This window comes from Flavobacterium soli DSM 19725, assembly GCF_000422705.1.
GTDB classification, from domain to species: domain Bacteria; phylum Bacteroidota; class Bacteroidia; order Flavobacteriales; family Flavobacteriaceae; genus Flavobacterium; species Flavobacterium soli.
The window spans coordinates 185,327-300,669 of the sequence record NZ_KE383907.1; the positions used below are offsets into that span (position 1 = coordinate 185,327).

Below are 115,343 nucleotides of genomic sequence, written 5' to 3' on the forward strand. Positions count from 1 at the left end.
ACAAACGGAACTGATGGTGTTGACGGTATAGGAGGAAAGACAATAGGAGGAAATAGCATTACAGTTAATGGTGCAGGGACTGATGTTGATCCTTATGAAATTAGTATCAAAGAAGGTTTGGCTAATCAAGTTTTGATTACAAATGCCAGTGGAACTGTTGAATGGACTGACAAGGATGATCTGATTACAGGTGTTAGTAATACTTCTGCAGGAAATACCTTAACAACGACAGTAAATGGCACTACAGGTACTGCAGTAGATATAATCAATACTAATGTTTTGTCTTTAAATACGGATAATGAACTAGTAAGTACTGTAAATGGAGTGGCATCTGTAGCGTTAAATTTAAAAGATGCCGTGCAACAAGAACAAAAAACGACCACGTTAATTGATGGAACCAATACAACCGTTCAAAAGACTGTAACTGCAAACAATACCGAATGGCAGGTTAATGTTGCTACTGCAAAAGGTGCTGATGGAACAAATCCAGCTATCCTAGGAGTGGTAAAAGAAGCTGCGGCAAACCCAACAGTTTTGGTGAGTCAAACAGGGGAGCTTGCTGTCAATAATGAAGTTATGAATGGTATCAAGGTGGTAGCGGTTGATTATAATGCTGCAGCTAATGACGCGATTATTTTAGGAAATGCCAATACATCAAATGTAACCATCACTTTGCCTGTTGCATCTCCAACCAATAAAGGAAAAAAATATACAATCAAGAAAGAAGATGCAAACGAAGACGGTTATGTGAATGTAATCGGAACCATCGTGGGTGTGCCTTCTGGAGAGCTCTATACTGCAGTGCCCTATACCGGATGGGATTTGGTTTCAGACGGGACGGCTTGGAGAATTGTAAATAAATTTTAAACACGAAAAACAAAAAATAAATTACAAAAAGTAATAATTATCAAAATGAAAAAAATAATACTAATCGTAGGTTTTGGTCTTGTATTTTTGAATACTCAAGAAGTAGCAGCTCAGCAAGGCTTCGGAACTAATCAACCCGACAAATCAGCAGCAGTAGACATCGTTTCTACAAAGCGTGGTTTATTAATTCCTCGTATTGCTTTAACAGCAACAAATGTTCCAGGACCAGTTGCTGATCCTGCAAATGCATTATTTGTTTACAATACTGCTACAACTACTGGTGCAAACCAAGTGGAACCAGGATTCTACTACTGGGAAAGAGACAATGCCGCTGCTGCAACTCCAGGAAAATGGGTGCGTTTTGTTTCTTCAAATTCAGAAAAAAATGTTATTGTCGAAGCAGGCAATAATGTGAAAGTGGAGGAAGATGATACTACTCCAAACACTACTAAATACACGGTAAGTGTGCAAGGTGGTACAAACGGACAAGTATTGGTTACCGAAGTTGTAGCAGGAGTTACTTCTACAAAATGGATCAACCCTGAAGATTTTGTATCGGATGTAATCGATGCTCAAAACGGTCTTACTTATGTTCCATCCACCGGTCCAGGAGTTGACAATATTATCAAACTGGGAGGAACTTTAACCGAACCAACCCAAATTACAACGGATGCAACCAATACGTTTAGTATTAACGGACTTGCAACGGTAACTCCTACAGCAACCGATTTCATTCTGGTTATGGATGCAACTGGTGTTTTGAAAAAAACAACTGCTTCAGATTTGCTTGATGCAAAAGATTTAAACTTGGCAGGTTCTGAACTTGAGTTCACCGTTGGTGATGGAGAAGGAGCTGTGTTAAAAGCAACTACGATTGGGATCAAAGACGCTTCTGTTGGAGTAGGAAAATTTGATCCAGGAACAGCAACTGAAGGTCAGGTAGCAACAATTGTGGGTAGTGGTGCAACTAAAGAAGTTGTCTATGCTGATGCTGCTACATCTTTTGGCGAAGACCTAACAACTGATGGGAAAATTGTTATTGGATCTGCCGAAGCTTCAACTTTAGCAAATGCAGTTCTTGTGGCTACAGATTTAAGAATTAAAGCAGAAAGTATTACTTCTACTGAAATTAAAAACGGAACTATTCAAGCATCTGATATAAAAGCTCCAGGAACAGCAACTGAATCTAGCACTGGTGGAACAGCCAATCAAGTGATGGTGACAAATGCTACCGGAGATGTTTCTTGGATTAACCAATCGGATTTAGGAAATAAAGATTCATATACAGGATTAGCACCAATAACGATTGCTGCAAATGGAACAAGTACAAATGGAATTAATTATAATGTGTCGATTGAGCCAGCTAGCGGAACTGATTTAGGGGTTGTAAAACAAGTTGCTACAAATCCAACAATCGATATCAATAGCGATGGAGAGTTATCGGTTAATTTAACTAATACTATTTTATCGGGTGACGTTACAGGTCCATTAAATGATACAAATGTTTCAGCGATTCAAGGTACAGGAGTTTCGGCAACCGCACCAACAACTACTAATAATGTTTTGAAATTTGATGGAACAAACTGGACACCTGCAAAATTAGATGCAAGTGATATTACAGGAGAAGCAATTACTTCTTCTACACTAACGATTTCTGCAGATGGAGCAAGTGCCGTTTTGAAAGACATCACGATCGACATCACGCCAAGCACTACAGCAGGAACAATATTAACAACGGTAGACAATGCAGGAACATTAGAAACTTCATGGGAAACACCAAACTCACTTGTTGAAGTTGATAACGGTTTAAGAAAAGTTACAGATGATGTAATTCACCTTGGAGGAGCTTTGATCGAACCTACAACAATCGCAACAGGAGCTACAAATACACTTGCCATTACAAATCTTACAGAAGTTGCTTCCGCAAATAAAGTAGTTGTAGCTGAAACAAGTGGCGTTTTAAGAACGGTTACCAAATCGGTTTCACAAAGCATCACGGCTGATCTAACCATCGATAATACATCGGTTACGAATTATTCTCCTTATGTTCAAGAGGTAAACATCAGTGCTACTGTTGGAGCTTCAGATATTGATGTGACTTTGCCTTCTCCTTCTGCAGAAAATAACGGACAAACGGTAAATATCAAAATTGAAAATACAACAGAACCTGATTTTTATCTAAATGTTAGGGTTTCTGGTGGTGTTCTATTGACTTATGGATCTATGCCTTATCAAGGTTGGGTAATCAAATCCAATGGAACAGCTTGGACAGTTGTAGGAAGAAATTAATAATTTTTTTTTTTAAAACTTGATAACGTACTAAGATAGTGAAACATTTTTATCACTATTTTAAAAGCTCTAAAAATCAAATTGGAGTTACTATTTTAAAAAAGTCATGAGAAATGAAAAATCATACATCTGACGAAAAAAATACTTGATGATGAAGAAATCGGTTATAGGATACAGCACTTTACTTTTGACACTTGTTTTAGCAACTCAAACAGCTACTGCACAGCAAGGTTTTGGTACAGATGAGCCAAGTAAAGCTTCGGCTATCGAAATGGCATCCGGAACAAGAGGACTGTTGTTGCCAAGAGTAGCCTTGACGAGCTCTACGGTTTTTGCACCAATTAGAGGGGAAAGTGAAAATAATATTGCCAAAACGAATTCATTACTCGTTTACAATACGGCTACTTCTGGGGATGTTATTCCGGGGTATTATTATTGGACAACTGACGGTACAACAGGAAGCTGGAACCGTTTATTGGCAAATAATGACGCAGCTGCATTGCAATTGGCAGGAGATGTCACGGGAACATTGGGAGCTTCAAAAGTCGAAAAAATTCAAGGAAGTCCAGTATCTGCTACAGCACCATCTTCTACTAATCAAGTTTTAACTTGGAATGGAACAGCTTGGGAACCAAAAACCATTACACCGGCAGAAATTGGTAGCAAAGCTAATTTGTCAGTTCAAGACGGAATTGCAATTACAGCAGGTTCGGGAACAAATGCCTTGCTAGGTGCTGCCACAATTGGAATAACAAATGGAGGTATCGCTCCTGCAAAAATTACTCCGGGAACAACTGGTCAGGTACTTACAACCAATGGTTCGGGTGCTGCAATTTGGTCGGATAAATCCAGTTTGATTACTGGTGTTAGTAATACTTCTTCCGGGAATAATTTGACCACAACTGTCAATGGAACTACAGGAACGGCAGTAAATATCATCAATAGCAACACGCTAACTTTAAACGGAAGCAATCAATTGGTTAGCACTGTAAACGGTCAAGCTAGTACAGCTTTGAATTTAGGGCCAGCTATAACAGCCGCCGAAACCGAAACTTCTATGGTTCAAAATGCCACAACTGGTGTCATAACCTACAATAAAGAACGAAACGGAACCAATACTGCCAATGTTCTAAGTGCAACTTCTGGCAACATATTGACTTATAGCACTGGAGCATTTTTGAATGCTGCTGCCGTAAAAAATGCTCAGCAAAATACCATCGTTGCAGGTTCAGCACCAATTTCGGTTGCAGCACCTGTTACAGTAGGAAATAATACGACTTATACTGTTAGTGTTGGAACTGCAAATACGACTACTTTGGGAGTTGTCCGTCAAGCGGATACAAATCCGACTGTCAATGTAACTACAGGTGTACTTTCGGTAAACACGGCTCAAATCGCAGGAAGCGGATTGGTTAGTAGCGGAAATACTTTGGCAGCAAATACTTATAACGGATTAAAAGTAAGTACTACGGGAGGTTTCAATGATCATATCGGAATTGGCGGAAGCTTGAATGAGCCAACAACCATTACGGCAACTTCAACCAATACATTTGCTGTTGCAGGTTTGCAAACGGGAACAGCTACAGATAATATGCTGGTTGCCGATCCAACGACTGGAGTTTTGAAAAAAGTAAAAGCAACGCCTCGTTTTTTTTATATGCCAGCGGTAATTTTTGATACTTCGGCACCAGGAACAGCACTTGTTAGAGATTTATATTTGGAATACAAAAATCAATTTGAAGGAAATAGTTTGAATATTGCCCATGGAAATGCAGGATATTCAATTCCTTACACTGGCGGTTTGGTAGGAAGTACGGGAGCTCCAGCTGATATAGCGACTTATGCAAGCGGAGATTTGTATTATTATGTTTCCTATTATGATCAAACGGTTTTTAGTAATTTGAGTATTGATGCCACAGGAAAATTAACCTACACGATTTTAGCAGGAGCTTCAACAACTTCTTATATGAATATCGTATTTGTTGTAAAAGAGTAATCATCCAATGAAAAAAAATGTAACAAACCTATTTTTCTTTTTTTTTACGACGGTGATGTTCTCCCAAGGACAAACAACCAATACGGGAACATTGTATGTGAGTCCAAATACGTTAATGACGGTAGTTTCAGATTTTAATAATACGGATTCTGGCGAATATAAAAACGATGGAGAAGTGTTGCTTCGTGCAAATTTCAATAATGATGGCGTGACTACTTTTTCTCCTAATCAAGATGGTTACACCCGATTTGAAGGGTTTTCAACCCAAAAAATAACAGGAACTGTTCCAAGCGAATTCAAAAATTTGTTGTTTTTTAACACCAATCCGCAACCAGCTTTTCAATTATCGGGAGATATTATTATCTTTGGTAATGCAGAATTCAATCAAGGAATAGTAAACAATGATAATTTTGGAGGTACAATTTCATTTGAACAAGATGCAAATCATACAAGCACATGGAACGGAAGCCACGTTGATGGCGAAGTTATAAAAAACGGAAGCACTGATTTTATATATCCAATTGGGGACAAAAACCTCTATAGATATGCCAGAATTTCGGCTCCAGATGCAATTGCTGATAGTTTTACAGGAAAATATTTTTTCGAGAATTCAAACCCATCATATCCCCATACAAGCAAGTTACCCGAAATAGGATTAATCAATGACAAAGAATATTGGACTATTGATAAAACAAACGGAACATCCGATATATTATTAACGCTAAGTTGGGACGAAACCGTTACCACACCAGCCGAAATAGTAGCTTTCCCCGAACGCGAAATTCATATCGTTCGTTGGGATGAAACCGCAAATATCTGGGTAGATGAAGGCGGAGTTGCAGATATGGCTAACAAAACAATAACCACAGCGGTTGAGGTTTCGGGTTATGGAATTTTTACATTGGCAAGGGTGGCTAAAGATGATGCGGCATCAAATTGTATCAAAATTTTTAATGGTGTTACCCCAAATGGAGACACCTACAACGATTATTTTTTTATAGAATGTATCAATAATTATCCTAAGAATACAGTGGAAATTTATAACCGATGGGGAGTTAAGGTTTTTGAAACCGAAAATTATGATTCTAACGGAAACGTCTTTAACGGCTATTCTGATGGAAGAACCACCATCGACGGAAGTAATAAATTGCCAACAGGAACTTATTTTTATGTTCTAACGTATGAAGCACAGCAAAATGGAAATTCCCGAACACACAAGCAAGCGGGTTATTTACATTTGAGTGCAGATTAAACAAAAGACCCCTATGAAATTCAATAAAATAGTACAATATGGTTTTGCTTTGTGGTCATTCATCCTGACTACTACAACTTTTGCCCAGCAAGATTCTCAATATACACAATATATGTACAACACCATCAATGTGAATCCAGCCTATGCAGGTTCGCGAGGTGTTACTAGTATTTTTTTATTGCATAGAACACAATGGGTAGGACTCGATGGAGCTCCAGTAACAAACACGGCTTCCATACACAAACCAATTGGAGATAGTAATATAGGCTACGGAATTTCTTTTGTAAACGACAGGATTGGTATTTCGGACGAAAATACCATCTCGCTCGATGTTTCCTATACGGTAAAGACTTCCGAAGAATATAAATTATCCTTTGGTATCAAAGGTTCTGCTAATTTGCTAAGTGTAGATTATACAAGATTAACCATTCGAGATCCCGAAGACGTGCTTTTGAGCCAGCAGGCCAATATCGATAACAGATTGTCGCCAAATTTTGGAGCTGGTATTTATTGGCATTCGGATAAAAATTACCTAGGGATTTCTGTTCCTAATTTTTTAGAAACCAAGCATTATGATGATAATGTAAGTTCACTTGCCAGCGAAAGGATGCACTTTTACTTCATAGGTGGAAGCGTTTTTGATTTGAACGAAACGTTGCAGTTTAAACCAGCAATCATGACCAAAATGGTTCAGGGAGCTCCGCTTCAAGTAGATCTTTCGGCGAATTTTCTTTTTAATGAAAAGTTTTTTGTTGGAGCTGCCTATAGATGGAGTGCTGCTCTAAGCGGGATGATTGGTTTTCAAGTCAGCGATTCTTGGCATATTGGTTATTCATACGATGCAGAAACAACAAAATTGGCCAATTATAATTCGGGTTCACACGAAATTTTCCTTCGATATGAGTTGTTTGGGAATTATAGCAAGATCGTTTCCCCAAGATTCTTCTAATCCATTTCTGATATGAAAATAAAAATACTTCTATATCTTTCACTACTTTTCCTGACTACTCCAACTCTTTTTTCGCAGGAGAAGCAGCTGGAAAAAGGAAATCAAAAGTTTAGTGAATTGTCCTATATCGATGCGATTTCGGTCTATGAACGTGTGGCAAATAAAGGATATAAGTCGGCTGAATTGTTTCAAAAGTTAGGTGACTCTTATTATTTTAATGCAGAGTTTACAAAAGCTTCAAAATGGTATGCCGAATTATTTTTATTAGACAATTCAACTATTGCTTCAGAATATTATTACCGTTATGCTCAAACTTTAAAATCGCTTGGACAATATGAAAAAGCGAATGAATTGCTGGATAAATTCAATGTTATTTCCAAAGAAGACATCCGTGGTGCTTTGTTTACAAAAAAGAAAGATTACTTAGAAGTTATAAAAAGCAATTCAGGTCGCTACACGATTGAAGATGCTGGAATAAACTCTGAGTATTCAGATTTTGCAGCATCCTATTTTGATAATGCACTAGTTTTTGCATCTACTCGTGACACTAGCGGTTTTTTTAAAAGAAAACATACTTGGACAAACGAAGCTTTCTCTGACTTGTATATTTCAGAAATTCTGCCAAATGGCACATTGAATGTTCCTGTTAAATTTTCGAAAAATATAAATTCAAAATTCAACGAATCTACTCCAGTTTTTACAAAAGATGGTGTTACGGTTTATTTTACTCGAAATAATTTCAAAGATGGAAAACGAGGAAAAGATGCTGATAAGGCTACACTTTTAAAGATTTATAAAGCGACTTTAAAAGACAACAATTGGGAAGATATAGTAGAATTGCCTTTCAATAATAACGAATATAATGTTGCACATCCGGCTTTGAGTCCTGATGAAAAGACCTTGTATTTTGCTTCGGATATGCCTGGAACACTGGGTCAGTCGGATCTTTTTAAAGTTGCAATTAACAGTGATGGAAGCTTTGGAACTCCAGAAAATTTAGGATCCGAAATCAATACCGAAGGAAAGGAAACGTTTCCATTTGTATCGGCTGAAAATGAATTATATTTTGCTTCAGATGGACATCCGGGATTGGGAGGTTTGGATATTTTTGTTTCCAAATTGGATAAGGAAGAAAAAAGAATACAACCAGTAAATATTGGCGAACCCGTAAACTCAGCCACCGACGATTTTGCATTCATCATCAACACTACAAATAAAATTGGTTTTTTTAGTTCCTATAGACCAGATGGAAAGGGATTCGACGATATTTATAAGTTCAAAGAGGAAAAGGTTTTAGTTTGCAATCAAGTTTTGTCAGGAACAATTGTAGATGCTGAAACTGGTGCAGTTTTACCAAATGTTGAAGTGATTTTGCTGGATGAAAATTTTCAAGAAGTGCAAAAAGTTATTTCTGACGAAAAAGGCTTTTATACTTTTGATGTTGAATGTGGTAAAATCTATTATGTGAGAGCCAATAAGCCAGATTTAGTAACCAATGAAATAAAGGCAATTATTGATGAAGTTTCGGGTGAAACTGCTCTAAATGTCACGTTGCAAAAAGCTGTTGTTCCATTCCAAATAGGGGAAGACATCGGTAAAAAACTCAATATTAAAAAGATTTATTTTGACTTAGGAAAGGCAAATATCCGTCCAGATGCCGAAATTGAATTGGCAAAAGTGCTCGAAGTGATGCTCGAATATCCTACTTTGAAAATTGATGTTCGTTCGCATACTGATAGTCGGGATTCTCATAAAAACAATGAAAAGTTATCGGATAGAAGGGCAAAATCTACCGTAGCTTGGTTTATACAAAAAGGAATAGATGCTGAACGAGTTTCAGGAAAAGGGTATGGTGAAACCCAACTCATCAACAAATGTGCCGATGGAGTAAAATGTTCAGAGGAAGAACACCAATTCAATAGACGAAGCGAGTTTATAGTATTGGCATTATAAAAAAAATACATTTAAAATTCTAAAAAAGCATGCTGTTCTTCAGGATGCTTTTTTTATTTTTATCAGCCAATATGCCGTGTTTACTAGAGTGCATTTAATTTTTTGTTAATACTAATCAACAAACTTGCATAATGTATTTGAATTGTTAATTTTGTTGATTGTTATTGAACCAAAGTAGCCTAAATTGCGATTCAATTTTATTATTTTTAATAACACAACCAACCAAAAACAATAATTTTACTTAATTGATCTATAATTAGTACAAGAATGAAAATAAAACAATTGTTGTTCGGGCTTTTGCTTACTGCAAATTTTGTCGGAAATGCCCAAGACAGTAAAAAAGAGGTATTGTTCTCTATTGATGGTAAACCTTATTATACGGATGAATTTTCGAGAGTTTACAAAAAAAATATTGATCTTGTAAAAGACGAATCCCAGAAAGATCTTAATCAATATCTGGATTTATTTGTTGGTTATAAGCTTAAAATCAACAAGGCAAACAAGCTAGGATTGCAAAATAATCCGAAATATCAAACGGAGTTAAGATCCTACAGAAATCAGCTTTCTAAAAATTATCTTACCGATACAAAAGTTACCAAAGAACTTATCGAGGAAGCCTACAATCGTTCTCAAAAAGAAATAAAAGCTTCTCATATACTTATAATGGTAGATGAAAATGCTTCTCCCGCTGATACTTTAAAAGCATATAATAAAATTGTTGACCTTCGTAAAAAGGCAGCTTCTGGTGAAGATTTTGGTAATCTAGCAGCTCAATTTTCCGAAGATCCTTCAGCAAAAGAAAATAAAGGTGATTTAGGTTATTTCTCTGCTTTTAGAATGGTATATGCATTCGAATCGGGAGCTTACAAGACTAAAAAAGGGGAAATTTCTAAACCAATAAGAACTCGTTTCGGATATCATTTGATTAAAGTTAATGACATCAGAAACAATAGAGGAGAAGTGAGTGTAGCTCATATCATGATCATGAAACCTGCCGATGGATCTCCATCTGATAAGGGAAAAATAAAAATCCAAGACATTTACAAAAAACTCCAACAAGGAGAAAAATTTGAAGAACTTGCCAAGCAATTTTCTGAAGATAAATCATCTGCAGGAAAAGGGGGTACTTTAAATACTTTTAGTTCAGGACAATTGAGCTCTACAATTTTTGAAGATGTAGCTTTTTCTTTGAACCAGGAGAATCCTGTTTCGGAACCTTTTGAAAGCGAATACGGATGGCATATCGTTAAATTCCTCGAAAAACACCCCATAAAAACTTTTCAGGAAATGGAAGCCGATCTTGAAGCCAAAATCAGGAAAGACGACCGTTCTCGCCTAATTGTGGAATCGATGAATGACAGGTTGCGTAAAAAATATGCCGTGAAGCGAAATGAAAAAATGTATGCTTCGATCTTAAAGGCAGTCGATACTAAAATTTATACAGGCGAATGGAATATTCCAGCAAATACAGCCAATTTTGATACCGCATTGTTTTCTATCAAGGATAAAAATATTAGTGGTACGACATTTTTAAATTTCATGTATGGTCAGCAAAAAGGACTTCCTGAAATTAAACCAGTTGCAAAATTGGTTGACAATTTATATGAGAAATTTTTAGACCAGCAGTTGAACGTATATTACAATGACAATTTAGAAAATGAGTTTCCTGAATTTGCAGATGTAATGGAAGAATATCGCGATGGCTTGCTGTTGTTTGATTTAATGGAAAAGGAGATTTGGGAAAAATCGAAAAATGACACCATTGGTTTGGAGAATTTCTACCAAAAAAACAGTGGCAATTACAAATGGAAAAATAGATATGATGTTTTGATTGTGTCTTCAACAAAAGCTGATTTTATCAAAAAGGCACATAAATTGCTTAAAAAAGGTAAATCAGCCGATTATATCAAGGTAAATCTAAACTCAGGAAAAGACGTTGAAGTTTTAGAAAAAGAAGGTGTTTTTGAAGAAGGTAATGAAGCGCTTCCGCAAAATGTGACCTTTAAAGAAGGTGTAACCGATGTTATCAAACAAGGCGATTACTATTTTGCAACACGTGTAAATAAGGTGATTCCGGCAGGAAATAAAACACTTGAGGAATGCAAAGGAAAAGTGGTGAACGATTACCAACAATATTTGGAGGAAAATTGGGTTTCAGATTTAAAGAAAGAATTTACCATCACGGTTAATAAGGATACTTTTGAAAAAGTAAAAAAGCAAATTAAATCCTAAATGCAAAAGGGGTTTTACATATTGGGATTATCTTTGCTGGCATGTTCCTGCAATTATTTTCAGCCCGAAGCAAAGCCCGAATCGATTGCAAGAGTTGGTGAGTCCTATTTATACAAGGAAGATATAAAGGATTTGGTTGCAGCTGGAACTTCGAAAGAAGACAGTTTGATGATTGTAACCAGTTTTATCGATCGTTGGGCAACACAAAAGTTATTGCTGGAAGCGGCTAACATCAACTTGACGGATATAAAAAAGCAAGAGTTTGATAATTTAGTCAAGCAATATAAAAGCGATTTATATACAAAGGCCTATATTGAAGAAGTCGTGAAAACGACAGTTGACACTTTTGTTTCCGAAGAAGAGCTTAAAGAATATTATAATAAGAATAAAGAAAATTTCAGGACAAACGGAACTTTGGTGCAATTGCGTTACATCCACTTGCCAAAAGATCATCCAAAATTTTCGACTATAAAAAGCAAGTTTTTGGATTTTAGAAAATCCGATAAAAAGTTCTGGGAGACCTATCAGGTTCAGTTTAAAAATTCAGCTCTGAACGATTCGGTTTGGGTAGAATTAAATGAAATTTACAGGAAATTGCCCTTTATAAATCCTGAAAATCAAGGAAAATATATAGCAGGAGGAATCTCTTTTGAAAAGTCAGATTCCTTGAATGTATATTTAGTAAAAATTAAAAATACAATAAATAAAAACGAGATAAGTCCTTTTGTGTATTTAAAGCCAACTTTACAAGAAGTAATTTTGAACAGAAGAAAATTGGAATTAATAAAAAAATTTGAAAAAGAAATTACTGATGACGCGATTAAAAATAACAAATATGAAATTTATAAATAGTAACAACTTTTTGATGCTTTTGTTGGCCGTTTTCTCGATTGGAGAACTTCAAGCTCAGGAAGTGATTAACGATACTGTAAAACCCAAAAAACAAGAAATCCCAAAATCGAAAATGCGTCAAAAAATTGATGGCGTTGTTGCAACCGTTGGAGATTATATCGTTTTGGATTCAGATATTGATAAAAATTTTCTTGAATTATCTGCACAGGGAAATTCAATCGAAGGAATTTCTAGATGCCAGATGTTAGGGAAATTGCTTGAAGAAAGATTATATGCACATCAAGCACTTCAGGACAGTATTGTTGTAAGCGATGCAGAAATCAATAGCTCGATGGAAGAAAAAATTGGAACTATGCTAGAACAATCTGGCGGTTCTATGGACGATCTTGTGAAATATTACAAGAAAAGCAGTGAGGAAGAGTTCAGGACCTATTTCTTTGAGATTTTAAAGATGAACAAGCTAACTACTGAAATGACCAATAAAATCATTGACAAAGTAGAAATTACTCCAGAAGAAGTGAGAACTTTTTTCAAAGGAATCAAAAAAGAAGAATTGCCAACTTTTGGTGACGAACTAGAAATTTCTCAAATTGTAATCAAACCCGAAGTTACTCAAGCAGAAAAGAAAAAAGTAATTGATCAACTTAATAGTTTCAAGACAGACATTGCAGCGGGTTCTAGTTTTTATAGCAAAGCCGTTTTATATTCTCAAGATCCGGGATCAAAATCCAATGGTGGCTTTATGAAAGTGAATAGAAAAACACCTCTTGTAAAAGAGTTCAAGGATGTTGCCTTTAGTCTTGACGAAGGTCAAATTTCGGATCCATTCGAAACAGAATATGGTTATCATATTATCTACATTGAAAAAATTCGTGGTCAGGATGTTGATTTGCGTCATATTTTGATTGCTCCAAAAGTTTCGGAAGAATCATTGAAAGAAGCAAAAGAGGAAGCACTAATGATCAGAAAGAAAATTTTGGATGGAGAAATTACTTTTGCTGATGCTGCAAGAAGTTCTTCAGACGAAAAAGAAACTAAGGCAAACGGTGGAGCTTTGTTAAACCCAAAAACGTTAGATTCACGTTTTGAATTGACAAAATTAGACGCTACTCTATATGGTCAGGTTTCAAATCTAAAAACTGGTGAAGTTTCGCTTCCTTATATTGATGAGCCTAGAACAGGAGGAAAAGTCTATAAATTGATGATGGTAACCAATAGAATCCCATCACACGTGGCAGATTATGCAACGGATTATATCAAAATCAAAGAGTTTGCACTTAGAGACAAGCAAATCAAGGAAATTGCGAAATGGACCGAAGCTAAAATCAAGGAAACCTATATCAAAATTAATGGAGAATATAGAGATTGCGATTTTACAAGCAACTGGTTAAAAAAATAATATCAGTTTTTGCAATCTGCAATCTGCAATCTAAAATCTAAAATTCTTATGTCAGACGTAACCGCTATTCAAAATCTGGTTCAAAAAACAAATGAACTCAAAAAAGAGATATCTAAAATTATTGTTGGTCAAGATGTAGTTGTAGACCAGATTTTGCTAAGTATTTTTTCTGGGGGTCATGCACTTTTAGTAGGTGTTCCAGGATTAGCCAAAACCTTGATGGTTAATACTATTGCCCAAGCATTAGGATTAGATTTCAAGCGTATTCAGTTTACTCCAGACTTGATGCCATCGGATATTTTAGGAAGTGAAATTTTAGATGAAAACCGTCAGTTTAAATTTATCAAAGGACCTATCTTTTCGAATATTATTTTGGCAGATGAGATCAACAGGACTCCTCCTAAAACACAAGCTGCTTTGCTAGAAGCGATGCAGGAAAGAGCTGTTACTATTGCAGGACACAATTATAAATTAGATTTGCCTTATTTTGTTCTGGCAACACAAAACCCAATTGAGCAAGAAGGAACTTATCCTTTGCCAGAAGCACAGTTGGACCGTTTTATGTTTTCCATAAAATTAGATTATCCTTCATTTGCAGAAGAAGTTCAGGTGGTGAAAAGTACTACTTCTGATACAAAGGAAACCGTTAATCCATTATTTTCAGCACAAGAAATTATCGATTTTCAACATCTGATCAGAAGAATTCCGGTAGCCGATAACGTGATTGAATATGCCGTAACCTTGGTAAGCAAGACACGTCCTGATAATGCACTGTCAAACGATTTTATTAAAAATTATATCGATTGGGGAGCTGGACCTAGAGCTTCACAAAACCTGATTTTGGCAGCTAAGGCAAATGCCGCTTTTAATGGTAAGTTTTCTCCAGATATTGAAGATGTAAAAGCAGTAGCAATCGGAATTTTAAGACACCGTGTCGTGAAAAATTACAAGGCCGATGCCGAAGGAATTACGATAGAAAAAATCATAGCTTCGTTATTTTAGAAGTTTTTATAAAATAAAATTATACAAACCTGATAACTCATTTATCAGGTTTTTTTATGTGTTGTCACTTCGAAAACGTAATAGAACTGTAATTTAGAAAGGTTCTTAATTTAGTAATACTTCTTAAAGCTTTCTAAAATTCCGAATTTGGTAATAAAAAGACTTTAAATTAACAATTACATAAAAATTTAGTTTAATAGCAAAATTTATTTAATAATAATCATTAAAATTGATTATTTGAGAATAATAATGGTTTGAATCTTCTCTTTTATTAAAAATAGTTCAATTTAGATTTGAATTTATTAAATTTGCAATCACAAACAAGCAAACAAAATTTTACTATGGCTTTTGACATTGAAATGATTAAGAAAGTGTATGCGAATATGACAACTCGTGTTGATAAAGCACGTGAAATAGTTGGTCGTCCGCTTACTTTGACGGAGAAAATTTTATACAACCACCTTTGGGAAGGAAATCCTTCTCACGCTTTTACAAGAGGAAAAGATTATGTTGATTTCGCACCAGACAGAGTAGCTTGTCAGGATGCAACAGCACAAATGGCGTTGTTGCAATTTATGCATGCTGGAAAAGCAAAAGTTGCGGTTCCAACAACGGTTCACTGTGATCACTTGATCCAAGCGAAAGTAGATGCAAAAACGGATTTAGCTCGTGCTAAATCACAAAGTAATGAAGTTTTTGATTTCCTATCTTCAGTTTCAGATAAATACGGAATCGGTTTTTGGAAACCAGGAGCTGGAATCATCCACCAAGTGGTTCTTGAAAATTATGCTTTCCCTGGAGGAATGATGATTGGTACCGATTCGCATACTGTAAATGCAGGAGGTTTAGGAATGGTAGCCATTGGAGTAGGTGGTGCTGATGCAGTTGACGTAATGTCGGGAATGGCTTGGGAATTGAAGTTTCCAAAACTAATCGGAGTTAAATTGACTGGTAAATTATCGGGTTGGACAGCTCCAAAAGATGTTATCCTTAAAGTGGCTGGAATTCTTACTGTAAAAGGTGGAACTGGTGCAATCGTTGAATATTTTGGAGAAGGTGCAACGGCAATGTCTTGTACAGGAAAAGGAACTATCTGTAATATGGGTGCCGAAATTGGAGCTACAACTTCAACTTTTGGATATGATGCCTCAATGGACCGTTACCTTCGTTCAACAGGAAGAGCGGATGTGGCCGATGCTGCAAACGAAATTGCTTCTTATTTGACAGGTGATGCTGAAGTTTATGCAAATCCAGAACAATATTTTGACCAAGTAATCGAAATCAATCTTTCAGAATTGGAGCCTTACTTGAACGGGCCTTTCACTCCGGATTTGGCTACGCCAATTTCTAAAATGAAGGAAGAAGCGATCAAAAATAACTGGCCTTTGAAAATTGAAGTTGGTTTGATTGGTTCTTGTACGAATTCATCTTATGAAGATATTTCTCGTGCTGCTTCTTTGGCAAAACAAGTTGCCGATAAAAACTTAAAGACAAAATCACAATTTACAATAACGCCAGGTTCAGAATTGGTGCGATACACCATCGAACGTGACGGATTTATTGATACTTTCGATAAAATTGGTGCTACTGTTTTCGCAAATGCTTGTGGACCATGTATCGGAATGTGGGACAGAGAAGGTGCTGAAAAAGAAGAAAGAAATACTATTGTTCACTCTTTCAACAGAAACTTCTCAAAACGTGCCGATGGAAATCCAAACACTTTGGCTTTCGTAGGTTCCCCAGAATTAGTTACAGCTTTGGCAATCGCGGGAGATTTATCATTCAATCCGTTGACCGATAAATTGATCAACGAAAATGGCGAAGAAGTAATGTTGGACGAACCAACAGGAAATGAATTGCCTCCAAAAGGTTTTGATGCAGAAGATCCAGGTTTCCAAGCTCCAGCCGAAGATGGTTCAGGAGTTCAGGTAGCTGTTTCGCCAACATCAGAAAGATTGCAATTATTGGCGCCTTTCGAACCTTGGGACAAGAAAAATATCACAGGAGCTAAATTATTGATCAAAGCTTTCGGAAAATGTACGACTGACCATATTTCTATGGCTGGACCTTGGTTGCGTTTCCGTGGACATTTGGATAATATTTCAAATAATATGTTGATTGGAGCGATTAATGCTTTCAACCAAAAAGCAAATTCGGTTAAAAATCAATTGACAGGGGAATATGATGCAGTTCCAGCTGTTCAAAGAGCTTACAAGGCGGCTGGAGTTCCTTCTATCGTTGTGGGAGATCACAATTATGGTGAAGGTTCTTCTCGTGAACATGCTGCAATGGAGCCTCGTTTCTTGGGCGTTAAAGCGGTTTTGGTAAAATCATTCGCTCGTATTCACGAAACCAACTTGAAAAAACAAGGTATGTTGGCACTTACTTTTGCTAACGAAGCTGATTATGATAAAATTCAAGAAAACGATACCATCAATTTTACTAATCTTGTAGACTTCGCACCAGGAGTGCCGTTGACGTTAGAGTTTGCACACGAAGATGGTTCAGTAGATGTAATTATTGCAAATCATACTTACAATGAAGGTCAGATTGGCTGGTTCGTTGCAGGTTCAGCACTAAACTTGATTGCTGCTGCAGGAAACGCATAATTTGTATTTCTTTATAAATGACAAAACTCCCGAAGTGATTCGGGAGTTTTTTTATGATTTAAAAATTAATTTTGTCTTCCTATATATTCTCCACTCGGCAGTTGAATCGAATTATCAGGTGTGCTTTGAAAAAGTGAAATTATTATTGAAAAACCAATTAGTATATGAGGTAATAAACTCAATAATATCCAAAATATCCTTATTTTTAATTCTTGTTTTTTTTCAAAATGTATGAAAAGTGCATTGATCAATCCACCTATGGTCGCTATTCCCCAAGATAAATATACCGTTGCAACTCCGATAAGATAAATATATCTGTATTCAGAATATCTAAATTCATTTGTTAGTTGAGCGATTGTTACTCCAAAGAATGGTAAGATGCAAATGACTATAGCAATTTTTTGAAATTTATTCAACTTTGGCATCTTTAAGTAGATAAAATTTTTAACTGAGAGACTAAAGTTATAAATAATAACTCAAAATTAAACCATTAAGAAATTAAGTTTCATTAAGTTTTACCTTAATCCTCTTAATTTCTTAATGGCTTAAAAAATATATTTTGAAAAATTTAAACTTCTACACTAGCGTTTCTCTTCAATAAAATTGCTTCATAAACACCATCCCATAAATTAATTCTTTGCTGTAATGAATTGATGGTTGCGATTTCGGCTTCCTTCCAAAAAGCTTCATTATCGCCACATAAATTAGAGGTCATTTGCAAGGCAAGATGGCTATGGTGATCGCCATCCACTTCAATATGGCGTTCCAAATAATATTTAAAAGTCGAAATACTTTCAGGATATTCCTTGTACATATCATTAATGATGGCCAAGAACATATCAGGAATCAAGTCTTCGCGACCAAAAGTAAAAATAGCCGATTGCAAATAATTTTTTTTGCTGTTAATGATGTCAAACGTAAAATCTACAAAATCCTTAGCAGCAATTGGAGTTTGAGATACCGCAAAAGCCGATTCAAAATTCCCAGATTGTTTCAACTCGGTTACAAATTTTTCAATCGAAGTTGTGTCGGCTCCACATTGTTGCATGGCATCAAGATACAATTCAAAATGGCTTTTTCGGTTGCCAAAAGCATCCACATCTGATTCTTCTCCCACCACAATTTCATTGATAAGATGTCTGGTGTCTGCATCTCCAACAGGAAACCAAGGCACAGAAGTACAGGTTAGATTATTTTGCAATGCTTTTAAAAGTGACATAAAATCCCAAACTGCAAAAATGTGGTACTGCATAAAAATCTGCAAATCCTCAGTATCCTTGATTACGGAATAGACTTTATGGTCGATAATTTGTTGTCTGTAAGGAGCTATTGCTTCTTGAATACGTTCAATATGTGGATTCATTAAAATAGTTTAAGAGGGTTTTTGCAAAAGTATTAAAATAAACTGCAGCAGAAAAGTTGTATAAATCAAAAATCCGTTCTGAATCAGAACGGATTTTCTTGGTTTGGTTGGTTTTTGGGGTTAATTACTAGTAGTAAGCAAATCTTCTTACTTTAGCAATATATTTTGCAAGTCTAATAACTTGGTGGCTGTAGCCATATTCGTTATCATACCAGATATACAATACAATATTTTTTCCATCAGCAGAAACGATTGTTGCGTTACTGTCGTAGATAGATGGAGCAGAAGTTCCAACAATATCAGAAGAAACCAATTCGTTGTTGATAGAATATTTGATTTGTTCTACCAATTCTCCTTCCAATGCATATTTTTTCATAATCGCATTGATTTCTGCAATCGAAGTTTCCTTGTTTACCTCAAGATTCAATACTACAAGTGAACCATTTGGAACAGGAACACGAATAGCATTTGAAGTTAATTTTCCAGCCAAAGAAGGCAATGCTTTTGCAACAGCACTTCCTGCACCAGTTTCGGTAATAACCATATTCAATGCAGCAGCTCTACCACGACGGTATTTTTTGTGCATGTTATCCACAAGATTTTGGTCGTTTGTATAAGCGTGAATCGTTTCCAAGTGTCCTTTTACAACACCCAAAGTGTCTTCAACCGCTTTCAAAATTGGAGTGATAGCATTAGTTGTACAAGATGCGGCAGAAAAAATATTTACTTCATCAGGATTATATTCGTTGTGGTTTACACCGTGAACAATATTCGGAACACCTTTTCCAGGAGCTGTCAATAAAACTTTATCAACCCCTTTAGAAGTCAAGTGTCTTGCCAAAGCTTCTTGGGTTGTGAAGGCTCCTGTGTTGTCAATCACTAATGCATCATCAATTCCATAAGTGGTATAATCAATTTCTTCTGGTGAATTTGCTGTAATAATATGAACAGTAGTTCCGTTGATAATCAAGGCATTGTTTTCAGGATCTGCAATTACCGAACCTTGAAAATCACCGTGAATGGAGTCATAACGCAATAATGAAGCTCTTTTTTCTAAACTTGTAGCATCATTTTTATCTCTAGTCACAATCGCTCTCAAGCGTAATTGGTTTCCTTTTCCAGTTTTCGACATCAATTCGCGAGCTAACAAACGTCCGATACGTCCAAAACCATACAATACTACATTTTTAGGATTGATGTTTTTGAATTCTTTGGCATTTTTCAATTTGTCGATAACGAATGACCTAGAATCATTGTATTTGTCGTCTTCCAAATGGAACTCATACGTAAGCTTTCCAATATCCAATTTTGAAGGTGGCAAATCCATCGAAAGAATCGCTCTAGCAATCTCAACCGAATCAAAAACAGAAATTGGTTTTTCAACAAAAGCTCCTGCATATTCGTGCAAGTTGATGATTTCGCTAACGTTTCTGTCGATCAACTGGTTTCTAAAAAAAACCAATTCGATTGATTTGTCATACCATAAATCACTGATGATTTTAATGAATTCTACTCCAGCACGTCTTCTGTCAGCTTGAAAAGAAAGTTCTTTTTCGTAGGAAGCTTTTTTGTGGTCCATTTGCTTAAATTATAAATAGTTAGTGTTGTTTATTTTTAATTTGGTGCAAAAGTAAACAACTATAACGTTTTCGTGAAACTTTTTTACAATTTATTTTCTACAGGTTTTAAACATTTTATAATTTCTACAAATTCAAAAAAGAAAACCATTAAGATATTAAGTTTTATTAAGGCTTCACCCTTAACTTTTCTTAATATCTTAATGGTTTAAAATTTTAATCTTTATTTATCAGATAATCATTCGAACCATCTGACCATTATTGGTAATCAATTCAATCTGAACACCTTCTTCTTCATCCTTGTTCGACATGATTTTAGAAACCGTTTCCACATCCACAGCTTTGATATTATCTACTTTTAAGATAATGGCTCCAGAAAGTTCATCAGCATATCGCTTCAACCTCGGATTTTCGATTTCAGTGATTTTTACACCATAGCCAATTTTAAATTCTTTCTTTTCGGCAGCCCCAATATTTTCAATTTGAATACCTTTTAAATCCGTTTTTACAATATCATTTTTAGATAAAGTCACCGAAGTAGTCATTAACTTTTCATCTCTCAAAAACGAAACCTGAATTTTATCATTAGGTCGTTTCGTATTGATGTAACTGTTCAAATCGGCAAAAGAAGTAATGTTTTGATTGTCTAGTTTCACAATAATATCACCCGATTTCAAGCCAGATTTTTCAGCACCTGAATTTTTTGTAACCTTATTTACATAGAAACCTTCGGTCTGGTTTACGCCAAATTCTTTTGACATCGTGGCATTCAATTCTGTTCCTTCAACACCCAACATTCCACGTTGAACATTTCCAAACTCCATAATATCCTCGATAATTTTTCGCGTGATATTTGAAGGAACGGCAAAAGAATAACCTACATACGAACCCGTCATCGACGAAATCATCGTGTTGATCCCAACTAATTCTCCTCTTGTATTCACCAAAGCGCCACCACTGTTTCCAGGATTTACGGCTGCATCGGTCTGAATAAAGGATTGAATTCCGTTTGTGTCCAAATTTCTGGCTTTCGCCGAAACAATACCAGCCGTTACAGTAGAAGTCAAATTATACGGATTTCCAACTGCCAAAACCCATTCGCCCACTTTCACATTATCAGAATCTGCAAAAGTAGAATAAGGAAGCTTCACATCAGCATCAATTTTTAGTAGGGCAATATCCATTTTTGCATCCGTTCCAATTAATTTTGCCTTATACGATTTTTTGTTGTTCAGCGTGATTTCAATATCCTGAGCATCTTTCACCACGTGGTTATTGGTCACGATATAACCATCTTCCGAAATAATCACACCAGAACCTGTACCCACTTGTTCCTGTTGCTGACCACCTCTATAGCCATAAAAATATTCCATAATCGGGTTCGAAACCGTTCGGTACGATACATTTTTAACGTGAACTACAGAATGGACTGCTTTGTCGGCAGCATCCGTGAAATCAACCGTTTCGGCTCCCAAGCCAACATTTCTTGAAAAATTATTTGGTGCAGTCGTCACAATCGATTTCGATTCAAACGCTCCGCCGTCATCAAATAACAACTTGTAAGCACCAAGAGTTGTCGCCCCACTTAACAAGGCTACCAAGAATAAATTTCCAAATCTTTTCATTGTTTGATAATAATTAAGTTATTTAACAGTAAAATTAGATGATTAATTCCTTCTCCAAAATCAGTTTAACGCTCGATTAACAATGATTAACTTTTCATTAATATTCGTAACTTTGTGTTGCTAATTTTTAGGAGCAAAAGGCTCGGGCATTTGTTTAAACCATATTCCTGCCTTCCTTCCAATCTTTTTTGTTTTTAAAGGAAAAACAAAAAAGGATTTTCCCTCCAGTCAGGGCTAGATAAAAACTATTAGCACTCTTTAAAACGCCAAAACCTAGTGCCTAGAATCCAAAACCTTAAACCCAAAAAATGCAACTCAAATTCTACAAATACCAAGGAACGGGAAACGATTTTGTAATGATAGACAATCGTAATGATCAATTTCCCAAAAATAATACCAAGCTAATCGAGCAACTATGTGACCGAAGATTTGGCATAGGAGCTGACGGTTTGATTCTTCTGGAAAATGACAATTCGACAGATTTTCGAATGGTTTACTATAATTCTGACGGAAACCAAAGTTCCATGTGTGGCAACGGAGGCCGATGTCTGGTAGCTTTCGCAAAAAGTCTAAACGTCATTGAAAATCAAACTACTTTCATTGCTACCGATGGATTGCATCACGCCACCGTTTTAGAAAACGGAATTGTATCGCTTCAAATGAAAGACGTTGATACTGTAAAAGTGACTCCAGAATATGTTTTTTTAGACACTGGATCGCCTCATCACATCGAAATTGTAGAAGATTTGAAAAATCTTGATGTAAAAACCAAAGGTTCGCAAATTCGTTATGGTGAATTATATGGCGAAAAAGGAAGCAACGTCAATTTTGTAAAACAGGTTGACGACAATACGTTTTCGCTTCGCACTTACGAAAGAGGAGTAGAAGATGAAACTTTTTCCTGCGGAACTGGTGCAACTGCAACTGCAATAGCAATGAAAGTTCTTGGGAAAACGGATTCAGAAAACATACATATAAATGTAGAAGGCGGAAAACTGGAAGTTTCCTTCCATTCAAACGAAAATAAATTTACAGATGTTTTCTTGAAAGGACCTGCAACATTTGTTTTTTCAGGAACAATCGAAGTTTAAAATTCCAAATTCCAAATGACAACATTAAAAGGCCCAAACATTTATCTAAGAGCGCTCGAACCCGAGGATTTGGAGTTTGTTTATGCCGTAGAAAATGACGAATCGATTTGGAATGTAAGCAATACTCAAACACCTTACAGCCGGTTTCTGATACGTCAATACTTGGAAAATGCACATCAAGATATTTATGAAGCCAAGCAATTGCGATTGGCAATTTGCCGAAATGAAGATTTTTCATCCATCGGTTTGATAGATTTGTTTGATTATGATCCAAGAAACAATCGTGCTGGAATTGGTATTCTGATTCAAAATAAAGAAAATAGAGGGCAAGGTGTTGGTTCAGAAGCATTGCAACTTTTAATCAATTATGCTTTTATACATTTAAATTTACATCAGCTTTATGCAAATATTGATTCTGAAAATGAAGCAAGTTTAAAGCTTTTTACTACTTTTGGATTCCAATTAATTGGAACAAAAAAACAGTGGAATTTGGTGAACGGCAAATACAATGACGAATCGTTATTCCAATTAATCAATCAATCATTTTAAAAATATCATCTTGAAACCTAAAAAAATCCTCGTTTATTTTTCACTTCTAGTGGTTGTTGGAGCCTCAATTTATGGCTATATGATTTACAGAGACATCTTTTCTGCAAATACAAAATTCAGCGAAAAAGAAGTTTTTATCTATATCCCAACAGACGCCAACTATAATCAGGTTGTAGAAATTATAAAACCTTATATAGAAGACATCGGCCGTTTCAATATGGTTGCCGAAAAGAAATCGTATTTGGCAAATGTAAAATCGGGAAAGTTTTTGTTGAAAAACGGAATGAACAGTAATGATATCGTAAACAGTCTTCGTCAGGAAGTTCCCGTAAATCTAGCTTTCAACAATCAGGAAAGATTGGAAGATTTCGCAGGAAGAATCGCAACTCAAATAGAAGCCGACAGTTTGAGTTTGCTAAATGCTTTCAAGGATGAAAAATTTTTACAAGAAAATGGTTTTAACGAAGAGAATGTTCTGAGTATGTTTATTCCAAATTCATACGAGTTTTTCTGGGATGTGAATGCTGAGAAATTCCGCGAAAGAATGGCAAAGGAATACCGAAAATTCTGGACACCAGAAAGATTGGCGAAAGCCGAAGCTCAAAATCTTACACCGCTTCAAGTTTCTGCATTGGCCTCAATCGTTCACAAAGAAACCGTAAAAAAAGACGAACGACCAAGAGTTGCAGGTGTTTATTTGAATAGATTGAATACAGGAATGAAGCTTGAAGCTGATCCAACTGTTATTTATGCAGTAAAGAAAGCTTCAGGAAATTTCGACCAAGTTATCAAACGCGTTTTATATAAAGATTTGGAAACGGTTTCTCCTTATAATACATACAAGAACGAAGGTTTGCCTCCAGGACCAATTGCAATGCCAGATATCACGGCTCTTGATGCAGTTTTGAATCCAGAGAAACACAATTATATTTATTTCTGTGCAAGTGTGACGAATTTTGGCTACCACGAATTTGCCGTAACTCCAGCCCAACACGAGGTTAACCGTCAGAAATATATCGCTTGGGTAAGCAAACAAGGAATTAAACGATAATTTGAAGTTTTACAAGCACATACTTTTACTTTTTTTAATCGGTTCTTTTTCGAATGTTTTCGGACAAGGCAAATTGGACAGCTTCCTAAAACCAGCTGATACTTTAAACTTACAACGAAGAAATACGGTTGTCATTTCCGAAGCAGTTGTTCTAACCGGAACTTTAGTGGCATTAAACCAAGTTTGGTACAGCGATTATGCAAAATCCGGTTTCCATCTAAAAAACGACAATGCACAGTGGCTTCAAATGGATAAAGCTGGACACGTTTTTTCGTCTTACCAAATGGGAAGATTTGGATCCGAATTACTCGAATGGAGTGGAGCTAATAAAAAAAGCCAGTTATTATATGGTTCAACACTTGGTTTAGGTTTTCTAACTGCAGTCGAAATTTTTGATGGACATTCGTCTGAATGGGGTTTTTCATGGGGCGATATGGTAGCAAATGCTTCTGGAACGGCTTTATATGTTTCGCAGGAATTACTTTGGAACGAACAACGTATTGTTCCTAAATTTTCGTTTCATACCACGCCTTATGCTTCTGCACGGCCAAATATTTTAGGAAAATCCTTAAACGAGCAAATCTTAAAGGATTATAACGGACAAACCTATTGGCTTTCGGGTAACATCCATTCCTTTTTTAAAGATTCAAATATTCCAAAATGGCTCAATATTGCAGCTGGTTATGGAGCCGAAGGAATGATTACTGGTGATGATGAATTGGTGAACACCGTTTTCTTCCCAGAAAAGACCAGAATCCGACAATTTTACTTGAGTTTGGATGTCGATTTGACTAAAATTCAGACACAATCCCATACTTTAAAGACCCTTTTTTCGATTTTCAATACCATCAAGATTCCTGCTCCAACCTTTGAAATCAATAGCTTAGGGAAGTCTAAATTTCATGTTCTTTACTTTTAGAAAACATTAACAGGTTGATTTTCAGGTTTGTATTTTTTATTGTATCTTTGCCTTGCAGAAATTTCTCGGTGTGACAGGTTGAGAAGAAATTCAAAGTATGATTAAAAAATGGATATATTACACTAGTATTGCAGTTGTTGTAGCTTTTATAAGCTTAGGTTTCAAATCATCAAAACCAGAAAATCTAGATTGGTTTTATGTAAGTTCAAATGAAGAATCTCTTCATTTATTTCCCTCACTTGAGGAAGAAGAATACACTTATTTTAATTTTCCGTTTACAGGAAAAACTTTCACAGGCTTCAAAGAAGCACTCGCCTTTAAAGAATCACAAGGAAGATATCGATTAATTAATTCTCTTGGTTATATGGGGAAATACCAGTTTGGTATGTCAGCATTGAGAGCCATTGGTATTCATAATTCCACAGAGTTTTTGAATAATCCAAGAATGCAAGAAAAGGCTTTTAAAGCATTACTAGCAAAAAACAAATGGGAGTTACGTGAAGAAATTGAAAAATACGAAGGAAAAGTAGTTAATGGTGTCAAAGTAACCGAGTCTGGAATTTTGGCGGCGGCACATTTAGGAGGTGCTGGGTCTGTTAAAAAATTCTTCAGAAACGAAGGTAAACGTTCTATAAAAGATAATTACGGGACATCGCTAAAAAGTTATATGAAGGCATTCGGAGGTTATGATACTTCTTTTATCGTAGCAAACAGTAATGCAAAGATAAAGATGTAATGATTTTCATTTTATTATAAAAAGAAAAACTGCTGATAGGCAGTTTTTTTGTTTTTATATATCAAGTGGTTTTCTGCTCGTGTGAAGTATTGCTAGAATTAAAACTGAATTCGTTTCTTCAAAAATAATGTAGTAAATGGCAAATGGAAAAATCTTCAGGTAGGAAACCCTGGTTGATTTGTACTTATTAGCAAATAAATATGGATTTTTAGAAATTGTAACAATCTGATTCTGAAGATTTTTATAGAATCGAAAACCTAGGCCTTTTGATTTTGAGTTATACCAATCAATTTGGTCAGTTACTTCTAAATTTACGTTTGGATCAAAGATAATGCTATAAGCCATATTTTTTCTTAATCTCTTCTTGAACGGTATCCCATGTAACTATGTTTTCAGGATATTTTTGAATATTTTCAAGTCTTTGGTCAAGAATTTCCTTATGCCAATTCGGTATATCATTTGTAATCTCTTCAATGTCAGGAAAAGAGTTTTTAATACTTTCCCAGTCTTTTAGAGATAAAACGACATCTGTAGTTTTTCCTTTTTGGTCTTTGATATATTTAATCTTCATCAGAATTCTTTTTCTTATCTCAAATATAGCAATTTTAAAGAAGTCATTACATTTTATGAATAATAAAAATAGCAGGTCGGTTATGCAAATCAATCTTTGCATTTTTCCACTCCGAAGCTTTCATGGTTTTTATATATTCTGTTGGTAAAGTGATATCACAAGCAATACATAAATAAGTTGAAGGATTAATTGCTTGCAAAATATCTTCCAGCATTTTATTATTTCGATAAGGCGTTTCAATAAATAGTTGCGACTGATTTTTATCTCCTGATAATTTTTCCAAATTTTTTAAAGCGGTTTTCTTTTCAGATTTTTCTATTGGAAGATAACCATTAAATGCAAAACTCTGTCCGTTCATTCCCGAAGCCATAATTGCCAATAATATAGAAGATGGCCCCACCATTGGAACAACTTGGATGCCATTTTCATGGGCTAATTTTACAATCACAGCACCAGGATCGGCAACTCCAGGACAACCCGCTTCCGACATTAATCCAATATTATGTCCTTCCAAACAAGGTTTTATCATCCCAAAATGCTCTGATTTTTCGGTGTGTTTGTTTAAAGAACTTAATTTTAAACTCGCCTGTACTTTTTCTGGATTGATACTTTTAATAAACTTTCGGGCTGTTTTCTCGTTTTCAACTACATAAGTATCAATGAAATCAATTGCTCTTTTTACGGTTTGCGGTAAAACATCCATAGGATCGCCTTCGCCTAAAGTTGTTGGAATTAAATATAATTTGCCTTTAAGTGTGGTTGATTTCATTTAGATTTTTATTTGAAGAAAAAATTAGGAAGATGAATGTTCTCTGATAAGCTTCTCAGCAATCACGTCACAAACTTCATCGAGCATTTCATAAACAGTTACAAAGCCATTTTCAAGTCCGAAATAGGGATCTGGAACATCTACGTTTTCGTTTGGGAAAAGTTCATTTAAGATTAAGGAAACTTTTTTTTCCGAAGTTTCATCAGGAGCCATATCTATTACATTTTGATAATTGGAACCATCCATTACATAAATATAGTCGTATTCCCTGAAATCCTGTTTGCGAAATTGCCGTGCTTTTTGACAAGAAATATCAATTCCTCTAGCTTTTGCAATGGCAATAGAGCGTTTGTCAGGTTGTTTGCCAACATGCCAATCACCAGTTCCAGCAGAATCTACGGTAAATTTATCTTTAGGAAGTTTTGATGCCAAAATGCCTTCTGCCAAAGGAGAACGGCAAATATTTCCGAGGCAAACCATCAAAACCTTTACAGACATTTTTAGAGAGAGAGTTTTTTGTGGATATCATCCACAAATTTCTTGAATTGCTTGTCGGTAGAAACCAAGTTGTCAACAGTTTTACAAGCGTGTAAAACTGTAGCGTGATCGCGATCGCCAATTTGTGAACCAATGTTAGCCAATGAAGCTTTCGTGAATTTCTTTGCAAAAAACATAGCCAACTGTCTCGCTTGAACCACGTGACGTTTTCTGGTTTTAGATTGTAAAGTATCCAAATCCAATTGGAAATAATCTGAAACTACTTTCTGGATATAATCAATTGAGATTTCACGTTTTACATTCTTCACGAATTTCTCTACAACTTGTTTCGCCAAATCAATGGTAACTTCTTTTTTATTGAAAGAAGATTGAGCGATCAAAGAAATAATAGCACCTTCAAGCTCACGAACATTCGATTTGATGTTTCGGGCAACATATTCAATGATTTCATCAGGCATCTCAACGCCATCGCGATATAAGATGTTCTTTAAGATAGAAATTCTTGTTTCGTAGTCAGGTTGATGCAATTCAGCCGAAAGTCCCCATTTGAAACGGGATAACAATCGTTGTTCGATATCTTGCATGTCAACAGGAGCCTTGTCAGAAGTCAGGATAACCTGTTTTCCGTTTTGATGCAAATAGTTGAAGATGTGGAAAAATACGTCTTGAGTACCTGTTTTTCCGGAAAGAAATTGAACATCGTCAATAATCAAAACATCAATCAATTGATAGAAATGAATAAAATCGTTACGGTTGTTTTTCTTTACAGAATCAATATATTGTTGTGTGAAAATTTCGGCAGAGATATACAAAACCGTTTTTTCAGGATATTTATCTTTGATTTCAACCCCAATAGCATGAGCCAAATGGGTTTTTCCTAAACCAACTCCACCAAAAATCAATAACGGATTAAACGATGTTCCGCCTGGTTTGTTGGCAACGGCCATACCTGCAGAACGCGCCAATCTATTAGAATCTCCTTCAAGGAAATTATCAAAACTGTAATTTGCATTCAGTTGAGATTCAATCTTAAGGTTTCTGATTCCAGGAATTACAAAAGGATTTTTAAGCTCTGGATTTAAGTTTTTAAACGGAGCATCAACTTCCTGAGCTTTCATCGGAGCTCTGTGAGCACTCGGCAATTGTTCAGTAAAAGGTTGTTTGTTTCCGTAAGTGTTCTCCATTTTAATTTTATAGAGTAACTTTGCGTTTTTTCCGAGTTCTTTGGTAAGGGCAACTTTTAACAATTTCACATAATGCTCCTCAAGCCATTCATAAAAGAATTTACTAGGAACTTGAATATACAAAGCGTTATCGGTTAACTCAACTGACTTAATCGGTTCGAACCAAGTTTTGTAGGCTTGATCCTGGATATTATCTTTTATGAATAGAAGACAGTTTTCCCATACTGATTGAGCAGTTTTGTTCATATATTCTATTAGTTTTTGTGTTTTATTAATGGTTTGTCTTACAAAAAATGCAGTACTTTTTCCTCGATAATTCGGGAGAACAAATATGTGAACAAATTTCTTTAAAAAAAAATAAATAGGGGTTGAATTTGTAAAAATATTGTCGTAAGTAATATAGAATTTAATTTTAATTAACGTTAAAAAAACATGAGAGAACATCAGTTTACAGTACGTGTCAGATATGCCGAAACCGATCAAATGGGAGTCGTATATCACGGTAATTATGCTCAATATTTTGAGATGGGTAGGGTGGAATGGCTAAGAAACATGGGGGTTTCCTATAAATGGATGGAAGAAAATGGAATTATGCTTCCGGTAGTGTCTTTGAATATGAATTATAAAAAACCTGCACGATATGACGACTTACTAACGGTGAAAACCATTTATAAAAAACAGACTTCTGTGAAGATTGAATTTGATTATGAGATTTATAACGAAGCGAAGGAGTTATTAACAATTGGCAACTCCATTTTGGTTTTTGTGGATATGAAAACGGGTCGTCCAACACTTCCGCCAGACTATATAAATGAAAAACTTTCGGGAATTGATAGTTAAACAAATTGGATGCTGATTATTCTTTAATTTTGATGCCAATTTCAAACATAGAATTGAAGATGTCGAATGTAGGTTCGGCATTTTTTTTTCGGGTTGCCACTTCAATTTCGCAACTCATTTCCATCTTTTGAGAAATGAGTTCCAAGTTTTTTTCCTTGATAACCCGCATCACCTTATTCATATTTTTATAATCGAAAGTAATAATATAATGAACATCAATTGTTTTTTCGATGATTTCGGCAACTTCAAGACTCATTTGAGCCGAAGTTCTATAGGCAGAAATTAATCCGCCAACTCCAAGTTTTGTTCCTCCAAAATAACGGACGACAACTATAAGGACATTAGTGAGGTCAAAAGATTGAATTTGGCCATAAATAGGCATTCCAGCAGAATTACTCGGTTCGCCATCATCATTGGCGCGAAACGATATTTTATCGGTGCCAATCTGATAAGCATAACAAAAATGACCGGCTCCAGAATGCTGTTTTCGCAATGATTCCAGGATTTCCTTGACTTGATCTTCTCTTTCTACAGGAAAAGCATACCCGAAGAATTTACTGTTCTTTTCTTTTAGCAACGTCTCTTCAGATGGCTCAGCCAAAGTTTTATAGGTGTCCTTGATTTCCAAAAGCTAATTTTAAAGTAGTTTTTTATCGAATAGATCTACAACGTCTTCTTGTCCAACTTGCAAATTCCAAACCTGAATACCGAGTTTCAAAGCAGAGTCAGTATTTTCTTTTTTATCGTCTACAAATAAAGTCCGTTTTGGCGATAAATTATGCTTTTGTAAAACATAATTATAGATATCTTCATTTGGTTTTCGCATTCCCAATTCAAACGAAAAATATACTTTTTCAAAACATTGATAAAAGTTGCTGTAAAATGATTCTCCAACAGTTTCTTCAAAATGTTGAATATGAATTGAATCAGTATTGCTTAAAAGAAATAGTCTGTGTTTCTGCGAAAGCATCTGTAGAAATTCCAAACGGTAAAGCGGAAAATCCATCAAAATCGCATTCCAATTTTTTTTAATGGTTTCCATTGAAGCATTCGGAATGTGTTTTTGTAATCCAGAAAGAAATTTTTCTTCAGAAATTTTTCCAACTTCAAAAGCCAAATTCAATTCCTTCATTTCGTCGTTCCATTCTTTTAGTCCCAACGAATTAAAGGCATTTTTCATCGCATCTTTATTCAGATTGATGAAAATATCTCCAAAATCAAAAATTATGGCTTCAATCATGATTGCTAAAAATTAAAAGTTCGTCGTTTAGAATCGTGAATCTCTCCCGGACTATTGAATTCAAGACAGGAGCTTTTGTTCCGTTTCCAAAAGAAATACCTCCTTTAAAAATCCGGGCTTCATCCCAACTATTGGCATCAATAAAAATTTGAAGCATTTGCCTTCCGCCTTCAATAATAACCGATTGGATATTGTGCTTGAATAAAATTGTTGTAATTTCTTCGGCAATATTTCCATCAAAATCAATTCTTTCAACTATCAAATTTGAATTTTCAGCGATTTGATTTTCATCAGAAATTAAAAGCGTAGTTGCTTCGTTATTAAAGATAGAACTTTCTTTTGGAATTCTGTTTTTTCGATCCAAAACAATTCGAATCGGATTATTTCCCTTCCAATCCCGAACGTTTAAAGAGGGATTGTCATCCATCACCGTTTGGGTTCCCACCAAAATGGCGTGTTCTTCACTTCTCCATTTATGAACCAATTGTCTTGAATATTGATTCGTAATCCAAACCGGCTTTTGTTCTACTTTTTCTTTTGGAGAAATGAAACCATCCAAAGTTTCGGCCCATTTCAATATAATAAAAGGTCGTTGCTTTTGATGAAAGGTAAAAAAACGTTTGTTGAGTTCGTTGCATTCGTCTTCCAAAATACCAATTGTGACATTTTTTCCTGCTTCAATCAGTTTTTTGATGCCTTTTCCGGCTACTTTTTCATTGGGGTCAACGGTTCCGATGACAACATTTGGGATGTTATTCGCAATAATCAAATCGCAACAAGGCGGAGTTTTTCCAAAATGACTGCAAGGTTCCAAACTTACATAAATGGTTGATTTTGAAAGTAATGATTTGTCTTTTACGGAATTTACAGCGTTCACTTCTGCATGTGGTTCGCCTGATTTTTTGTGCCAACCTTCACCAATAATTTTATTTTCATACACAATTACACTGCCAACCAAAGGATTAGGGTAGGTGGTTCCCAAACCGTTTTTGGCCAGTTCAATGCAACGTTTTATATATTTTTCGTGTATCTTCACATCACAAAAATAAGATATTGTTTTGTAATGCAACAGATAAATATACGACCAATACAACCCGAAGACAATCAAGCTATTGAACAAGTGGTGCGGGATGTTTTCATTGAAATGGATATCCCGAAAGTAGGAACGGCTTATGCTGATCCTCAATTAAAATTGATGTTTGAAGCTTATCATAAGCCAAAAGCGATTTATTTTGTAGTCGAAAACAACGGCAAAATAATCGGTGGAGCAGGAGTGAGTCAGCTTGAAAATGAAGACGAAAGTATTTGCGAATTGCAAAAAATGTATTTCTTGCCCGAAGCCCGAGGTTTAGGATTAGGAATAGAACTGATGCATAAATGTTTGGCTAAAGCCAAGGAATTCGGATTTGAAAGTTGCTATCTCGAAACGATGCCCTATATGAAAGACGCTCAAAAACTCTATAAAAAAGTAGGTTTTGAATATTTAAATGAGCCTTTGGGTAATACAGGACATACTTCTTGTCCGGTTTGGATGCTGAAAAAATTGTGAGATTGGATTTATTTTAAGAAAAGATGAATAAAAATTTTAAAATTATATCGATTACATCTATTGGTTTTTTTTTGACTGTAATCTTAATCAATTTCTTCTTTCCTAAACTTGAATTAACGAAGCCACATTACAACAGAGCTTTTGGGATTTTCTTTAATATATACTGTCTTTATATAATCTTTCTTCTGTTTAGACTTATTAGAAGATTTAAAAGTAAAGTTTTAAAAATCATCTCAGTCATTTTAAATAATATGTTTTTATTTATTGCAATCTTAAATTTTGCTTTTTATCTAATGAAATTAGATCCACAAAGGCAGTATTTTGATTTCAAAATAAAGTATTATAATAAGGGAAGTAAAAGTGATAAAATTATAAATCAATATTATGTGAATTGGAAATCTAATAAAATGATATTTGTCGACAATAGAGTTTACGATTTTGGTCCTTTTCGATACTTTGTTGAGTATGATGTAGATACTTCCAAATTAAAAAATGATTGGATTCTGGCAGAAACTCTCACAGATCTTTCTTTATCAAAACATGATTAAAATGGAAGCAAAACTATACAGAACTTATTTTATCGAGCAACTTCAATCTATTTATGATGTAATGGAAGCTGAAAGTTTTTTTCATCTGATTTTGGAAGAAAAACACCGAATGAAACGAATTGATTTGGCTTTAAAACCAGATTTTTCTTTTTCTGATAACGAGATTCAAGAATGGAATTCAATTTTAGAGCAATTAAAAAAAGAAATTCCTATTCAATATATACTAGGTTCAACTGAGTTTTTTGGATTGAAATTTAAAGTCAATGAAAATGTTTTGATTCCAAGACCCGAAACCGAGGAATTGGTGGAGTGGATTAATGAGTATTCAAAGATTGAAAGATTGAAAGATTTAAAGATTCTTGATATTGGAACGGGTAGCGGTTGCATTGCGATTTCATTGGCTAAAAGCATTCCGAATGCTAAAGTTTTTGCGATTGATATTTCTCCCGAAGCTTTAAAAACAGCGAAAGAAAACGCTGAAATGAATCAGGTTGAAGTTGTTTTTTTAGAAAAAAATATATTGGAAACCAATGATTTGGAAATGCAATTTGATATAATCGTTTCGAATCCGCCTTATGTTCGAAATCTCGAAAAAGAAGAAATTAAGAAAAATGTCTTGGACAACGAACCTCATCTGGCACTTTTTGTGGAAGATAATGATGCCTTGATTTTTTACCGAAAAATTGCGGAATTAGCTACCAAAAACCTCAATCAAAATGGAAGATTGTATTTTGAAATCAACCAATATTTAGGGGAAGAAATGGTAGAATTGCTTCATAATAAAGGTTTTCAGGATATCGAACTTCGAAAAGATATTTATGATAACGACCGAATGACTAAGGCTGTTTTGAAAAACAATCATTAGAATTATACTTCAACCGACTACAATTTATTTTTAAAATAAGATATTTGCAAAGAATTTCGAACCGTGAGAAAACTCATAGCTCGTAATTCATAACTCATAATTAAAAAAATGGCATCAAAACCAAGCATACCGAAAGGAACAAGAGATTTTTCGCCAACAGAAGTGGCCAAAAGACAATACATCATCCAAATCATCAAAACCAATTTCGAGAAATTTGGCTTTCAGCCGATAGAAACGCCTTCGTTTGAAAATTCAGAAACGTTGATGGGAAAATATGGCGAAGAAGGCGATCGTTTGATTTTTAAGATATTGAATTCTGGTGATTATTTAAAAGACGTCCGTAAAGATATTATCTCATCAATAGATATTAATGTTGTTTTCTTTGATGTGATTGATGCATTGATAAAGGCTTTAACTCATAAATATGAAGAATATGATGGTATTTCAAATCATTTAATAGATGTGCTTGGTGAAAGATATTTAAATTCTAATGAAAATAAATTTCTCAAAGATATATTTTCAAATACTGATGTAAAAAACTTATTAATCTCTTTTTCAAAAGAAGCTTTCATAAAAACAGGTGAAAATTTTGCTGATTCATTAGCGTTAAGAAGGAAAATATTTTCTTTGTTTTTCAATAGGTACTTCGAACAATTTCAATACCTAAACTCAAATAAAACCACACTTGAAATTTCTGAAAAAGCCCTACGTTATGATTTAACCGTTCCGTTTGCAAGATATGTAGTGCAACATCAAAACGATATTGAGTTTCCATTCAAACGATACCAGATCCAACCCGTTTGGCGAGCCGATCGTCCTCAAAAAGGACGTTTCAGAGAGTTTTATCAATGTGATGCCGATGTGGTGGGTTCTACTTCGTTATGGCAAGAGGTGGAGTTGGTGCAATTGTATGATGGTGTTTTTTCAGATTTAGGTTTGGAAGGTGTAACCATCAAAATCAACAATAGAAAAATTCTCTCAGGAATTGCCGAAGTGATTGGTGCTTCGGATAAATTGATTGATTTTACAGTTGCCTTGGATAAGTTGGATAAAATTGGCGAAGATGGTGTGAAAAAAGAAATGCTTCAAAAAGGTATTTCGGAAACTGCGATTGAGAAAGTACAGCCCTTGTTCAATTTCACAGGAACAATTACTGAAAAGATAGAAAAATTAGCCTCGCTTTTGGCTTCTTCGGAAGAAGGAATGAAAGGTGTTGAGGAATTGAAATTCATCTGTGAAAATGTTGCAAATCTAGGAATGCAAAAATCAATTTTAGATTTGGATGTAACCCTTGCTAGAGGCTTGAATTATTATACAGGAGCTATTTTTGAAGTTGCCCCACCAGCTTCTGTTTCGATGGGATCTATCGGTGGGGGTGGACGATATGATGATTTGACGGGTATCTTCGGCTTGAAAAATATGAGTGGTGTCGGAATTTCTTTTGGTTTGGATCGTATCTACCTAGTTATCGAAGAATTAAATTTATTTCCAGAAACGGTAACCGTAACTACAAAAGCATTATTTATAAATTACGGAAATACCGAAGCCTTTTATGCGATGAAAGCCATAGCTGAATTGAGAAAAGCAGGAATCAAAGTAGAATTGTATCCAGATAATGCAAAAGTAGGTAAGCAATTCAATCACGCCGACAAACGAAATATTCCCTTTGCTGTTATTGCAGGCGAAACGGAAATGAATAACAATCAATTTGCCTTAAAAAATCTTGTTTCAGGAGAACAGGTTCTTTTGGATTTTGAAGAATTAAAAGAGGCTTTGTTGTAAACAAGAAAATTCGATGGCAATAAAAAAGCACAATCTGGAAGGATTGTGCTTTTTTGGTTAGGGGTAATTTAATAACTATGAACTAAGCTAAATTAGATTATTTATTTTAAAGATTATATAATTATCGTTTAACTGGTTGATTTTTACGATATAATGCATTTGAGGTTTTTAGTAAAAATTTATTCTCTTCAGAAATAAGAAAATAAAAAAAACGGACTAAGTGATTAGTCCGTTTTGTGGTAGCGAGGACGGGAGTTGAACCCGTGACCTCAGGGTTATGAATCCTGCGCTCTAACCAACTGAGCTACCTCGCCTTTTTTGGTTATTGGCATCCTTGAATGCGGGTGCAAATATAAAACTAAATTCAGATGTTGCAAATTTAAATCGAAGAAAAAATTTTATTTTTCAAAATGCTTTTTTATTGAATTTATATTTGATATATTTCCAAAAAATTAATCACACATTATTTCGAAAATAGTTACATTGTATGGAAGTCAAAATAAAATATGAACTGGAGTTTCAAATAAATTCATCACCACAATTATTATATCAATATATTTCTACTCCTTCTGGATTGTCAGAATGGTTTGCTGACAATGTTAATTCAAGGGGAGAGTTTTTTACCTTCATTTGGAACGATTCTGAAGAAAAAGCAAGAGTAGCTTCAAAAAAATCTGGAGAAAAAATAAAATTCAGATGGATAGATGAAAATGATGTTGATACTGATTATTTTTTTGAATTGAGAATTCTAGAAGATGAAATTACTAAAGATGTTTCTTTGATGGTAATTGATTATGCAGAGGAGGATGAAGTAGCCGAAGCTACTTTATTGTGGGAAAATCAAATTTCTGACTTAAAACACGTCATCGGATCGGTATAAAATTATTTATTACGCTTATATTTGTCACGCTTTTTAGCGTGACTTTTTTTATATGATCAATTTTAATGGAAACATTGTTTCCCCCGACGAAAATTTACTAGTAAACAACCGTGCCTTTCTTTATGGTGACGGTGTTTTTGAAACCCTAAAAATTGTAGATGGCAAGATTCTCTTTCTAGAGGATCATTATTTCCGTTTGATGTCTTCAATGCGTATCGTGAGAATGGAAATTCCGATGAATTTTACAATGGAATATCTTGAAGAACAAGTCTTTATTTTGGCGAAAGCCAATGAATGCGAAGCTTCAGCAAGAGCCAGAATCACAGTTTATAGAAATGACGGAGGCTATTATTTGCCAAAAAACAAAGAGGTTTCATTTCTTGTAAATGTTGTTCCTCTAGAAAATGCAATTTATAGACTTGAAAAATCTATCTATGAAGTTGATTTATACAAGGATTTCTATGTTACTAAACAATTGCTTTCTACGATAAAATCGACCAATAAATTAATCAATATCACCGGAAGTATTTTTGCTGATGAAAATGGCTTAGACAATTGTTTGCTGCTAAATGATAGCAAGAATGTAATTGAAGCCTTAAATGGCAATATTTTCATGTTAATGGGGAATAAGTTAAGTACTCCTCCAGTTGATGAAGGTTGTCATAATGGTGTAATGCGAAGACAAGTTTTAGCTTTAGCGAAAAAAATAGAAGGATTAGAGGTGGTTGAAGAACCTATTTCGCCTTTCGATTTGCAAAGAGCCGATGAGTTATTTATAACCAACATCATTACAGGAATTCAACCCATCACAAAATACCGCAAGAAAGAATTCGGAAATAAGTTAACTACTGATTTAATCGTCAAGCTGAATACTTTGGTGCGGTTTGGCTAATTGAGTAATGGATTTTCTGGAGCGTTCGACCAAATAAGGTAATCGCCACCTAATTCCTTTATTTTTTCTTTCCAAAAGTGAGTTGTCGACTTTCCGATTATCTTATTCTCATAGACGTTTTGGCTAATAATCCAAGAGTTAGAAGACATTTCGTTTTCCAGCTGATTGGCTTCCCAACCCGTGTAGCCTAGAAAAAAACGAATATTGTTTTTATTTACTTTCCCCTGATTGATCAAATCCCTAGTAGATTCAAAATCGCCTCCCCAATAAATTCCATTTGAGATTTCAATACTATTAGGAATAAGTTCAGGAATGTTGTGAATGAAATATAAATTATCTTGTTCTACAGGGCCTCCATTGTAAATCTTGAAAGAAGCATCAATTTCTGGAACAAGGTCATTGATGGTGTACTTTAGAGGTTTGTTTATAATAAAACCAACAGAACCTTCTTCATTGTGATCAGCCAACAAAATCACCGATCTGTTAAATGAAAGATCACCTATTATTGAAGGTTCTGCAATGAGCAAATGTCCTTTTTTTAGTTTGTCTGTTATCATTTTGCTGAAAATTTATTAAATTTAATAATAAAAATCTGAATCGCCCAAAAAAATGTTATGATTTTTATAAAAAAAAAAGTCTTCCGACGGGAAGACTTTAATTTATATCTGGTAATGAATTAGTTCATACCACCTTCTAATTCAGCTCCCGCTTTAAATTTCACTACTTTCTTAGCAGCAATTTTAATTGTAGCACCTGTTTGTGGGTTTCTTCCGTCTCTTGCAGCTCTGTCAGATACTGACCAAGATCCAAAACCTACTAGTGAAACTCTACCACCTTTTTTCAAAGTAGCACCTACATTGTTTAAAAATGACTCTAAAGCTAATTTTGCAGCAGCTTTTGAAATTCCTGCATCTGCAGCGATAGCATCGATTAATTCTGATTTGTTCATAATAATAGTTATTAATTGTTGGTTAAACATTACGTTACTTATAACAAATTTAATAGGAATTCCTTACTGTGCAAGACTTTTGCGATGTTTTTCATCGATTTGTTGATAACTCGACCGTTTTGTTGATAAACTAAGTTGTTTTTTTCAAAATTTCGCTCAAATCAGTGTTTACGCAACCTTACAAAGCTTTAGCATTTTCAGAAAAAGTCATTCCGTTTAAAAATTCCTGTGCTGTCATTTTCTTCTTTCCAGGAAATTGCAAACTCATAATTTGGATGAATCCACCAGCTACGGCTACTTTCAGTTCTTTTTTTGTTGCTATAATCTGTCCTATAGTTAAGATGTGTTCTTCCTCAATCATTTTGGCTTCATAGATTTTTACGTTCCACTCTTGATTATTATCTGTAAAAAAACACCAAGCTGCTGGATAAGGAGAAAGTCCTCTTATTAAATTATAAATTTCTTGAATCGAAATTTCCCAATCAATTTTGCAATTGTCTCGATCTAGTTTATAAGCCGTTTTAATTTCTGGACTGTCCGTTTGAAGGGTCGTTTCTACCTCTCCTTTTTCAATCAAGGCTAGGGTTTCTACAACAGTCTTGCTTCCTAAATCCATCAATCGGTCGTGCAATTCTCCTGCATTTTCTGTTTCTGAAATAGCGATTTCCGAATTCAAAATCATCGCACCAGTGTCAATCTTGTCATCAATAAAAAAAGTAGTAACGCCTGTTTTGGTTTCCCCATTAATGATGGCCCAATTAATTGGAGCTGCTCCACGATAATTGGGTAAAAGTGAAGCATGAAGGTTAAAAGTGCCCAATTCGGGCATTTCCCAAACTACTTTTGGTAGCATTCTAAAGGCGACAACAATTTGTAAATTGGCATCTAACGCTTTTAATTCAGTCAGAAAATCATCGTTCTTGAGATTTGTAGGTTGCAAAAGTTTCAAATTATGTTCCATTGAATATTGCTTCACGGCCGAATATTTTATCTTTTGGCCACGTCCAGCAGGTTTGTCAGGAGCTGTAATCACGCCAACGACTTCATAATTATTCTTGATAATGGTGTCCAAAATGCCAACGGCAAATTCTGGAGTTCCCATAAAAACGATTCGTAGTTTGTTCATTATTTTTTTAAACTATATTTATTATTGGAAGTGATATCGATAAGGTTATTGTCTAACATTTCACGAAGTGCAAAGATAACATCCTCTGATGAATCTTGTGTGCTAATTTGAATTTCCCTAGAACTTAAGGGTTGATTTCTTAATAGGAATTTTATCTTTTCTGCCAATGTCAAAACGTTCGTCTCTTTTTTATTCAAAGTAATGCAATAGGAACAAATTCCGCAATTTTCGGTTTTGGTTTCCCCGAAATAGTTCAATATTATTTTTGATTTGCATCTTTTTTTATCTTTCACATATTCCATAACCGATTGCAACTGCTCTTTCTTCAAGTTGTTTTGGTTTTCCAAATATTTCGAAACTCGATTGATGGTTTTTTCGTCTTCGCGAACTTCATTAAAAGTCAAAGTCGCATCATTATTTTTAGATTGATAGGCTATAATTTCCTTTTCTTTTAATTTTTGAAGCACTTTCAAAACCATTTCTTCAGTAGTTTTTGTTTTTTTTGCGATAAAAGAAATGTTCAAAGCCGTCGATACTTCATAGATTCCAGGATACGTTCGAAGCATAGTCAGGATAATTTCTTCGTCTGACGGATTCAAACTCATATACCGAATAACCTCTTTTGAAGAAATGATAAACTGTGCCGAAATCTTCTCTGAAAATTCCTGAGAAAGCGAAATAATTCCTTGGCGGTCCAGAAATTGCATTGCGTTAAAGGTCTTCAAAATCGGAAATTGATATTGTACACAAAAATGATTCAAGTTAAAAGAAAACACCTCGTTAATGCCTTCTCCATAAGCAATCTGAAAATAATTGCACAACTTAACATACATGGTTTTCAAGAATTCCTTATCAGGCAAAACCGCAATAAATTGATTCTCAACTTGAAAAATATCCGAAGGACTGTTAAGTAAAACCGCATAGGCTTTTTCTCCATTTCGACCTGAACGTCCCGCTTCTTGATAATAATTTTCAAGATTTTCAGGCAGTTGAATATGAATTACGGTCTTGACATTCGCCTTGTCAATTCCCATCCCGAAGGCATTCGTAGCCACAATTACTTGAACTTCCTCTTTCATCCAAAGCTTCATGTTCTTGTCTTTTTCCCTAGAATCCAAACCACCATGATAATAGGTTGATTTAAAACCTAAGGATTGCAATTGGGACGAAATATCCAAGCATGACTTTCTATTTCTCACATATATAATGGAAGGTTCTGGGTTTTTCTTCAAAATTTGTTCGATACGAAACAATTTATCTTCGATATCAAACACCATATAGGCAATATTTTCCCTTGCAAATGATTTCTGAAAAACCACTGGTTGCTCCAATCCCAATTGCGTCACTATATCTTCCTGAACTCTTTTGGTTGCCGAAGCGGTCAAAGCTAAAAAAGGAACTTTCGGGAAATGCGTCTTCAAGCTCGAAATCTTCAAATAGGCCGGTCTGAAATCGTGACCCCATTGCGACACACAATGTGCTTCGTCAATAGCAATAAGATTTATGGGAAGGTTTTTAATTCGTTCTAAAATCCAGTCAGATTGCAGTCTTTCGGGCGATAAATAAAGGAATTTATAATTTCCAAACTGACAATTGTCTAAAAGATCGATCATTTCGTCCGATTGGATTCCACCAGTTAAAGCAATTGCTTTGATGTTTCGCAACTGCAAATTCGCCACCTGATCTTTCATTAACGCTACCAAAGGCGAAATCACCAAGCAAATCCCGTCCTTCATCATCCCTGGAACCTGAAAACAAATCGACTTCCCGCCACCCGTTGGCATCAATGCAAACGTGTCTTTCCCTTCCAGAATAGAAGCAATCACTTCGCCCTGAACTGAACGAAAAGTATCATGGTTCCAATATTTTTGAAGAATAGAAAGGGGAGTCATAATTATCAGTTGTCAGTTTTTGGTTGTCAGTTCTAAATGCTAAATCTACAAAAACTTATCACAATAATAAGTAATCGATAAGAGATACCCGACAACTGACAACTATTTCGAAAGATGCGTTAAAATAAACTCAATCCTTTTTTCAACCGAGTCTTTTGGTACCTCAATTAAGTTGTAGCCATATTTTTGGTAAGTTTCGGTCAAGTGGTTATAGATAAGCTTCGCTTGTTCGTAGTTTTCATAACGTTCGTCGTCGCTCGTGTAAATTTCTTCCCAAGGCGGAAGAATAAAGATTTTAGTATAAATATTTGCTCGACAAGCCTCGTCAAAATGAGCAGGATAACTGTCGCCAATATAATGCATATAGGCCAAAACATCCGGAATACCACGATCCAAAAACACATTTTCGTGTGGTTCGTTCAAGGCGTTTTTGTATTGTTTCACGCGTCCTTCCAACAAAAGTTCACTAAAAAGCAACGGATTTTCCAAGAATAATTGCTCAATTCCATGTTTTTTAGCCTCCATCGTCACCTCGCGAGAAATTTCTGGATAGCAACAAAACCCTCTATTCACAAGTCCATCAATAATAGTAGTCTTTCCCGTTCCAGGTCCGCCGATGATGACAATTATTTCTTTCTGCATTTTTTTGAAATAAGGGGCAAACTTACCCAAATATTTCGAGATATTAAAAACTATTTCAGTCCATGCCGTTAATTTTTAGGAGCAAATCGTTAGGGCATTTTAGCAATCCGTGTTCCTGCCTTCCTTCCAAATCTTTTTATTTTTTTAAAGAAAAAAAATAAAAAGGATTTTCCCTCCAGTCAGGGCTATCCTGAAGCTTCGGGAGGAAACGATTTGATCCTTGGAATCACATCCAGCAAATCCACAAACTTGTCATTGTGAAGCAATTCCCTCAAGTCGCGCTGCAAACGTAGGATAAAATCAAAAAGACCTAACAAATTCTAAAATCTGTCAGGTCTTTTCTTTAAGAAAATAAATATTTGACTATTTAATAAACTTAAAAGTCTTTTGATTATCCAATGTCACCAAATAAACACCCTCGCTAAACGAACTGATGTCCATTGAATAATCGTCAACCGAAACTTGTTTTGTAAGTAATAATTGTCCAGATAAATTATATACAGTAGCAGTTTGGCTGTTTTCTAATCCTGTAACGTTCAGTTCAGTTGTAGAGTTATAAATAGAAATAGCTTTCAAGTTATAGTCAAACTCAGTAGCCGACAAGCTGGCATCTTGCACAGTAACCACTCTTCCTTGGTTCTTCAAGGTCATATAAAGTGTATCGCCAATCAAAACAACATCTCTGAAGTTGGCATTAAAAGGTATTCCATTATTAGAATCTTGATACATAGTATTTTGGGCAACCGAAGTCAGAGAAGAAGTGTTATTTAGCTGTTTTGTTTTAATAAAATGTGCTTCGGCAGTAAATAGCGCATTGCCACTAACAAAAATCCCTTTGTTGAAGCTAAGGCCGGTCAGAAAATCGGATGCAGTTGTGGCACTACTTGTTACATCATAGCTATAAATTTTAGCATCTGCACCCACGGATATTAGCAAATCGTTACCATAAAAAGTCATATCATTTGCGACTTCATCAGTAGTAAGGCTGTTGATTAAAACTGTAGCTACAGGATTTATCGAAGTAATGTCAATCTTGTGTACTTCAACCGTAAAATTGTCCTCTCCAGTTGGAGTAGTTTCTGAAGTAAAATAAATAAAATCATCCTTGATTGCTAAAGAAGAGACGTATTGTGTAGTAGAAAAAATCACATTTGGAGTAGCAGTTAAATTATTTAAATCAAGAGAGATAATACGACATCCCACAAATTCATCCAAAGCTTCAACATAATTTTCTTCAGAAATGTAGAGCATAGTTCCATCAACGGTGAGGTTCGACATATAAAAATCCGTTGGAGAAGTATAAATTGTAGTAGCACTAGGATTATCTGCTTCAGTGTTTATTTGGTATAAATTTTTAAGACCTTGAACATACAGCATGTTTCCCTGATTGATGATTGCCGAAGGCTCAACCAAGCCCGAGATGTAGCTTGAAGCTTCTTGTTGGGAATAGGAAGTTGAAAAGAAGATAATGCTTAAAAAAGCAAAAAGTAGTTTTGTTTTCATAACAGAAAGGTTTTAGGGTAAATATTAAAAACCAAATGTATCACGTTTAGTTGGCGTCAGCAATACCTATAAATAGGTATTGTTGACCACAATCATTTTCACAACGTTGTCATCTCGCCGATAGGAGAGATCAGATTAAAGTAGTGCTGCAAACTTGGATTTAGATGATGTGATTCATCATGCTTCGAAAGGATAAGTTTGCGGAAGTGGATTGAAGTTGCATAATGTTATGTTGCTTACTGTAGAAATCAGCGACAGATAGTGGTCATTTCGAAAAGGAATTCTTCAATTTGTTTTCGAAAGATTTCGTCGGCGGCATTGGCTTTGGCCAATTTTATAAATTTTATGGCATTTTCACAATCTTTCATATAAAAGTAGGAAATAGACAAATTAAAAAGCAATAGTGGATCAATACTATTATTTAAATGCTGAGCAATTTGATAGCCTTTCAATAGGATTTGATTTCCTTGTTCAAATTTTTGTTGTGCAACTAAAAACCTTCCGTAATTTATATAGGTGATTATGCTTAAGGTATCATTTGAAAATATTCTGTTGTAGGTTAGTTCTGCTTCTTCATAATTGCTAAACTTTTCAGACATTAAAGCTATAGAGTTTAAAATTACTGTATTGTCTTTTTCAATAGCATCTGCCTTTTGGAAAAATTCTTCTGCAGTATAGAAATCCCTGTTTTCAACATTTTTCAAACCTTCATTGAAAAGCTCAGCGGCTTTTTTATCTTTGATACCCGTATTTCCATAGTTGATGATTTCGTGTTTTTTGGTGTATACTACTTTTGTTTTTTCATTTTTGCAAGATTGCAAAGCGGTAATGAGAAAAAAAAGAATTCCTAAATATATAAAGGTAAAGATGTAAAATATTGGTTTTTTCATATATAACGCAATGGTTAAAGCAAATGTACAGATTTTTCTATATCCACAATCTTGTAAAAGTTTCCCAAGTTAAAATGGAAACTCTAATAGCCCTGGCTGGAGGGAAAATCCTTTTTATTTTTTTTCTTTAAAAAAATAAAAAGATTTGGAAGGAAGACAGGAACATGGATTTCAAACACGAACCAACCGTTTCGCTCCACCAAATTCTTAAACTTCAAAAGAAAATTCTTAAATCAAAAAAATGTATATTTGCTGTTTATTTTTAATGAACGATGGACAAGAAGACTGAAGAATTTTATGAAAGGCTAAAAGTGGAACTCGATAACAGCAACACTTGGCCGGCTGAATACTTATTTAAATTTATTGTACCTACTGATGAAGCGAAGATTGAGGCAGTGAAAGAGGCGTTTAATTGTCTTGGAGCGGTTATCAAAACTACACAATCTAAAACGGCGAAATTCACCAGCCTTTCGGTTGATGTACAGATGAAAAGTGCTCAGGAAATCGTTGACAAATACATTGAAGTTTCTACAATCGAAGGTATAGTTTCCCTATAAATATGACTGAAAAATATATAAAAGAAAATGCAAATGATGTGGTGTTCAACTTGGAATACAATTCTGAAAGGCAACATTTGATCATTCCAGAATATGGAAGACATTTGCAAAAATTAATCGACCAGGCAACTGTTATCGAAGATCGCAAACAGCGAAACAAGGCGGCCAAATATATCATCCAAGTGATGGGAAGTTTGAATCCGCATTTGCGTGATGTGCCCGATTTTCAGCACAAGCTATGGGATCAGATTTTTATCATGTCGGATTTTAAATTGGATGTCGATTCGCCTTATCCGATTCCTTCACGCGAAGTGTTGCAATTGAAACCTGATGTTTTAAACTATCCTCAAAATTTTCCGAAGTATCGTTTTTATGGCAACAACATCAAATATATGATTGATGTAGCCAACAAATGGGAAGAAAGCGAGTTGAAAGAAGCATTGGTGATGGTAATTGCCAACCACATGAAAAAATCCTATTTGAGTTGGAATAAGGATACCGTGAAAGACGATGTTATTTTTGAACATTTACTTGAACTTTCAGGTGGAAAAATTAATATGATTGGTAGCACAGAAGAATTGCTAAAAACAAATGACCTGATGCGAACCAACCAAAGAATGTCGAACAAAATCACGACGGCAGGATCTCAAAAACCAAAGATTATGAAAAAGGGAAAGTCAAATAACCCAATTCATAAAAACCAAAATAGAAAACCATAAAGAAGTTGTGAGTTATGAGTTATAAGTTAAGAGTTACATTGGTAACGGCTTATAACTCATAGCTTATAACTCATAACTTATAACTAAAAAAGATGGGAGTTTTTAAAATTGAAGGTGGTGTCCGTTTAAAAGGAGATATCACGCCACAAGGAGCAAAAAATGAAGCCTTACAGATTTTATGTGCGGTATTATTAACTCCAGAAAAAGTGACAATCAATAACATTCCGGATATTATTGATGTCAACAAACTGATTACTTTGCTAGGTAATCTGGGTGTAAAAATCCAAAAGAATGAAAAAGGATCCATCACATTCCAGTCGGATGAGGTGAATGTTGGGTACTTGGAAACAGAAGCTTTCAAGAAAGAAGGTGGCTCGTTGAGGGGTTCGATTATGATTGTTGGGCCACTTTTGGCTCGTTTTGGAAAAGGATATATTCCAAAGCCGGGAGGAGACAAGATTGGTAGAAGAAGATTAGATACTCATTTTGAAGGTTTTATCAACCTTGGTGCCAAATTTAGATACAATAGAGAAGACCATTTTTATGGTGTGGAAACGCCAGAAGAAGGTTTGCAAGGAACGAACATGCTTCTTGACGAAGCTTCGGTTACGGGAACGGCAAATATTGTGATGGCGGCGGTTTTGGCAAAAGGAACTACCACGATTTACAATGCAGCTTGTGAGCCTTATTTGCAACAATTATGCAAGATGTTGAACTCGATGGGTGCTAAAATCACCGGAGTTGGTTCTAATTTATTGACCATTGAAGGTGTTGAAAGCCTTGGCGGTTGTACTCACAGGATTCTTCCTGATATGATTGAAATTGGTTCATGGATTGGTCTTGCAGCCATGACAAGAAGCGAAATCACAATAAAAAATGTGAGTTGGGACAATCTTGGAGTTATTCCAAATACCTTCAGAAAATTAGGAATTACATTAGAAAGAAGAGGCGACGATATTTATATTCCAGAACACAAAGACGGATATGAAATCAAAACCGATATTGACGGTTCGATTTTGACCGTTGCTGATGCTCCATGGCCTGGATTTACTCCAGATTTGTTGAGTATCGTTTTGGTTGTGGCAACACAGGCAAAGGGAGATGTTTTGATCCACCAGAAAATGTTTGAAAGCCGTTTGTTCTTCGTGGACAAATTGATCGATATGGGTGCAAAAATCATGTTGTGTGATCCGCATCGTGCTGTAGTTATGGGGCATAATTTTGAATCGCAACTAAAAGCAACTACGATGTCTTCGCCAGATATTCGTGCGGGAATTTCGTTGTTGATTGCAGCGCTTTCGGCAAAAGGAACCAGTACCATTCAAAACATTGAGCAAATCGACAGAGGTTATGAAAATATAGACGAACGATTGAGAGCGATTGGAGCTAAAATTGTGAGAGAGTAATCTTATTTTAGATTATAAAATAGAAAACCCGAAGACTTTACTAGTTCTTCGGGTTTTTGTTTGTTTACTTAAATTCAGAGTACACAATTTTATCGTTTACTTGCAGTTGTGTAATATGCTTGCTTGTTGTTCCAAAAGGTGCTAATGGCGTCCAATTCTTGGCATAATATAAGCTTACTTGCTTGCCAATAAAAGCATTGGGCGAAACAAGTCCTTTTTCAAATCCACGGTTGATATAATACGTTGTCTTGTCGTTTTCTAATTCAAATAGGATATCTTTTGTTCCGGCTTCGGTAATGTTTTTTACAACGCCTTCAACTTTTACTGAGTTTTCCAAAGAAGTATCGATTGGTTGAAAGGCAAAGAACAAAAAGACGAGAAAGATAAAGCTCAACATGTAAATTATTTTTTTCATTCCATATCGTTTAAAGGTTGATTGTTAGAACGATATGAAATGAAAAAAAGTATATCTTACTCAAACATATTCAGAAATTTCAATCCAAAAACTACTCCGTCACCTATGTATCCGTTTTGATAGGAACGAACATAATCTACACGAAGCATCTTGAATTTTCCAAAACCTAGTCGGTCTAAACCAACCGAAAATTCCTGATACGGTTTTCTGTCGGCTGTAGCCAAATTATGAAATCCCAGGATAAGTGTTGAATTTAGTTTGTTCAATAACGGAATTTTGTTCATGATAAAACCGTTGTCGTTATGCTCGAAATGCGATTCAAAATAAGCATCATTCGTGCTGTTTTGATAATAGGGCATCAAGTTGAAGACATTCAGATAACGTTCGTCGGTTCCGATATGGGTTTGGTTTCCGTTAAAATGCTTGTAGTCGATAAACGAAATGTTATCGGCATCAAAAAAGGTTCCACCTTTCAAATTCATCGAAAGTGTTCCTTTGTTTCCAAAGGTTTTATCATAATAGACTGATCCAGAAACGGCATGATATTCATAGTCTTTGTTGGTTGCAGCAAAAGCTTTTTCGTAATTGAAAGTCAACGTTGGATATTTATTGTTTCGGATGTTAAACCTTCCATCAGGTCTTGAAATGTATTTTTGTCCGAAATTAATCCTTCCGAAAATCGAAGCTTTCATTACGTGATGTTGCTCAAATGGAGCATTCAGATAATCATCTGGAGCCAATGGATTATTGGAAGTAAACAAATCGCTGTCTTTAAACACGACATAATCGGTGTTGTTGAAAAGTGGTTTTCGTTGTTCATATTCTAATTTCCCATTCAAATACAAACCGTTTGCCACGTTTTGGCCATAATTGATTTGGGCAAATTCCTTGTTGTAAAGTTTCATGTAATTGTCTTTGAAAAACAAGGAACTGATGGAATTTACGAGTTTAGAAATAGGAGGTGAGTTGTTAAATTGGCTAACGGCACTTCCACCCGAAACCGAAATTGCGGCATAATTTTGATTGTTGAATCGGTGATAATAGCTTCCTGTAACACGAAGTCGGTCTTCGGCAAAGCCATAATTAAAGGTAGAATTGATGTAGGTATATTTCCCGTTTTCATCGTTCCATTTTCGAAATGAAAAACCTGAATCCAAGTTCCAACCCTGAACGGTGTTGTAACTCAAAGAGGATAAGTTAAGAATGCCTGCATAATTGAAGGTCCATTTTTCCATTGACTTTTTATAGGTATAACCCGAAATGATATCGAAAATCTTAAACTTATTGCCTTTTGCATCAATGGAATCTAAATATTTTTCTGATTTTCTCAAGGTTTGCAAACTATCTTTTCTGACATAGTCATTACTCTCTTCCAAGGTCAAGGGAACTGGCCTATTGGTATTCCAAAAAACAGAATCTTTTTTATTGGCATTTTCTTCGAAACTCAAAATTTCATTGCTAAAGGTTTTTTTTTCAAATTCATTAGGGAATTCATAATTACTGAAAACGTGAGTGAATTTTCCGAAAAATTTCACTCCAAATGCACCAGCTGTAAAATCGAGACTTTGGAGGTTTTTAGACCAAATATGATTGGTTTTGTTATAGTTGTAGTTTTGTTTAAGGTTCATAACGTCCATAAATTCCTGATGAGCTCGATAGCCTTTAATGTCAACATCAATCCCATAAATTGCCCAAGAATCCTCAACAATATAAATGTAGCCTTCAAAAACAGGTTCTCTGTCTCGTTTTGGTGTAAGTTTTATTTTGTTGATCATTTGGTTGTTGTCATCCTGAAAAGTTCCTTCCAAGGTATATTTGTAATAACTAAAAGCATTATCTGCAATGGGAGAAATCATATTGGCACCAAATGAAACGGTGTTTTTATAGAAGTCAAAATTAGTTCCGCGAGCTGAGTTATAGCTAAAACCGTTATCGTTTCCGCTTATTTTCGAGGCAATTATCTTTTCTTTAAAATTGTTTGGTTTCTCAATCATGATCTTGGATACTGTTTCCGAAAGATAAATGATGCCACTTCCAGTGGAATCTAAGGCTCCATCCATGTTGCCAATTTCCTGACCCATAAATTTCTTCGGAACGTTTTTGAGTTTGAACATTCCTCTCGAATAGAAATCGGCTTTGTATCTCGCAGTGTTGTCGGCATTATTTTCTCTTGCAGCAATCGCTTTTCTGATCACGGCATTGGCAGGGTTTTCTTTAGTATTGATGATTACTTCGGCAAGCGAAATGTTTTCTTCATATAATTTTACATCTAAAATAAAGGGAAATTTATCAACGGTAATTGTTTTCTTTTGGGTCTTATAACCAAGATATTGAAAAATAAGGGTGTGTTTTCCAGTTGTCTTGATGTTCAATTCATACTGACCTAGTTCATTGGATGAGGTTCCGTTATAGGTATTTTCTACATAAATGGAAACAACGGGAAGCGGAAGATTTTTCTCGTCAGTTACTGTTCCTTTAATTTGTGAAAAACCTACTAAGCTAGAAAATAGTAAAAATAAGGTAGATAATTGTTTCATGTTAATTGTTTTTGGTAAGACGAATATATCAATAGAAAGGTTGCATCCACAAATCAATTAACACGATTTTACATATTTTATAATGAATTTAAGGAAATTTATTTGAAATTATTAAAGGAAAGATTGAATTGCAAGATCATAGCTTTGCAGTCCGAATCCTAGAATTACTCCTTTTGCATTAGGAGAAATATAGGATTGGTGCCTGAATTCTTCTCTGGAGAAAGTGTTTGAAATGTGTACCTCAATAACGGGAGTTGTAATTGCTTTGACGGCATCACCAATTCCTATTGAAGTGTGAGTATAGGCAGCTGCATTCAAGATGATTCCGTCGAAAGAAAAACCAGCTTCCTGAATTTTGCCAATTATTTCACCTTCGATATTGCTTTGAAAATAATGTAGTTTTAGCTGTGGAAATTTCTGTTTTAATGTCTCGAAATAATCCTCAAAAGTTTGATTGCCATAAATTTCTGGTTCTCGTTTTCCTAGGAGATTAAGATTTGGTCCATTGATGATGATGATGTTCATGATTTGTTTTTCAGTAAAAATAATAAAATTGAAGTTGCTTTAACAAAAAAAGCCGTTTCAAATTTGAAACGGCCTTGAGAAATATTTTTTTGCTGAGATTAGAATTTCAAACCTACAGATAGTTGAATAACTTGATTCGTTATTTTTGCATCTTTAGAAGTGTCGGTCAGCCCCGTAACATATCTTGCTTGAACAAAGATATTACTGGTTACATCAAATGCTAAACCTCCCACTACTGCAAAATCGAATGTTTCAGCTTCAAATTGCTCTTCTATGTTGTCATTAACCAAAAATGAGAATTGTGGACCAGCTTCTAGACTTAATTTGTCTGAAATTAAATAAAATTTAGCCAAAACAGGAACCGAAAGATAATCTAATTTAATATCTTCATCTTCTATTTTGGTACCTTGAGATGAATATAGTACCTCTGGTTGAACAGAGAAGTTTTCAAAAACATTCACTTCTAATAATGCACCAACGTGAAAACTAGTTAGGTTGTCTCCGCTAATATCGTCTCCGTCAAGTTTTGCAAAATTGGCACCAGCCTTAACTCCGAAATCTAAACCTTGAGCATTCATGCTCGTTGAACCAGCAACCACTAAGATTGCCATGATAAATAACTTTTTCATAATTGTGGGGTTTGTTTAAGTTTGATGTAAAATTATCGAAATATCATCTTCTTAAACATTAAAATTATAATAAAAGATATTAAAATTTGTAGGTGCTTAAAAAAAAATGCGGAAGAAAACTTCCGCATTAAATAATTGTATTGTAAGTTTTTTTAGAATTTATATCCTAAACCAACTTGAAATCCAGTATTTTTAATGTCAACTCCATCTACATCACTAATGTTTTGTAAACCTAAGTTGTAACGAGCGTCAAAAAACAAACCATTTTCTAAATCATAAGCAGCACCAAATCCTAAACCAAAGTCCATTGACTTAGTGAATTCATCGAATCCATCGTCTTCAGCAGCAATTTTAAATGCTACAGAAGGTCCTGCTAAAAGGCTGAAGCTCTCCGCTACATAATATTTTGCCATAATTGGAATTCTTAAGTAGCTAAGACCTAAATCATCCGAAGCACCTTCAGAAGAATACAAAAGTTCAGGTTGAAGATGAAATTTTTCAGAAACTGCATAATCTACAAAACCTCCCACATAAAAACTTGTTTTAGCGTCTGAGTCTGCATCTCCAGTAAAGTTGGTGTTGTTTAGACCTGCTTTTACCCCGAAATTAACATCTTGTGCACTTCCTGAATACACAAATCCGATAGTAGCTACTGCTACAAAAAGTAATTTTTTCATAAGTATTTGTTTTAAATGTTTTAACAAATATATGAAATGTATTGTGTTGTCAAAATATTTTTTATTTACTTTTTAATAATAAATATTTGAATATTGTATTTTATTGGTTCTTTAATTGGTAATATCATTAGTATTTTCGGGCTTATGTGGATAATTATTTTTTTTAGCACATGTTTTAATTGTTGATAAACTGTTGATAACTTTGTTGATAACTGTGGTTTTCTTAATATCTTGTTGACGGAAAATTAATATAAATTTGGTCAAACATTTAAAACAAAAACAATGAAAAAAGTTATTTTATCAGTATTAGCCGTAATGACATTCGGTTTTGCAAACGCACAAGAAGGAACAGAAGGTTTCGCAAAAGGAGATTTGTATTTAACAGGTTCACTTGGTATCAACTCAACTAAAATGGGTGATGCTAAATCTGACGGTTATAATTTTTCACCTGGAGTAGGTTATTTTCTAACTGAAAATATTGCTTTAGAAGCAGCTGTTTCAGTTAACAAGCAAACTATGACTATGGATTTTGAAGGAGAGTCTATGGAAGTTGAAGCGAAAGGTTTTGCTTTTTCAGTTGGTGGTAAATACTATTTTACTCCTGCTGACAAATTTTCTTTATTTGCAGGTTTAGGAGCTAGCTACGGAACTTCTAAAGTTGGTGATGGAGAAACTATTGATTTAAAATCTTTCGGAGTTGCTTTAGCTCCTGGGATTAACTATTTCTTCAGCAAAAATTTTGCAGGACAAGCTTCTGTTGGAGTTTTGGGTTATACGAGTTCTAAATTTGATGTTGATGGTGCTGAATCTACAAACACATTCAATTTATCTTTAGATATGACAAATGTTAATTTTGCATTAATCTATAAATTCTAATCTTTTAATTCTAAAAGATATTGTTTTAAAACCACGCAATTTGCGTGGTTTTTTTATGCTCAAAAATCACTACTGTTAGGTATTTCATTGGGTTTGATCATAAGATAACTTTGCCTTGATAACTTAAAATTAAAACAAATGAAGACACTTAAATTATTTATTATGATAGTAGCAATCGGGATGGCTACTGTTTCTTGTGGTTCGGATGATGGAGGTTCGGGAGTGGATCAGAACAATGTGATTGTTGGAAATTGGAAATACATTGGAGATCTTGATGAAAATGGATTCGAAGCCTCACAATATGAGCCCTGTGACGATGAATTCATGCTTTTTAATGGCAATGGCAGTTTTAAGCTTACCTACAATTATTGTGGCGAAGAAACCGAAATCTATCAGGGACAGTGGCGAAAGCTTGGAGAAGCAAACATGTATAGATTCTCACTAGATGGTTTGACCGATGAATACAAGATCATATTTTCTGAAAATAATACGCGATTAACGCTTTATGAAGAAGAATTTGAGGGTGGTTTCTATGCATCGGTTTACGAAAAACAATAATTGATTCAAGGAGTTTTATCCTTTATCTATCCTAAACCTTTCTTTCCCGGAAAGGTTTTTTTATTGGTAAATATTCTCGTAATTTGTGGAATGAGCTGGAAAACATTTATCAAAAATTTTCAATCCTATCTAAAAATCGAACGAGGGTTGTCGCAAAACACCATCGACAATTATTCATTTGATATCGAACGGTTATGTCAATTTTTGGATGAAAATCAAATAGAAATTTCCCCCATTAAAATTTCTGAAGAAACGATTCAGCAGTTTATTTATGAAATTTCAAAAGATGTGAACCCGAGGTCACAGGCCAGAATCATTTCGGGATTGAAAAGCTTTTTTAGCTATTTGATTTTTGAAGATTATAGACCTGATAATCCCCTGGAACTCATAGAAGCGCCACGAATAGGAAGGAAATTGCCTGATACTTTATCAGTCGAGGATATTGATCGGCTGATTGGTGCCATCGACTTGAGTACTCCCGAAGGTGAACGAAATAGGGCCATGCTCGAAACGCTTTATGGTTGTGGTCTTCGCGTTTCCGAATTGACGATACTCAAAATTTCGGATTTGTTTTTTGATGAAGGTTTTCTAAAAGTGACTGGAAAAGGAAACAAGCAACGATTTGTTCCCATTGGTGATTTGACTCAAAAATATATTGAGATTTATAGAACATCAATCAGAAATCATTTGAACATTCAAAAAGGCCACGAAGACACACTTTTCCTGAACCGAAGAGGAAAACAGCTCACGAGAGCCATGATTTTCACTATCATTAAAGATTTGGCTACAGCCATAAACCTTAACAAAATCATCAGTCCCCATACCTTGAGACATTCTTTTGCAACTCATCTGCTCGAAAATGGAGCCGACTTGAGATCGATACAGTTGATGCTTGGACATGAATCTATCACGACGACAGAGATTTATGTTCATCTCAATAGAAAGCACCTTTCGGAAATAATGAACTCATTTCATCCAAGAAAATAAAACCTATGTAAATTTTGTGTAAATTTGCCACCGTTTAATACGACCTTTTTGAATTTTCAAAGGGTTCAGCCCCAATTAAATACATGAAACTAGATAAGTTCCCTGATTCGTACCGGTATAAAGAAAAGAATGTTTTTTATGACAAGCTTCTATCGCAAATACCAGATTTGATCTTCCAGATGACCATTTCGGAAAACGGATCCATAAAGTTTCCTTTCTTGAGTAAGTCGGTAGTAAGTCATTTTGAACTAACCGAAGAAGAAATAGAGCAAAATACTATCGATGTACTACAGAAGAAAATCCTTACCGAAGATTTTCATGCTTTTTTAAATTCTATTGAAAATGCAAAAGTAAATCTGAACACCTGGTTTTTTGAATTTAGATGCAATCTCCCAGAAAAAGGACTGAGATGGTATCGAGTGAATGCGACAATTGAACGCGATGGTGGGTTGCTTGTTTTTTATGGAAGAGTTAGTGATACTACCGAAAATGTACAGCAGGAACTAAAACTAAAAATTTCCGAGCAACGATATGAATTTGCCCTCGAAGCATCATCTGAAGGAATTTGGGATTTGGACGTGAAGACGAACCAAGTCTTTTTTTCATCACAGTCCATGAAAATGCTGGGTTTTGAGGAGAAAGATAGTATCATGGCAATTGATAAATGGGATAGTCGAATCCACCCAGAAGATATTGAAAAATATAAAAAAGACATTCAGTACCATTTTGAAAACAAGACACCTTTTTATAAGAATTTGCAAAGAGTGCAAACAAATGATGGTGCTTATAAATGGATTTTAAGCAAAGGAAAAGTAATCGAGCGAGATACTTTGGGCAATCCATTGAGGGTTATCGGGATGCATTCTGATATTTCCAGGCAAATTGAAAAGGAGAATGAATTGAAGCGAACTTTGGAAATTTTGAACGAACAAAACAAGCGATTGCTGAATTTCGCCCATATTGTTTCCCATAATTTACGTTCGCATGCTGGAAACTTCAAAATGCTTTTGGATATAATTGAAGGTGATAATGAACAGGATATCAAAGACGAAAGTTTGATTTATTTGAGAACAAATTCGAATGATTTATCTGAAACTATTGAGAATTTAAAGGAATTAGTCGATATTCATTCTGATCTAAAACCAATTAAAGAGCATCTTAATCTTTCTCAATACCTTAGAAAGATGATTAATTTGTTGAGTGAAGAATTTACAAGACATAAAGTCGATATAAGAATCAATATTCCAGAAGATTTGACGGTGCATTTCAATCCTGCTTATCTGGAAAGTTTACTTTTGAATTTTTCTACAAATGCTGTCAAGTATTCACACCCAGAACGAACACCAAAAATTCATTATGATTTTGCGATTGTAAATGGAGAAAAGGTTTTGTCGATATCGGATAACGGACTAGGAATTGACCTGGAAAAACATGGTGAAGCACTCTTCGGGATGTATAAAACCTTTCATAGACATCCTAATTCTAGAGGAATTGGATTGTTCATGTCAAAGAACCAGGTTGAAGCAATGGGGGGGAGAATTGAAGTTGTGAGTAAAGTGAACTCAGGTTCGTGTTTTAAAATTTATTTTAATGAAGAATTATAAAAAGGTTTTTGTGGTTGACGATGATAAGATTTATCATTTTATTTTAAAAAATTTATTGAATAAGAACGGAATTTCCGTTACACCTTGCTTCTGTGAAAATGGTTTAGATGCATTAGAAGCGCTAAAACAAAAAATCAGTACGAATTCGCTTCCGGATGTTATTATGTTGGATATCAATATGCCTGTGATGGATGGGTGGCAATTTTTGGAAGAATTCAAGAAACTAAAAGCCGATTTTAATTTGCAAACACCCATTTATCTCATTACTTCTTCTAATGACAGTGTAGATATAAATAGAGCAAAAGTGTATGAAAATGAAATCTCAGATTATTTCCTGAAGCCTATCAATGAGGCAGATATCTGCAAGATATTTTTGAATTAGGAAATAATTTTAGCGACAATTTCATTTTTTATTTCTCTCCAAAGAAATGATGTCACAACCAAATAAATAGTATTTTTGAAGGCTGAATTTTAGATTCGGATGTCAAAAATACTGTTTATGAAAGAATGTATACTATCCCAAGAAATGATTGACCAGCTCGAAAAAGTAGTGGGTCAATCCTTTCTTTTTTTAGACGAAGTCACCCGAAACCATTATGGACATGACGAAACGGAAGATTATGTTTTTCCGCCATCGATCGTGCTAAAACCTGGAACGCCCGAAGAAATTTCGGAGATTCTAAAAATTGCCAACCAATTTCATATTCCAGTAACTCCAATTGGTGGTAGGACGGGTTTGAGTGGTGGGGCTTTGAGTATCCATAAAGGCATCGGGTTATCAATGGAACGTTTCAATAAAATCCTCACTATTGACGAAAAAAATCTGCAGGTAATTGTGGAACCAGCTGTTATTACTCAGGTTTTAAGAGAGGCTGTCGCCGAAAAAAATCTGTTTTATCCTCCTGATCCAAGTAGTCAAGGAAGTTGCTGGATAGGCGGAAATGTAGCCGAAAATTCGGGTGGAGCTAGAGCTGTGAAATATGGAGTTACCAAGGATTATGTACTGAATCTCGAAGTAGTTTTGCCAACAGGCGAGATTATTTGGACTGGAGCCAATACTTTAAAAAACTCCACGGGTTATAACTTGACGCAATTGATGGTAGGAAGCGAAGGTACTTTGGGGGTCATTACAAAAATTGTGATGAAGCTTTTGCCTAAGAATTCTCATAATATATTAATGTTGGTTCCTTTTTTTGATGCAAATCAAGCTTGTGAAGCGGTTTCAAAGATTTTTAGTGCTGGAATCACGCCAAGTGCATTGGAGTTTATGGAACGAGATGCTATCGATTGGACCTTGCGTTTTGTAGATGGTGTTAGCATTGCTATAAAAGATGAAGTTCAGGCTCATCTTTTGATTGAAGTGGATGGAAATTATCCCGACGTTCTTTTTGCAGAAGCTGAAAAAATCAGCGAAGTATTGGAGCAATTCAACATCGATGAAATTCTTTTTGCCGATACCGAAGACCAAAAAAATGCCCTTTGGAAAATGCGAAGAGCTGTTGGCGAAGCCGTAAAATCAAATTCAATTTATAAAGAAGAAGATACGGTAGTGCCACGATATGAACTGCCAAAATTATTAATTGGCATCAAAACAATCGGAGATAAATACGGATTCAAATCGGTTTGTTATGGTCATGCAGGTGATGGAAATTTACATGTGAATATCGTAAAAGGCAATATGTCTGATGAGGATTGGAAAACTGAAATTCCAAAAGGAATCCGCGAGATATTTGAATTGACGGTAGCCTTGAAGGGAACACTTTCTGGTGAACACGGCATTGGGTATGTTCAAAAAAATTATATGGATATCGCCTTCAATAACACTCAGTTGCTTTTGATGAAAGGCATTAAAAAGGTGTTTGACCCGAATGGTATTTTAAATCCTGGAAAGGTCTTGCCGGATTATATCTAAATGTTAAGAAAAAACTAAAATACGACATTTGTCGTATTGTTCGAGAATGCTTCTAAAGCTAATTTTACAGTATTAATAACTAAAACAATTAATCATGAAAAAATTAGTACTAGGAGCATTTTTGTTTGCAGGAACTTTAGGAATGACTGCACAAGAAACAAGATTTGGAGTAAAAGCGGGTGTGGATTTTGCAACCGTAGAACAAACAGTAACCGTTATGGGATTTACTGCAACAGCGAAAGGTTCTGAAACAGGATTCTTCGTTGGTGGTTTTGCAGAAATTGGTGTCAACGAAAGTTTTGCCATTCAGCCAGAAGTTTTATACGTTTCAATCAAAGATTTTAATCTTTTGAACGTTCCAGTTTTAGGAAAGTACACTTTTGCTGAGAAGTTTAATGTGATGGCTGGGCCAAGTATCAACTACTTGCTGGATGCAGAAGAAGATGAATTCAAAGTAAATGTAGATTTTGGTGCGGGTTATGATTTTACTGAAGATCTGGACGTTTCTGCTCGTTATTCAATGGGATTTGGAGATGTAAAAGTAAGCGGAATCTATGTAGGAGTGGGTTATAAATTTTAATAATTGTTTTGTGTTTTAAGTTGAAAAACCATCCGCCTCGGCGGATGGTTTTGTTTTTTTTAGTCTCTTTTTGGAGCATTTTTCTTAGCTCGTTTTTCTTCTTTTTTTTCCTTTGCAGTTTTCAAAGGTTCTTTCTTTACGGTTTTTTTTGCATCCTGACTCTTTGCCATAATTATATTTTTTTTAGGTGAATTTAATTTTAAGTTATGGAGTAAATATAATAATAGTATTGCTTTAAATTTTATTTTTTTTTAAAAGGTTATCGAATAGCAAACGCATTCTCGAAGCCGATTGTCATTTAATAATAAAGGATGGTCAAAGTTTTCAAGCTTTTGCATGCCAATTTTTTTCATTACTTCTTCGGATTTGATATTTATTTTTGGAGCGATTGCAACTATTTCTTTAATACCCAATTGATTGAACTCGTAGTTCAAGCAAGCTTTTGCACCTTCGGTTGCATAGCCTTTATACCAATGGTTTTCGGATAATCGCCAGCCAATATCCACACAAGGAGTGAAATCTGATTCAAAATCTTTATCGGATAATCCAATAAATCCAATAAAAGTATCGCTTTCCAAAACATCTACAGCAAAATAGCAATACTTGTTTGCTACAAATTGCTCTTGCATTCTTTCTATAAAATTTTTTGTTTCTTCGAGAGAGAGAATAGATGGAAAAAATTCCATCACGTTTGGATTTTGGTTGATGATTACCATTTTCCCGATGTCGCTTTCAATCCAATTTCTGAAACCTAATCTTTCGGAAGTGAAAATATAGTTCTTACTACTGTTCATAGCTATTTATTTATCTGCGGAAGCGACAAAATTAAAGTTTAAAAATTAATAATTTCCATCGAAATATTAATGTTAAATAAAATCCTAAATCCTGATTGATAAATCCTAAATAATTTATCTTTGCCGTCCCGAACAGTCGGGAGAAAAACGTTTTTATGAAGTTTGATTTATTACAGAAAGACCCTCAGTCAAAAGCCCGTGCCGGAAGTATCACTACGGATCACGGTGTGATTGAAACCCCTATTTTTATGCCAGTTGGAACTGTAGCTTCTGTAAAAGGAGTGCACCAACGCGAATTGAAAGAAGAAATCAACCCGGATATCATCCTCGGAAATACCTATCACTTATACCTTCGTCCTCAAACCGAAATCTTGGAAAAAGCCGGAGGTTTGCATAAATTCATGAATTGGGATCGAAATATCCTGACCGATTCTGGAGGTTATCAGGTGTATTCCCTTTCGGCAAATAGAAAAATAAAGGAAGAAGGAGTGAAATTCAAATCGCATATCGACGGTTCCTACCATTTTTTTACACCCGAAAATGTAATGGAAATTCAACGCACCATCGGAGCCGATATTATTATGGCTTTTGATGAATGCACACCTTATCCATGTGATTATCGTTATGCTCAACGTTCGATGCACATGACACACCGTTGGTTGGATAGATGCATCAATCATTTGGATAAATTACCTTTCAAATATGGTTATGAGCAAACTTTTTTTCCGATAGTTCAAGGAAGTACTTATAAAGATTTACGTCGTCAATCGGCAGAATATATAGCCAATTCAGGTCAACAAGGAAATGCAATCGGTGGACTTTCTGTTGGAGAACCAGCCGAAGAAATGTATGCCATGACTGAAGTGGTTTGCGAGATTTTACCAGAAGACAAGCCAAGATACCTGATGGGTGTGGGGACGCCAATCAATATTTTGGAAAATATCGCCCTCGGAATTGACATGTTCGATTGTGTGATGCCAACCAGAAATGCCCGAAACGGTATGCTTTTTACAGCACACGGAACCATCAATATCAAAAATAAAAAGTGGGAAGCCGATTTTTCTCCGCTTGACGAAATGGGACATACATTTGTTGATACAGAATATACAAAAGCCTATCTGAGACATCTTTTTGCAGCCAATGAATATCTTGGAAAGCAAATCGCCACGATTCATAATCTTGGATTTTATATGTGGTTGGTTCGCGAAGCCAGAAAACATATCTTAGCGGGAGATTTCCGCCAGTGGAAAGAAATGATGGTAAAACAAATGGATCAAAGGTTATAAAAATGTTTAAGATTTAAAGTTTAAGGTTCTTGTGGAAACTTTTAAACTTTAAACCTTAAACTTTAAACCTTAAACTTTAAACTTAAAAAATGAACATAATAGATAAATACATTCTAAAGCGATACCTCTCCACTTTTGTTGTCATGTTGCTTTTGTTTATTCCAATTGGGATTGTAATTGACGTTTCCGAAAAGGTAAACCGAATGTTGCAAAACAAAGTTCCATTTGTAGAAATTGCAATGTATTACTTGGATTTTGTCATCTATTTTGCCAATCTTTTATTCCCTATATTCTTGTTCCTTTCCGTGATTTGGTTTACTTCAAAGCTGGCCAATAACACGGAGATTATCGCCATTTTAAGCTCTGGAATTTCATTTACACGTTTCCTCAGACCTTATCTGATTGGAGCAACAGTGGTTTCCGTTTTTGCTTTGTTGATGGGATTTTTTGTGGTACCAAAAGCCAGCGAAGGATTTAATAGTTTCCGATACCGCTACTTGAAAGGAAATGGTATCAACAAGATGCGTCAAACCGCCGATGTTTACCGACAAATAAATGACAGCACCTTTATCTACGTTCAAAATTTCAATCAAAGTAGTCAAACTGCATTCAACTTTGTTCTCGAAGAATTTAAGAAAGACAACACCCTGAAAGAAAAAATTACAGCCAGTAGAATTAGATGGAATGAAAAAGACAGTACCTATACCATGTTTTCCTACACCAACAGGAAAGTAGGCGAATTGAGTGATGTCATTCGTTCGGAAACTAAAAAGGATACCACTTTTACTTTTGAATTGGAGGATTTAACCCCAACTGTTTATGTTGCCGAGACACTTTCTTTAGGCGATTTGAATAAATTTATTGACAAGGAAAGAGAACGAGGTTCTGCCAATATCAATACTTATCTGGTGGTTTTATATAAAAAATATAGTATTCCGGTTTCGGCCTTTATTCTTACAATTATTGCCGTAGCCGTTTCAGCAATGAAGCGTAGAGGAGGAATGGGAATGAATCTTGCCATCGGAATTGGTCTTGCTTTTACTTTTATTTTTTTCGATAAAATATTCGGAGTAATGGCCGAAAAGTCAAGCATTCCGCCACTTTTAGCCGTTTGGATTCCTAATATAGTGTTTGGAATTTTAGCCATTTATTTATTAAGAAATGCAAGGCGATAACAATCTGAAAAGTTACCTCAATCTTCATTTAATCGTGTTTATATGGGGATTTACCGCCGTTTTGGGCGAACTCATCACCATCCGTGAAGCATCTTTGGTTTGGTATAGAATGCTCTTGGCAACAGTTTTTTTGCTCGTCTATCTCCTCATCACAAAGAAGAAATTATTGTTGCCTCCAAAAGCAATTATCAAGCTCGTTTTCGTAGGTTTTCTAATTGCCATTCATTGGATATTTTTCTTCAAGGCCATCAATATTTCCAATGTTTCCATCACCTTGGCGATGTTTTCAATGGGAGCTTTTTTTGCCTCGGTTCTCGAACCATTATTCTATAAACGCAAAATGCTCTGGTATGAAGTCTTCTTCGGACTTATCATTATCGCTGGACTTTTCATGATCATGCAAGTCGAAATCAAATACCTCGACGGAATCCTTGCTGCTTTATTTTCAGTATTCGTTGGCGTTCTATTCACGCTTTTCAACGGAAAATTAATCCAGCAACATGACTCCACCATCATCACCTTATATGAGTTTTTCGCAGGCTTCCTCTTCGTTTCGGTTTACCTTCTTTTCGAAGGAAAATTTGATGCAAGTTTCTTCAAAGTCTCCACAAACGATTGGCTTCTAATTTTGCTTTTGTCATCGGTTTGCACGGCTTATGCCTTCACGGCATCCGTAAACGTCATGAAAAGACTTTCGCCTTATACTGTAATGCTAACCACCAATCTCGAACCCGTTTATGGCATCATCTTAGCCTATTTTATCATTGGCGAAGACGAAAAAATGAGCCTTCCGTTCTATATCGGCTCAGCCATAATCCTCTTGACCGTTATCCTAAACGGCATTATCAAAAACAAATTAAAACCGAAAGCATAATTTTTTAAGGAGCTATTTCCCGCTTTCCATTTCAATCTTGCTCCTGAAAATGTTTTTTTCCAAGACACAAAAGGTCCCGAAGCGTCGGGACCGTTGGTCGCTCTTTTCTGTCAGGAAAAAATACATTTTCAAGAGCAAGGATTTCCATTACAATCAGGGCTATTCCTCAGCTTTGTCTATACCAATTTTGTGTAATTTTTTATGACTTTCACAATTCGTGATAATTCCTGCAATTCCTGCCGATTTTAATACCAAACAGAACACGATAAAAACAAAAAAAATCTTTCGTTCACGATATTAAATTTTATCTTTGTAGTCCGAACAAAATTTAAAAACGCACAAACCCTATGGAATACTTAGATTTTGAGCTTCCTATAAAAGAACTTGAAGACCAATTAGACAAATGTCAAATTATTGGTCAAGAATCAAATGTAGATGTTTCGACAACCTGCAAACAAATCGAGAAAAAACTAGAAGAAACCAAACGCAAAATATATAAAAACCTAACCGCTTGGCAACGTGTTCAACTTTCACGTCATCCAAATCGTCCATATACAATGGACCACGTTAGAGCTTTATGTGGGTCAACTTTCCTTGAACTTTTTGGCGACAGAAGCTTCAAAGATGACAAGGCCATGATTGGCGGACTTGGGAAAATTGGCGGACAATCGTTTATGATTGTAGGTCAGCAAAAAGGCTACAACACCAAGACACGTCAGTTCCGTAATTTCGGAATGGCAAATCCGGAAGGTTATAGAAAAGCATTACGTTTGATGAAAATGGCCGAAAAATTCAATATTCCTGTTGTAACGTTTATCGATACTCCGGGAGCTTATCCAGGACTTGAAGCTGAAGAAAGAGGACAAGGTGAGGCTATTGCTAGAAATATTATGGAAATGTGTCGCTTGAAAGTGCCAATCATTTGCGTAATCGTTGGAGAAGGAGCTTCAGGTGGAGCATTAGGAATTGGTGTTGGAGACAAAGTTTTGATGATGGAAAACACTTGGTATTCTGTAATTTCACCAGAATCTTGTTCATCAATCCTTTGGAAAAGCTGGGAATACAAAGAACAAGCTGCCGAAGCCTTGAAACTGACTTCTACCGATATGAAAAAACAGAAATTGGTAGACGATATCATTCCTGAACCCCTTGGTGGAGCTCATTATGACAGGGAAACAACCTTTAAAACGGTTGAGCAATATATCACCAAAGCTTATAACGAACTGAAAGATTTATCAACAGAGGAATTAGTGTTCCAAAGAATGGATAAATACAGCAAGATGGGCGAGTTTAAAGAGTAAATCTTACAAAATTATCATAATAACGCCTCGTCAACAACGGGGCGTTTTTTTTGACTTATCAACATAAAATACACACTTATAAACACTCGGTAGCTAACAAGTCGAGGAAGATTTCTTCTTTATTTTTAGTTACATTCGCAATATGGAAAATCTCAGAAATATAAACCCAATCAAAGTAGATAAAACTACCATCATCAATCTAGAAAAAGGAAAACTTCCGCCACAGGCTTTAGATCTTGAGGAAGCGGTTCTTGGTGCCATGATGATTGATAAAAAAGGTGTTGATGAGGTAATTGATATTCTACAGCCTGACGCGTTTTATAAAGACGCCCACAAGCATATTTTTGAAGCAATCGTGCAGTTGTTCACAGATACACAGCCTATTGACTTATTAACAGTTTCTTCGCAGCTCAAAAAGAATGCTAAACTCGAATTAGCAGGAGGTGATTTTTATTTGATTCAATTGACGCAAAAAATCTCTTCTTCGGCTCATATTGAGTTTCACTCTAGGATTATTTTGCAGAAATTCATCCAAAGAAGTTTGATCAAAATCTCTTCGGAGATTATCGAGGAATCCTATGATGAAACTACCGACGTTTTTGATTTGCTGGACAAAGCCGAATCAAAATTATACGAAGTAACGCAAGGTAACATCAAGCGAAGTTCCGAAACGGCTCAAAGTTTGGTCATCCAAGCCAAGAAAAGAATCGAGGAGATTGCAGGAAAAGAAGGTTTAAGCGGAATCGCGACTGGTTTTGAAAAGCTCGACAAGGTAACTTCAGGATGGCAACCAAGTGATTTGATTATTATCGCAGCAAGGCCCGGTATGGGGAAAACTGCATTTGTACTATCAATGGCTCGAAATATCGCTATTGATTTTGGTCATCCAGTAGCTTTATTCTCTCTTGAAATGTCCTCTGTTCAGCTGATTACTCGTTTGATTTCGTCTGAAACTGGTTTATCTTCAGAGAAATTAAGAACTGGAAAACTGGAAAAACACGAATGGGAACAATTGAGCATTAAGGTAAAAAATCTTGAGAAAGCACCTCTCTATATTGATGATACTCCATCGTTATCCATTTTCGATTTAAGAGCTAAGGCACGTCGTCTTTCCTCTCAATACGGAATCAAGATGATTATTGTCGATTATCTTCAATTGATGACAGCCGGTGGAAACGGAAAAGGTGGTGGAAACCGTGAACAGGAAATTTCTACCATTTCCCGAAACTTGAAAGCTTTGGCAAAAGAACTTGGCGTTCCGGTTATTGCACTTTCGCAATTATCGCGTGCCGTTGAAACCCGTGGATCGAGCAAAAGACCTTTGCTTTCGGATCTTCGTGAATCGGGAGCGATTGAGCAGGATGCCGATATTGTTTCGTTCATCTACCGTCCAGAATATTACAAAATTGATGAATGGGATGATGACGAACATTCGCCAACCGAGGGTCAAGCCGAATTTATCATCGCCAAACACAGAAATGGTAGTTTAGAAAACATCCGTTTGAAATTTATTGGAAGTCTGGGTAAATTTGACAACCTTGAAAACTATGGAGAAGGTTATGACGACTTGCCATCTAAAATGAATCTCGACGATAATCCTTTCATCACTCCAAAAAATCTTCCGTCTCCAAACGAAGCCTTTGGAAGCAATTTGAATAATTTTGACGATGATAGTGACGTTCCTTTTTAAATTTCAAAAGATGAAAAAAGTATTGGTTGTCCTTTTTGTTTTATTTTCCTTAAAATCAGTAGCTTGTTTAAACGGAGAAACAAAGACATTAGCAAATGGCTTGACTTTGTATGAAGATTTTGAGGGAATGATACTTAGAGGTCATGACTTTTTTACTATTGAGTTTGAAAAAGTATTCAACGAATTGGACAGTCTTTATAACAAGACTAAAAAAATAGAATATTTATCTGATAAAGGTTATTTGCTCGTTATTCAAGGTAAGTATCAAGACGCATTAAACTTATATTTGGATATTGAGAAGACACACCCCAATAGATATTCCACTGCTTCAAACCTTGGAACAATTTATGAATTGATAGGAGATAACCTAAATGCCCTAAAATGGATAAAAAAGTCAGTTGCTATAAGTCCTGATTCTCACAGTGGCTCTGAATGGTTACATATTAAAATTTTAGAAGCAAAGATGAATCCCAATATGATTTCAAGTGAGTTTTTTACTAAAACAAGCTTTGGCAATTTTGATATGCCTGTTTCGGATTTAAGTTGGGATAAAACAGAAAAATTAAGCAAATCTATTTATTATCAGCTCAATGAAAGAATCAGTTTTATAAAATCTGAAGACCCCATAATCGCCCTTCTTCTTTTTGAACTTGGAAATCTTGCCATGTTAGAATCTGAATTTCTTCAAGCAAATCAAATTTTTAAAATGGCGAAAGATTATGGATATCAGTCTGTATTGCTTGAAAAGCGTATTAGTTTTATAAATGGATATCTGGCTAATAAAAAAGAAAACCATAAAACGGAAACTATTTACACTACAAAAGTTAATTACGAGAAAACTGCTTTGTTGATAATTTCCATTTTATTGATTTTAATCGGACTTTACTTTTTGATAAAAAAAAGCAGGGTGGCAAACTAGTTTTTTATCTCATCCGCTCCTTCAAAATTCCCTCAATCGTTTCCAACTTTACATTTTTTACCTTGAGCAAAATTAAAAAATGATACAGCAAATCAGCAGCTTCATTTTGAAACAAATCGATATTGTCATCTTTGGCTTCAATCACCAACTCAACCGCTTCTTCACCCACTTTTTGGGCTATTTTATTGATTCCTTTTTTATACAATTCATTGGTGTAGGAAGTGGTACTATCGTTTGAAATTCGTTCGTCAATTACATTTTCCAATTCATATAAAAAGCCTTTAGCCGAACTTTCGTTAAAGCAAGAAACCGAACCTGTGTGGCAAACTGGTCCTTCGGGAATGACTTTTATCAGTAAAGTATCGTCATCACAATCTTTAGAAAAATTTACAGCATTCAAGAAATTGCCCGAAGTTTCGCCTTTTGTCCAGAGTTCATTTCGGCTTCGGCTGTAAAAAGTCACTTTCTTTTCGGCTTGTGTTTTGGCGAAAGCTGCTTCATTCATATAACCTAGCATTAATACTTTCAAGCTGTAAAAATCCTGAATAATCACAGGGATCAATCCGTTGGTTTTAGTAAAATCTAATTTCATCTGATGGCAATATTTTTAGTTTTCAAATAATTTTTTAAAGCTGTAATCTCAATTTCTCCATAATGGAAAACACTTGCAGCCAAAGCGGCTGTGGCTTTTGTTTGGGTGAAAACCTTTTCAAAGTGTTCCATAGTTCCAGCACCTCCCGAAGCAATAATAGGAATATTGACACTTTCGCTAACTTGATTGGTGATGTCAATTGCAAAGCCATTTTTGGTTCCGTCGTTGTTCATGGAGGTCAGCAAAATTTCTCCAGCTCCTAATTTTTCAGCTTCTTTTGCCCAATCAAGAGCTTTCCAAATGGTAGAAATAGTTCCACCGTTGCTAAAAACCATCCATTCTCCATTTTTATATTTTGTATCAATTGCCACAACAACTGCCTGACTTCCAAATTCGTTGGCTATTTCTCTAATCAATTCTGGTTTTTTTAATGCCGAAGAATTGATGCTGATTTTATCGGCACCCGCTTCAATGATTCTTGCCGCATCTTCCACACTGTTGATTCCTCCACCAACGGTAAACGGAATATTGATTTTACCAGCAATTTTTCCGACCAAATCCGTTAGTGTTTTTCGGTTTTCCAAAGTCGCTGTGATGTCTAGAAAAACCAATTCGTCGGCACCGTTTTCGGCATAGACCGAAGCCATTTCTACAGGATTTCCCGCATCTCGAAGTCCTAAAAAATTGATGCCTTTCACGACGCGACCTTCTTTGATGTCAAAACAAGGTATGATTCTTTTTTTTAGCATAGTTCTCGTAAATCTTTTAGTTTAATTTTTCCTTCGTATAGCGCTTTGCCAATAATTGCACCTTCACATTTCAACAATTTCAATGCAAATAAATCATCTAAACAAGCAACACCTCCACTAGCGATAAGGTTGATTTTTACTTCTTTTAGAATTGTTTCATATAATGTAAATGAAGGACCTTCAAGCATTCCGTCTTTGGAAATATCGGTACAAATGACATTTTGAATGTTATTTTCTTGATATTTCTTGATAAAATCAATCACATCTATTTCACTGTTTTCGAGCCAGCCGTTTGTTGCAATTTTTCGGTTCAAACAATCGGCACCCAAAATGATTTTTTCGGATCCATATTTTAAAATCCAATTCAAAACCAATGCTTCATTTTTTACAGCAATACTTCCTGCTGTAATTTGATTAGCTCCATTTTCGAAAGCAATTTCAACATCAGGAGTAGTTTTCAAGCCTCCACCAAAATCAATTTTCAGGTTGGTTTTAGAAGCAATTTTATATAATACTTTATGGTTCACGATTTGATTGGATTTTGCACCATCCAAATCGACCAAATGTAAATATTGGATGCCCTGATCTTCAAATGCTTTGGCGACTTCCAATGGATTTTCGTTGTATATTTTTTGTGTGGCATAATCGCCTTTGGTCAGCCTCACACATTTTCCGTTAATTAAGTCTATTGCTGGAATGATTCTCATAATTGTAAAAAGTTTTTAAGGATTTGCTCGCCAATTTTTCCCGATTTTTCGGTATGGAATTGAACTGCATAAAAATTATTATGTTGTAATCCAGCACTAAACGGAAGGATATATTCGCATGTCGCAATAGTTTTTTCTGAAAGTTCAGCATAAAAACTGTGAACGAAATAAACATCGTCAATTGTGTCAATTCCTTCAAATAAAGAACCATTCAAAAAGGCAAAATTGTTCCAACCAATATGGGGTACTTTATCTTTTGGCGGAAATTTTTTCACCAAAACATCAAAGATTCCCAAGCCTTGTGTGTCGCCTTCTTCTGTAAATTTGCACATCAATTGTAGTCCGAGACAAATCCCCAAAACAGGTTGTTTCAATGATTTCAGAACTTCATCTAAACCTTTTTCTTCCAAGTATTTCATGGCCGAACTGGCTTCCCCAACTCCAGGGAAGATCACTTTATCGGCTTTTTGAAGTAGATCTTTATCATCTGTAACCACACAATCATAGCCTAATTTCTGAACGGCATTTTCCACGGATTTTGTGTTTCCGGCATTATATTTTAGTATTGCAATCATAAGATTCCTTTTGTACTTGGGATTGAAAAATTGTTCGTTTTTTGAACCGCCATTTTTATCGCTTTCGCAAAAGCTTTAAAGATCGCTTCAATTTTGTGGTGTTCATTTTCACCTTCGGCTTTGATGTTCAAGTTGCATTTTGCTTGGTCTGAAAACGATTTGAAAAAGTGCATGAACATTTCCGTAGGCATTTTTCCAATCATTTCACGTTTGAAATCGGCATCCCAAACTAGCCAAGGTCTTCCTCCAAAATCGATTGCAACTTGTGCCAAACAATCGTCCATTGGCAACAAAAATCCGTATCTTTCAATTCCTTTTTTGTTTCCCAAAGCTTTTAAAAAAGTTTCGCCTAAAGCAATTGCAGTATCCTCAATCGTGTGGTGTTCATCAATTTCTAGATCACCTTTAACTTGAATTTCTACATCTAGATTGCCGTGTTTTGCAATTTGTTCGAGCATGTGATCAAAAAACGGAATTCCAGTGTCGATGGTACTTTTCCCCGAACCATCCAAATTGATTTCAATCGCAATTTCGGTTTCATTTGTTTTCCGAATCGTTTTCGCTTTTCGAGGATTTTCTTTTAAAAACTGATAAATCTCCGACCATTTTTCGGTTACAAAATCAGCTTCTGGATTTTTTTTTCCAATGAGTATACATTTTGTTCCGAGGTTTTTTGCGAGTTGGACATCGGTATCACGGTCGCCAATAACATACGAATTTTCCAAATCATAATTTCCTTTGAGGTAATGCGTCAACATTCCAGTTTCTGGTTTTCGCGTTGATAAATTTTCTTCAGGGTAACTCTTATCAATCAAGATTTCTGAAAAAACAATTCCTTCATTGGCGAAAGCCTGAATAATTTTATTTTGTGCAGGCCAAAAAGTAGCTTCTGGAAATGAGGCCGTTCCCAAGCCATCCTGATTGGTCACCATAACCAAATCGAAATCCATCTCAGTCACAATTTTTGATAAATTCTGGAAAACACCTGGAATGAATTCTAGTTTTTCCAAGCTGTCCAATTGAAAATCAACTGGTGGTTCAGCAACCAAAGTTCCGTCGCGGTCGATAAAAAGTATTTTTTTCATAGTTGTATATTTTTTAAAGCATCAATCAAAATGTGATTTTCTTCTGGTGTTCCGATGGTAATTCGAAGACAATTTGCAAGCACTTTATTCCGATTTCGAATGATTATTTTTTTTTCAATCAATTGGTTGTAAATAGCATCTGCATCGTTTACTTTCAATAATAAAAAATTCGTTTCCGAAGGATAAATTTCTACTACAAAGTCAATTTTTGCTAATTCATTTTGTAAAATGGTTCTTTGCTTTAGAATCATTTTCTTTTTGAATTCAAAATTTTTAGTATCACTTAAAATTTCCAAAGCCTTTTCCTGATTGAGTTGACTGATGTTGTAGGGTGGTTTTATTTTATTGAGTAACTTCACGATTTCGGGATTTGTTATTGCCAAACCAATTCGGGCGGAAGCCAAACCCCAAGCCTTGCTCAAGGTTTGTATCACGATCAAATTTGGATATTGATTTGTTTTTTTTGCCAATGAATCTTTGGTAGAAAAATCAATATAAGCTTCATCCACCAAAACGATTCCGTTGAAGTTTTCCAAGAGATATTCAATGTTGTCAATGCAATTTCCCGTCGGGTTGTTTGGCGAACAAAGGAAAATCAGTTTCAAGTTTTTATCATTTAAAAAGGGTTCTACCGCTTCAATGTCCATTTGAAAATTTTCTTTTAAAGGCAATTGAATCAACTCAACACTATTGATTGCGGCAGCAACTTCATACATTCCGTAAGTTGGAACAAAAGTCAAAGCCTTGTCTTTTCCAGGTTCACAAAAAAGCCTGAAACACAAATCGATAATTTCGTCGCTTCCGTTTCCGAGAAAAATAGTTTTAGGTTGTACAGCTTTTATTTCGCTTAACTTTTGTTTCAATGTATTTTGGAAAGGATCGGGATAGCGGTTCCACTCGCCAAACGGATTTTCATTGGCATCCAAAAAAACACCTTCGCTTCCTGAAAATTCATCTCTGGCAGATGAATAGGGTTGGAGCGACAACATATTTGGTCGAATTAATTGTTCTAGATTAATCATTTTGCAAACTTTTTAAACGGATGGAAACTGCATTTTTGTGGGCCAAAAGTTGTTCGGCTTCCGCCAAAATTTCGATGGCAGGACCAATGTTTTGTAATCCAATGGCACTAATTTGTTGGAACGTTATTTTTTTGACAAAACTGTCCAGCGAAACACCAGAATAATTTTTGGCATAACCATTTGTTGGCAACGTATGATTGGTTCCACTGGCATAATCTCCGGCACTTTCACAACTGTAATTTCCCAAAAAAACCGAACCAGCATTACTGATTTTAGTAGTTAATTCAGTTGCATTTTCAGTAGCAATAATCAAGTGTTCTGGAGCATACAGATTACTGAAATCGCTACATTCCTCAATAGACTTCAGCAAAATTGCCTTACTATTTTTCAATGCTTTTAAAACTGTTTCTTTTCGGGATAGCTTTCCCGTTTGAATTTCTAAAGCCTCAATTGTTTTATTGATGATGGATTCATTGTCAGATAGTAAAATCACTTGACTATCAGCTCCATGTTCGGCTTGCGATAATAAATCGGCAGCTATAAATTCAGGATTTGCAGTTGTATCAGCAATAATCAACACTTCACTTGGACCTGCAGGAAGATCGATGGCAACGCCATATTTCAAGGCTTCCTGCTTTGCAGCCGTGACAAATTGATTTCCCGGACCAAAAATTTTCTCCACTTTTGATACCGTTTCTGTTCCCAAGGTCATTGCTCCAATTGCTTGAATACCACCAATTTTATAAATTTCAGTTATGCCAATCAATTGGGCAACATATAAAATTACAGGATTGATGTTGCCTTCTTGATCTGGAGGTGTACAAAGAATGATGTTCTTGCAACCTGCTATTTTTGCAGGAATTCCCAACATTAAAACGGTTGAAAAAAGTGGAGCAGAGCCTCCCGGAATGTAAAGTCCGATGGTTTCAATGGCCCGACTTTCTCTCCAACAATTTACACCAACGCTTGTTTCAACGACTTGTTTTACTTCGATTTGGGATCGGTGAAATTTTTCGATATTGGTTTTTGCAATATCAATGGCTTTCTTTAATTCTGACGGACTGAAACTGATGCTGCTTTGAATTTCTTTTTCGGTTACTTTTAGATTTTCAATTTTTGCATTATCAAAAAACTGAGTATATTTTTTAACAGCCGTATCACCATTTCGTTTTATTTCTGAAAAGAGTTGTTGTACGGTTTCGTCTAAATTTTTCTGAGAAAAGGAAGGTCTTTTGATAAGGTTTTTCCACTCTTCTTTTGTCGGATTGTTTATTTTTTGTAGCATTAGGCAATCATTTTTTCAATGTTAATAATCAGAATTCCTTCGGCTCCTAGAGTTTTTAGTTGGTCGATAACGTCCCAAAATTCATCTTCCTTTACGACCGAATGAATACTGCTCCAATCTTGTTTTTGAAGTGGTAAAACCGTTGGGCTTTTCATTCCAGGCAAAATGGAAGCTATGGATTGGATGGAGGAATTTGGGGCATTCAACAAAATGTATTTGTTTTCGGAAGCATTTTTTACAGATTCAATTCTGAATAAGAGTTGTTCTAAAATGGCTTTTTTTTCATCGTTTAATGCCGTATTTGAAATCATGACTGCTTCACTTTTAGTAACCAGTTCTACTTCTTTCAAGCCATTCATTTGCAAGGTGCTTCCTGTGGAAACGATGTCGAAAATTCCATCAGCCAAACCAATTCCTGGAGCAATTTCGACGCTTCCGCCAATGGTTTCGATTTCGGCTTCAATTTGATTTTGGGTAAAATAATTCTGTAAAATGTTGGGATAGCTTGTGGCTACTTTTTTCTGATTGAAGAAAGTTAAACCAGTGTAGTTCTCCTCTTTCGGGATGGCAATTGACAATCGGCAATTGGCGAAGCCCAATTTTTTTAGAAGGTTTACTTTTTTATTTTTTTCCCAAACCTCATTTTCGCCCAAAATACCAACATCAGCAACACCTTGCTCGACATATTGCGGAATGTCGTCATCACGCAGAAACAGAATTTCGACAGGAAAATTTGAAGAAGTTGTTTTAAGTTTTCGTTCTCCATTAGAAAGTTTTATGCCACATTCTTTTAGTAGCTCCAGTGATTTTTCGCTTAATCTTCCATTCTTTTGAATGGCAATTTTCAGTTTACTCATTTTTTTTTTAAAATTGTGCTTGAGCAAAAAGAATAGGAAGTTGTGGCCAACAAAAAACCCGTCTGATTGCTCAAACGGGTTCGGAATATTTTATTCAGTTACAAACAAATCATATCCATCTCGCTTGAGTGCAAGTATGAAGATGATGATGTAATTGATTTTGAAACATTTTATTTGTTGTTGTATTATGATGCAAAACTATATAAAAATTTATTACCATTCTAAAATTTAAAAGATAATTATGAAAATATTTTTTTTAGTTTTGAATCATTGTGTGAAAATTGATTTTTAAAAAAGCCATTAAAATTGAATCTTAATGGCTTTCTTTAAAGTTGTTAGTTGTTGATTTTGATGAGTTCTACTTCAAAAATCAAGTCACTTTTTGCAGGAATTACATTCCCTCTGGCTCTGTCTCCATAAGCCAAGTTATAGGGAATATAAAATTTGTATTTAGACCCTTCCGTCATTAATTGCAAACCTTCTGTCCAACCAGGAATAACTTGGTTTAATCCAAAATCAATTGGCTCACCTCTTTCTACACTGCTGTCGAAAACTTTTCCATCAACCAAAGTTCCTGTATAATGCACTTTTACATTACTTGTTGCAACTGGTTTTGCTCCAGTTCCTTCTTTCAAAACAATATATTTGATACCGCTTGCTGTTGTTTTTCCGTTGGCAAATTCTTTTAGAGCTTTGGCATTGGTAACGGCTCTTAATTCAGCTTCTTTCTGAGCTTCGGCTTTTTCAGCCGCATCTTTGTTGCTAAAATAATCTGAAAACACTTTTGCAGCATCGAATTTTTTGGCTAAAGCACCTTTTCTTGTGATGGTTACTTTCATAATCACATCATTTTGTTCAATTGCATTCACGATTTCCATTCCGCTAGTTACATGGCCAAAAACTGTATGCATTCCGTCCAAGTGTGGTGTTGCTTTGTGTGTAATAAAAAACTGGCTTCCGTTTGTAGCGGGACCAGAATTTGCCATTGACAAAATTCCTTCTGAACTGTGTTTCAAATCAGTGAATTCGTCTTTGAATTTATAACCTGGATTTCCAGAACCATTTCCAAGCGGATCACCACCTTGAATCATGAAATTCTTGATGACACGATGAAACTTTAGACCATCATAAAAAGGTTTTCCTTTTAATTTAGCATCTTTTACAAAAGCGTTTGTTCCTTCTGCCAAAGACACAAAATTAGCAACCGTTATAGGCGTTTTTTGGTATTCGAGCTCTAAAGTGATGTTTCCTTTATTAGTTTCAATTGTTGCAAATAAACCATCCCCAGGTTGTGGAGCAACTGCTTTTTTAGAACTAGTTGTTTTTTTTGGAGCTGCCTTTTTTGACGATTCTTGTGCAAATACTCCAGTAGTCATGGCTAAAAATAAGAAGCCTAGAAGTTTTATTTTCATTTTATTTTCGGTTTAAATTATGCTTATTTTTCTAATAGTTCAATTTCAAAGATAAGGTTTGAATTTGGTGGGATGATTCCTCCACCAGCACCAGCTTCTCCGTATGCAAGATTGGATGGTATAAATAAGATAGCTTTATCTCCAAGAGATAGCTGCTCGATTCCTTCTATAAAGCCAGGAATCATACCACTTTTTGTTCCAGCTACAAAAGCGATTGGATTATAACCACCTTGGGCGGCTCTCACTTGGTCATGCTTTCCAAATTGCTGTGCAACGGACTCAATGCTACTGTCAAACAAAGTTCCATCTTCAAAGAAACCAGCATAGTGGATAAAGATTTGAGTTCCGCTTGCAGGTTTTTTTCCTGTTCCCTTTTTTACAATACTATATTGCAGACCAGTTTTGGTTTTAGTTGATGTAGCTTTATTTTTGGCATGAAAAGCTGTTTTTTCTTCGATTACGGCTTTGAATTTTTCGTTGTAGATTCTTTTTTCCTCCGCTTCAATCAAAGCTTGTTTTTTAAGGTTTTCAGCTTCATTTGCAAAATAATCACTGAAAACTTTTACGGCATCAAATTTCTTTGCAGCTTCACCTTTTCTAATAATTGTAATCGAAACTATAGTATCATCCTGAACAATTTTGTTTACCGTTTCCATTCCGTTTTCAACTACGTGACCAAAAACGGTATGTTTTCCGTCCAGCCAAGGCGTTTCAACATGAGTGATGAAAAACTGGCTGCTGTTTGTTGCTGGACCAGAATTTGCCATGGATAAAGTTCCAGGACCACTATGTTTTAAATCCGTAATTTCATCCTTGAATTTATAGCCAGTGTCTCCAGAACCATTTCCTAGTGGATCACCACCTTGAATCATGAAATTTGCTAAAACCCTATGAAATTTGAGTCCGTTATAAAAAGGTTTTCCTTTGAATTTTTCATTTACGAAAGTATTTTTTCCTTCGGCAAGAGTAACGAAGTTTGCCACAGTAACTGGTGTTTTTTCGAATTCTAGCTGAACGATAATGTCGCCTTTTCCAGTTGCAATTTCAGCATATAATCCATCGGGAAGTTCGCTGTATTTGTCGTTACAGGAAAAAAGTGCAACCGATAAAGTCAATAACAGAAATAATCTTTTTTTCATTCTTTTTAAAATTTATTATTCAGGTTTAGTTTCAGTTTTTATAGTCTCGGTTTGTATAGTTTCTCCTACTTTGGGTTTTGCTGGAATTTTTGGTCTATCATCAGGTTTGAAATCCCTCAAAGTAACAGTACAAACAATTGGTAAGTTCGGACCAATTCTATCGTTATCACCTCTATATCCAAAGCCCATGTGGGAAGGAAAAAGAAAGGTTACTTTTTCATTTTTTTTCATCAATTTGATACCATCACGCAAACCCATCAAGATATTTTGCTTGTCTACAAGATAACTTTGTGGTCGAAGCTCAACTTCTGAATAAATGACGTTTCCATTCAAATCTTTGATATTGTAATCAAAAAAAGCAACATCGCCTCGCTTTGGAGTTAAAGTGTCCTTGGTGTTTTTTACTTCATAAAAATACCAATAGCCTTTTTTGGAAGCCAAATATTCTACTTTTGGATTGCTTTTGATTACAGAATCAATAAGAGCTTCTTCTCCAGCAATAAGTTTGATATTTCGGTCTACAGATTCTTTCATAAAAGTTCCCGATGTCTGCGAAATTGGTTTTCTGGCTTGTTGCTTGGTACAGCTTACTAAAAGTGTGCCAATTGCCAGAAGGATTATTTTTTTACTTAGATTCATCTTCATTTATCATAATAGTTTTGATAATATTTTCGAACTTTGTTACCGTATCTTTCAATGATAGATAGGATTTTCCGCCTGCTGCATTAATATGTCCGCCACCATTAAAATGGTCTCTTGCAAATTGATTTACATCAAAATTACCTTGGGAACGGAATGAAATCTTGATGATATTTTCATCTCGGTGTTCGATAAAAATAGCAGCAAAAATGATTCCTTTTATAGTTAAACCGTAATTTACAATGCCTTCGGTATCACCTTTAACATAATTGTAAGTATCGAGCTCCTTCTGCGAAAGCGTAATATAGGAAGTTTTATATTGAGGAAAAAGTTTCAAATTTTGGAGTGCTTGTCCCAATAATAATAATCGATTGTAAGAATTATTGTCAAAAAGTGAATTGTGAACGTCACCATTTTCAATTCCGATATCAATCAAATCGGCTACAACTCGATGAGTAGTACTTGTTGTCGAAGGGAATCGGAATGAACCAGAATCGGTTACAATCCCTGTATAAATACAAGTGGCAACTGTTTTGTCTATTAAATTTTTATGTCCAAGAAAAACGATAAAATGATATAACATTTCGCAAGTTGAGCCATACGAAGTATCAGAATATCTATATTTTGCATAATCATCCGGTTTTTGATGGTGATCGATCATGATAAACGGAACTTCAAGCTTGTTCAACACGTTTTCCATTTCTCCAACACGGTGTAAAGCATTGAAATCTAATGTAAAAATCAAATCTGATTCCTGGAGAATTTTAGTGGTGTTTTCTTTGTCTTTTTCAAAAATCAGAACATTTTCTGAACCTGGAAGCCAAGCCAAAAAATCCGGAAATTCATTTGGAGCGATAACAATTGGTTCGTGGTTGAGTTGCAACAAAAAGTGATACAATCCAAGTGTGGAACCCATCGCGTCTCCATCTGGACTTCGGTGCGGTATGATAGCAATTTTTTTAGGTGTCGAAAGCAAATCTTTAATTGCTTCTATATCTTCGTTTTTCATAGGATGCGAAAATACGGTTTTTTGTTTAATTGTGATTTACGAATTATAGAAACTAAAGATTTTCCATTTTTTTAGAATTGAATCGTTGATAGAGATGGTGTTTTGGACCTTTTATGATTTGAGATTCATAAATCCCGATGTAACCCGATGAAAAATAGGCTACAACACAAGCAATTCCAACATAGATTCCGCATTCATAGCCAAATAATTCCATTCCCATAATCGTACATGCTATTGGAGTATGAGTCGCTCCCGAAAAAACGGCTACGAAACCCATTCCCGCCAATAAAGCAACTGGCAATGGCACAAAAAAGGACAAGGCACTTCCCAATGTCGCTCCAATAAAGAATAGCGGAGTTACTTCGCCACCTTTGAAACCAACTCCAAGGGTGAATGCCGTAAATAGTATCTTTAAGATAAAAACAGAAAAATCTTGTTGGATTTCAAAGGAATTGACGATAGTTGGAATTCCTAAGCCCAAAAATTGTGTGGTTCCAGTAAAATAAATGACAACTACAAATATAATTCCTCCGATAAAGGGTCTTAAAGGAGGATATTTGATATGTTTTGAAAATGTTTCAGTAAAAAAGCGAGTGGATTTTGAAAAAAGCATGGAAGCCAAACCAAATAGGATTCCAGCAAAAATAATCCAGAAAAGAGAAATGAAATCTAAAGAAGGAACATTTGGAATACTATAATGTGTATGCGAAACTTGCCAAACTTCAACCGTAAAATAAGCAATATAGGCCACGATAAATGATGGAACAATACTTTTATAATTGATTTTACTGAAGTATAAAACTTCGATTGCAAAAACAGCTCCTGTTAAAGGTGTACCAAAAACTGATGCAAATCCAGCACTGATACCAATAATTAATATTGTTTTTCTTTCGGATTTTGATAGTTTGAAAATACCTGAAAATTGATCGGCAATTGCAGAACTCATTTGGACAGCCGTTCCTTCACGTCCGGCAGAACCTCCAAAAAGATGTGTAATCAAAGTTCCAATTAAGACCAAAGGAGCCATTTTTAAAGGTATAATTTCAGTTGGATTTTCATATTCTTCCAAAATCACGTTGTTTCCTTTTGCAACTCCTTTTCCAAAATAATGATACATCAGCCCGATTATTAGTCCACCAAGTGGTAAAAGGAACAAAATCCAAGGATGAATTATTCTATAATTGGTAACAAATTCAAGCGAAACTAAAAATAATGCCGAACTTGAACCAGCCAAAACTCCCACTATTAAGCAGATGATTAGCCATTTGAAAACTCGATAAAAAAGGGAATTCTCGGATTTAAAACGCATTTTTCAAGTCAATTCGATTGTGCTAAAGTAAGCTATTTTCTAAAAATGTAAGAATATGGATTTTCAATTCACTTTTTTTAAGCGTATTAAAAATCAATCAAAATCTCAAACCTAAACCGTTTTTTGTATTTTAGCACAACATTTAAATAAAGCTATGATTTCGGATACTCAATTTCAAAACGAACTAAAACTACTCATCGAAAACGCAATTAGGGAAGATGTTGGTCCTGGCGATTTCAGTTCATTGGCCTGTATTCCAGCTGATGCAAAGGGAAAAGCTAAATTGTTAGTCAAGGAAGACGGAATCATTGCTGGTGTAGAATTTGCCAAGATGATTTTTAATTATGTAGATCCGAATTTAAAAATAGAAACCTTTATCAACGACGGAACACCAGTAAAATATGGCGATATTGTTTTTCACGTTGAAGGAAGTTCACAATCCATACTAAAATCCGAGCGTGTTGTTTTGAATTCAATGCAACGAATGAGTGCGATTGCGACAAAAACCAATAAATACGTTCAACTTCTTGAAGGAACAAAAACCAAGATTCTCGATACACGAAAAACCACTCCAGGTTTTCGAGCTCCCGAAAAATGGGCCGTTAAGATTGGTGGGGGCGAGAATCATCGTTTTGCCTTGTACGATATGGTAATGCTCAAAGATAACCACAACGATTTTGCAGGCGGAATTACAAAAGCCATCGAAAAAACGAAAAATTACCTAAAAGAAAACAATCTAGATTTAAAAATAATTGTTGAAGCCAGAAATTTGGATGAGATCAAGGAAATTCTGCAAAGCGAAGGTGTTTACAGGATTCTGATTGATAATTTCAATTTTGAAGATACCAAAAAAGCTGTAGCCTTAATTGGGGATAAATGCTTGACCGAATCTTCAGGAAATATCAACGAAAAAACGATTCGAAATTATGCCGAATGTGGTGTGGATTTTATTTCTTCTGGAGCCTTGACGCATTCGATTTATAATATGGATTTGAGCCTGAAAGCGATATAATTATGTCTGAAAAGATAGAAAATCAAATAAAGAAAATACCTGTTGCAAGGAATCTTATGTACTTTACAAAACACATAAAATTGCCTTGGCTCGAAGGCTTGTCTTTCTATGATTTACTCGAATTATATGGCATCGGAATTGCACAAGGAGCGATTTCTTATCGTGCGGGAGCCATTGCTTTTAGCTTTTTTATGGCACTTTTTCCGTTTGCACTTTTCATTTTAAACTTAATTCCCTTTATCCCAATAGAAGGATTTAAGGAGGATTTTCTTCGGTTTGTAGAAGAAAGTGTTCCGCCAAATACTTTTGAAGCTATTTCCTCTATTATTCAAGATATTACCAATAATAGTTATGGAGATTTGCTTTCGTCAGGTTTTATATTGTCTAGTTTTTTGATGGCCAATGGTTTGAATGCCATTCTTGGAGGTTTCGAAAATTCGCATCACGTCTTGATTAAACGCGGCTTTTTCAGGCAATATTTTGTAGCCTTGGCCATGTCTCTATTGCTTACATTTCTGCTGATATTTACAGTAGCAACAATCGTTATTTTTGAGGTTTTTATCCAAAAAATAAAAATACAAGACGTCTTTAATGACAATATCCAAATCATCGTTATCGGTCGATATGTGTTTTTTATGCTCATGATTTTGGTCACAACCTCTATACTTTTTAAATTCGGAACAAAAGAAACAAAAAAGAATTCGTTTATCTCCATAGGATCAGTATTTACAACGGTTCTCATCATTTTATCCTCTTATGCTTTCGGAATTTGGGTAGTTCGATTTTCAAAATATAATGAACTTTATGGATCAATCGGTACACTTTTGATCATGATGTTCTATATTTGGTTAAATTGCATGATCCTTTTATTAGGTTTCGAACTCAACGCCACCATCAACAGATTAAAAAGAAGAAATTTGTTTAATTAGGAGCTATTTCCCGCTATCCGTTCCAATCTTTTCCCTGCTAAAGAAGCAGGAAAAAGGATTTCCACTACTATCGGGGCTAAAACATCACGGTTATGAAGAACGTTTTTTTATTAATTGTCACATTATTCATCACATCAACTTATGCTCAAAAAACCGTTATCGGAAAATGGAAATCCATCGACGACGAAACGGGAAAAGCACTCGCCATTGTCGAGATCTATGAAGAAAACAATAAAATTTATGGAAGAGTAATTGAAATACTCAATCCAAAAAACAAAAACCGAACGTGCGAAAGTTGTCCAGGTGAAGATAAAGACAAGCCTATCCTTGGATTGACAGTTATTAAAGGCCTTAAAAAAGATGGCAAAGAATATAATGGAGGAAAAATCCTGGACCCCAAACATGGAAAATTTTATAAATGCTACATCAATCTCGAAAGTGATGATAAGCTAAAAGTTAGAGGTTATATTGGGATTTCCTTATTCGGTCGAACACAGTATTGGCATCGGGTTAAATAAATTCAAAGATTCAAAGATTGAAAGATTGAAAGATTTTCTAACTAATTGCCATAATCATAAGTCTAACACCATATACCCAATACCTTAATACCCAAAATGCATTTCATCGAAGTAATTTTACCGCTTTCGCTCTCCAAAACCTTTACGTATTCAGTTTCAGAAACTGAATATAATTATCTCAAAAAGGGTTTTCGAGTTGCTGTTCCTTTTGGTAAAAACAAAATATATACAGCACTTGTAATTGATATCCATCAAAACGCACCCACTTTATACGATGCAAAAGAAATTCATCAAATTCTGGATGAAACTCCAATTGTCAACGAAATCCAAATTAAGCATTGGCTCTGGATTGCGTCCTATTATATGTGTGCCATTGGCGACGTTTACAGAGGTGCAATGCCATCGGCTTTTTTGCTGGAAAGCGAAACTATAATTTCTCAAAAAACAGCATCATTCGTTGATGAAAGCCAGTTTTCTGACGATGAATTTCTAATATACGAAGCTTTGCAACATCAATCGTCATTAAAGATTCAGGACATTGTAGCAATTCTAGGCAAGAAAAATGTGTTGCCGGTTATTCAAAAACTTATTCAAAAAAATATTCTTTTCTTGGAGGAAGAAATGTCCGAAGTGTATAAGCCAAAACTCATCCGATATGTTCGATTGCATCAAAAGTTTAATTCAGATGAAGGTTTGGGTCAACTATTGGATACGTTGAAAAACGCCAACAAGCAAAAGGAAATCGTTTTGAGCTATTTTCAATTGACTGCTACAGAAAAACACAAACCTATTTCGGTGAAAATGTTACTTGAAGCTTCGGGTACAACTTCAACCGTGATTAAAACGTTGATTGATAAGGAAATATTCGAAGAGTACCATATTCAAATCGACAGGGTTAATTTTGATGAAAATCAAAAAGAAAAAAACTTAGTTTTAAGTAAAGCTCAGCAAAATGCTTTCGATGAAATCATTTCAAGTTTTAAAACTAAAGAAGTAACGCTTTTGCATGGTGTAACTTCTAGCGGAAAAACAGAAATCTACATCAAGCTTATTGAGAAGTATTTGAAAGAAGGAAAGCAGATTCTATATCTTCTGCCAGAAATCGCCCTAACAACTCAATTGGTTGGCCGATTAACAGCTTATTTTGGGAATAAAGTGGCCGTTTTTCATTCAAAATACAGCAATAATGAACGTGTTGAAGTTTGGAACCAGCTTTTGCAAGATTCCGAAAAAGCCCAAATAGTGATAGGAGCGAGGTCGGCCTTGTTTTTGCCTTTCAATAATTTAGGTCTTATCATTGTAGATGAAGAACATGAGCAAACCTTCAAACAACAGGATCCAGCACCTCGCTATCATGCCCGAGATGCTTCGGTGGTTTTAGCAAATGCTCATAAGACTAAAGTTGTTTTGGGTTCGGCAACGCCAAGTATTGAGACCTATTTCAATGCAAAATCCGAAAAATATGGACTTGTAGAAATTACGGAGCGATTTGGAAATGTCATGATGCCCGAAATAGAATTGGTGGATTTAAAAGACAAATACTTCCGTAAAAGAATGACGGGTCATTTTAGTGATGTCTTGATTGAAAATATTACCGAAGCCTTATCGCTTGGCGAACAAATTATCTTGTTTCAAAATCGCAGAGGATTTTCGCCTGTTGTAGAATGCATGACGTGTGGACATGTGCCGCAATGCCAACAATGCGATGTTAGTTTGACCTATCATAAGCATAAAAACCAATTACGTTGTCATTATTGTGGTTACTCGATGGCAAATCCAACCAATTGCCATGTGTGTTCGAGTGTCGATTTGACCACAAAAGGATTCGGAACCGAACAAATCCAACAGGAATTGATTCAGCTTTTTCCGAATTCAAAAATTGGAAGAATGGACCAAGATACTACGAGAGGGAAATTTGGGTTCGAAAGAATCATCGACAGTTTTAAGAATCGTGAAATTGATATTTTGGTGGGAACCCAAATGCTGGCGAAAGGTTTGGATTTTGATAATGTTTCTTTAGTCGGAATTATGAATGCAGATAATATGCTGTATCATCCTGATTTTCGTGCCTTTGAAAGGAGTTATCAAATGATGACGCAAGTTTCGGGTAGGGCAGGACGATCTGAAAAACGTGGAAAAGTCATCATTCAAACTTATAATCCCGATCATAACACGATTCAGCAGGTTACCAATAATGATTTTGTAAGAATGTATAAGGAACAATTATATGAGCGTCAGATTTATAAATATCCGCCGTTTTTTCGTTTGATAAAGATCACACTCAAGCATCGTGATTTTGAGAAATTGAAAGAAGGTTCGATGTGGTTGTTTCAGGTGCTTCATCAAAATTTAGGGATTCCGGTTTTAGGTCCCGAAGAACCACCGATTAGCAGAATAAGGAATGAATATATTAGAACCATTATGATCAAGATTCCTCAGCAATCCTCCATTGGAGCGGCCAAAAAAAATGTCCAGAAAATCCTGAACAGTTTTGAAACGGTTGCCCAATATAGGGCTATAAAAGTGGTGGTAAATGTTGACTTTTATTGAGAATCTTCAATTGCTTTTTTTAGTTCTTCTTTCTTGTTCCTGCTCAGAGGAATTTTTGAAGCACCAATTTCGGCAAATTTGCTGTTGAACTTGTCAATCTTGTCGATGTTCACTATAAATGATTTGTGAACACGGATGAATTTATCCTTTGGTAAATCGTTTTCAAAAGCTTTCATGGTGGATAAAACCAAATGATTTTCGTCGTCCGTTATTACCTTTACATAATCCCCATAGGCTTCCACCCATTTTATTTTGGAGGTAAAAACCTTTAAATTTTTAAGCTTGCTTTTGATGAAAATATGATCGCCATCTTCCTCAAGACTTTCATTTATTAGTAATTGCATATTTAAAGCTCGTTTTACAGAAGCTTCGAAACGAACCGCAGTTATAGGTTTTTGTAAATAATCTGTAGCATCATAATCGAATGCTTTAACGGCATATTCAGGTTTTGAGGTAATAAAAATCACTTGAGGTTTGACTTTTAAATTATCCAAAAAATCAAAACCACTCACGATTGGCATTTCAACATCTAGGAATAATAAGTCGATAGAAGTATAGGACATGAAATTTTTCGCTTCAATCGCATTCGAAAATTCGCCGACAAGAATGAGATTAGGATGATTGTTTGCTAGCTTACTAACAATCATTCTTTGGATAGAACTATCGTCTACAATAACACAACTGAGCTTCATAAATGGACCAATATATTTGGAGAATTTAAAAGTATATTTTTTTTTAATATAACTACTACTTTTTTTGAAAAAAAATTGCAATTCATCGAATAAAAACAAATCTAATTTGCTCATTAAAAATAAATGTTTACTTTTGCACCCAATTTTATAACAAATAAAATATATTATTATGAATCATTATGAGACTGTTTTCATCTTGAATCCCGTTTTATCTGAAGTACAGGTAAAGGAAACAGTAAGCAAATTCGAAGATTTTCTTACGAGTAGAGGAGCAGAGATGGTATCAAAAGAGGATTGGGGACTAAAAAAATTGGCCTATGAAATCCAAAACAAAAAAAGTGGTTTTTACCATTTATTCGAATTCAAAGTAGCAGCTGAGGTTTTAATTGCTTTTGAAACTGAATTTAGACGTGACGAAAGAGTAATGCGTTTCTTGACTGTAAGTCTTGACAAACATGCAATCTCTTGGGCAGAAAGAAGAAGAGCAAAACTAAAAGCAGCTAAAGCATAATTATTATGGCAACATTACAACAATCAGCTTCAGGAAAAAAAGACGGAGATATCAGATATTTAACGCCTTTGAACATCGAAACAAACAAAACTAAAAAGTATTGTCGTTTCAAAAAATCTGGAATCAAATATATCGATTATAAAGATGCAGATTTCCTATTGAAATTCGTTAACGAGCAAGGAAAAATTCTTCCACGTCGTTTAACTGGAACTTCATTGAAATACCAAAGAAAAGTGTCAGTAGCTGTGAAAAGAGCAAGACATTTAGCTTTAATGCCATACGTGGCCGATTTATTAAAATAATTTAAAAACAACAGTTGTTGCCTCGCCAGTGGCGGGCTAACTTCTATAATAAGGACAACAACATGGAACTTATATTAAAACAAGACGTAGCAAATTTAGGATTTAAAGATGATGTAGTTTCAGTGAAAGCTGGTTACGGTCGTAATTTCTTGATTCCTCAAGGATTCGCTTCTTTAGCTACACCTTCTGCAAAGAAAGTATTGGCTGAAAACCTAAAACAAAGAGCTCATAAAGAAGCAAAAGTAATTGCTGATGCAAAAGCTTTGGCTGAAACTTTGAAAGCTATCGAAATTAAGATTTCTGCAAAAGCAGGTGGTGAAAAATTATTTGGTTCTGTAACCAATATCGACATCGCTGAAGCTTTAGCAAAAGGTGGTCAAGAAATTGACAGAAAATTCATTACTTCTGGAATCGTTAAACGTACAGGTAAATATACTGCTAGCGTTAGACTTCACAGAGATGTAATCATTGAATTACCTTACGAAATCGTAGCTGAGAAATAATATTTTTCAACTTGAAATATCAAATCCCGATGCGTTGAAAAACGAAATCGGGATTTTTTTTATTTAAAATTGAATTAAGAATTTTAATTTTATGGTAAAAGAGTTTTTCCTTAAACCTTAAACCTTAAACCTTAAACCTTAAACCTTGAACCCAAAACCTAAAATGAAATACACAAGATTAACAAAAGAACAATTCGAAGAATTGCATCCAGAATTTGTAAATTTTCTGGCAACCCAGTCTATCGATAAGGCCGAATGGGACAAAATTAAGGAAGAACAGCCTCAAATTGCCGAGCAAGAATTGGATGTTTTCTCAGATTTAATTTGGGAAGGTGTTTTGACAAGAGCAGAATATTTGGAACATTTTTCTAAAAATTATATCTTTCTTTTTCATTGTAAGGAAACTCACGTACATTCAATCGTGTTGAAATCGTTGAATCCAGAAATTGATTTTCTGACAAAAGACGGTTTGCAATGGTTGAGCGACAACATGTTTACTGAAAATGTAGAAATGAAAGTGGGTAATAAAGAATTTACAGAAGAACGAAATCCGTCTATTTTTCAATTGATCCAGCAAGGTGCTTTCTTGAGCGATGGGCAATTATACAAGCAAATTATTTCGATTATTGAGTCGTAATTTTATCGGTATATTTACCATAAATTGGTTATTTTAGTGGTCTGTTTACAGGAACTAAAATAGCCAATTTCTTTTTTATGGACATTCAAGAAACCATCCAATCTTTACGCGAAGAGCTAAATCTTCATAATCATAATTATTATGTTTTGGACAATCCAACCATTTCCGATTATGATTTTGATATAAAACTGAAAGAACTTCAAGATTTAGAAAATAAGCATCCTGAATTTTTTGATGAAAATTCCCCAACTCAAAGAGTAGGCGGAATGATTACCAAAAACTTCCAAACCATTACCCATAAAAACAGAATGTATTCTTTGGATAATTCTTATTCTAAAGAAGATGTTTTGGATTGGGAAAAAAGAATCCAGAAGATGCTAGGAGATGTTCCGTTGGAATATACTTGTGAATTAAAATACGACGGAGCTTCGATTTCTATGACCTACGAACACGGAAAATTAAAACGCGCCGTGACGCGTGGCGATGGTTTTCAAGGCGATGAAGTAACAAATAATATCAAGACAATTCGTTCTGTTCCGTTGCAATTGAAAGGAGATTTCCCGGATAGTTTCGAAATTCGCGGAGAAATTATTTTGCCTCTTGAAGGTTTTGCAAAAATGAACCAAGAATTGATTGAGAGTGGCGAAACGCCTTATTCAAACCCAAGAAATACGGCTTCTGGAAGCTTGAAATTACAGGATAGTGCTGAGGTAGCAAGACGTCCGTTGGATTGTTTATTGTATACTTTTATTGGAAATGATGTGAAATTTGCAACCCATTTCGAAAGTTTGGAAAAAGCAAGAAGTTTTGGCTTTAAAGTTCCTAAGGAAGCGAAGTTGGTAAAAAGTATCGATGAGGTTTTTGAATTCATAGATTATTGGAATGTTCACCGTCATGATTTGCCTTATGAAACCGATGGTGTCGTGGTAAAAGTAAATAATCTGTATTACCAAGATGAATTGGGTTACACGGCAAAATCGCCTCGCTGGGCAGTTGCCTATAAGTTTAAAGCCGAACAAGTTTCTACCAAATTGAATTCGATTTCTTATCAAGTTGGACGAACGGGAGCGATTACACCAGTAGCCAATTTGCAGCCAGTTCAGTTGGCTGGAACTATCGTGAAACGTGCTTCTTTGCACAATGCCGATCAGATTGAAAAGTTGGATATTCGCGTAGGCGATGAGGTTTTTGTAGAAAAAGGAGGAGAGATCATCCCGAAGATTATTGGTGTCGATTTCACAAAACGTTCGTTAGATTTACTTCCGACAGTTTACATCACAAGTTGTCCAGAGTGCCAAGCCGAATTAATTAGAAAAGAAGGCGAAGCACAGCATTATTGTCCAAATTTTTATGGCTGTCCACCTCAGATTATCGGTAGGATACAACATTATATTTCCCGAAAAGCAATGGATATTGAGGGTTTGGGAGGAGAAACGGTTGCCTTGCTTTTCAATAACGATCTAGTGCATAATTATGCCGATTTATACGATTTGACGGTTGAACAAGTCATTCCTTTGGAACGAATGGCTCAAAAATCAGCTGAGAATTTGGTTAATGGAATTGAGAAATCAAAAGAAGTTCCGTTTGAACGTGTTTTGTTTGCTTTGGGAATTCGCTATGTTGGAGAAACCGTTGCTAAAAAATTAGCCAAGCATTATCAAAACATCGATAATTTAAAGAATGCAAGCCTGATGGATCTAATTTTGGTCGATGAAATTGGGGAACGAATTGCACAAAGTGTCATAGAATTTTTCGAAAATACCGAAAATCAGATCATCATCCAACGATTAAAAGACTATGGCGTTCAACTCGAAACCAAAACCGTTTTCAATCCAGATGCAACCGATAAATTAGTTGGCAAAACTTTCGTTGTTTCAGGTGTTTTTGCTAAATTTTCTCGTGATGATTTGAAGAAAGCAATCGAAGATAATGGAGGAAAAGTAGGAAGTTCTATCTCTGCCAAAACCGATTATGTGATTGCTGGAGATAATATGGGACCAGCAAAATTAGAAAAAGCTACCAAACTGAATGTTTCAATAATTTCAGAAGATGATTTTATTGCAATGCTTGGTAATTAAACACAGATTTCACAAGTTTTCACAGATAACAAAACTTAAACCATTAAGATATTAAGTTTCATTAAGTTTTAGCTTAATTTTTCTTAATATCTTAATGGTTTAAAATCTGTGAAAATTTGTGAAATCTGTATTTAAACAATAATCGTTCTCCCTTGATTCGTCTTATTTTTATCAGAATCAAAATAAAAATCAATTCGACCAAGATTGATTCCGTAGCACCCTACTTGGTTTACCAAAACGTCTTTTCCTTCCAAATTCTTTACGATTGTGGGTTTATCTAGAAAAGTATGGGTGTGTCCGCCAATAATCAAATCAATGTCTTTTGTAAGTTTTGCCAGATTTAAATCTGAAATTTTATCAGGTTCATTTTTATAATGATAACCCAAGTGTGATAAGCAAATTACCAAGTCGCAGCGCTTTTCATGTTTTAGAATTCGGGTCATTTCCTGACTTATTTCTACAGGATCATTATAAACTGTTTCTTTATAATTCTTCTTGTCTACCAATCCTTCAAGCTGAACTCCAAGTCCAAAAACACCAATTTTTATTCCGTCTTTTTCAAAAATTTTATACGGCTTTACAATTTCATTTAAAACCGTATTCTTGAAATCATAATTTGCCGAAACAAACTCGAAATTGGCATTTGGCAATTGGGAATAAAATCCGTCAATTCCATTGTCAAAATCGTGATTTCCCATCGTCGCCAAGTCATATTTCATCATACTCATCAGCTTAAATTCCAATTCTCCTCCATAATAGTTAAAATATGGTGTTCCCTGAAAAATATCGCCGGCATCTAATAATAATACATTTGGATTCTCTTTTCGAATATTTTCTACCAAAGCCGAACGTCGCGAAATGCCACCCATATTAGGGTTTTTGGCATCGCTTGCTGGAAAAGGGTCGATGTGACTGTGAACATCATTTGTGTGTAAAATCGTAAGATGTTTCACTTTTGTTGGCGAATCAAAAGCCATTAAAGGAACACTTGGAAAGGCCAAAAGAGCAGAACTTGCAGCTGTTTTTTGTATAAAATCTCTTCTTTTCATTATTATTTTTTTAAGGAACAAATCTTCTAATTTGCTACTCTTTTCTAATTCTTTCATCTCTAATCACTGGAATCGTATCTACTTCTTTAAAATAGTCAATCCAGATATTTCTCAATTTGTAATCCAAATCATAAACTGCAGTTCCTTTTTTGAAGAAATTCATACTATCACCACCATTATATAAATAATCATTTGTGGCAACATAATAAATCTGTTCTACGTCAACAGGATTTCCGTTAATCCAGATATTTTTACCCACATTATTCTTGTCAATCATAAAAGTCAAACCTGCCAAAGGATGTGGTTTTTTCTCCTTAATGATATAATCTACAATTTCTATAATCTGTTCACCTTTCAAGGCTACGACAACAAGGCTGTTTTCAAAAGGCATCAACTCAAAAGCAGTCCGAGTCGTTACGTTTCCCTTGCTGATTACGGAGCGAATCCCACCGTGATTCAACAAGCAAACATCTACCGATTTGTTTTCTCTAGACTTAAAAATTTTGTTTGCACTTGCTAAAGTAATGTCGGCCTGAAGATTTCCAATCGTGGTTTGCCATTCTCCTTTGCTTTTTTCCAAAGTTTCTGGAGCATAAGCCAAAACTTCGTCCATATCCTTATTGATTTTTTCTCGATAAGGTTTGATGAAATTGTCGATTTCAGAAACTTCAGGAATTGTATTGGTAATCGCAATTTGTTTTCCCTCTATTTTATTGACAAAAATTTTCTTTTCTCCACAAGAGATTAGGAAAATAAATGTTAAGAATAAAACAAAATGATGCGATAAGAGACTAGACTTTTTTAGATTTACCATCTGAAATGCGACTTAGTTTAATTAATTTTGTAATTCAAGTAAAAGTAGTATGTTTTTAAATTTTTTGAAGAATTTTTTCTTAAAAAGAAAGTTAAAAAATAGCGTGTTTAATGTTAACAGTAATTTTTCAAATGCAAAAATAAATACTGTGGGAATTATAGTTGACGAGAGTTATTTTAACGAAAAAGAAAATTTAATCAAGGAATTAATTAAAAATGATATCAGCCAGAATAATATTAAATTGTTGGTTTATAATGATAAATTCAAGAAGAACGAAGTTTTGAAATTTCCTTCGTTTAGCATGAAAGATGTAAGTTGGAATGGCGAAATTCAACAGCATGAAGCAATTGATTTTTTATCCAAGCCATACGATATGTTGATTAGTTATTATGATGTGACTAAAGCTCCATTGTTATTGGCTACACAACAATCTAAAGCAATTTTTAAAGTTGGTTTTTCTACAATTGATAAAAGATTAAACCATTTTATGATTAATACCAATGCTGAAAATTTTAAAGTTTTTAGCGATGAATTATTTAAGTATCTCAAAATTTTAAACAAAATATAATTATGCAATCATTTGTTGGTACAGGCGTTGCCCTTGTTACTCCGTTCAAAAAAGATTTTTCGGTTGATACCGAAGCTCTGGTAAGAATCGTTAATTTTGTAATTGATGGTGGTGTTGAATATCTTGTCGTTTTAGGAACAACAGGAGAACCTGCAACACTAACTCATGACGAAAAGGAACTGGTAATAAAGACAATCGTTGAGGCAAATAAAGGAAGATTGCCGTTGGTTTTGGGAGTTGGAGGAAACAATACCGCACAAGTTGTGGAGGAATTAAAAACAAGAGATTTTTCAGATTTCGCTGCAATTCTTTCGGTTTCTCCTTATTATAACAAGCCAACTCAGGAAGGAATTTACCAGCATTTTAGCGCTATTGCAAAGGCTTCGCCTGTTCCTGTGATTTTATATAATGTTCCGGGAAGAACGGCAAGTAATGTTTTGCCTTCAACGGTAATTCGTTTGGCAAAAGAATTCAAAAATGTGATTGCGATCAAAGAAGCTGCTGGAGACATTGTTCAAGCGATGAAATTAATTCAGACTGCACCAAAAGATTTTCTTGTAATTTCAGGAGATGATATGGTAACTTTGCCAATGGTTTTAGCTGGTGGAGCAGGAGTTATTTCGGTTATTGGAGAAGGTTTTCCAAAGCAATTTTCAGACATGGTTCGTCTTGGGCTTGAACGAAAAGTGGATGAAGCCTATGAATTGCATTATCAAATTGCAGATGCTATTGATATGATTTTTGAGCAAGGAAATCCTGCTGGAATCAAAGAAGTTCACAAAGCGTTAGGTTTGTCTGAAAATACGGTTAGATTGCCGTTGGTTCCGGTTGATCAAGATTTGTCTAGCCGAATTTCAGCATTTACAAAGAATATTGCATCAGCAGTTACGGTCTAAATTTTAAATTAAAAAATAAGATATTATGTTATCACAAACTATACAAGACGCATTAAACAAACAAATTAAAGTTGAGGGAGATTCTTCTCAAATTTATCTGGCAATGGCATCTTGGGCAGAAGTTCAAGGTTTTGAGGGTATTTCAACGTTTATGTTTGCACAATCTGAAGAAGAAAGATTGCACATGCTAAAATTGGTAAAATACATCAATCAAAGAGGTGGCCAAGCCAAAATCTCTGGAACGGTTGAGCCAAATTTAGATCTTTCAAGCTATAAAGTTTTGTTCAAGCAGTTGTTGGAGCATGAGATTAAGGTTTCGGAAAGTATTAATGATTTGGTTGGAATTAGTTTGGATCAAAGAGATTATGCAACTCATAATTTTCTTCAATGGTATGTTGCAGAACAAATAGAAGAAGAAGCAAATGCTCGATATATTCTAGATAAAATCAATCTTATAGGAGATGATAAAGGTGGTTTATATCTGTTTGATAATGAAATGAAAAATTTCACGAGCCCAATTCCAACACCAAAATAATCTTTAATCAGGATTGTTTAGGTCTAAATCTTTCCCCTTTTCCAAGACTAAAACTGCTATAAAAAAAATGTTTTGTAGTCTGCAATTAATCACTAAATTTGCAGTTGGTTTTAAAGAAAGGTGAGAATGCCTTAATGAATAATAAAACCTAATTTTTTATAATGAAGAAATTTATTTCTATACTACTTATTCTAGTTGTTTTAAGCTCTTGTAGTGAGTACCAAAAGGCATTAAAAACGGAAGAAATTGGAGTTAAGTTCGATGTTGCTACCAAGCAATATGAAAAAGGTAAGTACATGAAAGCTATCCGTTTATTTGAACAGATCGCTCCATCATACAGAGGAAAGCCTCAAGCAGAAAAAATGTTTTATATGTATGCACAATCGTTCTATAAGACAAAACAATACTACTCTTCGGGTTATCAATTTGAAAGTTTTGTTTCCAGTTATCCAAAAAGTGAAAAGAAAGAAGAAGCAGCCTATTTAGCAGCACTAAGTTTTTCTAAATTGTCACCTAGATATAGTTTAGATCAAATAGATACTTATAAGGCAATTGATAAATTACAGGATTTTATCAATGAATATCCTGATTCTCAGTATTTAGCAGAAGCAAATGTTATCGTTAAAGATTTGAGAGAGAAGCTTGAAAAAAAATCATTTGAAATTGCAAGACAATACAATAAAATTTCAGATCACAAGGCAGCTTTGGTTGTTTTAGAGAATTTCATTATTGACTTTCCTGGAACACCATATAAAGAAAAGGCCTTATATTACAGGTTTGATTCTGCTTATGAATTAGCAATTAATAGTGTTGATAGTAAGAAATTGGAACGTTTGAATGTTGCCAAATCAGCTTATGCTAATTTGGTTAAATTCAATTCTAATACAGAATTCAAAGCAAAAGCCGATGAGATGTTGGCTCGAATAGAAACAGATTTACAACAATTTTCAAAATAAAAAAGTCATGGATTTAAAAAAGACGAATGCTCCAGTTAATACAATCACTTACAACAAAACTGTAATTGAAGAGCCAACTGGAAATGTGTATGAAGCAATCACAATTATGGCTAAAAGGGCAAACCAAATCAATTCTGAAATTAAAAAAGAATTGACAGAGAAGTTAGAAGAGTTTGCTACTTATAATGACAGTTTGGAAGAAATTTTCGAAAATAAAGAACAAATTGAAGTTTCTAAATTTTATGAAAAATTACCTAAGCCACATGCTTTAGCAGTACAAGAATGGTTGGATAATAAAATCTACCACAGAGATTCTACAAAATAATAATAAGTATGTCGGTTTTAAGCGGAAAAAAAATAGTACTGGGTATTTCTGGTGGAATTGCCGCATATAAAACAGCAAGCTTAGTTAGACTTTTTATAAAAGCAGGAGCCGAGGTCCAAGTGATCATGACTCCTGCTTCTAAGGATTTTATAACACCGCTCACGCTTTCTACACTTTCAAAAAATCCTGTCCATTCTACATTTTATAATGAAGAGGACGAAAATGCCGTTTGGAACAACCATGTCGAATTAGGTCTTTGGGCTGACTTGATGGTGATTGCTCCTGCAACTGCCAATACGCTCTCCAAAATGGCAACTGGCAATTGTGATAATTTGCTACTTGCTACTTATCTTTCTGCTAAATGTCCTGTATATTTTGCTCCAGCAATGGATTTGGATATGTATAAACATCCTTCTACTTTGGCAAGTTTTAATTCGCTGAAACAATTTGGAAACATCATGATTCCTGCTGAAACAGGTGAATTAGCAAGCGGGCTTTCAGGCGAAGGACGAATGGCAGAACCTGAAAATATTATTACTTTCCTTGAAGCTGATATTGCTTCAAAGTTGCCTCTAAAAGGAAAAAAAATTCTCATTACAGCTGGACCTACTTATGAAGCGATAGATCCGGTTCGTTTCATAGGAAATCATTCGTCAGGAAAAATGGGATTTGATATTGCTAAATGTGCTGCAAATCTTGGTGCTGAGGTAACATTGATTTCTGGGCCAACACATCTTAGTACTTCTAATAGTTCGATTCAATTAATTAGAGTTTTTTCTGCTCAAGATATGTATGATGCATGTCATGCTCATTATGAAAATATGGATGTCGCTATTGCAGCAGCAGCGGTTGCAGACTATAGGCCAAAAAATGTTGCAGTTCAGAAAATAAAAAAGGCAGAACAGAGTTTTAATATAGAACTTGAAAAGACAAAGGATATTCTGGCATCATTAGGTGAAATCAAAAAAAATCAGTTTTTGATAGGTTTTGCATTAGAGACTGAAAATGAAATTGAAAATGCAAAGCTCAAAATCCAGAAAAAAAACTTAGATTTGATAGTTCTCAATTCGCTTCAAGATGAAGGTGCTGGTTTTGGAAAATCTACCAACAAAATAACCTTTATTGATAAAGATTTTAATATCCAGCCGATGGAATTGAAATCGAAAGAAGCAGTTGCAAGTGACATTCTAAACAAAGTAATAGCACATTATCATGCGTAAAATATTTTATTTTTTCTTGTTGTTTACAGGATACATTCAGGCTCAAGAGTTAAACTGTGCCGTTCAAATAAATACGCAAACCTTGACAAATGCCAATCAGCCGATTTTTAAAACATTGGAACGGTCACTCACGGAGTTTGTCAATAATACAAAATGGACCAACAAGCCGTTCAAGCAAAACGAAAAAATAGATTGCTCGATGGTAATTAATGTGACGGCCTATGGCTCTGATCAATTTGTGGCAACAATACAAGTGAGTTCTTCCCGACCAATTTATGATTCTACTTATTCATCACCAGTCTTTAATTTTAATGACAAGGATTTTAATTTTAGATATGTAGAATACGAAAATCTGATTTATAACCCAAACAGCTATGATTCCAATCTGGTTTCGGTTATGGCCTTTTATTCCTATTTGATCATTGGTATGGATGCCGATACTTTTTCTCCACTTGGAGGTTCGGATTATTTTAGAACTGCTCAAGAAATTGGAAGTTTGGCACAACAAGGCAATTTTAAAGGATGGAGTCAGGCAGATGGAAATCAGACTCGATTTATGCTTACAAATGAATTGCTTTCAGGTACTTTCGAGGCTATTCGAACCACAATGTATGACTATCATTCTAAAGGTTTGGATGTGATGAGTCAAGATGTGAAAAAGGGAAAAGAAAAGGTGAAAGAAGCTATTAATTCTTTGAGCAAGGTATATTCAGTTCGGCCAAATGCATTCTTGACCAGAACCTTTTTTGATGCGAAATCAGATGAAATTCAATCTATTTTTTCAGGTGGTCCTCAAATAGCCATCGCTGATTTGGTTGATAACCTGAATAAATTTTCTCCAATAAATTCCTCAAAATGGGCATCTATTAAATTTTAAAAAGCTATTTTTGATAACCAAAATATGCTGAATTTAAATATTTAATTTCATTAAATGCTTCTCTCACTCTCGATTAAAAATTTTGCTCTGATAGAAAAACTTTCGATTGATTTTTCTAAAGGATTTTCTATTATTACTGGAGAAACTGGTGCTGGAAAATCGATACTTCTTGGTGCATTGGGTTTGGTTTTGGGAAAGCGTGCCGATTTAACTTCATTAAAAGATAAAGAAGAAAAATGTGTCATCGAAGCACAGTTTGACGTCTCGAAATACAACCTAAAGTCTTTTTTTGAAGCCAATGATTTGGACTACGAAAATCAAACCATCATCCGAAGAGAAATTTTGCCTTCGGGTAAATCTCGTGCTTTTATAAATGATAGTCCAGTAAATTTAAGTGCACTGCAAGAATTGGGTCTTTTCCTGATTGATATTCATTCGCAACATCAAACACAAGAACTTTCCAACGAGAATATTCAGTTTCAAATTATCGATGCTATTGCTGGAAATCTTGAGTTTGTTCAGGAATATGCTTTGCTTTTAAAAAGTTATAAGCAAGAAAAAAATAAACTGTCAGCTTTATTTGAATCGTTGAAGGAAGCTAAAAAAGAACAGGATTACAATGCATTTTTATTAGAAGAATTGCTTGCTGCAAAATTGATTCCGGGACAACAAGAAGAATTAGAGTCTATATTTGAACAGTTGAGTAACGTGGAATTTATCAATGAGCAACTCGATAAATCTTTGGCTGTAGCCAATGAAGAACAGTTTGGGGTATTGCAGAATTTGAAAGAAATTAAATTAGCATTGCAAAAAATCGCCTCAATGTCTTCAGATTATAATCTTTTATTCCAAAGGACAAACAGTGTAATAATTGAGTTTGATGATATTGTTTCGGAAATTGACATGCTTTCTGAAAAGCTGGTAAACGATCCGGAAAAACTAGACTTAATCAATCAACAATTACAAGTTCTATATAGTCTTCAAAAAAAACACCATGTTGATACAATTGATGAATTGCTTGTGATTCAGAATGACTTGGAAAACAAAGTGATTTCGGTCGATGCTTTAGAGAATGATATCAAATTGATAGAAACTACTATCGAATTGAAGATGGCCGAACTGAATTCAAAAGCCATAAAAATCAGAGAAAATCGATTAAAAGCTGTTCCTGTTTTGTCAGAAAAATTAATTTATTTCTTGGAACAACTCGGAATGCCTAATGCTCGATTTAAGATTGAAGTGTCCGAAATACAACAATTTTCTTCAAACGGAAAAGATGAGATTCAATTTCTTTTTTCGGCGAATAAAGGTTCTGATTTTGGATTATTGAAAAAAGTAGCTTCAGGAGGTGAAATGTCTAGGATTATGTTAGCTGTCAAGGCTATTTTGGCACAATATTCCAAACTGCCTACGATTATTTTTGACGAAATTGATACTGGTGTTTCAGGTGAAATTGCCAATAAAATGTCGGAAATCATGAGAAAGATGAGTGAAAACATGCAAGTTTTTGCCATAACACATTTGCCTCAAATTGCTGCAAAAGGCAATGAGCATTTTAAAGTATTTAAAACTACGATTGGCAACCAAACACTATCAGAATTAAAACTGCTAACAAGCGAGGAAAGAGTAGTGGAGATTGCCGAAATGCTTTCTGGAAAGGATATTTCCGACTCGGCCATTAATCACGCTAAAGCCTTGCTGAACTAATTTTTTGAATTATATTTGTTAGATTAAACTACAAACAAGAGAAACGAAATATAAACAGAACTTATATCTTATGATTATAGAACCAAGAATGAGAGGATTTATTTGCTTGACTGCACATCCAAAAGGTGCTGAGCAAAATGTTAAAAATCAAATTGAATATGTAAAATCAAAAGGAAAGATTGAAGGAGCTAAAAAAGTTTTAGTGATTGGAGCTTCAACTGGGTTTGGTTTGGCTTCTAGAATCACGAGTGCGTTTGGTTCTGATGCTGCAACAATTGGTGTTTTCTTCGAAAAGCCGCCAATGGAAGGTAAAACGGCTTCGCCTGGTTGGTACAATTCAGCAGCTTTTGAAACAGAAGCTCATAAAGCAGGCTTGTATGCAAAAAGCATCAATGGGGATGCGTTTTCTAATGAAGTCAAAAGAGAAACTTTAGATTTGATAAAAGCTGATTTGGGTCAGGTTGATTTAATAATCTACAGTTTGGCCTCGCCAGTTCGTACTAATCCAAATACAGGAATAACACACCGTTCGGTTTTGAAACCAATTGGAAATATTTACACCAATAAGACAGTAGATTTTCACACTGGAAAAGTTTCTGAAATTTCAATAGAGCCAAGCAAGGAAGATGATATTGAAAATACAGTTGCAGTTATGGGTGGTGAAGATTGGCAAATGTGGATTGATGCTTTGAAGGCAGAAAATCTTTTGGCTGATGGAGCTACAACTGTTGCTTATTCTTACATTGGGCCTTCATTAACGGAACCAGTTTATAGAAAAGGAACCATTGGCAGAGCAAAAGATCATTTAGAAGCTACTGCATTTGCTATTACAGATAGTTTAAAAGATGTTAACGGAAAAGCTTATGTTTCGGTAAACAAAGCATTGGTTACACAAGCCAGTTCAGCTATTCCGGTAATTCCATTGTATATTTCGTTGTTGTATAAGATAATGAAAGAAGAAGGAGTTCATGAGGGAACTATCGAGCAAATCCAAAGATTGTATCAAGAAAGATTGTTTACTGGAAACGAAATTCCTACAGATGATAAAGGTAGAATCAGAATCGATGATTGGGAAATGCGTGATGATATTCAGGAAAAAGTTGCAGTTTTGTGGGAAAAGGCTACAACTGAAAATCTTTCTGAGCTAGGTGATTTAGAAGGATACCGTAAAGATTTTTATAATTTATTTGGTTTTGATGTTGAAGGTGTTGATTATAAGCTGGATACAAATGAAATGGTGAATATCGAGAGTTTACAGTAGCTTAATATGTTTTATCACAATATAACTTATTTAACAAGTAATATTGGTTTAATTAAAAAAAACGCCTCATTCGTGAGGCTTTTTTTATGGATAAAACGTTTTCTATCAAAAAATTAATCTTATATTAGCACTTGATTAACAAAAACTATTTATTATGAAAAAAATTACTTTAATTCTTTTCAGTTTTTTTGTATTTCTTGGTGCTAATGCACAAGTAGGAATTATTGAAGGGCTGAATGGAACAACACTACCTGCTGGATGGACAAATGCAGGTTTTTCAAACACAACAACTACCCCTTGTGAAGGTAGTCATTCGTGGAGAGATAATCTCTACAGTTTTTCTGCAACGGGAAGTTTGACTTCTCCAAATTATGTTGGAGCTTCAAATGGTACGGATGTTACTGTTTCGTTTCAATGGAAAGCTACTGAATGGAGTGCAGCCTCTGGTGTAGGATTTTCTGTAGTTGCTCAATATTCTACTGATAATGGAGCAAACTGGATTGCAATTGGGGATCCAATTGTTGCAGATGCAATTACCGACTGTGCAACCTTTTCAGCTGTAATTCCTGCAGCAGATCTGCCAGAAGGATCTGATTTTAAATTCAGAGTGAATGAAACATGGACAGCAGGTGATTGTTATTTCTGGATAGATAATGTCAACATTACACAGCTAACGGAATTAGCACCAAACTGTGATGCTGCTTTGGTTTCACCAGTAGATGGAAGTTCTGATGCTAATCTTTTAGGGATTTTATCTTGGAGCCCTGCTACAGGTCTTCCTTCTTCTTATGTTTTATCTGTAGGAACTACTACAGGAGGAACAGATGTTGTTAATGCTTTGAATGTTGGGTTATCAACGTCTTATAATATACCTGGAATATTGATGGGGGATACTACATATTATGTAAATATCACGCCAAGTAATGCAAATGGTGTAGCTACAGGATGTACGGAGTATAGTTTCACAACTGGACCAGCTCCGATTGAAGGTGCTTTATGTGAAAATGCTATTATTGTGGATGCATTACCATACACAACAACAGACAATACAACAAATTATGCAGATGTTTATTATGAAGGTTCTCCTGGAGCTTCAGGATGCGGATCAACATCATCTTATTTGAATGGAAATGATGTTGTATATTCTTATACAGCAACGTTTACAGGTACTATGAAAATTCTTTTAACACCTGAAGCAGGTAATACTTGGGGAGGTCTTTTCGTTTATGGAAGCTGTTCCAATATTGGGGTTAGTTGTTTAGGTGGTGTGGCAAGTTCTGCTGCAACTCCAAAAATGATTGAAGAATTTCCAGTAACAACAGGAGAAACTTATTATATAGTAATTTCTACTTTTGCTTCACCACAAACAATTGCTTTTACTTTAGATTTAACGGAAAACACATGTACAAATGGTGAAGCTACTTATACTGTTGTTCCAAATTGTGAAGAGGGGGATGAGTTTTTAGTAGAAGTTAATATTACAGATTTAGGAAGTGCAACTTCAATGTCTATTAGTGATGATCAAGGAAGTGAAGTTCAAGTTGCAGAAGCAACAGGAGTTTTTACATTTGGACCATACCCTAATACTACACCAGTAATTTTTAATGTTACTAATGATCAAGATGCAACATGTTTCTTGACAAGTACAGCATTAACACAAGCTGTTTGTCCTCCAAATTGTGAAGAAGCTGTAGTTATAACAGCTTGTGATGAAGAGATTCTTGCAGAGTTAGTTGCCGGTACTGGAGCTTGGAATGTAAGTGCATGTGGATTCAGTACGCCAGGTACAGAACTAATGTATTCATTCACACCAGAAGAAACAGGAGATTATGAACTTGAAGTAATTTCAGCTACTGGTGGTTATATCGATTATTTTTGGAAAGATGCCTCAGGAACTTGTGATAATACAGGTTGGACTTGTATTGATGATATCAATGGTGCAGGTATTGATCCAATAGGAACTTTAACAGCTGGAGTTGAATATTTATTCTTATTAGATGGTGAAGGTACTACAGCTAAAACGCACACTTTCAAAATTAAATGTCTTCCAACTTGTGAAAATGGTACAGCTACCTATACTGTAGTTTCGAATTGTGATGAAGGTGAAGAGTTCTTTGTTGAAGTAAATATTACAAGTTTAGGAACGGCTGAATCAATGACAATTACAGATGATCAAGGAAGCGAGGCACAAGTTGCTACTGCTATCGGGCCATTTACTTTTGGTCCATATCCAAATGCAACTCCTGTAATTTTTACAATTAATAATGATCAAGATGAAACATGCTTCTTGACAAGTACAGCATTAACTCAGACAGTTTGTCCTCCATCTAATGATACTTGTGCAGGTGCTATTGATTTAACGAATGAAACTTCGCCTTTAATGTCAACAACAGTTGGAGCTACTAATACAAACGCAACAGTTTGTAATGGTTCTGGAACAGAAGTTGCAAACACTCAGGCAGATGTTTACTATTCAATTGTAGTTCCGGCAGGGTCAATGTTGACAATTGGACAAACACTAAATAATTACGATTCAGCAAATATTGCTTTTTATGGTGATTGTGATAATAGAACTTCTATTGCATGTTTTGATGATAATGATTATATTCAAGTAGAGTGGGTAAATGATACAGGAAGTGAACAAACTGTTTACTGGATTCAAGATGGTTGGTCGGGTGCCGGAACATTCACATTAGAGTGGTCGGTTATTGCTTGTACGCCATCGGAAGCTGCCTATACTCTAGTGTCAGATTGTGAAAATGGAGAAGGTTTCTTAGTTGAGGTTGATGTAACTAATTTAGGTTCTGCTACTTCGGTTTCAGTTTCTGATGATCAAGGTAGTGCTGTTCAAGTTTTAACAGCAACTGGAGTTGCTACATTTGGACCTTATCCAAATGATACACCAGTAATATTTAATGTGGTAAATGATCAAGATGCTAACTGTACTCTTACAAGTCCTGTTTTGAACCAAGTCGCTTGTCCACCAGTTAACGATAATTGTGAGGGGGCTACAGTAATAACGGCTGGAGCTGAATATGGAGAACAAATTTTTGATACTACAAATATTGCAGCTACTGGATCGCCTCAAGCAGCACCAACAACATGTTTTGGATATGGCGGAGCGGATGTTTGGTATTCAGTAGAAGTTCCACCATCTGGAAATATCATAATCGAAACTGCTGATTCTACTACTGGTGATACTGGTTTAGATACTGTAGTGACAGTTTATTCTGGTACTTGTGAAGCTTTAGTTCAGGTTGGATGTGATGACGATGGAGCTGCAACGGGAGCTTATTCAAAAGTTACAGTTACTGGTCAAACTCCTGGAGCTACACTATATATAAGAGCTTATGAGTATAATGGTGGAAGTTTTGGAGGTTTTGGAATTACTGCTTATGATGAATCTGTATTAGGTAATAATTCATTTGAGAACAATGGATTCAAAGCATATCCAAACCCAGTGAGAGATATCTTGAACTTGACATATACTCAAAATATCTCTAATGTTGAAGTATTCAATATGTTAGGTCAACAAGTTCTTGCTAAATCAGTAAATGCAACACAAGGTCAAATAGATATGTCAAACTTGTCTATGGGAACTTATTTAGTGAAAGTTACTGCTGATAATCAAGTTAAAACTATCAAAGTTGTGAAACAATAAACTTTGAATGTTTACTATAATTTTAAAAGCCACCTTCGGGTGGTTTTTTTATTGTTTGTTTTTTTATAGAGAAAGGTTGAATTGTTGTGAAATTTATTTCAATAAGACTTATTTTCTTGAAAATTAAATTTTTGAAAGAAAAATATTATTGTATATTTTTTTGAAACAATTAAGAGTTGAATGTGTGTTGTAAACTGTTAAATATTAAATATTTAACTAATAAATGTTGGTCACAAGTTTTATTTTTTTTTGTTTTTTTTTACAATTTAGAAAAATGCAGTAAATTTATATCATTAACAACAACCTAATAAATATGAAAAAAATTACTTTATCGCTAATGCTGTTTTTAGCCTTAGTATCAGGTACTTATGCACAAGTTCAAGTAGGGGAAGGAACAAATGAAGTACAGTCGCTACCATTTGAACCCTATTATGGATACAGTTATGCACAATCTATCTATCTTGCGAGTGAGATCAATGCCTCTGGATCAATTACTGCTATCAAATGGTTCTACTCTGGAAGTACTAATTTAGAAGCAAGTCAGGAATTAATTGTCTATTTAGGACAGACAGACAAAGAAACTTTTGATACTAATACAGATTTTGTAGATCCTTCAGAGTTAACCGAAGTCTATTCAGGCGGAATTACAATTGCCAATCCAGGGACTCCAGGTTGGGTGACCATCACTTTGACGACACCTTTCGCTTATGATGGAACAAATAATCTTGTAGTAGCCGTTGATGAAAGTCAAGATGATTACGATAATTTTGATGATGATTTCCGTAATACCGCAGTTGTGGGAATGCGTTCTATTTTTGCAATATCAGATTCAATAGATTTTGATCCAGCAGATCCTTCCAACAATCAAGGGGGAGGACCTTTTGATTTTTCTAGAGGTACGGCTGCATTTGTACCCAATATAATTTTTGAAGGTATTCAACAAGCTTGCCCTAATCCATCAGCTTTAGGAGTAAATAATTTGACAATAACTTCTGCGGAATTAAAATGGGCTGTCAATCCTGATATCTCACTATACAATGTTGAGTATGGAGAAGAAGGTTTTGAATTAGGTTCTGGAATAGCAACAGGTAATGGTGTTGCAAATCCTTACCCAATTTCTAGCTTAAATCCTCAAACCACTTATCAGTTTTATGTTCAAGCTGTATGTGGTGGAACTACAAGTAGCTGGGTTGGTCCATTTACTTTCAGTACACCATGTGAAGCTATTACAGATTTCGTTGAAACATTTGATGAAGCGACAGTGGGTGAAGATATGCCTGAATGTTGGTCAAAAGTTTCAAACTCAACAAGTGAGTATGCTTACGTTAATGTAGTAGATTATAGTTCTTTCAGCGAAGAAAATAGTATTGAGATGTATAATTCAGATGATGCAAATGCACAACTAATTCTCGTATCACCAAACGTTACTACATTTAATGGTATGAGAGTTAAGTTCAGAGCTTATGGAGAAGGATATACTATTCAAGTAGGTACAATGACTAACCCATCGGATCCAAGTACTTTTACAATCGTTGGAACCCCAATAACATTAACGGGATCTTATCTAGAGTACTATCGAACTCTTACTGGTGCTGCCGGAAACTTTGTGGCAATCCGACATGGTTTAGGCGGAACGTACAGAACAATACACGTGGATGATGTCATTTTGGAACCAGTTCCAATTGTAGCCCCTGAGTGTGTAACCGATTTAAATGTTACTCCAGATGAAAGTTGCGGAAATTTTGCCTCTCTTTTCGAATGGAGTGCTGTAGAAGGTGCGGATGGTTATAGAATAACAATTGGAACAACTTCTGGAGGAAATGATGCAGTAGATAACGTAGATTTAGGAAATGTTACAAGTTATTCATTCGTAGGAAATCATAATGAAACCTACTATTATTCATTGGTTCCGTACAATCCTAGTGGAGATGCAGTAGGGTGTGCAATCGATAGCTTTGATACCGCTCCTGATGGATGTTATTGTGAATCAATTCCAGATCCTGAATTGACAGATAATGAAATGATTACTAATGTGCAAATTGGAGCATCTGATTTCTCAATAGAACCAGTAACGTATTCTGATAATACAGAGATAGAAACAGTAGATTTAGCACAATCGATTAATGCAAACGTGCAAATCTCTTTTGGAACAGGCTATACTTATGATACTCACATTTGGATTGATTTCAATGATAATTATATCTTTGATGCAAATGAAAAAGTATTTACAGGAGTTTCGGAGTCTGATAATCCTACTATTCTAAATGCGAGTTTTCTTATGCCAGATGATGCTGTTTTAGGAATTCATAGAATGAGAATTGGAACAGCAGATAGTGGACAATTTACTCCTAATCCTTGCTACAATGGAGGCTATGGTATAACATTAGATTTTCTAATTAATGTTACACCGGCTCCAGATTGTTTGCCTCCAACAGGTTTAGCAGCTAATACTATTCAGGCTAATACTGCTAATTTAGTTTGGGTTTCAGAAGATGATACTTTTAATGTAGAATATGGTGAAGCTGTATTCACACCAGGAGCTGGAACATTGGTTTCTGGAGTAACTGCAAACAACTTGTCAGTTAGTGAATTAACATCTAATACAGTTTATCAGTTTTTTGTACAAACAGATTGTGGAGAAGGTTCTCTAAGTCCATGGGCTGGACCATTTTCTTTCACAACAGGTTGTGATCCATTTGGAGATTTCGAAGAAGATTTCTCTACTGATGTAAACATTGAAGCACCTGAATGTTGGTCTGCAATTGTTGAATCTACAAGTCAAAATCCGTACATTCAAATTTATAATTGGTCAGATGCTGTAGAAATGTATACTTCGGATGATACTGCTGCAAATTTAACATTAATCACTCCAAGTCTTCTTGATTTGCCTGCTGGAACACACAGAGCTAAATTTAAAGCAACTAGCTATAATACTACAACGCTAATTGTAGGAACAATGACTGATCCAACACAACCAAGTACTTTTACTGAAGTTGAAACAATTGAGTTGCCAAATGATGGATTTTATGTTGATTATTCAGTTTTTTTTCCAACAACAACTGATACTTATGTTGCATTCAAGCATGGTGGAGGACAATATACAAGCGTTTACATAGACGATTTTGTTTGGGAGGCGGCTCCAACAGTAATACCAACTTGTGTAGAAGATGTTAACGTTACAGTAGACGAAGAGTGTGGTAATTATGCAAGTTTATTCGAATGGTCTGCTGTTGAAGGAGCAGATGGTTACAGAATTTCTATTGGAACCACAGATGGCGGTACGGATATTGTAAACAATGAAGACATTGGAAGTATTACAGCTATTAATTTCACAGGAAACTTCAATACTACCTATTTCTATTCTGTAATTGCTTATAATAACGTTGGTGATGCTACGGGTTGTACCGGAGGTTCGTTTTCAACAGTTGAAACAGGTTGCTATTGTCCTTCTGTTCCTGAGAGTTTTGATAATGGAGGTGTAACAAATGTAGTACTTGGAGATTATGAGTTTGCTATTCCAGAGGAATCTTATACTGATACTTCTGGTGAAGCAACAGTGCCTCTTGCTAAAGATGCTGAAACAAATCTAATCATTACCTTCGAAACGGATTATACTTATGATACAAATGTGTGGATTGATTGGAATGATAACTTCACATTTGAAGCTTCTGAATTAGTATATTCAGGTGAATCAGTAGATGCTGTCCCAACAGATTTGGATGCTTCATTCACTTTGCCAGCGTCTGCAGCTTTAGGAGTACATAGAATGAGAATTGGTACTGCTGATTCTGGTCAGGAAACTCCAAATCCTTGCTATTCTGGTACTTGGGGAGTTACCATGGATTTCACAGTTGAGATATTTGAAACTTTAGGTGTAAACTCATTTAATGCAAATAATTTCAAAGTATATCCAAACCCGGTTTCAAATATCTTGAATCTTTCCTATACCCAAAACATTACTAATATAGCTGTGTTTAACGTTCTAGGTCAAGAAGTAATTACCAATAGTGTAAATGCTACTCAAGGTCAGATTGATATGTCGCATTTGGCAGTAGGTACTTATTTAGTAAAAGTAACTGCTGGTGACCAAACAACAACAGTAAAAGTATTGAAAAAATAATTTATCAATTAAACAGTTTTTTTAAAGCCACCTTCGGGTGGCTTTTTTTTATATATAGTTTATATTTGTTAAAATTTATAAGGCTATGTTTTTCTCACTTATTATTCCTGTTTTTAATCGGCCAGACGAAATTAACGAACTACTTGAGAGTTTAGTTTTGTCTGATTTTAAACAAGATTTTGAAATCGTCGTTATCGAAGATGGTTCAACAATTCCCTGTAAAGGCATAGTTGATGCTTATACAAATAAGTTAAATATAACCTATTTCTTTAAACCAAATTCAGGTCCTGGCGATTCTCGAAACTTCGGAATGAGAAATGCAAAAGGAGACTATTTCATCATTTTTGATTCCGATTGCATTATACCAAAAAGCTATTTAACCGAAGTTACAAAAGCTCTAAATGCAAAATATGTTGATTGTTTTGGAGGTCCGGATAAGGCTTTGGATAGTTTTTCTGATGTTCAAAAAGCTATCAATTTTGCAATGACTTCATTTTTAACTACGGGAGGAATTCGCGGTGGTTCTGAAAAGTTAGACAAGTTTCAACCGAGAAGCTTCAACATGGGCATTTCAAAAATAGCTTTCGAAAAATCACAGGGTTTTGGAAACATCCATCCGGGTGAAGATCCAGATTTATCAATTAGATTATGGAATTTAGGATTTGAAACCCGGTTATTTCCAGATGCCTATGTCTATCATAAAAGAAGAATCGATTGGTCGAAATTTTATAAGCAGGTCAATAAATTTGGGAAAGCCAGACCCATTTTAAATTCTTGGTATCCAAAGCATAACAAACTTACGTTTTTCTTCCCCACAGTTTTTGTAATAGGTTTTTTGATTGCAGTAATCGCTTTATTAATCGAAATCCCTGTTTTTATTTATTGCTATGGGATCTATTTAGTATTACTATTTATAACTGCATTGATCAATACTAAAAGCCTAAAAATTGCCGTTCTATCGTTAGTGGCTGTAACCATTCAGTTTTATGGATATGGAATTGGTTTTTTAAAATCCTTTGTTTTGGTGCAACTCCTAAAAAGAAAGCCACAAGAAGTTTTTCCGGAATTATTTTTTAAAAAGTAAAAACAATGACAAAAATAATTGGTCTCACGGGTGGAATTGGTAGCGGAAAAACGACCGTTGCAAGACGATTCCAAGCATTAGGAGTTCCTGTTTATATTGCTGATCTTGAAGCAAAAAAAATCATGGAACTTTCATCTACACTTCAAAAGATTACCGACGAATTCGGGGATTCAATTTTAGATAATCAAATACTCAACCGTGAAAAATTGGCCAATATTGTTTTCAAAAATCCACAAAAGCTCCAAAAACTAAACAGCATTATTCATCCTTTGGTAAAAGAGCATTTTCAAGATTGGGTTCAAAAAAACAAGGAAGCAAATTTTGTGATTAAAGAAGCAGCAATTTTATTTGAAAGCGGAAGTTATAAAGATTGTGATAAAATTATTGCAGTAACAGCTCCACAAGAAATTAGAATTAGGCGTGTTTTAGAAAGAGATAACTCAGATTATGAATCAGTTATGAAAAGAATCGAAAACCAATGGACAGATGAGATGAGAATAGCAAAAAGCGATTATATAATTGAGAACTTGGAACTAGAAAACACTATGAATCAGGTGGATATACTCTATAAAGAATTGAAAAAATCGTAAAAAACAGGAAAGATGTTAATGTTTGGTTAATGTATTAATAGACCAAGTGTTAAAATGTTAATTTTGTGATGTATGAATAAGACATTGTTTCGTTTGTTGGTTTTTTTGATGAGTCTTTCCTTAATAGGAATAATTTTGGTGCAATTGTACCTAATTAATACATCTTTTAAGAACAATGAAGAGCAATTTAAGTACCATGTGAAACAAGTTGTTGGCAATGTAGCCGATAATTTAAAAGAACAAGAAGCTTATACAATTCTTAATCAATATAATATTTTAAAGGAAACCAAAGGAAAAGACCCAACTGAAACGGAGTTGTTGAATTTTATTTTGGTTCAGAAAAATAAGGTTACAAACAAGACCATAATTTATTCGAATAGCATTACATCTGAGGATTATAATATTAATCTTTCGTTCTTTGATAAAAAAAGTGATTCCCTAAAGAAAGTTCAAAATTTTATTTCAAAAAGTAAAACTGAAATATATTCTGGAAATTCAGTAGATAAATCGAGTATTCAGCACAGTACTGTTCCCGATATAACGATCCAAGAATCTGGAAGTATGGAACTTTTAGATAAGGCTCAATTCGAAATATTTTTTAAAGCAATTACAGAAACTAAACCTTTAAAAGATAGAATAACCAAGGAAAGGTTAAACGAAATGCTCAAAAAAGAGTTGAAACTCTATGATGTACAAACTCCTTTTGAGTTTGGAATTTACAGCAATGGCTTAGCAACAAAAATCAAATCTGATAAGTTTAAGTTTGATAAAAGCTCAACCTTTTCAATACCGGTTTTTAGTGATACAAACGGAAAAAGTAAGTTTCAGCTATTAGTAAGTTTCCCTGAAAAAAAGAAATTTTTATTTTCAGAATTAATAGGAATCACAACCTTGTCAATCGTTTTTACGTTAATAATTATAATTGCCTACAGTAGTGCCTTAAATCAATTAATTAAACAGCGTCAGATTTCTGAGATCAAAACGGATTTCATCAACAATATGACGCATGAATTCAAGACCCCGATTGCCACAATAAACTTGGCTTTGGATGCCATTAAAAATCCAAAAATTATCGAAGATCGAGAAAAGACACAACGTTATCTCCAGATGATTCGAGACGAGAATAAAAGAATGCATGCCCAAGTAGAAAATGTTTTGAGAATTTCGAAACTCGAAAAAAGAGAGCTCGATATTAGCAAGGAATCAACAGATATTCATGAAATTGTAGAAGATGCTATAGAACATGTGAATCTGATTATTGAAGACAGACAAGGAGAGATTAAAACTCATTTTAATGCCAACAGAAATACGGTTCTGTTAAACGATGTTCACTTTACAAATGTAATTGTAAACATCCTAGACAATGCCATAAAATATTCGCCAGATACACCAAAAATTGATGTTTATACAGAAAACGTAAAAGATTTTGTAATCATCAGGATTAAAGACCAAGGTGCGGGAATGGGAAAAACAGCCCAAAAAAGAATTTTTGAAAAATTCTACCGTGAACATACTGGAGATATACACAACGTTAAAGGGCATGGTTTAGGACTTGCCTACGTGAAAAGAATAATAGACGACCACAACGGTCAAATTGCTGTAGAAAGTGAAAAAGGGAAGGGTAGCACCTTCATAATAAAATTACCATTAATAAATTAAGATATGGAAACTGAAAACAAAAAAATCCTTTTAGTAGAAGACGACCCCAACTTCGGATCAATTTTAAAAGATTATTTAATCCTAAATGATTTCGAGGTAACGCTTGCTAAAAATGGAATGGAAGGGTTTGAAAAGTTCAAAAAAGATACATTCGATTTGTGCATCCTTGATGTAATGATGCCATACAAAGACGGATATACGCTTGCAAAAGAAATCAGAGAAAAAAACAAGGAAGTGCCTATTATTTTCCTAACAGCAAAGTCAATGAAAGACGATGTATTGAAAGGATATAAAGTAGGAGCCGATGATTACCTTAACAAACCTTTTGATTCAGAAGTTTTGTTGATGAAAATCAGAGCTATCATTCAAAGAAAAGCTTCTGAAACCAAAACAGATGCTACAAAATTTGAGTTCCAAATTGGAAATTTCCACCTGAATTCAAAATTACGTTTCCTAACCTTCAAAAACGAAGAGCCAATAAAACTATCTCCAAAAGAGAACGAATTATTGAAAATGTTGGCCATCTACGAAAATGATTTGATGCCGAGAGAACTTGCCTTAACCAAAATATGGAGAGACGACAATTACTTTACATCAAGAAGTATGGACGTTTACATTGCCAAATTAAGAAAATATTTGAAACTGGATGAGGAAGTAGAAATCCTAAACATCCACGGAGAAGGATTCAGATTGGTCGTAAAAAACAAACCAACAGTATCAGAATAAATCAACAAAAGCTTCGAGAAATCGGAGCTTTTTTTATGTTTTTTCAGGAGCTATTCCAGCTTTCCGTTACAAGTTTTTTTCACCTCCTTTTTTATTTTACAAAAAAAGTCGGTTTTTCAAAAAAGCTTTCCATTACTCCCGAAGCTTCGGGACTGGGCTAGTGAAGTCGATTACGATTAAAAACACAAATTGCACTAATCTCCACGAATCAATTTGTGGAGATTAGTGCAATTTGTGTCTTATATTAATTTATTTAAAACCCAATTCCAAAGCAAAACAAGCCTTTCCGTATTTCAAAATCGCAAAAATAGTCTTGTTATCTTCTTGAAATTCATCAATAGCAACTTCATCATCCAGCATCAATTCTTTCATGAAATTCATGTCGATACTCGAAATTTTTTGTTTCAATATGGTTTTATATTCCACCAAATCCAAGCACCATTCAAGGTATTTCACGTTATTTACATGATTCACAATATCCAAATCTGATAGCACTACTTTTCGTTGGTTGACATTTTTCATATCCTCATACAAATCAACTTTTTTAACTCTTTCCGAAGTAGAAAGAAGTTCAGGAAATTTTTCAAAATGCTCATGAGGCAGAGCCAAGCCTTCAGGTCTGCGGATTTTGGTGTTAAAAACTGCCCAAAAAGTTTCGCAACCAATTAATTTTTTATCACCAACATAAACTTCCAAAGCACGAATAGACCTAGAATTTTCAAGCGAAACAATCCATGTTTTTACAGTAACAATGTCTCTCCATTTTGGCAAACTGTCAATTTCAAGTTTCATCCTGCTCAATACCCATGCTTGATTGAACTCTTGCATATCGGTAAAACTAATTCCACCAACTTCAGCATGATCTCCAGCTGTAAGTTGGAGGATATTGCACAAATCAGTATATTTCATATAACCGTTTGGAGTACATTGCGTGAAATTGATTTCCCAGTCTTTACTGAAAATCGAAGTGAAATTTGGATCAATTGGCATAATAATAAGTTGTTATTAGCATTTAAAGCTGTCAATATATTCTATAGTTTTTAAAAAATCAGTTTTGTAATCAAACCACTTTGCGTTTTCAGTTCTTTTGAACCAAGTCATTTGACGTTTTGCAAATCTTCGCGTATTTTTCTTGATCTCTTCAATAGCAAAATCTAATGTAAAATCACCATCAAAATAACTAAATAATTCTCGGTAACCAACCGTTTGTAGTGCATTCAACTCTTTATTTGGATATAATTTTTGAGCTTCCGCCAATAATCCAGCTTCCATCATCAAATCTACACGAAGATTGATTCTGTCATACATTTCTTGTCTGTCGGCTTCCAAGCCTATGATGATTGATGTGAAATTTCGAATATTCTTTTTCTGATTTAAAAAGGAAGAATAGGGTTTTCCAGTTCCGATGCAAACTTCTACAAATCGCATCATCCGTTGTGGATTTTGCAAGGTTTGTGGGTTTTCGTTTGAAATTTTGTCGAAGTAAATTGGGTCTAATTCCTGTAGTTTTTGCTGTAAATATTCAATTCCGAAGGCTTCATAATTTTGATTCACTTCTTCTCGAACGGAATTTTCGATTTCGGGAAAATAATCGAAACCTTTCAAAATGGCGTCTACATACAATCCAGAACCGCCAACTAAAATCGCATAATCGTTGGTTTCAAAAAGGGAATCGAGTTTAGCAATGGCTTCTTTTTCAAAATCGCCAACGGTATAATTTTCGAAAATAGATTTGTTTTGAATGAAATGATGAGTTGCCGAAGCCAATTCTTCATCTGAAGGAACAGCGGTTCCAATTTTCATTTCCTTGAAAAATTGACGCGAGTCGCAGGAAATGATTTCACAGTTGAAATGACTTGCTAATTTGATGCTCAAGGCGGTTTTGCCAATTGCTGTTGGGCCAATGATGGTGATGAGTTTTTTCATTTGTAGCAAAGTTACTTTTTATACAACTGTTTTTAAAATTCTGCTGTTGATTTTTAAAATTTTAGTTGATTGGTAGCTGTTTTATAGCCCGGATTGTAGTGGAAAGCTTTTTTGAGAAGCCGACATTTTTTGCCAGATAAAAAAAGCGACCGAAGGAAACTCTTTTTTATTTGAGCAAAAAAGGAGGCTTGAAAAAAACTTGAAACGAAAAGCCGGAATAGCTTTGGAAAAAAAATTAATTATCGAGAGTTGTTCCGCATTTGTAGCAGAATTCGGCAGTATTTCTGTGATCATTTGTGCCACATTTTTTGCAGGCTCCTGGTAAAAGATTTTTGTTTTTTCGTCCGCTTGCTAATTCAGCGGTTACTATTCCTGTGGGAACGGCAATGATTCCGTAACCTAGAATCATGATGAATGTTGCGATAATTTTTCCAAGTGGTGTGATAGGAGCGATGTCGCCATAACCTACGGTTGTTAGCGTCACAATACACCAATAGATGCTGGTTGGAATACTGGTAAAACCGCTTTCTGGGCTTTCGACTACATACATCACGGCTCCTAAAAGAATCGAAATAATGAAAACGAAATAAATGAAGACAATGATTTTGGTTTTACTGGCGTTGATGGCGAGCTTGAGTTGTGATGCCTGACCTGAAAATTGCACCAGATTTAGGATTCGGAACAGTCGTAAAAGTCGCAAGGCACGAACAACGGTGAGGATTTTTGTACTTGGAATGAAAAACGAAAGATACATGGGTAGAATCGAAATCAGGTCGATGATGCCATAGAAACTGAAGATGTATTTGAGAGGTTTTCGGCTGGAAATGATTCGTAATATGTATTCGATAGAGAAGAAAATCGTTATAATCCACTCAGAAACAATAAACAAATTATGATAAACGGTGTCTAAGCTTTCGACGCTTTCGAGCATTACTAGAAAAACGCTCAGGAGAATTACTAATAAAAGAATGATGTCGAACAATCGTCCTGCCGGAGTGTTGACGCCATGGATGATGATGTTTACTTTTTGACGAAAGATGTCATAAGGTGTCTTGAGGTCCTTTTTTTTCATACCGTCTAAAATACGGAAACTATTTTAAAAACGCACAATTTTATGGTACTTGCTTTTTTTCAGGTAGCCAAGAATGATATTTTTAGCATCACGGTTACTTGGAAGTGGCGTTATGATGTTTTTGAGTACTTCGATATTGCTGATTTGATAATTTAAATCGTAGAAAGCATAGCCTAAAAGCAAGCCGTTTTCGAGTACAACGGCACTTTTTTCTTGAATGTTTCGGCCTCTTTCAATGATAATCATGTTTTGATTTTGGTATTCGTTGTTCGCCAAAAATTCTTCTGCACGAAGGTTGTACTCTTCTGGTGATTCTTTTTGAATACAGGCCCCATTGCATTGATTGAGCTGATAGGGGAAACAATTGGTCTTTGGATTGTCGAGTCCGTTTATTTTTTGGCACAGATTATACTTTTCAGTAAACTGAAATAATTTATTTTGTGCTTCTTGATGGGTTGCAAAAGAGGCAATTTCTTTTTTTCGTAAATCGGATTTTTCCAAAACTATAGACAAATAACCATCGTCATCCAGTTTTGAATATAAGGACCATGGAAAAACTGTTTTACGTAAAGCCCTGTTATAATTAGGTTTGTTGACTTTTATTTCTTCGGATTCTTTTAACAAAGCAATCAGTTCGCTTCCTGTTTCTTCATGCGAAACGTCAAAAACTTCGGCTTGAATTTTTTTATCTTTTCGTGCAGATCCTGTAAAATGCTGGTTCACACGTTTTTTGATATTTCGGCTTTTGCCGATATATATGATGTCGCCGTTTTCTTTATGGATATAGTAAATTCCAGTCGTGGATGGTAATTTTGAAATAATATCCAGAAGTTTTGGTGCTAATTTTTTCTCGACTTCGGTTTTGATGAAGGTCTTTACGATTTCTTTTTCCAAATCTTTGTCGAGTAGCATTTTGAATAATTTCACGGTTGCCAAAGCATCTCCGGTGGCACGATGTCTGTTGGCCATCGGAATTCCGAGTGCTCGAACTAATTTCCCCAAACTGTAAGAAGGTTGTTCTGGAATTAGTTTTTTTGCCAATTCGACTGTGCAAATAGTATGGCGTTCAAAATCATAACCCAAACGGGAAAATTCAGTTCTAAGGATTCGATAGTCAAATTGGGCATTATGTGCGACAAGAATAGTGTCTTGCGTGATTTCTATAATTCGTTTTGCTACTTCATAGAACTTTGGAGCACTTTGCAACATGGCATTGTTGATGCCTGTCAGTTT

Annotated in this window: 107 protein-coding genes, 1 tRNA gene and 1 pseudogene (1 of these 109 cut by a window edge); 63 read left to right on the forward strand and 46 right to left on the reverse strand. The window is 35.0% G+C overall.

The features are described 5' to 3' along the window. From G508_RS0116350 to G508_RS0116400, 11 genes and pseudogenes are all read left to right on the forward strand, one after another. Nucleotides 1-867 (forward strand): annotated as a pseudogene (locus G508_RS0116350) (hypothetical protein); the annotation flags it as partial. Between the two features lie 45 nt (nt 868-912). Then, entirely contained in the window at nt 913-3,156 is a 2,244-nt protein-coding gene (locus G508_RS0116355) for a hypothetical protein (protein ID WP_026706315.1), read from the forward strand. 148 nt (nt 3,157-3,304) lie between these two features. Further along, nucleotides 3,305-5,152: a hypothetical protein gene (locus G508_RS19685; protein WP_157486077.1), complete on the forward strand. Its 1,848-nt coding sequence runs from the start codon at nt 3,305-3,307 to the stop codon at nt 5,150-5,152. Between the two features lie 7 nt (nt 5,153-5,159). Continuing rightward, complete coding sequence (locus G508_RS0116365; RefSeq protein ID WP_026706317.1) at nt 5,160-6,404, forward strand: gliding motility-associated C-terminal domain-containing protein; 1,245 nt, start codon at nt 5,160-5,162, stop codon at nt 6,402-6,404. A 13-nt stretch (nt 6,405-6,417) separates the two neighbouring features. Further along, complete coding sequence (locus tag G508_RS0116370) at nt 6,418-7,353, forward strand: PorP/SprF family type IX secretion system membrane protein (protein ID WP_051197712.1); 936 nt, start codon at nt 6,418-6,420, stop codon at nt 7,351-7,353. Between the two features lie 12 nt (nt 7,354-7,365). Beyond that, entirely contained in the window at nt 7,366-9,306 is a 1,941-nt protein-coding gene (locus tag G508_RS0116375) for an OmpA family protein (protein WP_026706319.1), read from the forward strand. 267 nt (nt 9,307-9,573) lie between these two features. Continuing rightward, the gene (locus G508_RS0116380; protein WP_026706320.1) at nt 9,574-11,538 is read left to right on the forward strand and encodes a peptidylprolyl isomerase; all 1,965 of its coding nucleotides are present in this window, start codon (nt 9,574-9,576) and stop codon (nt 11,536-11,538) included. Further along, on the forward strand, nt 11,539-12,390 hold the full coding sequence (locus G508_RS0116385) for a hypothetical protein (RefSeq protein WP_026706321.1): 852 nt from the start codon (nt 11,539-11,541) through the stop codon (nt 12,388-12,390). It begins immediately after the preceding gene. Further along, nucleotides 12,374-13,789 carry a peptidylprolyl isomerase gene (locus tag G508_RS0116390; RefSeq protein WP_084626020.1) on the forward strand — a complete coding sequence of 472 codons (1,416 nt, stop codon included), beginning with the start codon at nt 12,374-12,376 and terminating at the stop codon, nt 13,787-13,789. The genes G508_RS0116385 and G508_RS0116390 overlap by 17 nt, the downstream gene beginning before the upstream one ends. A gap of 48 nt (nt 13,790-13,837) precedes the next feature. After that, complete coding sequence (locus G508_RS0116395; protein ID WP_026706323.1) at nt 13,838-14,791, forward strand: AAA family ATPase; 954 nt, start codon at nt 13,838-13,840, stop codon at nt 14,789-14,791. A 341-nt stretch (nt 14,792-15,132) separates the two neighbouring features. Then, entirely contained in the window at nt 15,133-17,400 is a 2,268-nt protein-coding gene (locus tag G508_RS0116400) for an aconitate hydratase (protein WP_026706324.1), read from the forward strand. Between the two features lie 65 nt (nt 17,401-17,465). On the opposite strand, the gene G508_RS0116405 is transcribed toward G508_RS0116400, so the two are convergent. The 4 genes from G508_RS0116405 to G508_RS0116420 form a co-directional block, all read right to left on the reverse strand. Continuing rightward, on the reverse strand, nt 17,466-17,816 hold the full coding sequence (locus tag G508_RS0116405; protein ID WP_157486079.1) for a hypothetical protein: 351 nt from the start codon (nt 17,814-17,816) through the stop codon (nt 17,466-17,468). Between the two features lie 152 nt (nt 17,817-17,968). Next, the gene (locus G508_RS0116410) at nt 17,969-18,763 is read right to left on the reverse strand and encodes a DUF3050 domain-containing protein (protein ID WP_026706326.1); all 795 of its coding nucleotides are present in this window, start codon (nt 18,761-18,763) and stop codon (nt 17,969-17,971) included. Nucleotides 18,764-18,890: 127 nt separating this feature from the next. Then, the gene (locus tag G508_RS0116415) at nt 18,891-20,342 is read right to left on the reverse strand and encodes a glyceraldehyde-3-phosphate dehydrogenase (RefSeq protein WP_026706327.1); all 1,452 of its coding nucleotides are present in this window, start codon (nt 20,340-20,342) and stop codon (nt 18,891-18,893) included. A 228-nt stretch (nt 20,343-20,570) separates the two neighbouring features. Further along, nucleotides 20,571-21,965, reverse strand: a complete 1,395-nt coding sequence (locus tag G508_RS0116420) for a trypsin-like peptidase domain-containing protein (RefSeq protein ID WP_026706328.1) — start codon at nt 21,963-21,965, stop codon at nt 20,571-20,573. Nucleotides 21,966-22,273: 308 nt separating this feature from the next. Here G508_RS0116420 and dapF point away from each other — a divergent pair, with 308 nt between their 5' ends. The 5 genes from dapF to G508_RS0116445 all read left to right on the forward strand — a co-directional run bounded on the left by dapF (nt 22,274) and on the right by G508_RS0116445 (nt 26,311). Next, a complete protein-coding gene (gene dapF / locus G508_RS0116425) occupies nt 22,274-23,056 on the forward strand; it encodes a diaminopimelate epimerase (RefSeq protein ID WP_026706329.1) in 783 nt (260 codons plus the stop codon). 15 nt (nt 23,057-23,071) lie between these two features. Further along, nucleotides 23,072-23,605 (forward strand): GNAT family N-acetyltransferase, encoded by a 534-nt coding sequence (locus G508_RS0116430; protein ID WP_026706330.1) that lies wholly within the window; start codon nt 23,072-23,074, stop codon nt 23,603-23,605. A 10-nt stretch (nt 23,606-23,615) separates the two neighbouring features. Then, entirely contained in the window at nt 23,616-24,656 is a 1,041-nt protein-coding gene (gene mltG, locus G508_RS0116435) for an endolytic transglycosylase MltG (protein WP_026706331.1), read from the forward strand. 1 nt (nt 24,657) lies between these two features. Then, on the forward strand, nt 24,658-25,575 hold the full coding sequence (locus G508_RS0116440) for a DUF2279 domain-containing protein (protein WP_026706332.1): 918 nt from the start codon (nt 24,658-24,660) through the stop codon (nt 25,573-25,575). A gap of 97 nt (nt 25,576-25,672) precedes the next feature. Then, a complete protein-coding gene (locus G508_RS0116445; protein ID WP_026706333.1) occupies nt 25,673-26,311 on the forward strand; it encodes a hypothetical protein in 639 nt (212 codons plus the stop codon). A 54-nt stretch (nt 26,312-26,365) separates the two neighbouring features. Here G508_RS0116445 and G508_RS20630 read toward each other — a convergent pair whose 3' ends face one another. The 5 genes from G508_RS20630 to dnaA are packed head-to-tail and all read right to left on the reverse strand — an operon-like array spanning nt 26,366 to nt 29,579. Next, a complete protein-coding gene (locus G508_RS20630; RefSeq protein ID WP_026706334.1) occupies nt 26,366-26,656 on the reverse strand; it encodes a type II toxin-antitoxin system RelE/ParE family toxin in 291 nt (96 codons plus the stop codon). After that, entirely contained in the window at nt 26,646-26,882 is a 237-nt protein-coding gene (locus tag G508_RS0116455) for an addiction module protein (protein ID WP_026706335.1), read from the reverse strand. Before G508_RS0116455 ends, G508_RS20630 begins: the two co-directional genes overlap by 11 nt. Before the next feature lie 46 nt (nt 26,883-26,928). Continuing rightward, a complete protein-coding gene (locus G508_RS0116460) occupies nt 26,929-27,651 on the reverse strand; it encodes an SAM-dependent methyltransferase (RefSeq protein ID WP_026706336.1) in 723 nt (240 codons plus the stop codon). 24 nt (nt 27,652-27,675) lie between these two features. After that, nucleotides 27,676-28,149, reverse strand: a complete 474-nt coding sequence (locus G508_RS0116465; protein ID WP_026706337.1) for a low molecular weight protein-tyrosine-phosphatase — start codon at nt 28,147-28,149, stop codon at nt 27,676-27,678. A gap of 2 nt (nt 28,150-28,151) precedes the next feature. Next, a complete protein-coding gene (gene dnaA / locus G508_RS0116470; RefSeq protein WP_026706338.1) occupies nt 28,152-29,579 on the reverse strand; it encodes a chromosomal replication initiator protein DnaA in 1,428 nt (475 codons plus the stop codon). A gap of 186 nt (nt 29,580-29,765) precedes the next feature. Here dnaA and G508_RS0116475 point away from each other — a divergent pair, with 186 nt between their 5' ends. Beyond that, nucleotides 29,766-30,173, forward strand: coding sequence for an acyl-CoA thioesterase (locus G508_RS0116475; RefSeq protein WP_026706339.1), 408 nt, complete (start codon nt 29,766-29,768; stop codon nt 30,171-30,173). Nucleotides 30,174-30,189: 16 nt separating this feature from the next. Here the strand turns inward: G508_RS0116475 and G508_RS0116480 are convergent, their stop codons facing one another. Genes G508_RS0116480 through ribD form a run of 3 tightly spaced genes read right to left on the reverse strand, consistent with a single transcriptional unit; the run spans nt 30,190 to nt 32,449 of the window. After that, the gene (locus G508_RS0116480) at nt 30,190-30,801 is read right to left on the reverse strand and encodes an IMPACT family protein (protein WP_026706340.1); all 612 of its coding nucleotides are present in this window, start codon (nt 30,799-30,801) and stop codon (nt 30,190-30,192) included. Nucleotides 30,802-30,810: 9 nt separating this feature from the next. After that, nucleotides 30,811-31,413, reverse strand: coding sequence for an HAD family hydrolase (locus G508_RS0116485; protein ID WP_026706341.1), 603 nt, complete (start codon nt 31,411-31,413; stop codon nt 30,811-30,813). Then, nucleotides 31,406-32,449 (reverse strand): bifunctional diaminohydroxyphosphoribosylaminopyrimidine deaminase/5-amino-6-(5-phosphoribosylamino)uracil reductase RibD, encoded by a 1,044-nt coding sequence (gene ribD / locus G508_RS0116490; protein WP_026706342.1) that lies wholly within the window; start codon nt 32,447-32,449, stop codon nt 31,406-31,408. The genes G508_RS0116485 and ribD overlap by 8 nt, the downstream gene beginning before the upstream one ends. 27 nt (nt 32,450-32,476) lie before the next feature. On the opposite strand from ribD, the gene G508_RS0116495 reads away from it, so the two are divergent. From G508_RS0116495 to hisS, 4 genes are all read left to right on the forward strand, one after another. Then, entirely contained in the window at nt 32,477-32,962 is a 486-nt protein-coding gene (locus tag G508_RS0116495) for a GNAT family N-acetyltransferase (RefSeq protein WP_026706343.1), read from the forward strand. Nucleotides 32,963-33,255: 293 nt separating this feature from the next. Continuing rightward, on the forward strand, nt 33,256-33,510 hold the full coding sequence (locus G508_RS20170) for a hypothetical protein (RefSeq protein ID WP_157486081.1): 255 nt from the start codon (nt 33,256-33,258) through the stop codon (nt 33,508-33,510). A gap of 1 nt (nt 33,511) precedes the next feature. Continuing rightward, complete coding sequence (gene prmC / locus G508_RS0116505; protein WP_026706345.1) at nt 33,512-34,375, forward strand: peptide chain release factor N(5)-glutamine methyltransferase; 864 nt, start codon at nt 33,512-33,514, stop codon at nt 34,373-34,375. Nucleotides 34,376-34,483: 108 nt separating this feature from the next. Further along, entirely contained in the window at nt 34,484-36,157 is a 1,674-nt protein-coding gene (gene hisS / locus G508_RS0116510; protein WP_026706346.1) for a histidine--tRNA ligase, read from the forward strand. Between the two features lie 237 nt (nt 36,158-36,394). Here hisS and G508_RS0116515 read toward each other — a convergent pair. After that, nucleotides 36,395-36,471 (reverse strand) — tRNA-Met (locus G508_RS0116515). A gap of 173 nt (nt 36,472-36,644) precedes the next feature. Here G508_RS0116515 and G508_RS0116525 point away from each other — a divergent pair. Then, nucleotides 36,645-37,037 (forward strand): START-like domain-containing protein, encoded by a 393-nt coding sequence (locus G508_RS0116525; RefSeq protein WP_026706347.1) that lies wholly within the window; start codon nt 36,645-36,647, stop codon nt 37,035-37,037. Nucleotides 37,038-37,089: 52 nt separating this feature from the next. Then, nucleotides 37,090-37,929, forward strand: a complete 840-nt coding sequence (locus G508_RS0116530; protein ID WP_026706348.1) for an aminotransferase class IV — start codon at nt 37,090-37,092, stop codon at nt 37,927-37,929. On the opposite strand, the gene G508_RS0116535 is transcribed toward G508_RS0116530, so the two are convergent. The 7 genes from G508_RS0116535 to G508_RS0116570 form a co-directional block, all read right to left on the reverse strand. Then, the gene (locus G508_RS0116535) at nt 37,926-38,486 is read right to left on the reverse strand and encodes a YqgE/AlgH family protein (RefSeq protein ID WP_026706349.1); all 561 of its coding nucleotides are present in this window, start codon (nt 38,484-38,486) and stop codon (nt 37,926-37,928) included. The two genes, G508_RS0116530 and G508_RS0116535, sit on opposite strands and share 4 nt — an antisense overlap. Before the next feature lie 119 nt (nt 38,487-38,605). Next, complete coding sequence (locus G508_RS0116540; RefSeq protein ID WP_026706350.1) at nt 38,606-38,878, reverse strand: HU family DNA-binding protein; 273 nt, start codon at nt 38,876-38,878, stop codon at nt 38,606-38,608. Between the two features lie 178 nt (nt 38,879-39,056). Then, on the reverse strand, nt 39,057-40,004 hold the full coding sequence (fmt, locus tag G508_RS0116545) for a methionyl-tRNA formyltransferase (protein WP_026706351.1): 948 nt from the start codon (nt 40,002-40,004) through the stop codon (nt 39,057-39,059). Beyond that, complete coding sequence (locus tag G508_RS0116550) at nt 40,004-41,896, reverse strand: RecQ family ATP-dependent DNA helicase (RefSeq protein ID WP_035695035.1); 1,893 nt, start codon at nt 41,894-41,896, stop codon at nt 40,004-40,006. The genes fmt and G508_RS0116550 overlap by 1 nt, the downstream gene beginning before the upstream one ends. 102 nt (nt 41,897-41,998) lie before the next feature. Continuing rightward, nucleotides 41,999-42,538: an AAA family ATPase gene (locus G508_RS0116555; RefSeq protein ID WP_026706353.1), complete on the reverse strand. Its 540-nt coding sequence runs from the start codon at nt 42,536-42,538 to the stop codon at nt 41,999-42,001. 363 nt (nt 42,539-42,901) lie between these two features. Continuing rightward, nucleotides 42,902-44,041: a T9SS type A sorting domain-containing protein gene (locus G508_RS0116565; protein WP_026706354.1), complete on the reverse strand. Its 1,140-nt coding sequence runs from the start codon at nt 44,039-44,041 to the stop codon at nt 42,902-42,904. Between the two features lie 248 nt (nt 44,042-44,289). Beyond that, nucleotides 44,290-44,931, reverse strand: coding sequence for a tetratricopeptide repeat protein (locus tag G508_RS0116570; RefSeq protein ID WP_026706355.1), 642 nt, complete (start codon nt 44,929-44,931; stop codon nt 44,290-44,292). 272 nt (nt 44,932-45,203) lie between these two features. Between G508_RS0116570 and G508_RS0116575 the strand changes: the two genes are divergently transcribed. The 3 genes from G508_RS0116575 to murA all read left to right on the forward strand — a co-directional run bounded on the left by G508_RS0116575 (nt 45,204) and on the right by murA (nt 47,613). Further along, nucleotides 45,204-45,488, forward strand: a complete 285-nt coding sequence (locus G508_RS0116575) for a DUF493 family protein (RefSeq protein WP_026706356.1) — start codon at nt 45,204-45,206, stop codon at nt 45,486-45,488. A 2-nt stretch (nt 45,489-45,490) separates the two neighbouring features. Beyond that, on the forward strand, nt 45,491-46,207 hold the full coding sequence (locus G508_RS0116580) for a DUF4290 domain-containing protein (protein WP_026706357.1): 717 nt from the start codon (nt 45,491-45,493) through the stop codon (nt 46,205-46,207). A gap of 92 nt (nt 46,208-46,299) precedes the next feature. Further along, on the forward strand, nt 46,300-47,613 hold the full coding sequence (gene murA / locus G508_RS0116585) for a UDP-N-acetylglucosamine 1-carboxyvinyltransferase (protein WP_026706358.1): 1,314 nt from the start codon (nt 46,300-46,302) through the stop codon (nt 47,611-47,613). A gap of 64 nt (nt 47,614-47,677) precedes the next feature. On the opposite strand, the gene G508_RS0116590 is transcribed toward murA, so the two are convergent. The 5 genes from G508_RS0116590 to G508_RS0116610 all read right to left on the reverse strand — a co-directional run bounded on the left by G508_RS0116590 (nt 47,678) and on the right by G508_RS0116610 (nt 52,396). Then, complete coding sequence (locus tag G508_RS0116590; RefSeq protein WP_157486082.1) at nt 47,678-48,028, reverse strand: hypothetical protein; 351 nt, start codon at nt 48,026-48,028, stop codon at nt 47,678-47,680. Between the two features lie 56 nt (nt 48,029-48,084). Further along, nucleotides 48,085-50,565, reverse strand: a complete 2,481-nt coding sequence (locus G508_RS0116595; protein ID WP_026706360.1) for a DUF5686 and carboxypeptidase regulatory-like domain-containing protein — start codon at nt 50,563-50,565, stop codon at nt 48,085-48,087. Between the two features lie 111 nt (nt 50,566-50,676). Next, nucleotides 50,677-51,090, reverse strand: a complete 414-nt coding sequence (gene aroQ, locus G508_RS0116600) for a type II 3-dehydroquinate dehydratase (protein WP_026706361.1) — start codon at nt 51,088-51,090, stop codon at nt 50,677-50,679. A 98-nt stretch (nt 51,091-51,188) separates the two neighbouring features. Next, complete coding sequence (locus tag G508_RS0116605) at nt 51,189-51,719, reverse strand: porin family protein (protein WP_026706362.1); 531 nt, start codon at nt 51,717-51,719, stop codon at nt 51,189-51,191. 152 nt (nt 51,720-51,871) lie between these two features. After that, nucleotides 51,872-52,396 (reverse strand): porin family protein, encoded by a 525-nt coding sequence (locus G508_RS0116610; protein ID WP_026706363.1) that lies wholly within the window; start codon nt 52,394-52,396, stop codon nt 51,872-51,874. A 282-nt stretch (nt 52,397-52,678) separates the two neighbouring features. Here G508_RS0116610 and G508_RS0116620 point away from each other — a divergent pair, with 282 nt between their 5' ends. The 7 genes from G508_RS0116620 (at nt 52,679) to G508_RS19235 (ending at nt 58,913) form a co-directional block, all read left to right on the forward strand. Then, nucleotides 52,679-53,272, forward strand: a complete 594-nt coding sequence (locus G508_RS0116620; protein WP_026706364.1) for an outer membrane beta-barrel protein — start codon at nt 52,679-52,681, stop codon at nt 53,270-53,272. Between the two features lie 138 nt (nt 53,273-53,410). Beyond that, complete coding sequence (locus G508_RS0116625; RefSeq protein WP_026706365.1) at nt 53,411-53,830, forward strand: hypothetical protein; 420 nt, start codon at nt 53,411-53,413, stop codon at nt 53,828-53,830. Between the two features lie 90 nt (nt 53,831-53,920). Continuing rightward, complete coding sequence (gene xerD, locus G508_RS0116630; RefSeq protein WP_026706366.1) at nt 53,921-54,817, forward strand: site-specific tyrosine recombinase XerD; 897 nt, start codon at nt 53,921-53,923, stop codon at nt 54,815-54,817. Nucleotides 54,818-54,900: 83 nt separating this feature from the next. Then, nucleotides 54,901-56,421: a sensor histidine kinase gene (locus G508_RS0116635; protein WP_026706367.1), complete on the forward strand. Its 1,521-nt coding sequence runs from the start codon at nt 54,901-54,903 to the stop codon at nt 56,419-56,421. After that, the gene (locus tag G508_RS0116640) at nt 56,408-56,803 is read left to right on the forward strand and encodes a response regulator (protein WP_026706368.1); all 396 of its coding nucleotides are present in this window, start codon (nt 56,408-56,410) and stop codon (nt 56,801-56,803) included. The genes G508_RS0116635 and G508_RS0116640 overlap by 14 nt, the downstream gene beginning before the upstream one ends. 117 nt (nt 56,804-56,920) lie before the next feature. Then, nucleotides 56,921-58,333, forward strand: a complete 1,413-nt coding sequence (locus G508_RS0116645) for an FAD-binding oxidoreductase (RefSeq protein WP_035695038.1) — start codon at nt 56,921-56,923, stop codon at nt 58,331-58,333. 94 nt (nt 58,334-58,427) lie between these two features. Further along, entirely contained in the window at nt 58,428-58,913 is a 486-nt protein-coding gene (locus G508_RS19235) for a porin family protein (RefSeq protein ID WP_051197715.1), read from the forward strand. Nucleotides 58,914-59,164: 251 nt separating this feature from the next. On the opposite strand, the gene G508_RS0116660 is transcribed toward G508_RS19235, so the two are convergent. Beyond that, on the reverse strand, nt 59,165-59,707 hold the full coding sequence (locus G508_RS0116660) for a GNAT family N-acetyltransferase (RefSeq protein WP_026706370.1): 543 nt from the start codon (nt 59,705-59,707) through the stop codon (nt 59,165-59,167). Between the two features lie 155 nt (nt 59,708-59,862). Here G508_RS0116660 and tgt point away from each other — a divergent pair, with 155 nt between their 5' ends. The 6 genes from tgt to G508_RS0116690 all read left to right on the forward strand — a co-directional run bounded on the left by tgt (nt 59,863) and on the right by G508_RS0116690 (nt 66,952). Continuing rightward, nucleotides 59,863-60,993: a tRNA guanosine(34) transglycosylase Tgt gene (gene tgt, locus G508_RS0116665; RefSeq protein ID WP_026706371.1), complete on the forward strand. Its 1,131-nt coding sequence runs from the start codon at nt 59,863-59,865 to the stop codon at nt 60,991-60,993. 89 nt (nt 60,994-61,082) lie between these two features. Beyond that, nucleotides 61,083-62,168, forward strand: coding sequence for an LptF/LptG family permease (locus tag G508_RS0116670; protein ID WP_026706372.1), 1,086 nt, complete (start codon nt 61,083-61,085; stop codon nt 62,166-62,168). After that, complete coding sequence (locus tag G508_RS0116675; protein WP_026706373.1) at nt 62,155-63,042, forward strand: DMT family transporter; 888 nt, start codon at nt 62,155-62,157, stop codon at nt 63,040-63,042. The genes G508_RS0116670 and G508_RS0116675 overlap by 14 nt, the downstream gene beginning before the upstream one ends. Nucleotides 63,043-63,389: 347 nt before the next feature. After that, a complete protein-coding gene (locus G508_RS0116680; RefSeq protein ID WP_026706374.1) occupies nt 63,390-64,343 on the forward strand; it encodes an acetyl-CoA carboxylase carboxyltransferase subunit alpha in 954 nt (317 codons plus the stop codon). A 142-nt stretch (nt 64,344-64,485) separates the two neighbouring features. After that, on the forward strand, nt 64,486-66,033 hold the full coding sequence (gene dnaB / locus G508_RS0116685) for a replicative DNA helicase (protein ID WP_026706375.1): 1,548 nt from the start codon (nt 64,486-64,488) through the stop codon (nt 66,031-66,033). 10 nt (nt 66,034-66,043) lie between these two features. After that, nucleotides 66,044-66,952 carry a tetratricopeptide repeat protein gene (locus G508_RS0116690; RefSeq protein ID WP_035695081.1) on the forward strand — a complete coding sequence of 303 codons (909 nt, stop codon included), beginning with the start codon at nt 66,044-66,046 and terminating at the stop codon, nt 66,950-66,952. Between the two features lie 4 nt (nt 66,953-66,956). On the opposite strand, the gene hisIE is transcribed toward G508_RS0116690, so the two are convergent. From hisIE to G508_RS0116755, 13 genes are all read right to left on the reverse strand, one after another. After that, nucleotides 66,957-67,544 carry a bifunctional phosphoribosyl-AMP cyclohydrolase/phosphoribosyl-ATP diphosphatase HisIE gene (hisIE, locus tag G508_RS0116695; protein WP_026706377.1) on the reverse strand — a complete coding sequence of 196 codons (588 nt, stop codon included), beginning with the start codon at nt 67,542-67,544 and terminating at the stop codon, nt 66,957-66,959. After that, nucleotides 67,541-68,293 (reverse strand): imidazole glycerol phosphate synthase subunit HisF, encoded by a 753-nt coding sequence (hisF, locus tag G508_RS0116700; RefSeq protein ID WP_026706378.1) that lies wholly within the window; start codon nt 68,291-68,293, stop codon nt 67,541-67,543. Before hisF ends, hisIE begins: the two co-directional genes overlap by 4 nt. Continuing rightward, a complete protein-coding gene (gene hisA / locus G508_RS0116705) occupies nt 68,287-69,000 on the reverse strand; it encodes a 1-(5-phosphoribosyl)-5-[(5-phosphoribosylamino)methylideneamino]imidazole-4-carboxamide isomerase (RefSeq protein WP_026706379.1) in 714 nt (237 codons plus the stop codon). The genes hisF and hisA overlap by 7 nt, the downstream gene beginning before the upstream one ends. Then, on the reverse strand, nt 68,997-69,575 hold the full coding sequence (gene hisH / locus G508_RS0116710) for an imidazole glycerol phosphate synthase subunit HisH (RefSeq protein WP_026706380.1): 579 nt from the start codon (nt 69,573-69,575) through the stop codon (nt 68,997-68,999). The genes hisA and hisH overlap by 4 nt, the downstream gene beginning before the upstream one ends. Next, the gene (gene hisB / locus G508_RS0116715) at nt 69,572-70,660 is read right to left on the reverse strand and encodes a bifunctional histidinol-phosphatase/imidazoleglycerol-phosphate dehydratase HisB (protein WP_026706381.1); all 1,089 of its coding nucleotides are present in this window, start codon (nt 70,658-70,660) and stop codon (nt 69,572-69,574) included. The genes hisH and hisB overlap by 4 nt, the downstream gene beginning before the upstream one ends. Continuing rightward, nucleotides 70,657-71,682 (reverse strand): histidinol-phosphate transaminase, encoded by a 1,026-nt coding sequence (gene hisC / locus G508_RS0116720; protein ID WP_026706382.1) that lies wholly within the window; start codon nt 71,680-71,682, stop codon nt 70,657-70,659. Before hisC ends, hisB begins: the two co-directional genes overlap by 4 nt. Beyond that, nucleotides 71,675-72,967 carry a histidinol dehydrogenase gene (gene hisD / locus G508_RS0116725; RefSeq protein WP_026706383.1) on the reverse strand — a complete coding sequence of 431 codons (1,293 nt, stop codon included), beginning with the start codon at nt 72,965-72,967 and terminating at the stop codon, nt 71,675-71,677. The genes hisC and hisD overlap by 8 nt, the downstream gene beginning before the upstream one ends. Then, the gene (gene hisG, locus G508_RS0116730) at nt 72,967-73,824 is read right to left on the reverse strand and encodes an ATP phosphoribosyltransferase (protein ID WP_026706384.1); all 858 of its coding nucleotides are present in this window, start codon (nt 73,822-73,824) and stop codon (nt 72,967-72,969) included. Before hisG ends, hisD begins: the two co-directional genes overlap by 1 nt. A gap of 335 nt (nt 73,825-74,159) precedes the next feature. Further along, nucleotides 74,160-75,236 carry a peptidylprolyl isomerase gene (locus G508_RS0116735; RefSeq protein ID WP_026706385.1) on the reverse strand — a complete coding sequence of 359 codons (1,077 nt, stop codon included), beginning with the start codon at nt 75,234-75,236 and terminating at the stop codon, nt 74,160-74,162. A gap of 23 nt (nt 75,237-75,259) precedes the next feature. After that, on the reverse strand, nt 75,260-76,375 hold the full coding sequence (locus G508_RS0116740; protein ID WP_026706386.1) for a peptidylprolyl isomerase: 1,116 nt from the start codon (nt 76,373-76,375) through the stop codon (nt 75,260-75,262). A 15-nt stretch (nt 76,376-76,390) separates the two neighbouring features. Continuing rightward, nucleotides 76,391-77,014, reverse strand: coding sequence for a gliding motility-associated peptidyl-prolyl isomerase GldI (gene gldI, locus G508_RS0116745; RefSeq protein ID WP_026706387.1), 624 nt, complete (start codon nt 77,012-77,014; stop codon nt 76,391-76,393). Next, nucleotides 77,001-78,023 carry a DHH family phosphoesterase gene (locus G508_RS0116750; protein WP_026706388.1) on the reverse strand — a complete coding sequence of 341 codons (1,023 nt, stop codon included), beginning with the start codon at nt 78,021-78,023 and terminating at the stop codon, nt 77,001-77,003. The genes gldI and G508_RS0116750 overlap by 14 nt, the downstream gene beginning before the upstream one ends. 52 nt (nt 78,024-78,075) lie before the next feature. Continuing rightward, the gene (locus tag G508_RS0116755) at nt 78,076-79,332 is read right to left on the reverse strand and encodes a voltage-gated chloride channel family protein (RefSeq protein ID WP_026706389.1); all 1,257 of its coding nucleotides are present in this window, start codon (nt 79,330-79,332) and stop codon (nt 78,076-78,078) included. A gap of 154 nt (nt 79,333-79,486) precedes the next feature. Between G508_RS0116755 and nadC the strand changes: the two genes are divergently transcribed. The 4 genes from nadC to priA all read left to right on the forward strand — a co-directional run bounded on the left by nadC (nt 79,487) and on the right by priA (nt 84,341). Then, nucleotides 79,487-80,344, forward strand: coding sequence for a carboxylating nicotinate-nucleotide diphosphorylase (gene nadC / locus G508_RS0116760; protein WP_026706390.1), 858 nt, complete (start codon nt 79,487-79,489; stop codon nt 80,342-80,344). Between the two features lie 2 nt (nt 80,345-80,346). Further along, on the forward strand, nt 80,347-81,273 hold the full coding sequence (locus G508_RS0116765) for a YihY/virulence factor BrkB family protein (RefSeq protein ID WP_026706391.1): 927 nt from the start codon (nt 80,347-80,349) through the stop codon (nt 81,271-81,273). Between the two features lie 92 nt (nt 81,274-81,365). After that, nucleotides 81,366-81,791: a DUF2147 domain-containing protein gene (locus G508_RS0116770; RefSeq protein WP_026706392.1), complete on the forward strand. Its 426-nt coding sequence runs from the start codon at nt 81,366-81,368 to the stop codon at nt 81,789-81,791. A gap of 96 nt (nt 81,792-81,887) precedes the next feature. After that, nucleotides 81,888-84,341 carry a replication restart helicase PriA gene (priA, locus tag G508_RS0116775; protein ID WP_026706393.1) on the forward strand — a complete coding sequence of 818 codons (2,454 nt, stop codon included), beginning with the start codon at nt 81,888-81,890 and terminating at the stop codon, nt 84,339-84,341. On the opposite strand, the gene G508_RS0116780 is transcribed toward priA, so the two are convergent. Continuing rightward, the gene (locus G508_RS0116780) at nt 84,335-85,033 is read right to left on the reverse strand and encodes a LytR/AlgR family response regulator transcription factor (protein ID WP_026706394.1); all 699 of its coding nucleotides are present in this window, start codon (nt 85,031-85,033) and stop codon (nt 84,335-84,337) included. The genes priA and G508_RS0116780 overlap by 7 nt on opposite strands. Before the next feature lie 169 nt (nt 85,034-85,202). Here G508_RS0116780 and rpsF point away from each other — a divergent pair, with 169 nt between their 5' ends. From rpsF to ligA, 5 genes are all read left to right on the forward strand, one after another. After that, nucleotides 85,203-85,544 (forward strand): 30S ribosomal protein S6, encoded by a 342-nt coding sequence (gene rpsF, locus G508_RS0116785; protein WP_026706395.1) that lies wholly within the window; start codon nt 85,203-85,205, stop codon nt 85,542-85,544. A gap of 5 nt (nt 85,545-85,549) precedes the next feature. Then, nucleotides 85,550-85,846, forward strand: coding sequence for a 30S ribosomal protein S18 (rpsR, locus tag G508_RS0116790; RefSeq protein ID WP_007138295.1), 297 nt, complete (start codon nt 85,550-85,552; stop codon nt 85,844-85,846). Between the two features lie 62 nt (nt 85,847-85,908). Then, nucleotides 85,909-86,349, forward strand: a complete 441-nt coding sequence (rplI, locus tag G508_RS0116795) for a 50S ribosomal protein L9 (RefSeq protein ID WP_026706396.1) — start codon at nt 85,909-85,911, stop codon at nt 86,347-86,349. Nucleotides 86,350-86,512: 163 nt separating this feature from the next. Further along, on the forward strand, nt 86,513-86,986 hold the full coding sequence (locus G508_RS0116800; protein WP_026706397.1) for a DUF6495 family protein: 474 nt from the start codon (nt 86,513-86,515) through the stop codon (nt 86,984-86,986). Nucleotides 86,987-87,063: 77 nt separating this feature from the next. After that, nucleotides 87,064-89,064 (forward strand): NAD-dependent DNA ligase LigA, encoded by a 2,001-nt coding sequence (gene ligA, locus G508_RS0116805; protein WP_026706398.1) that lies wholly within the window; start codon nt 87,064-87,066, stop codon nt 89,062-89,064. Nucleotides 89,065-89,195: 131 nt separating this feature from the next. Here ligA and G508_RS0116810 read toward each other — a convergent pair whose 3' ends face one another. Next, a complete protein-coding gene (locus G508_RS0116810) occupies nt 89,196-90,113 on the reverse strand; it encodes a bifunctional metallophosphatase/5'-nucleotidase (RefSeq protein ID WP_026706399.1) in 918 nt (305 codons plus the stop codon). Between the two features lie 34 nt (nt 90,114-90,147). Continuing rightward, nucleotides 90,148-90,927 (reverse strand): 5'-nucleotidase C-terminal domain-containing protein, encoded by a 780-nt coding sequence (locus G508_RS0116815; RefSeq protein WP_026706400.1) that lies wholly within the window; start codon nt 90,925-90,927, stop codon nt 90,148-90,150. 64 nt (nt 90,928-90,991) lie between these two features. Here G508_RS0116815 and G508_RS0116820 point away from each other — a divergent pair, with 64 nt between their 5' ends. The 15 genes from G508_RS0116820 (at nt 90,992) to G508_RS0116890 (ending at nt 111,112) form a co-directional block, all read left to right on the forward strand. Further along, nucleotides 90,992-91,495 carry a DUF6913 domain-containing protein gene (locus G508_RS0116820; RefSeq protein WP_245569886.1) on the forward strand — a complete coding sequence of 168 codons (504 nt, stop codon included), beginning with the start codon at nt 90,992-90,994 and terminating at the stop codon, nt 91,493-91,495. 2 nt (nt 91,496-91,497) lie between these two features. Further along, on the forward strand, nt 91,498-92,391 hold the full coding sequence (dapA, locus tag G508_RS0116825; RefSeq protein WP_026706402.1) for a 4-hydroxy-tetrahydrodipicolinate synthase: 894 nt from the start codon (nt 91,498-91,500) through the stop codon (nt 92,389-92,391). A gap of 25 nt (nt 92,392-92,416) precedes the next feature. Continuing rightward, a complete protein-coding gene (locus tag G508_RS0116830; protein WP_026706403.1) occupies nt 92,417-92,926 on the forward strand; it encodes a ferritin in 510 nt (169 codons plus the stop codon). Nucleotides 92,927-93,087: 161 nt separating this feature from the next. After that, a complete protein-coding gene (locus G508_RS0116835; protein WP_026706404.1) occupies nt 93,088-93,882 on the forward strand; it encodes an outer membrane protein assembly factor BamD in 795 nt (264 codons plus the stop codon). A gap of 7 nt (nt 93,883-93,889) precedes the next feature. After that, nucleotides 93,890-94,207, forward strand: a complete 318-nt coding sequence (locus G508_RS0116840) for a DNA-directed RNA polymerase subunit omega (protein WP_026706405.1) — start codon at nt 93,890-93,892, stop codon at nt 94,205-94,207. An 8-nt stretch (nt 94,208-94,215) separates the two neighbouring features. Beyond that, nucleotides 94,216-95,427: a bifunctional phosphopantothenoylcysteine decarboxylase/phosphopantothenate--cysteine ligase CoaBC gene (coaBC, locus tag G508_RS0116845; RefSeq protein ID WP_026706406.1), complete on the forward strand. Its 1,212-nt coding sequence runs from the start codon at nt 94,216-94,218 to the stop codon at nt 95,425-95,427. After that, complete coding sequence (porD, locus tag G508_RS0116850) at nt 95,420-96,304, forward strand: type IX secretion system protein PorD (protein ID WP_026706407.1); 885 nt, start codon at nt 95,420-95,422, stop codon at nt 96,302-96,304. The genes coaBC and porD overlap by 8 nt, the downstream gene beginning before the upstream one ends. Nucleotides 96,305-96,358: 54 nt before the next feature. After that, a complete protein-coding gene (gene recN / locus G508_RS0116855; protein WP_026706408.1) occupies nt 96,359-98,011 on the forward strand; it encodes a DNA repair protein RecN in 1,653 nt (550 codons plus the stop codon). A 70-nt stretch (nt 98,012-98,081) separates the two neighbouring features. Then, nucleotides 98,082-99,272 (forward strand): enoyl-ACP reductase FabV, encoded by a 1,191-nt coding sequence (gene fabV / locus G508_RS0116860; protein ID WP_026706409.1) that lies wholly within the window; start codon nt 98,082-98,084, stop codon nt 99,270-99,272. Nucleotides 99,273-99,426: 154 nt separating this feature from the next. Continuing rightward, nucleotides 99,427-102,933, forward strand: a complete 3,507-nt coding sequence (locus G508_RS0116865) for a T9SS type A sorting domain-containing protein (protein WP_026706410.1) — start codon at nt 99,427-99,429, stop codon at nt 102,931-102,933. A gap of 313 nt (nt 102,934-103,246) precedes the next feature. After that, nucleotides 103,247-107,053: a T9SS type A sorting domain-containing protein gene (locus tag G508_RS0116870; protein ID WP_026706411.1), complete on the forward strand. Its 3,807-nt coding sequence runs from the start codon at nt 103,247-103,249 to the stop codon at nt 107,051-107,053. Nucleotides 107,054-107,138: 85 nt separating this feature from the next. Continuing rightward, a complete protein-coding gene (locus G508_RS0116875) occupies nt 107,139-108,137 on the forward strand; it encodes a glycosyltransferase (RefSeq protein WP_026706412.1) in 999 nt (332 codons plus the stop codon). A gap of 5 nt (nt 108,138-108,142) precedes the next feature. Next, the gene (coaE, locus tag G508_RS0116880; RefSeq protein ID WP_026706413.1) at nt 108,143-108,727 is read left to right on the forward strand and encodes a dephospho-CoA kinase; all 585 of its coding nucleotides are present in this window, start codon (nt 108,143-108,145) and stop codon (nt 108,725-108,727) included. Nucleotides 108,728-108,799: 72 nt separating this feature from the next. Then, nucleotides 108,800-110,386, forward strand: a complete 1,587-nt coding sequence (locus tag G508_RS0116885; RefSeq protein ID WP_026706414.1) for a sensor histidine kinase — start codon at nt 108,800-108,802, stop codon at nt 110,384-110,386. 3 nt (nt 110,387-110,389) lie between these two features. Continuing rightward, on the forward strand, nt 110,390-111,112 hold the full coding sequence (locus G508_RS0116890) for a response regulator transcription factor (RefSeq protein ID WP_026706415.1): 723 nt from the start codon (nt 110,390-110,392) through the stop codon (nt 111,110-111,112). 249 nt (nt 111,113-111,361) lie between these two features. Here the strand turns inward: G508_RS0116890 and G508_RS0116900 are convergent, their stop codons facing one another. The 4 genes from G508_RS0116900 to G508_RS0116920 form a co-directional block, all read right to left on the reverse strand. Further along, complete coding sequence (locus tag G508_RS0116900) at nt 111,362-112,102, reverse strand: acyl-[acyl-carrier-protein] thioesterase (RefSeq protein ID WP_026706416.1); 741 nt, start codon at nt 112,100-112,102, stop codon at nt 111,362-111,364. 15 nt (nt 112,103-112,117) lie between these two features. Then, on the reverse strand, nt 112,118-113,038 hold the full coding sequence (gene miaA / locus G508_RS0116905; RefSeq protein WP_026706417.1) for a tRNA (adenosine(37)-N6)-dimethylallyltransferase MiaA: 921 nt from the start codon (nt 113,036-113,038) through the stop codon (nt 112,118-112,120). A 235-nt stretch (nt 113,039-113,273) separates the two neighbouring features. Next, nucleotides 113,274-114,110 (reverse strand): ion transporter, encoded by an 837-nt coding sequence (locus G508_RS0116915; RefSeq protein WP_026706418.1) that lies wholly within the window; start codon nt 114,108-114,110, stop codon nt 113,274-113,276. 24 nt (nt 114,111-114,134) lie between these two features. Continuing rightward, nucleotides 114,135-115,343, reverse strand: partial view of an exonuclease domain-containing protein gene (locus tag G508_RS0116920; RefSeq protein WP_026706419.1) — the 3' portion only. Its footprint extends 153 nt past the window's final position; the window shows 1,209 of its 1,362 coding nt (coding positions 154-1,362); its start codon lies off the right edge, out of view; it ends in the stop codon at nt 114,135-114,137.

Coding starts and splice junctions, on each gene's coding strand:
- G508_RS0116875 (WP_026706412.1), top strand. CDS start 107,139: ATGTTTTTCTCACTTATTATTCCTGTTTTTAATCGGCCAGACGAAATT.
- G508_RS0116830 (WP_026706403.1), top strand. CDS start 92,417: ATGTTATCACAAACTATACAAGACGCATTAAACAAACAAATTAAAGTT.
- G508_RS0116870 (WP_026706411.1), top strand. CDS start 103,247: ATGAAAAAAATTACTTTATCGCTAATGCTGTTTTTAGCCTTAGTATCA.
- nadC (WP_026706390.1), top strand. CDS start 79,487: ATGATTTCGGATACTCAATTTCAAAACGAACTAAAACTACTCATCGAA.
- miaA (WP_026706417.1), bottom strand. CDS start 113,038: ATGAAAAAACTCATCACCATCATTGGCCCAACAGCAATTGGCAAAACC.
- coaBC (WP_026706406.1), top strand. CDS start 94,216: ATGTCGGTTTTAAGCGGAAAAAAAATAGTACTGGGTATTTCTGGTGGA.
- G508_RS0116365 (WP_026706317.1), top strand. CDS start 5,160: ATGAAAAAAAATGTAACAAACCTATTTTTCTTTTTTTTTACGACGGTG.
- G508_RS0116755 (WP_026706389.1), bottom strand. CDS start 79,332: ATGCGTTTTAAATCCGAGAATTCCCTTTTTTATCGAGTTTTCAAATGG.
- G508_RS0116800 (WP_026706397.1), top strand. CDS start 86,513: ATGAAATACACAAGATTAACAAAAGAACAATTCGAAGAATTGCATCCA.
- G508_RS0116620 (WP_026706364.1), top strand. CDS start 52,679: ATGAAAAAAGTTATTTTATCAGTATTAGCCGTAATGACATTCGGTTTT.
- G508_RS20170 (WP_157486081.1), top strand. CDS start 33,256: ATGAAATTAGATCCACAAAGGCAGTATTTTGATTTCAAAATAAAGTAT.
- G508_RS0116765 (WP_026706391.1), top strand. CDS start 80,347: ATGTCTGAAAAGATAGAAAATCAAATAAAGAAAATACCTGTTGCAAGG.
- G508_RS0116445 (WP_026706333.1), top strand. CDS start 25,673: ATGATTAAAAAATGGATATATTACACTAGTATTGCAGTTGTTGTAGCT.
- hisA (WP_026706379.1), bottom strand. CDS start 69,000: ATGAGAATCATTCCAGCAATAGACTTAATTAACGGAAAATGTGTGAGG.
- G508_RS0116915 (WP_026706418.1), bottom strand. CDS start 114,110: ATGAAAAAAAAGGACCTCAAGACACCTTATGACATCTTTCGTCAAAAA.
- G508_RS0116605 (WP_026706362.1), bottom strand. CDS start 51,719: ATGAAAAAGTTATTTATCATGGCAATCTTAGTGGTTGCTGGTTCAACG.
- G508_RS0116550 (WP_035695035.1), bottom strand. CDS start 41,896: ATGACTCCCCTTTCTATTCTTCAAAAATATTGGAACCATGATACTTTT.
- G508_RS0116370 (WP_051197712.1), top strand. CDS start 6,418: ATGAAATTCAATAAAATAGTACAATATGGTTTTGCTTTGTGGTCATTC.
- G508_RS0116580 (WP_026706357.1), top strand. CDS start 45,491: ATGACTGAAAAATATATAAAAGAAAATGCAAATGATGTGGTGTTCAAC.
- G508_RS0116415 (WP_026706327.1), bottom strand. CDS start 20,342: ATGGACCACAAAAAAGCTTCCTACGAAAAAGAACTTTCTTTTCAAGCT.
- hisH (WP_026706380.1), bottom strand. CDS start 69,575: ATGATTGCAATACTAAAATATAATGCCGGAAACACAAAATCCGTGGAA.
- G508_RS0116750 (WP_026706388.1), bottom strand. CDS start 78,023: ATGAAAAACGAAGATATAGAAGCAATTAAAGATTTGCTTTCGACACCT.
- G508_RS0116780 (WP_026706394.1), bottom strand. CDS start 85,033: ATGAAGCTCAGTTGTGTTATTGTAGACGATAGTTCTATCCAAAGAATG.
- G508_RS0116740 (WP_026706386.1), bottom strand. CDS start 76,375: ATGAAAAAAAGATTATTTCTGTTATTGACTTTATCGGTTGCACTTTTT.
- rpsF (WP_026706395.1), top strand. CDS start 85,203: ATGAATCATTATGAGACTGTTTTCATCTTGAATCCCGTTTTATCTGAA.
- hisB (WP_026706381.1), bottom strand. CDS start 70,660: ATGAAAAAAATACTTTTTATCGACCGCGACGGAACTTTGGTTGCTGAA.
- G508_RS0116645 (WP_035695038.1), top strand. CDS start 56,921: ATGAAAGAATGTATACTATCCCAAGAAATGATTGACCAGCTCGAAAAA.
- dnaA (WP_026706338.1), bottom strand. CDS start 29,579: ATGAACAAAACTGCTCAATCAGTATGGGAAAACTGTCTTCTATTCATA.
- G508_RS0116815 (WP_026706400.1), bottom strand. CDS start 90,927: ATGGTAAATCTAAAAAAGTCTAGTCTCTTATCGCATCATTTTGTTTTA.
- dapA (WP_026706402.1), top strand. CDS start 91,498: ATGCAATCATTTGTTGGTACAGGCGTTGCCCTTGTTACTCCGTTCAAA.
- G508_RS0116835 (WP_026706404.1), top strand. CDS start 93,088: ATGAAGAAATTTATTTCTATACTACTTATTCTAGTTGTTTTAAGCTCT.
- hisIE (WP_026706377.1), bottom strand. CDS start 67,544: ATGAAATTAGATTTTACTAAAACCAACGGATTGATCCCTGTGATTATT.
- tgt (WP_026706371.1), top strand. CDS start 59,863: ATGAAGTTTGATTTATTACAGAAAGACCCTCAGTCAAAAGCCCGTGCC.
- hisS (WP_026706346.1), top strand. CDS start 34,484: ATGGCATCAAAACCAAGCATACCGAAAGGAACAAGAGATTTTTCGCCA.
- G508_RS0116380 (WP_026706320.1), top strand. CDS start 9,574: ATGAAAATAAAACAATTGTTGTTCGGGCTTTTGCTTACTGCAAATTTT.
- G508_RS0116475 (WP_026706339.1), top strand. CDS start 29,766: ATGAGAGAACATCAGTTTACAGTACGTGTCAGATATGCCGAAACCGAT.
- G508_RS0116680 (WP_026706374.1), top strand. CDS start 63,390: ATGGAATACTTAGATTTTGAGCTTCCTATAAAAGAACTTGAAGACCAA.
- xerD (WP_026706366.1), top strand. CDS start 53,921: ATGAGCTGGAAAACATTTATCAAAAATTTTCAATCCTATCTAAAAATC.
- aroQ (WP_026706361.1), bottom strand. CDS start 51,090: ATGAACATCATCATCATCAATGGACCAAATCTTAATCTCCTAGGAAAA.
- rplI (WP_026706396.1), top strand. CDS start 85,909: ATGGAACTTATATTAAAACAAGACGTAGCAAATTTAGGATTTAAAGAT.
- G508_RS0116590 (WP_157486082.1), bottom strand. CDS start 48,028: ATGAAAAAAATAATTTACATGTTGAGCTTTATCTTTCTCGTCTTTTTG.
- rpsR (WP_007138295.1), top strand. CDS start 85,550: ATGGCAACATTACAACAATCAGCTTCAGGAAAAAAAGACGGAGATATC.
- G508_RS0116455 (WP_026706335.1), bottom strand. CDS start 26,882: ATGAAGATTAAATATATCAAAGACCAAAAAGGAAAAACTACAGATGTC.
- G508_RS0116810 (WP_026706399.1), bottom strand. CDS start 90,113: ATGAAAAGAAGAGATTTTATACAAAAAACAGCTGCAAGTTCTGCTCTT.
- G508_RS0116675 (WP_026706373.1), top strand. CDS start 62,155: ATGCAAGGCGATAACAATCTGAAAAGTTACCTCAATCTTCATTTAATC.
- G508_RS0116635 (WP_026706367.1), top strand. CDS start 54,901: ATGAAACTAGATAAGTTCCCTGATTCGTACCGGTATAAAGAAAAGAAT.
- porD (WP_026706407.1), top strand. CDS start 95,420: ATGCGTAAAATATTTTATTTTTTCTTGTTGTTTACAGGATACATTCAG.
- G508_RS0116595 (WP_026706360.1), bottom strand. CDS start 50,565: ATGAAACAATTATCTACCTTATTTTTACTATTTTCTAGCTTAGTAGGT.
- G508_RS0116410 (WP_026706326.1), bottom strand. CDS start 18,763: ATGAATCCACATATTGAACGTATTCAAGAAGCAATAGCTCCTTACAGA.
- G508_RS0116610 (WP_026706363.1), bottom strand. CDS start 52,396: ATGAAAAAATTACTTTTTGTAGCAGTAGCTACTATCGGATTTGTGTAT.
- ligA (WP_026706398.1), top strand. CDS start 87,064: ATGGACATTCAAGAAACCATCCAATCTTTACGCGAAGAGCTAAATCTT.
- G508_RS0116420 (WP_026706328.1), bottom strand. CDS start 21,965: ATGAAAAGATTTGGAAATTTATTCTTGGTAGCCTTGTTAAGTGGGGCG.
- G508_RS0116395 (WP_026706323.1), top strand. CDS start 13,838: ATGTCAGACGTAACCGCTATTCAAAATCTGGTTCAAAAAACAAATGAA.
- G508_RS0116460 (WP_026706336.1), bottom strand. CDS start 27,651: ATGAAATCAACCACACTTAAAGGCAAATTATATTTAATTCCAACAACT.
- recN (WP_026706408.1), top strand. CDS start 96,359: ATGCTTCTCTCACTCTCGATTAAAAATTTTGCTCTGATAGAAAAACTT.
- dapF (WP_026706329.1), top strand. CDS start 22,274: ATGCAACTCAAATTCTACAAATACCAAGGAACGGGAAACGATTTTGTA.
- G508_RS0116840 (WP_026706405.1), top strand. CDS start 93,890: ATGGATTTAAAAAAGACGAATGCTCCAGTTAATACAATCACTTACAAC.
- prmC (WP_026706345.1), top strand. CDS start 33,512: ATGGAAGCAAAACTATACAGAACTTATTTTATCGAGCAACTTCAATCT.
- G508_RS0116430 (WP_026706330.1), top strand. CDS start 23,072: ATGACAACATTAAAAGGCCCAAACATTTATCTAAGAGCGCTCGAACCC.
- G508_RS0116385 (WP_026706321.1), top strand. CDS start 11,539: ATGCAAAAGGGGTTTTACATATTGGGATTATCTTTGCTGGCATGTTCC.
- G508_RS0116555 (WP_026706353.1), bottom strand. CDS start 42,538: ATGCAGAAAGAAATAATTGTCATCATCGGCGGACCTGGAACGGGAAAG.
- G508_RS0116735 (WP_026706385.1), bottom strand. CDS start 75,236: ATGAAAATAAAACTTCTAGGCTTCTTATTTTTAGCCATGACTACTGGA.
- G508_RS0116495 (WP_026706343.1), top strand. CDS start 32,477: ATGCAACAGATAAATATACGACCAATACAACCCGAAGACAATCAAGCT.
- G508_RS0116390 (WP_084626020.1), top strand. CDS start 12,374: ATGAAATTTATAAATAGTAACAACTTTTTGATGCTTTTGTTGGCCGTT.
- G508_RS0116485 (WP_026706341.1), bottom strand. CDS start 31,413: ATGATTGAAGCCATAATTTTTGATTTTGGAGATATTTTCATCAATCTG.
- G508_RS0116890 (WP_026706415.1), top strand. CDS start 110,390: ATGGAAACTGAAAACAAAAAAATCCTTTTAGTAGAAGACGACCCCAAC.
- G508_RS0116690 (WP_035695081.1), top strand. CDS start 66,044: ATGAAAAAAGTATTGGTTGTCCTTTTTGTTTTATTTTCCTTAAAATCA.
- G508_RS0116525 (WP_026706347.1), top strand. CDS start 36,645: ATGGAAGTCAAAATAAAATATGAACTGGAGTTTCAAATAAATTCATCA.
- G508_RS0116575 (WP_026706356.1), top strand. CDS start 45,204: ATGGACAAGAAGACTGAAGAATTTTATGAAAGGCTAAAAGTGGAACTC.
- hisC (WP_026706382.1), bottom strand. CDS start 71,682: ATGATTAATCTAGAACAATTAATTCGACCAAATATGTTGTCGCTCCAA.
- G508_RS0116670 (WP_026706372.1), top strand. CDS start 61,083: ATGAACATAATAGATAAATACATTCTAAAGCGATACCTCTCCACTTTT.
- G508_RS0116865 (WP_026706410.1), top strand. CDS start 99,427: ATGAAAAAAATTACTTTAATTCTTTTCAGTTTTTTTGTATTTCTTGGT.
- G508_RS0116570 (WP_026706355.1), bottom strand. CDS start 44,931: ATGAAAAAACCAATATTTTACATCTTTACCTTTATATATTTAGGAATT.
- G508_RS0116355 (WP_026706315.1), top strand. CDS start 913: ATGAAAAAAATAATACTAATCGTAGGTTTTGGTCTTGTATTTTTGAAT.
- G508_RS20630 (WP_026706334.1), bottom strand. CDS start 26,656: ATGGCTTATAGCATTATCTTTGATCCAAACGTAAATTTAGAAGTAACT.
- G508_RS0116640 (WP_026706368.1), top strand. CDS start 56,408: ATGAAGAATTATAAAAAGGTTTTTGTGGTTGACGATGATAAGATTTAT.
- G508_RS19235 (WP_051197715.1), top strand. CDS start 58,428: ATGAAAAAATTAGTACTAGGAGCATTTTTGTTTGCAGGAACTTTAGGA.
- G508_RS0116535 (WP_026706349.1), bottom strand. CDS start 38,486: ATGATAACAGACAAACTAAAAAAAGGACATTTGCTCATTGCAGAACCT.
- G508_RS0116900 (WP_026706416.1), bottom strand. CDS start 112,102: ATGCCAATTGATCCAAATTTCACTTCGATTTTCAGTAAAGACTGGGAA.
- gldI (WP_026706387.1), bottom strand. CDS start 77,014: ATGAATCTAAGTAAAAAAATAATCCTTCTGGCAATTGGCACACTTTTA.
- G508_RS0116565 (WP_026706354.1), bottom strand. CDS start 44,041: ATGAAAACAAAACTACTTTTTGCTTTTTTAAGCATTATCTTCTTTTCA.
- fmt (WP_026706351.1), bottom strand. CDS start 40,004: ATGAACAAACTACGAATCGTTTTTATGGGAACTCCAGAATTTGCCGTT.
- coaE (WP_026706413.1), top strand. CDS start 108,143: ATGACAAAAATAATTGGTCTCACGGGTGGAATTGGTAGCGGAAAAACG.
- murA (WP_026706358.1), top strand. CDS start 46,300: ATGGGAGTTTTTAAAATTGAAGGTGGTGTCCGTTTAAAAGGAGATATC.
- dnaB (WP_026706375.1), top strand. CDS start 64,486: ATGGAAAATCTCAGAAATATAAACCCAATCAAAGTAGATAAAACTACC.
- G508_RS0116400 (WP_026706324.1), top strand. CDS start 15,133: ATGGCTTTTGACATTGAAATGATTAAGAAAGTGTATGCGAATATGACA.
- G508_RS0116375 (WP_026706319.1), top strand. CDS start 7,366: ATGAAAATAAAAATACTTCTATATCTTTCACTACTTTTCCTGACTACT.
- priA (WP_026706393.1), top strand. CDS start 81,888: ATGCATTTCATCGAAGTAATTTTACCGCTTTCGCTCTCCAAAACCTTT.
- G508_RS0116660 (WP_026706370.1), bottom strand. CDS start 59,707: ATGAACAGTAGTAAGAACTATATTTTCACTTCCGAAAGATTAGGTTTC.
- G508_RS0116885 (WP_026706414.1), top strand. CDS start 108,800: ATGAATAAGACATTGTTTCGTTTGTTGGTTTTTTTGATGAGTCTTTCC.
- G508_RS19685 (WP_157486077.1), top strand. CDS start 3,305: ATGATGAAGAAATCGGTTATAGGATACAGCACTTTACTTTTGACACTT.
- hisG (WP_026706384.1), bottom strand. CDS start 73,824: ATGAGTAAACTGAAAATTGCCATTCAAAAGAATGGAAGATTAAGCGAA.
- hisF (WP_026706378.1), bottom strand. CDS start 68,293: ATGCTAAAAAAAAGAATCATACCTTGTTTTGACATCAAAGAAGGTCGC.
- G508_RS0116530 (WP_026706348.1), top strand. CDS start 37,090: ATGATCAATTTTAATGGAAACATTGTTTCCCCCGACGAAAATTTACTA.
- G508_RS0116770 (WP_026706392.1), top strand. CDS start 81,366: ATGAAGAACGTTTTTTTATTAATTGTCACATTATTCATCACATCAACT.
- G508_RS0116540 (WP_026706350.1), bottom strand. CDS start 38,878: ATGAACAAATCAGAATTAATCGATGCTATCGCTGCAGATGCAGGAATT.
- fabV (WP_026706409.1), top strand. CDS start 98,082: ATGATTATAGAACCAAGAATGAGAGGATTTATTTGCTTGACTGCACAT.
- G508_RS0116625 (WP_026706365.1), top strand. CDS start 53,411: ATGAAGACACTTAAATTATTTATTATGATAGTAGCAATCGGGATGGCT.
- hisD (WP_026706383.1), bottom strand. CDS start 72,967: ATGCTACAAAAAATAAACAATCCGACAAAAGAAGAGTGGAAAAACCTT.
- G508_RS0116465 (WP_026706337.1), bottom strand. CDS start 28,149: ATGTCTGTAAAGGTTTTGATGGTTTGCCTCGGAAATATTTGCCGTTCT.